Source organism: Planococcus sp. APC 3906, from assembly GCF_030407685.1.
Lineage (GTDB): Bacteria > Bacillota > Bacilli > Bacillales_A > Planococcaceae > Planococcus > Planococcus koreensis.
On sequence record NZ_JASDCW010000003.1, the window covers coordinates 57,672 to 173,014 of the forward strand.

The following is a 115,343-nucleotide window of genomic DNA, read 5'->3' on the forward strand; positions in this document are numbered from 1 at the left end:
GTGGAGCATGTGACGCGGACTACGTAGATTACTCATTGCAAATCGGCCAAACAGGTAAAGTCGTTACACCGGACCTTTACATCGCAGCCGGAATCTCAGGCGCAATCCAGCATTTGGCGGGTATGTCCAACTCGAAAGTCATCGTTGCCATCAACAAAGATCCGGAAGCGAACATCTTCAAAGTAGCGGATTACGGCATCGTCGGCGATTTGTTCGAAGTCATCCCGATGTTGACTGAAGAATTCAAGAAAGTAATGTAATAAAATAAGACACGCAGAAATGTGGGTCTTGAATAATAGGGAGGGCTGTCGAGAAATTCTCGACAGCCTTTTTCTTTCGATGCTGTCGGAAGAGTTTTGTTTCATTTAAAGGTGAATCTAAATACTGAATCATTCTTTAGTCGAAAACCTAATAGATTACTGTCTGTATTTCAATGATATCTCCAGATATGTAGCAAAACTGCCGAGACGCCTGCGGGAAAGCGAGACAGCTGAGACCCTGCAGGAGCGCAGCGACGAAGCGGCTCAGCGCTCGCCCGCGGCAAGCGAGGCAGTTTTGCGGAATATCGGTATTAAAAAACTCTCGTTTATTCGAACAAAATTGGGGTAAATAAACAATAGGCATATAAATAGCTAGACCATTTAGCGCATGATATAATCGTTTTAGATTTTGTTTATAACCCAAGGAGGAATTATTAATGGCTATCGTTAAAGGAACAGACCAAAACTTTTCACAAGAAATTTCTGAAGGCCTAGTACTAGTAGACTTTTGGGCTGCATGGTGCGGACCTTGTAAAATGATCGCTCCAGTACTTGAAGAATTGGATGCAGATATGAACGGCAAAGTGAAAATCGTGAAAGTGGACGTGGATGAAAACCAAGGCACTGCCAGCGAATACGGCATCATGTCAATTCCAACACTTCTTTTGATGAAAGACGGACAGCCTGTAGATAAAGTTGTCGGCTTCCGCCCTAAAGAAGCATTGGCTGAATTGGTTAACCAACACGCATAATTCTTAACCGGGTCCAGAAATGGCACCCGGTTTTTTAATAGGGTGAGAATATGGCAAACACATTGATCCAGCATAAATTAGCAATTCTGCCTGACCAGCCAGGCTGTTATTTGATGAAAGACCGGCAAAATACGGTCATTTACGTCGGCAAGGCAAAAGTGCTGAAAAACCGGGTGCGTTCGTATTTCACGGGCAGCCACGATGCGAAAACACAGCGGCTCGTCGGTGAAATCGAGGATTTTGAATACATTGTCACGTCCTCGGACATCGAAGCGTTGATCCTGGAATTGAATTTGATCAAAAAACACGATCCCAAATACAACATCATGCTGAAAGACGATAAGTCTTATCCGTACTTGAAAATAACTGGCGAACGCCATCCGAAGCTGATCACGACGCGGCAAGTGAAAAAGGACAAAGGCAAGTATTTCGGCCCTTATCCGAATGCCTATGCGGCGAGTGAGACGAAAAAGCTGCTGGACCGGCTTTATCCATTGCGGAAATGCCATACGATGCCGGACCGGGCTTGCCTTTATTACCATATGGGCCAATGCTTGGCGCCGTGCATCAAACCGGTTGAAAAAGAAACTTATCAGGAAATGATCGACAGCATTACGAAATTCTTGAACGGCGGCTTCCGCGACGTCAAACAGGACCTCATTGAAAAGATGTCCGAAGCGGCTGAAAATCTGGAATTCGAACGGGCAAAAGAATACCGCGACCAGATTGCGCATATCGAAACCGTCATGGAAAAACAAAAAATGGCAATGAATGATTTCACTGACCGCGATATTTTCGGCTATGCCGTTGATAAAGGCTGGATGTGCGTCCAAGTCTTTTTTGTGCGCCAAGGCAAATTGATCGAGCGGGACGTGTCGCTGTTTCCATTGTATCGGGACCCGCAGGAAGAGTTTTTGACGTTCATCGGTCAGTTTTATGAACAGCCGCATCACGTCAAACCGAATGAAGTCTTGCTGCCGGAAGGCGTCGACGCGGAATTGATCCGTGAATGGCTGGATATCCGTGTGCTCGTTCCGCAGCGCGGCAAGAAAAAGGATTTATTGCAGCTTGCGAAAACGAACGCGGAAATCGCAATCAAAGAGAAATTCGGTCTGCTTGAACGCCAGGAAGAGCGGACGATCGGGGCTTGCGAAGAATTGGGCACGGCGCTGAACATTGCCACGCCGCTGCGCATCGAAGCTTTTGATAACTCGCATATCCAAGGCGCGGACGCTGTGTCGGCGATGATTACGTTCATCGACGGCAAACCTTCGAAGAAAGATTACCGGAAATACAAAACGCGCAATGCCTCGAAGCCGGATGATTACGCAGCGATGCGCGAAGTTATCCGCCGGCGCTATACACGGGTCCTGAAAGATGGGCTTCCTCTGCCTGACCTGATCGTCATCGATGGCGGCAAGGGGCAGATCGAATCCGCCCGTGAAATTGTGGAAGACGAACTCGGCTTGTCGATACCGATTGCTGGCCTCGCCAAAGACGCGAAACACCAAACTTCGCATCTGCTGTACGGCGATCCAGTGGAGGCGGTGCCGCTGAAACGCACAAGCGAAGCGTTTTACTTGCTGCAGCGCATCCAGGACGAAGTCCATCGATTCGTCATTACGTTCCACCGCCAGTTGCGCGGCAAAAACTCGATCCAGTCCGCATTGGACGATTTGGAGGGAGTCGGGCCGAAGCGCAAACAGCAGCTATTGAAGCATTTCGGTTCTGTAAAACGCATCAAAGAAGCAAGCAAGGAAGATTTGAAAGAAGCGGGCATGCCAGACAAGCTGGCGGACCAGATCCAACAGCATTTTTCACAGCAATCATTGCCAGCTGAACAATAACGTGATATCGTAAAGACATATTTAGATCACTTGGAAAAGTGATGATAGAGGCGCGGACGCCAAAAGTAGCCATTCGGAGATTTGCAGAATCTGTGAAGAATGGGGAAAGGGGCAGCCGCCGAAGTGTACGGATTCTTGCAAATCCGTGTGCTGGTTCTGCATTTAAGAAATGCAGGGCTGTCAGAGTCAATCTCTGGAGGGCTATCTCACATGGACGTTTTTTATTCGTGCATGATGAAAGAGGTAGTTTGCCGGCAATCCGGCGAGCTGCCTTTTTTTATTGTCTAGCCGCGCTGGCGTATCGGCCAGTCCGGCATTCATGTTGAGGGCCACTTACAATATGGGAGTGGAGAGAATGAAAACTGTTGTCATGAAGTTTGGCGGAACATCCGTTGCAACACCAGAAAAAATCATCGGGGTCGCAAAACGCGCGATCCGTGAAAAGGAAAAAGGCGTGCGTGTCGTCATCGTCGTGTCGGCGATGGGCAAAACCACTGATACGCTGCTCGAATTGGCAGGGGACATCTCGTCAGAGCCGCCAAAGCGGGAAATGGACATGCTGCTGGCAACCGGCGAACAGGTGACGATTGCGCTGCTCGCGATGGCCTTTAAAATGCTTGGCCACGAAGCGCTGTCATTCACCGGCTGGCAGGCGGGGATTGAAACCGAATCCGTGCCGCGCAATGCCCGCATTGAACAGATTCACACCGAGCGCATCGAACAGGCGCTGAGCGACGGGTATTTTTGTGTGGTCGCCGGATTCCAGGGCGTCGACAAAATCGGCAATATCACGACGCTTGGCCGTGGCGGTTCTGATACAACGGCAGTCGCGCTTGCCGCTGCCTTGCATGCGGATAAATGTGAAATCTATACCGATGTCGACGGCGTCTATACATCCGACCCGCGCTTCGTAACCGGTGCGCGCAAGCTGGAACAGATTTCCTACGATGAAATGCTGGAGCTGGCGAATCTAGGGGCTGGCGTATTGCATCCGCGCGCGGTTGAATTTGCGAAAAACAATCATGTCCCTTTATCGGTCCGCGCAAGTTATTCGGATGAACCGGGAACAATCATACAAGAGGTGATCACTGTGGAAAAAAATCTGATTGTCAGAGGCGTGGCGTTCGAATCCGGAATCGCCCGTGTGACGGTTACTTATAAAAAAGCGTTCAATGGTTCACTGGCGAACATCTTCACGACATTGGCGAAGCATCATATCGATGTTGATATCATTGTCCAGAGCATTACAGATGATGCCCCGCCTTCGGTTTCGTTTTCAATCAAAGAAGACAGCCTGGAGGAAACGCGCCGGGTGCTCGCTGAGCGGCAAGAAGAAATCGGATTCCTGGCAGCAACGTATGAAGTCGGCTTATCGAAAGTTTCCATCGTCGGCTCCGGCATGGTATCCAATCCCGGTGTCGCTGCCCAAATGTTTGATATCCTTCGGTTAGAAGGCATCCCTGTGAAAATGGTCTCCACTTCGGAAATCAAGATCTCCGTTGTTGTGCCCGAATCGGACATGAATCAATCCGCGAACGCGCTCCACAGCGCCTTCGGTTTAACGATATAAAAAAAGGCGAGTTCACATTGGTGAACTTGCCTTTTTCTATATCGGGATGATTAAACTTTATCGCGCGTATCCGTTTTCAACGTGATGCGAACGCCCTTTTTCTTGCCGAGTGGCTCTTCATAAGCTTCTGTCATAAAACCGTCAATATTCTGTTTTTGCTGTGCCAAAAATCCGGCTTCGAGCTTGAAGCAACGATGCTCCAGCCCAGGCGCAGCAAGGTGCAGCACGGTTTCGCCTTTAGCCGAACGCTCAAGTGTCAGCTCGCCGAAGCCGGCTTGCCTGAAAAAGTCCGATGCCTCGTCCAGCGATGCCAGTGGGAATTTGCGGGCAAGCGATTTGCCGGCCCAGTATAGGATATCCGGTTGGTGGCGCCCGAGAATATCAGGGATTACGTGTTCCCGTAGAACTTCCAAGCCGAATTTTCCGTTAAAATCTGTGTCTGTGACAGTCATGTTGAACCCACTTTCAATATAATAAATTAAAGGATGAAACTGTTAGTAATGAGGCAAGTTGCCTTGACGCTCCTATTGGTGCGGAGTACAATAAATATGTCATATTATTGTATCATGATGATAATAGCAGTCAATGGATGCTTTCGTAACATATCGATTGCTCTTTTTGCTGCCCATTAACGCCTAAGGGAGGTAAAATTTTGGATAATCGAGAATTTTTAATGCGCAGGCTGCACTCACTATTGGGGATCATTCCAATCGGATTGTTCTTGACGCAGCACTTAATCGTCAACCATTTTGCGACACAAGGCGTGGAAGCGTTTAACACAGCTTCCCATTTCATGGCGAGCTTGCCGTTCGTAATCTTCTTGGAGATCTTCGTTATTTATTTACCGTTGATGTACCATGCGTTCTACGGTCTATACATAGCGTTCACTTCGAAAAATAATGTGGGGCATTACAGCTACATGCGCAACACATTGTTCGTGGCACAGCGCTATACAGGAATTTTCCTGGTAATCTTCATCGCATGGCACGTGTTTGAAACGCGTTTCCAAGTCGCTATCGGCAATGCTGCTGAAGCAGACTTCAACATGATGGCCAACATCCTCGACAACCCGGCTATGCTGGTATTCTACATCTTGGGTGTATTGGCAGCGACGTTCCACTTGGCGAACGGCTTATGGTCATTCTTGGTTACTTGGGGAATCACGCAGTCTGAAAAGGCACAGAAATACTCAACGTACTTCACGTTGCTCGTATTTGTCGTCTTGTCTATTATCGGCATCAGAGCGCTATTCGCATTCGTTTAATAAAATTTCGATATTTGGTGAACTAAAAGAGGAGTGAATACCATAATGGCGAAAGGCAAACTTACTATCGTAGGAGGCGGCCTTGCCGGCTTGATGGCTGCTATTAAAGCGGCAGAAGCAGGCTCTCCCGTCGACCTATTCTCAATCGTTCCTGTAAAAAGATCTCACTCGGTTTGTGCGCAGGGCGGGATCAACGGAGCGGTAAATACAAAAGGTGAAGGGGATTCCCCGGATATTCACTTTGATGACACCGTTTACGGCGGCGATTTCCTGGCTAACCAAAAACCGGTTAAAGCGATGACAGATGCTGCACCCGAAATCATCCGTTTGCTTGACCGCATGGGCGTCATGTTCAACCGCACACCTGAAGGCCTTTTGGACTTCCGCCGTTTCGGCGGCACGATGTACCACAGAACAGCTTTCGCAGGCGCAACAACTGGCCAGCAATTGCTTTACGCTTTGGACGAGCAGGTTCGCCGCTATGAAGTGAGCGGGCTTGTCACAAAATACGAAGGTTGGGAATTCCTCGGACTGGTTCTTGATGATGCAGGCGTCAGCAAAGGGATTACAGCCCAAAACATGTCGACGATGGAAATTCGTGCTTTCCGTGCAGATGCTGTTATCATGGCAACTGGCGGACCTGGGATCATCTTCGGCAAATCGACGAACTCTGTTATCAACACGGGATCTGCTGCTTCAATCGTTTATCAGCAGGGAGCGTATTACGCGAACGGCGAATTTATCCAAATTCACCCGACAGCAATCCCAGGCGATGATAAACTGCGCTTGATGTCAGAATCAGCGCGCGGAGAAGGCGGCCGTATCTGGACTTATAAAGACGGCAAGCCTTGGTACTTCCTTGAAGAAAAATACCCGGCATACGGGAACCTTGTGCCGCGTGATATCGCGACACGGGAAATCTTCGATGTCTGCGTTAACCAAAAGCTTGGCATCAATGGCGAAAACATGGTCTACTTGGATCTTTCCCATAAAGACCCGCATGAATTGGACGTTAAGCTTGGCGGAATCATTGAAATTTACGAGAAATTCACTGGTGACGACCCACGCAAAGTGCCGATGAAAATCTTCCCGGCAGTCCATTATTCAATGGGCGGCCTATGGGTTGACGATCATCAGATGACAAGCATCCCTGGCGTTCTTGCGGCAGGCGAATGCGATTATTCCCAGCACGGTGCAAATCGTTTGGGCGCAAACTCCCTATTATCCGCTATTTATGGCGGAATGGTCGCAGGGCCATATGCAATCGAGTACATGAAAGGCTTGGACGTTTTGGCAGAAGACCTTCCTTCGGATATCTATGACAGAGCCCAAGCTGAAGAACAGCGCAAATGGGAAGAGATTCTCGCGTTGAACGGTACGGAGAATGCATATGTCCTGCATAAAGAGCTTGGCGAATGGATGACGGACAACGTAACAGTTGTGCGCTACAACGATCGCCTGCAAAAAACGGATGAAAAAATCCAGGAATTGCTGGAGCGTTTCAACCACATCAACATCACAGATACTCAGCTTTGGAGCAACCAGGGCGCAATGTTCACGCGCCAGTTGAAAAATATGCTGCATTTAGCACGGGCTATCACGATCGGAGCGCTTCTGCGCAACGAAAGCCGCGGCGCCCATTACAAACCGGAATTCCCGGAGCGTAATGATGAAGAATTCTTGAAAACGACAATGGCGAAGTTCAATGGCTACGATGCACCGATCTTCCATTACGAAGAAGTCGATTTTTCATTGATTCCACCGCGTAAACGTGACTATTCGGCGAAAGCATAGCACTTAGAAAGGAGCTAATTTTACCATGGGTGAAGCAGCAAAAACGGTTATATTTGAAATCGAACGCAGAAACTCTACGGATGAAAATTCGTATTGGGAAAAGTTCGAATTAGCATATCGTCCAAACATGAATGTCATCTCGGCATTGATGGAAATCCGACGCAACCCTGTCAACATCGAAGGGAAAACGACAACCCCGGTAACATGGGACATGAACTGTCTTGAGGAAGTTTGTGGCGCTTGTTCTATGGTCATCAATGGCAAAGCCCGCCAATCTTGTACGGCGCTTGTCGACCAATTGGAACAGCCGATCCGCCTTCAGCCGATGAAAACATTCCCTGTAGTCCGCGACTTGATCGTTGACCGCAGCCGCATGTTCGACTCACTGAAAAAAGTCAAAGCATGGGTGCCAATCGATGGCACGCACGATTTGGGCGAAGGCCCGCGTATGCCAGAGCGTAAACGCCAATGGGCATACGAATTATCAAAATGCATGACTTGCGGCGTATGCTTGGAAGCATGCCCGAACGTCAACGATAAATCCGATTTCATCGGACCGGCGCCACTTTCACAAGTGCGCTTGATGAATGCCCACCCGACAGGTGCCATGAACCGTGATGAGCGTTTAAACGCAATCATGGGTGAAGGCGGACTAGGCGGATGCGGTAACTCTCAGAACTGTGTTGAATCTTGCCCTAAAGGAATTCCTTTGACAGCTTCAATCGCAGCTTTGAACCGCGACACAACCGTTCAAATGTTCCGCAACTTCTTCGGAAGCGACCATAATGTCTAACTAGTTTTAAAACCCCGCTTATGCGGGGTTTTTTTCTATCTATTTTTAGCTGTATGTCCCCAATGGACTATTATTTGCTATACTAAGAAAATAAAGCGCAATGGGGGACTCTAGATGAAAGCGAATTACATAGAAAATAGGGAAAAATGGCAGAACGGATTCGAATTTTCAGTGCCGGTGCAAGTCCGGTTTTCGGAAACCGATATGTTCGGGCACGTCAATAATACAGTGCCCATCACGTATTTTGAATTCGCCCGCATCGAATATATGAAAAGCCTCGGCCTTATGCAAAACTGGCTGGCTGACGGCTATGGGTTGATCCCGGTAGTGGCAGATATGCAAGTGGATTACGTACAGCAGGTCTTTTTTGATGAAATACTGTCGGTCTATGTGAAAGCTGCAAAAGTGGGCAATTCATCGGTAGACATCCATTATTGGGTGACGAATGAAGCCGGAGAAACTTGTTTTACGGGACGGGGCATCATGGTCCAGATCTCGAAAGACACGGGCAAAGGCCATCCGTGGACAGAAGAGCAAAAGCAATTATTTACAGCAAAGCAGTTAATTTCAACAAAAAAATAAGCGGATTCTTGCCATATCCATAAAAAACCTTCACTATAGAGAGAAGGATACTTAGCCAAGGAGTGTTGAATTCAATGAATGAAAATGCCAAACAGAATCTCCATGACCCGGAACGGGTAGCGTTTATGGAAAAAGAACTTCGTTACATTTCCGGCATCATCAAGCAAAAAGGCCGCGAAATCCTGAATTCCTATACCATTACACCGCCTCAGTTTATTGCTTTGCAATGGCTTTTCGAACACGGGGACATGACAATCGGAGATCTTTCCAACAAGATGTACCTGGCGTTCAGCACAACGACTGACTTAGTGGACCGCATGGAAAAAAATGAACTTGTGGTGCGCATCCGTGAAGAGCAGGACCGCCGTGTTGTCCGCATCAAACTCCTAAAAGAGGGCGAACGGATTATTGAAGAAGTGATTAAAAAGCGCCAGGATTACTTGGAAAATGTGCTGGCGAATTTCAGCGAAGAAGAAGCTGGACAATTTTCCATGCTTCTTGAGAAGCTCCACACAAACATGAAATAGGATAGTGGTGATTTGAACATGAATGCGCCCATAGGTGTTATCGATTCAGGGGTAGGCGGACTGACCGTTGCCAAGGAAATCATGAAATTATTGCCGAATGAACAGATCTTTTATATTGGCGACAATGCGCGCTGCCCATACGGACCCCGTTCACTGCAAGAAGTGAAGAAGTTTACGTGGCAGATGGCGCAGGCGCTGATGAAAAAGAAAATCAAGATGCTGGTGATTGCGTGCAATACCGCAACAGCTGCAGCGTTGGACTCGCTTCAGAAAAAATTGCCGATTCCCGTAATCGGCGTCATTTTTCCAGGGGCCCGCGCAGCAATCAAATCTTCTCCTGGGAAGAATATTGCGGTTCTCGGCACGCTGGGGACCGTCCAGAGCGGCGCTTACGAAAAAGCTGTGAAGTCGCTCGTGTCTTCATCGAATGTTGTTCAATTGGCGTGCCCGAGATTTGTTCCGCTCGTGGAAAGTGATGAGTACGAAGGGGAATTTGCCCGCAAAATGGTGGAGGAAACATTGTCCCAGCTCGAAGGGGAAGTTTTTGACACAGCTATTTTGGGTTGCACCCATTACCCCTTGCTGCAAGACTTTATCGAGGGCGTGTTCGGCAGCGGTGTCAAAGTGTTGTCATCAGCTGAAGAGACAGCCAAAGACGTCGAGCGCCACTTGCGCTTCAAAGGCCAGCTTTCTGATCGCACCAAGCCGCCAGTCCACCATTTCTATACGTCCGGCTCGATTCCCATCTTCCGGTCGATCATCCAGAAATGGCTGGGCATTGAAGAACCGTTCGTCCATTCCATACGTTTTCCCAAAACCTGACGGCTCACGCCGCCAGGTTTTTTTGGTCGAGCTTCCGCAAATATGGTAATCTAATGATGAAGAGTTGAGGAGGAAATATACATGACTAGAATTGATGGAAGACAAGCGAGCGAATTGCGCCCGGTGCAAATGGATACAGAGTATTTGATACACCCCGAAGGATCGGTCCTGATTACAGTGGGGCAGACGAAAGTGATTTGTACAGCAACTATCGAAGAAAAAGTACCACCGTTTTTAAGAGGGCAAGGCAAAGGCTGGGTCACGGCCGAATATTCGATGCTGCCGCGGGCAACCAATTCACGCAATCGCCGTGAATCATCGCAAGGCAAAGTGGGCGGGCGCACGATGGAGATTCAGCGCTTGATCGGCCGCGCACTCCGTGCTGTCGTCGATTTGGAAAAATTGGGCGAACGCACGCTATGGATTGACTGTGACGTGATCCAGGCGGACGGCGGAACGCGTACAGCTTCCATTACCGGCGCATTCGTCGCTATGACGATGGCGATCGGCGAACTGGACTTGCCGGCTTTTCCGGTAACAGACTTCCTGGCAGCAACCAGCGTCGGCATCGATGAAGAAACCGGTGCGATTCTGGACTTGAACTATGTCGAGGATTCGACAGCAGAAGTGGATATGAACCTTGTGATGACCGGAGCTGGACATTTCGTCGAGCTGCAGGGCACTGGAGAAGAGGCGACATTCTCACGGGCACAGCTCAACGAATTGTTGGACCTTGGCGAAGCTGGCATCAGCCAATTGATTGAAATGCAAAAACAAGTACTCGGAAAGATTGCTCTCCGGGTCGGGGAAGAGGTGAATTCCAACCTATGAAACAAGTGATCATTGCAACACAAAACTTGGGCAAGGCAAAGGATTTCGAAGCGCTGTTCCGTCCGTTCGGCTATGAAGTTTTGACATTGCGCGATATCGCAGAAGAAATCGACGTTGAAGAAACAGGCTCCACTTTTGAAGAAAATGCGATACTGAAAGCGGAAACTGTTGCCAAACTCCTTAACACCGCCGTTATCGCGGATGACAGCGGGCTGGAAATTGATGCACTCGGCGGCGAACCTGGCGTTTACTCGGCGCGCTATGCCGGCGGCGAGAAAAGCGACAGCGCGAACATCGACAAAGTTTTGGAGAAAATGAAAGGCATTCCGGAAGAAAAACGCCATGCGCGTTTCCGTTGTGTGCTGGCAATCGCTGTTCCTGGAAAAGAAACAAAAGTTTTCTCGGGGGCTTGCGAAGGTTATATCATTGAAGAGCGCATCGGCGAAAACGGCTTCGGTTATGACCCGATTTTCTGGGTGCCATCCGAGGGGCGGACATTGGCAGAGATGCAGCCACAGGAAAAAGCGGCCATTTCCCATCGCGGCAATGCTATGAGAGAAATGCAGCAATCGTTATCAAAACTGCTCAACGGCTTTGAAGAATAACAAAAAATCAATTTAATGTTTTTGCAAAATAGCATTGACTTTTAATGAAATCATTTCTATAATTAAAATTGTCTTTCGTTGGAGAATCGATTCCAAAAGAAAGCCATGTCCCAGTAGCTCAGCTGGATAGAGCAACGCCCTTCTAAGGCGTCGGTCGGGAGTTCGAATCTCTCCTGGGACGTTATAGAAATGATTACATACGAACACGGCAGACCCCTTTGATCCCATTTGGATCAGAGGGGTTTTCCTATAGCTGAAAAAATAATTTTAAGAACGCGGAATATTCAGAATAATAATGTTAGAATAAAAGTAAATTTATTGCCGGAAGGTGGAGAAGAAATGGTTGGACCTACTTTGAAAGTATCGACAACATGGCAAAAAGATTTTCTGTTCACGATGACGACTCCCGGAGGCCATGAACTCGCAATGGATGCCCATCAGGCGACAGGCGGGGAAGGAAATGGCGTCCTGCCGATGCAGGCGCTTCTAGGTGCGCTCGCCGGCTGCGTTGGAATGGATGTGGTGGCGATCCTGAGAAGCCGCATGAATAAGATCGAACGCATTGAAATTGTCACTGAAGGTGAGAAAAATGACAAGCCCCCAAAAGAATTTACGGCGATTGCCGTAACTTTCCTGGTAGATGGCGAAGTGGAGCCAGAGCGGGTGTGGCACGCAATACGGACGAGTGCTGACAAATATTGCCCCGTTGCCCATTCAATCATGCCGGCTTTGGCCTATAAGCTGATTTTAAATGGTGAAGATGTGGAGGAGCTTTAACATTAAATGGCGAAAATGTGAAGCAGCATGAAAATAAACGCTTTTAAAACATGAACCAGAGTTCATGTTTTTCGTGTAAGCGTGTTATTCTATGTACTAGAGGTGACGAAATGCCGAACGAAAATTTGGTCGGAGATTTTCCGACTTTTCCGAAACAACAACGATCAAAGTTAAAAAGAGAGGCATTGATTGAAAGTGCCAAATCCCTCTTTATCGAAAAGGGCTACGAACACACGACGGCAAAAGAGATTGCCGCACGGGCCCATGTTGCTACCGGCACATTTTACCGGTATTTCTCAGACAAGCGGCAATTATTGATGTCGCTCATCGAAAATCAGCTCGAAGACATCATGCCGCTTGATCTCGAGTGGAAAAGCGGCGATCCCGAAAAGCTGTTAGCTGGGCGCCTTGAAATGCATTACCATAAAATGAATGAATCGAATTTAAGGAAATTGATGCCCGAGCTGCTGATCCGCGATGCCGAATTGGCCGCAGTGGTCAAAGATGCAAAAGTGCATATGCAGAAAAAAGTGCTGCAGCATCTTGAAAAGCTTCAGCGAAAAGGGCTCATGTGGCCGGATATTGATATTGGAACGTTGACATGGTGCCTGCAGTCGCTGCTCGAAAAATTACAAGTCCGCAATAGCGAGGGCTTGGATGTGGATTATCAGCAGTTTGCAAAAGTGTTTTGCCGCACGCTGTTCCCCCCTGAGATCATCAAACAGATGAAGGAAGGTACATTGAATGAAAGGAATGTGACACGATGAAAGCGAAATTATTTACTGCGACGAGCAATACCTCCTGCCGGAAAGCGATTGCATGGCTCAATGAATACAATATCCCTTACACTGAAAAAAACATCTCGGTTACGCCGATCACAGTCGAAGAGATCCAGGAGATCTTATCGCTGACGGATGAAGGCACGGAAGAGATCATCTCCAAAAAAGCCTACGCCATCAAAAAACTGAAAGTCGACCTCGATACTTTGTCTATGCCGGAACTGTATGAAGTCATTCAAGGAAACCCGGGCATTTTGCGGCTGCCAATCCTGCATGACGGCAAAAAACTGCAGGTCGGTTATAACGACGACGAAATCCGGCAATTCCTGCCGCGCTGGTTCCGCATCAGCCAATTCCAAAAGCTGAAAGCGATTCCCCATTGAGGCGAAGCGGTGCTCCTGGAAGGCAGAGGTTTTATTTTCTAGCAAAAACCCGTTATGGTATTATAAATAGTACAAATGGGGTGTTATAATGCGGAAAAAGTACAGGGAGCTGAAACGGAAAGGCAATGTCATTGTTTTTCCGAACACGGTGCAAGTGCTGCTGACAGAGGGCATGAACCTTTTGAAAGACGAGAAATATGTCAGTGCACGCGATAAGTTGTACCAAGTGCTTTCCTATGAGCCGGAACATCCGGGAGCGCTCGGTGCATATGCTTATTGCTTATTTGAGCTCGGCGAATACGAGGAAGCGCTTGAAGTATGCAAGGAACTTTTAAAAGTAGGGCCAGTGCATTATCTGGAAACGATGGAATTGTACATAAGCATTTTAATGCAAGTCCGGGAGTTTGCCGAAGCGGAACGAATGATTAAGGCGCTGATTGAAGAAAAGGTATTGCCTGAAGAACGACTGGAGCAATTCCAGCAATTGCGCGAGCTGAATGAACGAATAGCAACGAACTCGGCGCCGGTTAAAATCGACCCGATACTTTATGCAACAGCGGCTTTTGTGGCGCTGCCGCCTGCAGAACAGGAGCGGCGCGTACTCGAACTGCCCACCGGCTCATTGGAAGTGATGAAAGGAAGCATTGTTGAACTTGTTCAGCATCCGGAAACGGACTTGCTGGCGAAAACATACATATTATTCAAACTGCATCAGGAAAAAATAGATGCTGAGGTAAGACTAAGTAAATTCGGTTTTGAAGGAACATATTCAATCCGGCAATTGCCTAATCCCGCAAATGACCGCAAGCTTGTTGCGGTCAAAGAGATTCTGCGAGACGTCATGCAGAAAGATCCGACACGGCTTGACATGGCGCTCGAGCTGTTTGACCGACATGTGTTTTTGCTGTATCCGTTCATGTGGGAGGCTTTCAGCGCTGAACAAGTGGCGTTCACCTACAAAGGATATTTGGACAGGCTGTTTTCGGAAGAAGCCGAGGAATCCGTGGATTCTGAGCTCTTGACGCTCATTTTTCACGCCGAACAATGGTTTGAGCTGCGCAACGGGTAGAAATAGTTGAACATGGCGCTAGGTGTGATATAATATGGAAGTTGTCAAAAATCGTATAAAACGTAATATGACTTTGTAGAAAATGTTTGGAGGGCTTATAAAATGTCAGCAAAATGGGAAAAACACGAAGGTAACACAGGAACTCTTACAATCGAAGTGCCTGCGGAGCAAGTAAACGCAGGATTGGACAAAGCGTTCAAGAAAGTCGTTAAAGAAATCAACGTACCAGGTTTCCGTAAAGGGAAAATGCCGCGCCAAATGTTCGAACAGCGTTTTGGTACAGAATCACTTTATCAGGATGCTTTGGATTTCATTTTGCCGGACGCTTACGCTAACGCAGTGGAAGAAGCAGGCATCAACCCTGTAGACCGTCCTGAAATCGACATCGAAACAATGGAGAAAAACAAACCGCTAGTATTCACAGCTAAAGTGACGGTTAAACCGGAAGTTCAGCTTGGCGAATACAAAGGCCTTGAAGTTTCCCAACAGGATGCTGAAGTGACTGACGAAGAAATCGAAAACCAATTGAAAGAAAACCAAGAGCGTTTCGCTGAACTTGCTGTCAAAGAAGATGAAGCAATCGTTGAAGGCGATACTGCTGTTATCAACTTTGAAGGATTTGTTGATGGAGAAGCATTCGAAGGCGGCCAAGGAGAAGATTATTCTCTTGAAATCGGTTCGAACTCATTCATCCCAGGTTTTGAATCACAGTTGATCGGTGCTAAAACAGGCGAAGAAAAAGACGTTGAAGTCACTTTCCCTGAAGAATACCACGCTGCTGAACTTGCAGGAAAAGCTGCAACGTTCAAAGTGAAGATCAACGAAGTGAAATCGAAAGAACTTCCAGAACTTAACGACGAGTTCGCAAAAGAAATCGATCCTGAAGTAGAAGGATTGGATGCATTGCGCGCGAAAATGAAAGAAACTTTAGCGGCTGAGAAAAAAGCCAATGCTGATGCACAGCTGCGCGATGAGTTAGTGCAAAAAGCTGCTGAAAACGCGACAATCGACATCCCTGAAGCAATGGTCGTTTCTGAAACTGATCGCATGATGAGCGATTTCGAACAGCGCTTGACACAGCAAGGCATGAACCTTGAACTTTACTTCCAGTTCTCTGGACAGGACGAGGCTGCACTTCGCGAACAAATGAAAACCGACGCAGAAACACGCGTACGCGTATCATTGGTTCTAGAAGCGATTGCTGCTGCAGAAAACATGGAAGTGTCTTCTGACGACATCAATGCTGAACTTGAGAAGATGTCTTCCCAGTTCAACATGGATACTGAACAAATCAAAACTGCACTTGGCGGCACTGAGATGCTTGAAAACGACATCCGCATGCAGAACACTGTTGAATTCCTAGTGGAAAACGCTAAAATTACAACTGATGTTGCAGACGCTCCAAGCGCTGAATAATTATCACATAAGCAAGGCTTAAAACAAGGCGCGGCAATCGCGCCTTGTTTTACTCTACATAGAACAACGCAAGTAAGCACCGCGTTACATAAGAGCGTACTTTTTGTAGTAATTTTAATTAGTTGCTACAATGAGCATAATCTTGTAAGATAATGGCTTGAATAGGGGTGGATACATTGTTCAAATTCAATGACGAAAAAGATCATTTAAAATGTTCTTTCTGCGGAAAACCGCAAGAACAGGTCCGTAAACTGGTCGCAGGACCAGGTGTATATATTTGCGACGAATGTATCGAGCTTTGTACGGAAATCGTAGAAGAAGAGCTAGGTACGGAAGAAGCAGTCGAGTTCAAAGAAGTCCCGAAACCAAGAGAGATCATGGACATTCTCGGCGGCTATGTAATTGGCCAGGACAAAGCGAAAAAATCGCTTGCTGTTGCTGTTTACAACCATTATAAACGCGTCAATTCGCAAAGCAAAATCGATGATGTGGAATTGTCTAAATCGAATATCGTTTTGATCGGACCAACAGGCAGCGGGAAAACCTTGCTGGCACAAACTTTGGCCCGCATCTTGAACGTTCCTTTCGCTATTGCAGATGCGACTTCATTGACTGAAGCCGGTTATGTAGGCGAAGACGTTGAAAATATTTTGCTGAAATTGATCCAAGCAGCGGACTACGATGTAGAACGCGCTGAAAAAGGCATCATCTACATCGATGAAATCGATAAAGTTGCCCGCAAATCCGAGAACCCATCGATTACACGCGATGTTTCAGGTGAAGGCGTTCAGCAAGCTTTGCTGAAAATTCTAGAAGGAACTACTGCAAGCGTGCCGCCGCAGGGAGGCCGCAAGCATCCTCATCAGGAATTCATCCAGATCGATACGACGAACGTATTGTTCATCGTTGGTGGAGCATTCGACGGCGTCGAACAAATCATCAAACGCCGCCTTGGCAGCAAAGTCATCGGTTTCGGTGCAGATCCGAACAAAGAAGAATTGGATGACAAATCATTGCTTAGCCAATTGATTCCGGAAGATTTGCTGAAATTCGGCCTTATCCCTGAGTTCATCGGGCGTTTGCCGGTATTGGCGAGCCTTGAGCAATTGGATGAAGGCGCATTGGTTCAGATTTTGACTGAACCGAAAAATGCATTGATCAAGCAATATCAGAAAATGATGGAACTGGATGGCGTTGAATTGACGTTCGAACCGGACGCTTTGGTGGAAATTGCGAAATTGGCAATTGAACGCAAAACCGGTGCACGCGGACTCCGCTCAATCATCGAAAATACAATGCTTGATGTAATGTTCGACTTGCCTTCACGCGAAGACATCGTTGAATGTGTCATTACAAAAGAAACGATCACTGAAAAAGCACAGCCAAAACTCATTTTAGAAGATGGCTCTGAATTTAAAGAAGGCAATAACGAAAAAACATCCGCATAATCCGGCATGACAGCTGGATATAAGTGAAACTTCAATCAGTGGGGAGTTTAACCCCCTGTTAGTTGGTGGACCAATCGGACTTTAGCGGCCAATTGATCTTCCGCGCAAGCTGGATCACTTGCCCGTAAAAGTTGGGTGGCAAAGGATGATACGGGCTGACTCTGATCGTGCGTTTTCGCGCGTTCGGAGGAAGGCCCGTTTTTTAATGGCCGGTTTGCAATGGAGGAAACGTTCCTCACTTTTTTAATTTGAAATACACGTTAAATCAAGCTAGCAGTGTCAACCAGTTTTAAAATTCAACCCGGAGGTGGGTATTCCAATGGCTAAGAGAAAAACAAGCAAGAGCGTGCCTTTATTGCCGCTGCGGGGACTATTGGTCTTTCCGACAATGGTGCTGCATATTGATGTCGGCCGTGAACGGTCAGTGGCGGCGCTCGAACAGGCAATGCTGGAAGACAGCATCGTTTTCCTTGTGACGCAGACAGAAGTGGGCAACGAACAGCCCGGAAAAGATGATTTGTATAAGGTAGGAACCTTGGCGAAAGTCAAGCAGATGCTGAAACTGCCGAACGGCACAATCCGTGTGCTGGTCGAAGGGCTCGAGCGCGGAAAGTGGAAAAATTACAATGAAGGCGATGCGTATACAGCTGTGGATGTGTCTTCTTATCCGGATGAAGAAGAAAAAACAGCGGAACAAGACGCATTGATGCGTTTATTGCTCGAGCATTTCGAGAAATACGTCAAAGCTTCGAAAAAAGTGACAACAGAAACGTATAATACTGTTGCCGATATCGAAGAACCAGGGCGTTTGGCAGATATGGTCGCTTCCCATTTGCCGTTCAAGCTGTCCGAAAAGCAGGAAGTGCTGGAGCTGTTCGATGTGGAAAAACGCCTCGAAACGCTGATTCGCCGCCTCCACAATGAACAAGAAGTCATTGATTTGGAAAAACGCATCAGCCAGCGCGTCAAAAAATCGATGGAGCAGACGCAGAAAGAATTCTATTTGCGCGAGCAGATGAAAGCGATCCAGTCCGAGCTTGGCGACAAAGACGGCAAGTCGGGCGAAATCGTCGACTTGAAAAAGCGCATCGAAGAAGCCGGCATGCCGGAAGGAACATTGAAAGCTGCCCTTAAAGAGCTGGACCGCTACGAAAAACTGCCTTCCGCTGCAGCCGAAAGCGGCATTATCCGCAATTACATCGAATGGCTTGTGACGATTCCATGGTCGGAATCTACGGAAGACCGCCTCGACATCAAACACGCGGAAGACGTTCTCGACCGCGACCATGATGGTTTGGAGACGGTAAAAGAACGCGTCCTTGAATATTTGGCTGTGCGCCAGATGACGCATTCGCTTCGTGGACCGATTCTTTGCCTCGTCGGGCCTCCCGGCGTCGGGAAAACCTCGCTCGCCAAATCGATTGCAGAATCGCTGGACCGCAAATTCGTCCGCATCTCGCTTGGCGGCGTGCGCGACGAATCGGAAATCCGCGGCCATCGCCGTACGTACGTGGGAGCGATGCCAGGACGCATCATCCAAGGGATGAAAAAGGCAGGGACCGTCAATCCGGTATTCCTGTTGGATGAAATCGATAAGATGTCATCCGATTTCCGTGGCGATCCGTCTTCGGCGATGCTTGAAGTATTGGACCCGGAACAGAACAATTCGTTCAGCGACCATTATATAGAAGAAACCTACGATTTATCGAATGTCCTTTTCATTGCGACTGCAAATGACCTGAGCTCGATCCCAGGCCCTTTGCGCGACCGGATGGAAGTCATTTCAATCGCAGGCTATACGGAAGCTGAAAAAGGGATGATCGCTAAAAACCACTTGGCTCCGAAGCAATTGAAAGAGCATGGGCTGACAGATGAGCAGCTGCATTTTACAGACGAAGGACTCCTGAACATCGTGCGCTATTACACGCGTGAAGCGGGTGTCCGCGGCTTGGAACGCCAAATTGCCTCCATCTGCCGCAAAGTGACGAAAGAAATCGTTTCAGGCGAGAAAGCGAAAGTTGAAGTGGATTCAGCGAAAGTCGAGAAATACCTCGGCAAGCGCAAATTCCGCTACGGCATGGCTGAAACGGAAAACCAGGTCGGCGTCGCTACCGGACTTGCTTACACAGCAGTCGGCGGTGATACGCTGCAGATCGAGGTTTCATTGTCACCCGGCAAAGGAAAGCTTCAGCTGACCGGTAAACTGGGCGACGTGATGAAGGAATCCGCTCAGACAGCCTTGTCGTTTGTGCGCTCGAAAGCGGAAGAGCTCGGCATCGATCCGATGTTTTATGAAACGCAGGATATCCACATCCACGTTCCAGAAGGCGCCGTGCCAAAAGACGGCCCATCCGCAGGCATCACCATTGCAACCGCGCTGGTGTCCGCTTTGACCAAACGGCCGATCCGCCGTGAAGTTGGCATGACGGGCGAAATCACGCTGCGCGGACGGGTTCTGCCGATTGGCGGAGTGAAAGAGAAAACATTGAGTGCGCACCGCGCCGGATTGAAAACGATCATCTTGCCGTTGGACAACGAGCGGGACATCGAGGACATTCCGGAAAGCGTCCGCCAGGAATTGACGTTCAAACTCGTTTCCCAGGCTGACGAAGCACTTGAAATCGCATTAGAAGGAGTAAGTGAATGATTGTCCATAACGTAGAACTTGTAATCAGCGCCGTCCGCCCGGATCAGTATCCGGAAGACGGCTTGCCGGAATTCGCCTTAGCCGGCCGCTCGAATGTCGGCAAATCGTCTTTCATCAATAAAATGATCGGGCGCAAAAGCATGGCCCGCATTTCTTCAAAACCCGGAAAAACGCAGACGCTGAATTTTTATAAAATAGAAGAACAGCTTTTCTATGTCGACGTACCGGGCTATGGCTACGCAAAAGTGTCGAAGACGGAACGCGAAGCATGGGGCAAGATGATTGAGCGCTATATCACAGACCGTGAACAGCTGAAAGCGGTCATCCAGATTGTCGACTTGCGCCACGCGCCGAGCCGCGACGATGTTGCCATGTATGACTTCATGAAGCATTACGGCATTCCGTGCATCATCATTGCCACCAAAGCCGATAAGATTCCGAAAGGCAAATGGGACAAGCACAAGAAAATCGTCCGCGAAACACTCGATATGGACAAGCGCGATCCATTGATCGTCTTCTCCTCTGAAACCGGGCTTGGCAAAGACGCCGCTTGGCAAGAAATCGAAAAAAGAATGTAAGAAATGGAAAAGCGCAGCTGAGGCTGCGCTTTTTTTGATATAATGGAAAGAAAATCCAAGGAGTTTGATTATGGCTGAGATGAAGCATTGCCCATTCTGCAACCCGCATGAAGATGAACACCAGAAAATCGTTTTGGAAAACGCCAGCTGTTATTTTCTGCAGCATAACTTCGAGCAAGATGTCCTCGAAGGCAGCGGCGTCATCGTACCGAAAGCCCATCGCGTCGATACGTTCGAGCTGACGCCGGAAGAATGGCGGGATACCTATGACTTGCTGCACGAAGCGAAAACATTCCTTGACGCCAAATACGCACCGGATGGCTATACGCTCGGCTGGAACGTTGGCGCGGCTTCCAACCAGTCGATCCTGCACAGCCATTTCCACATTTTGCCCCGCTATAACGACGAGCCGCACGCCGGCAAAGGCTTGCGCCACTGGCTCAAGCAGCCGGACAATAAACGACCTAAAACGCGCAGCTGAGCTGGCGCGTTTTTTGTGTGGGGAAGTGAGGTTTCTGCAAGTAAACTGGGCGATGGCGCAAGTAAAACTAGAATGCTGCAAGTAAATCAAGATTCTGCAAACTAACCGGCGGAATCTGCAAACAAATTGCGGATTCTTCAAACAAATCATTTATTCTGCAAACAAAATCATTTATTCTACAAACAAATCGCATAATCTGCAAACAAATTCCACACCGCTCATGATTTAGCGCACGGCACACCCGAAGTTCTCGCACTATTTCGACTAAGAGCGTTATGCTTGTTGAGGCACCGGGGCTTTGCTAAACTTACTATATAATGAATATAAATAAACCTGAGTTTTCATGTCTTGTTCACATTTGTGAAAGATTATAAAACTTTAGTAGTGGTATACTTAATTTATATGAAATATTGAACGTGAAAGGTGTTTTGAACCCATGCATACTTTAGTGGTCGGGGTGAACTATCGTACTGCACCTTTGGAAATCCGTGAAAAGCTCTCGTTTATCGAGGGGGATCTTCCACAAGCGATGCAGGCGTTAAAAAACCAGAAAAGCATATTGGAAAACGTCATCGTTTCTACGTGCAACCGGACGGAGATTTACGCGGTGGTGGACCAGCTTCACACAGGGCGCTATTATGTGAAGCAATTTCTTGCGGACTATTTCGGATTGTCGCAAGAAGAGTTCTCGCAGTATTTATTCGTCCATGAAAAAGACGAAGCGGTAGACCATTTGTTCCGCGTAACAGCCGGCATCGATTCGATGGTCCTTGGGGAGACGCAGATTCTCGGACAAGTGAGATCAAGTTTCCTTGCAGGACAGGAATTCGGCACGACCGGAACGGTTTTCAATCAATTATTCAAACAAGCGGTGACGCTAGCGAAACGAGCGCATTCGGAAACAGCGATCGGCGAGAATGCCGTATCGGTTTCTTATGCGGCTGTTGAACTTGGCAAAAAGATTTTCGGCACGCTTAAAAACAAGCATGTCGTCATCTTGGGTGCGGGTAAAATGGGCGAGCTGGCGATCAAGAATCTGCAAGGCAGCGGCGCTGATAAAGTGACGGTCATCAACCGCACACTTGAAAAAGCGGAAACACTTGCGGAAAAATTCAACGGCAACGCGAAGCCGATGACACAATTGCAATGCGCATTGCTTGAAGCGGACATCTTGATTTCATCAACGGGTGCGACTGATTACGTCATCGATTTCCAATTGATGGAGTTCGTCGATAAATTGCGCAAAGGCAAACCATTGTTTATGGTGGACATTGCGGTTCCGCGCGATATCGATCCACGGATTGCCGATTTACCGAATGTGTTCTTATACGATATCGATGATATGCAAGGCATCGTGGAAGCGAATCTGGCAGAACGGGAACGCGCAGCACGCCAAATCGTCACGATGGTTGAAGCGGAAACGTCCCAGTTCAACGATTGGCTGACGACGCTCGGTGTGGTTCCAGTCATTTCGGCTTTGCGCCAAAAAGCGTTGACCATTCAAGCGGAGACAATGTCCAGCATTGAAAACAAGATGCCGGATCTGACTGACCGTGAAAAGAAAATATTGAACAAACACACGAAATCGATCATCAATCAATTGCTGAAAGAGCCGATCCTTCAAGCGAAGGAAATGGCCGGTGCGCCTAAATCGCGTGAGCAGCTGGAATTGTTCCAGCAGATTTTCGGCATTGAAGATGAAGTGGAGATAGAAATAGAGAAACAGACAAACGCTGCAAGAACGAAAGCTGATAAAGCGCAGGAACAGCAGAAACAAGAAACTCCCGGATATTCATTTTAAGCTTTCTTAAAGAGGCGTTCACGGATCTATATGTTAAAATGTAGATGCGGAACGCCTTTAATTATGGAAACGAAGGGGAATAGGATGGCTGATATAACAATGGCAAGGCTGCACGAAGCTATGGTTATTCTATATGCTGTCAGCCTTGTCTTTTATTTTTTCGATTATTTATATAAGGAAAAGCGGGCGAGCCGCATTGCGATGACGCTGCTTGGCGTCGTTTGGCTGCTGCAGACCGTCTTTTTAACGTTGTACATTATAGAGACGCAGCGATTTCCGATATTAACATTGTTTGAAGGCATTTATTTCTATGCGTGGCTCTTGGTGACACTGTCGCTCGTCTTGCGGATATTCTACCGCTTCGACTTTGCGGTATTTTTCATCAATATCATCGGATTCATCTTCATGACGATCCATACATTCGCCCCGGTGCAGATTGAACGTTCGCCGGTAGGGGAAGCCTTGGTGTCGGAGTTATTATTGATCCATATCACGTTTGCGATTTTATCGTATGTCGCGTTTTCGTTGTCATTCGTTTTCTCAGCGTTGCACATGGTGTTGTACCGCTTGCTGAAAAAGAAGAAATGGACGAAGCAATGGAGCAATTTACCGTCGCTCGGCCAAACCGAAAAAGGCATGACGATTTCAATCCTGACGGGCATCTCGCTATTATTCGTGTCGCTTGTGCTCGGGCTGCAATGGGCGTATATCTCGCTTGAGCAGTTTTCGCTATTGGACGTGAAAATCATCGGCTCGTTCATCCTGCTGATCGTCTACAGCATCTTGCTGTACCGCCACCGCAAAGGGTCGCTCAACGGCAGCTCGTATGCGATGGCCCATATCTACGCATTCTTATTGCTGCTGGTGAATTTCTTCCTCGGCAGCCGTTTATCTGAATTTCATTTTTGGTACTAGAAAGGTAGGATTTATTTGAGAAAAATTATTGTAGGTTCAAGAAGAAGCAAGCTGGCGTTGACACAAACGAATCAGTTTATCGATAAAATGAAAGCGGCCGGCGCGCCGTTCGAATTCGAAGTCAAAGAAATCGTCACAAAAGGCGACCGGATCGTCGACGTCATGCTGTCAAAAGTCGGCGGCAAAGGCTTATTCGTCAAAGAAATCGAACAAGCACTTTTCGATAAAGAAATCGATTTTGCGGTACACAGCATGAAAGATATGCCATCCGTGCTGCCGGAAGGGCTTGCGATCGGCTGCATCCCTGAACGCGAAGACCCGCGCGATGCGTTTATCGCCAATGGCCACGTGAAATTCATGGACTTGCCAGTCGGAGCGGTTGTTGGCACAAGCAGCTTGCGCCGCAGTTCGCAATTATTATTGCTGCGCCCGGACATCGATATTCAGTGGATTCGCGGAAACATCGACACACGTTTAGAAAAACTGAAGTCGGGTGATTTCGATGCCATCATTCTTGCAGCTGCAGGATTGAAGCGCATGGGCTGGAAAGATGAAATCGTGACGGAATTCCTTGAAATCGACCAATGCCTGCCAGCCATTGGCCAAGGCGCGCTTGCGATCGAATGCCGCGAAGAAGACACTGAATTGCTTGCGGAATTGGCGAAAGTCAACGACGAAGAGACAGCATTGGCGGTCAATGCGGAGCGCCAATTCCTAAGAGATATGGACGGCAGCTGCCAAGTGCCGATTGCCGGCTACGCAACAGTCCAAAACGGCGAAGTGTCGTTCACAGGCTTGATTTCTTCTCCGGATGCCGAGCAGGTATTCAAAGAATCGGCTGTCCACAGCGATCCGATCGAAGCGGGCAAAGATGTTGCTGCGCGCATCAGTGCACAAGGCGGCTATGACTTGATCCAAAAAGTAAAAGCTGAGAGCAATGTCTGAGAAACTGCCGCTGACAGGCGAAACCATCATTTTCACCGGGTCAAAAGAGCCGGAACGGGCTATGGCCCTGACAGCGTCTTTGGGCGGTGAGGCAATTTATTTGCCGCTCATAGAAACATCCGTCCGGCAGTCACAACTGCCGGATTTCGACTGTTACGGCTGGTTGATCTTCACGAGCGCTAATAGCGCGGATGCGTTCGGCCAGCTGCACATCCGGACAAACGCGAAAATCGCCGCTGTCGGCGAAAAGACAGCTGACAAACTGGCGCAATATGGCTACGAAACCCATTTCATGCCGAGCGTCTACAGTGCGGACGTTTTCGTGCAGGAATTCCCGGCAGTGGCAGGCGACGCGAAATGCCTGTTTATCAAAGGATCGCTTGCGAAAAACACCATTGCATCGATGCCGCTGCAGGTGGATGAATGGATTATTTACGAAACGGCGCTTAAAATAGAGAATGCACGGGAATTATGCCGCATGCGCGGAGTCATCGTCGTATTTGCGAGTCCGTCCGCTGTCAGAGCCTACGCGGAAGCGGGGGGCGATTTTACCGCCATCCGCACCGCCGCAATCGGCCATGTCACAAAAGAGGCCATTAGCACGCATGGCGGCCGCGCCGACTTTATTCCTGAAAAATATACTTACACCGATCTTGTCAATGAAATCGCGAAAGGAAGTTGTACACATGACTGAATTGAAATTCAACCGCCACCGCCGTTTGCGCGGATCCGCAAATTTGCGCTCGATGGTGCGTGAAACAAGCGTCAAAAAAGAGGACTTTATCTACCCGATCTTCGTCGTAGAAGGCGAAAACGTCAAATCGGAGATTTCATCGATGCCAGGCGTCTACCATTTCTCATTGGACACGCTAGGAGCAGAGCTTGATGAAGTGGTTTCACTCGGCATCCCGTCGGTCATCTTGTTCGGCGTGCCGAACGAAAAAGATGCTGTCGGTTCACAGGCGTACCATGACCACGCCATCACACAGGAAGCGATCCGTTTTGCGAAACAACGCCATCCTGAATTGGTGGTCATTGCGGATACATGCTTATGCCAGTATACGGACCACGGACATTGCGGCGTCATCGAAGACGGCGTTATCCTGAACGACGAAACATTGGATTTACTGGCGCGCACAGCGGTGTCGCAGGCGAAAGCCGGAGCGGACATTATTGCACCATCGAATATGATGGATGGTTTTGTCGCAGCGATCCGCTACGGTCTCGACGAAGCCGGATTTGAAAACACTCCGATCATGTCTTACGGGGTGAAATATTCTTCCGCTTATTACGGGCCGTTCCGTGAAGCTGCACACTCAACACCGCAATTCGGCGACCGCAAAACCTATCAGATGGACCCGGCGAACCGTTTGGAAGCATTGCGCGAAGCCGCATCCGATGTTGAAGAAGGTGCGGATTTCATGATCGTCAAACCGGCATTGTCGTATTTGGACATCATCCGTGAAGTACGCGACAATTTCGATTTGCCGATCGTCGCTTATAACGTCAGCGGCGAATACGCCATGGTCAAAGCAGCTGCATTGAACGGCTGGGTCGACGAAGAGAAAATCGTTTTGGAAACTTTATTGAGCATGAAACGCGCGGGGGCGGACATCATCATGACCTACCACGCAAAAGACGCAGCACGCTGGCTGGAGGGAAAATAAATGACATACGAAAAATCGATTGCAGCATTCACTGAAGCGAAAAAAGTTATGCCGGGCGGCGTCAACAGCCCGGTGCGCGCATTCAAATCGGTCAACATGGATCCGATTTTCATGGCATCCGGCAAAGGCGCAACGATCACGGACATCGACGGCAACACGTATATCGACTATGTGCTGTCATGGGGGCCTCTGATTTTAGGGCATGCCCATCCGGAAGTTGTCGCAGCAATCCAGAAAACGGCGGAGTCCGGCACAAGCTTCGGCGCGCCGACTTTGCTCGAAACTGAATTGGCGGAACTTGTCATCAAGCGCGTGCCATCAATCGAAATGGTGCGCATGGTATCATCCGGTACGGAAGCGACAATGAGTGCATTGCGCGTTGCCCGCGGCTATACCGGCCGCAGCAAAATCTTGAAATTCGAAGGCTGCTACCACGGCCACGCCGACAGCTTGCTTATCAAAGCGGGTTCAGGCGTCGCGACGCTGGGCTTGCCTGATTCACCGGGTGTTCCCGACTCTGTAGCGAAAAACACCATCACGGTGCCTTATAACGACTTGGAAAGCATCCGTTTGGCGTTCCAGGAATTCGGCGACGACATCGCAGCGGTCATCGTTGAACCGGTTGCCGGCAATATGGGCGTCGTGCCGCCGAACCCTGGCTTCCTGCAGGAACTCCGCAATTTGACGACGGAAAACGGCACTGTGCTCATCTTTGATGAAGTCATGACCGGTTTCCGCGTCGGCTATCATTGCGCGCAAGGCTATTACGGCGTCACGCCGGACATGACATGCCTCGGCAAAGTCATCGGCGGCGGCTTGCCAGTCGGCGCATTCGGCGGCAAGCGTGAAATCATGCAGCAAGTTGCACCGAGCGGTTCGATTTACCAGGCGGGCACCTTGTCCGGCAATCCGCTTGCGATGACGGCTGGCTTGGAGACTTTATCGCGCCTGGATGAAAGCTCGTACGACACGTTCATCGAACGCGGCGACCAGCTTGAAGCCGGCTTCCGTGCTGCAGCTGAGAAATACAACATCCCGCACACAGTCAACCGTGCCGGCTCGATGATCGGTTTCTTCTTCACCAACGAACCCGTCGTCGACTTCGCAACAGCGAAAACTTCCGACACCGATTTGTTCGCCGATTATTACCGCTTGATGGCGGAAGAAGGCATTTATTTGCCGCCTTCCCAATTCGAGGGCATGTTCTTGTCGACTGCTCACACCGAAGAACAGATCGCTAAAACCGTCGAAGCATTCCACACGGTCTTCGCAAAACTGGCACGCTAAATAAAATCTTCAGCTCGGCCGCAGAATTTGCGGCCGGGCTTTTTTCATGCGGATGAGGCCACAAATAAATCCTTCAACGAAGATTTTCCGCCATTCGCGAGATTTCCCACTCTTTTTCCTGTACGATAGAACAAAGAACTCCTTCGGGAAACGAAAGGTGGTGGGGACATGGCGATTTTCTTAAGGACAGCGTTCATCGCTGTCGCAGCAGGCTTTTTATTCGAAACGATCGGCATGTTCCTGCCGTGGCTGCTCGGGCCGATGATTGCGCTGCTGCTCGTCAGCCAATTCACAAAAATGGAGCTGTATTGGCCGAAAGGGCTGCGGACGGCGGGGCTTGTCATGCTCGGCGTCCAGATCGGCGCATCATTCACGCGCGATGCGGTATTCCTGATGTGGCTCGACCTGCCCTATATGGCATTCATGACGGTATCGGTCGTCGGCTTATCGATCCTTCTTGGGCTCCTGTTCAAGAAGATGGTGGATGAATCATTAGCGACAAGCCTCCTCGGGTCGATTCCAGGTGGGCTCGCGCAGATGGTCGTTATCGCGGAGGAAGTGAAATCCGCAAACATTGCGGTCGTGACGATGATGCAGACAATCCGCATCTTCATGGTCGTAACGATCGTCCCATTCCTTACTGTCTTCCTGACCGGCAGGGAAGAAGGGGAGATAGGCGAGCGTGTTTTCACATTCGCGCCGCTCGCATTCCTCGCCGCGCTCGCTGTCGGAGGAACCCTTTATCTCGGCATGAAGCGTATTGGCTTCCCGGCAGCGGAACTGCTTGCACCGATTCTCACGATGGCGATTGTCCAGACGGTGACAGGCGAGCTGCTTGTCGACTTGCCGTACTGGCTGATTGCGCTTGCGCAGGTATGCATCGGCGCCGGGCTCGGCTTGCAGATGGAGCGCATTGGCGACAAACTGACCTTCCGCTTAGGGGCAGCCATCGTTTTGAACAATGTACTCCTCATCAGTTTCACTGCATTTATTGCGTACATACTCGCGAAACTCTTGCCGGATTATATCTTCCTGGATTTCTTTCTGAGTGCGGCTCCGGGCGGCATCGCGGAAATGGCGATCACGGCGCTCGCGACCGGCGGCGATGTAGCGCTGATCACGAGCTTCCAATTGTTCCGCCTGTTTTTTATTCTGCTGATTGCGTCGCCGATTGTGACGATCATCGTAAAAAAACTTGACGCTAAAAGCGGAAATTGAGTACAATAGAATCAATTAGATAGTCAATGCGTTGATGAGGATAGTAGAATGTGCGTGCATGTCAGAGAGGAAGCCGTTTGGTGCGAGGCTTCCATGGACCAGCATTCGAATGTCGCCTCGGAGCAGTTCCCGTGAAATTCGAGTAGCGGAAACCGGATGTGAAATCCGTTATCAGGCTTGAGCGCCAAGGCTTTTTCAGCTTGGTATAAAGGTGGTACCGCGAACAACTCCTTCGTCCTTTTCAGACGAAGGGGTTTTTTTGTTTTCCGGCAGCACCGCTCAGGCGAATAAAACAAGAGGAGGAATACCAATGACTGAAATGCCAACCAAGTACGATCCGCAAGCCATTGAAAAAGGCCGCTACGAATGGTGGATCAACCAAAAATTCTTCGAAGCGAAACCCGAAAGCGGCAAAACGCCGTATACCATTGTGATTCCGCCGCCGAACGTTACCGGCAAATTGCACTTGGGCCATGCCTGGGACACGACATTGCAGGACATCCTAACACGCATGAAGCGCATGCAGGGCTTTGACGCCTTGTGGCTGCCGGGCATGGACCACGCCGGCATCGCAACGCAGGCGAAAGTGGAAGGCAAGCTGCGCGAAGAAGGCAAGTCGCGCTACGATCTTGGGCGTGAGAAATTCCTTGAGGAATCATGGAAATGGAAAGAAGAATACGCATCGCATATCCGCGAGCAATGGTCGAAGCTTGGATTAGGCCTCGATTATTCCCGCGAACGTTTTACATTGGATGCCGGCTTGTCGAAAGCGGTTCAGGAAGTTTTCGTTAAATTATACGAGAAAAAACTGATCTACCGCGGCAAATACATCATCAACTGGGATCCGGCAACGAAAACAGCGATTTCCGATATCGAAGTTATCTACAAAGATGTGCAGGGCGGATTCTACCATATGCGTTACCCGCTGGCAGACGGTTCAGGTTCGATTGAAGTGGCGACGACGCGTCCGGAAACGATGCTCGGCGATACAGCTGTAGCCGTTCACCCGAAAGACGAGCGCTATCAGCACTTGATCGGCAAGAAAGTCATCCTGCCGATTGTCGGCCGTGAAATCGACATCGTTGCAGACGATTATGTCGACATGGAATTCGGCAGCGGCGCCGTGAAAATCACGCCGGCGCATGACCCGAACGATTTCGAGATCGGCAACCGCCACAACCTCGAGCGCGTGCTAGTTATGCACGAAGACGGCTCGATGAACGAAAATGCCGGCAAATACGAAGGCATGGACCGCTTCGAATGCCGCAAAGCGATCGTCAAAGATTTGCAGGATTTGGGTGTTTTATTCAAAATTGAAGAGCATATGCATTCAGTTGGCCATTCGGAACGCAGCGGCGCGGTAGTCGAGCCGTATCTGTCGACGCAATGGTTCGTTGATATGAAGCCATTGGCGCAGAAATCCGTTGACCTGCAAAAAGGCGAAGACGGCGTCAATTTCGTACCGGAACGTTTTGAGAAAACGTATTTGCACTGGATGGAAAACATCCGCGATTGGTGCATCTCGCGCCAGCTTTGGTGGGGACATCAGATTCCGGCTTGGTACCATAACGAAACCGGCGAAATTTACGTTGGCAGTGAAGCGCCGGCCGATGCTGAAAACTGGACGCAGGACGAAGACGTGCTCGATACGTGGTTCTCGTCTGCGCTATGGCCGTTCTCTACGCTCGGCTGGCCGGAAGACAGCGACGAATTGAAACGCTATTACCCGACCGATGTGCTCGTAACCGGCTATGACATCATCAACTTCTGGGTATCACGCATGATTTTCCAAGCGCTTGAATTCACGGAAGAAAAGCCGTTCGACGACGTATTGATCCACGGCCTCGTGCGCGACGCGGAAGGCCGCAAGATGTCGAAATCGCTCGGCAACGGCGTTGACCCGATGGACGTCATCGCGGAATACGGCGCGGATTCGCTGCGCTACTTCCTCGCGACGGCATCCAGCCCGGGGCAGGATCTGCGCTTCTCAATGGAAAAAGTCGAAAGCATCTGGAACTTTGCCAATAAAATCTGGAACGCTTCCCGCTTTGCCTTGATGAATATGGAAGGCATGACCTACGATCAAATCGATCTTACAGGAAAACGTTCGGTCGCTGATTCATGGATTCTGACGCGTTTGAATGAAACCATCGAACAAGTGACGAACTTAGCGGAACGCTACGAGTTCGGCGAAGTGGGCCGTGCGCTCTATAACTTCATCTGGGATGATTTCTGCGACTGGTACATCGAGATGGCTAAGTTGCCATTATACGGCGCAGACGAAGACGCTAAGAAAATGACGCGTTCGGTTCTCGCTTACGTACTCGACAACACAATGCGCCTCTTGCATCCGTTCATGCCGTTCATCACGGAAGAAATCTGGCAGAACCTGCCGCATCAGGGAGAGTCGATCACAATCGCCGCTTGGCCGACTGTCGATGATTCATTGACCAACCAAAGCGAGTCCGCCAACATGAAATTATTGATGGACATCATCACAGCTGTGCGCACGATCCGTGCAGAAGTGCAGTCGCCGATGAGCAAGAAAGTCGCATTGACGATTTCTGCAAAAGACGCGAACACGCATGCCGTGCTTGAAGCGAACGCTGCCTACATCGAACGTTTCTGCAACCCGGAAACCTTGACGATCGGCGAAAACATCCATGCACCAGAAAAATCGATGTCCGCTGTCGTATCCGGCGCCGAATTGTTCATGCCGCTGGAAGGCCTCATCGACATCGATGCAGAACTCGCGCGCCTGAACAAAGAACTCGAGAAATGGGCAAAAGAAGTTAAGCTAGTCCAAGGCAAACTATCAAACGAGCGCTTTGTATCGAAAGCGCCTGAAGCTGTAGTAGCCGAAGAACGCGCAAAACAAGCCGATTACCTCGACAAACACGCAACTGTTGAAAAACGCATTGAAGAATTGAAGAACCTATAAAAGAGCAGCCGCTTTCCTTCGGGAGAGCGGTTTTTTTGTATAAGGGAATTGTTTGAGTGCCTGGCACATGCCCAACAGAACCCTCTCGGATTGACAACAATAAGGAGCCGTGTTACATTTGCCTTACGAACGGTCGGAAGGGTGAAAGTATGACTCAGCAACAATTAAAAGAAGCTGCATTAAACCGCTTTGCGGAACATGGCTATGATGGAACTTCGATGGCGCATATTGCCGATGACGTGGGAATTAAAAAACAGTCCATCTATACCTATTTTAAAGGGAAAGATGAGCTTTTTCTTCAAGTGTGCAACGAGGTAATGGAAAATGAAGTAAAAACAGTCGTCAATTTTATTGAACAAAACAAAGCGCGTCCAATCGAAGACTTTTTATATGATTTCCTGGTGCACCATAAAGAGCGCTACGAACAGAACGCCGACACCAAGTTTTGGCTGCGTATTTCGTTTTTCCCGCCAGCGCATCTTTACGATGACGTGATGAAAAACGTATATTCCTATCTGGACAAGATGGAAGAGCTGCTGGAACCGATTTTGGACAAGGCGGCAACTGAAAAACAGCTTAGCGGAACAATTGATGTTCAACGGGCAACCGCTGCTTTTTTGGGTATATTGGATGGGATATTCGTGGAAATGCTTTACGGAGGCCCGGAGCGTTTGAATAAAAGACTGGATGCTTCCTGGCATTACTATTGGCGCGGAGTTTCAAAAGATTGATGAAAGTTGTGGAGGAAAAGATATGAATAAGCATTGGATGCTCGTCATAATGGCAGGAGTTATTGAAATATTATGGGCAGTCGGATTGAAGTATGCCTCCAGCTGGATGGCATGGATGGCCGTCGCCGCCTTGATTTATATTTCATTCGTCGTGCTGTTGAAAGCGTTGGAAAAAGTGCCGGTTGCTACAGCGTACGCGGTGTTTACAGGCATTGGGACAGCAGGGACGGTCATCGTGGAAATGCTTGTTTTCGGAGAACCGTTCAGTTGGACGAAAGTATTCTTTATTAGCATGCTGCTGGCAGGGGTGATCGGCTTGAAGCTGGTGACCGCAGACCCAGATAAGAAAGAAAGGGTAGTGTAACATGGCTTGGGTATACTTGATATTAGCTGGCTGTTTTGAAGTGTTGGGCGTAATAGGCATGAACCGGGTTGTCAAATACAAGTCGCTCTCGTCCTATATCGTTTTGGTCGGAGGATTCGCGGTCAGTTTCAGCTTGCTGGGCTTAGCGATGAGAACTTTGCCGATGGGCTTATCCTATGCCGTCTGGACCGGCATCGGCACCGTCGGGGGAACGCTTGTCGGCATGCTGATTTACGGCGAATCAAAAGACTGGAAGCGGATCGTCTTTATCGCAATGATTGTGGCCGCCGTCGTCGGGTTGAAATTGACAGCGTGATGGCTTTGAATAAATAAAACCGCTCTCCATTGGGAGAGCGGTTTTAGGTAGTAGACAAATAAATAATAATGTTATTTAAAGAATAAAAAGTCATTGCATCTTAGGTATACCGGATTCTGCGCTCCATGCGGACGCTTTCCGCGGACGAAGCGCTGAGCCTCCTCGTCGCAAGCTCCTGCGGGGTCTCATCACTCCGTTCTTCCGCAGGAGTCGCCGCATTGCGCTCCGAATCCTTGAGAGATTGCTACGGAAAAGTGTAGTAGTTTGTGACACTCCTTGATTTTAGCCACCTGCTGACAACCGGTCTGGCCAGGAAGACTCCTGTGGGACAGCGAAGGCTGAAGCTGAGCCCACGGAAAGCGAAGTGGCCAGAACGGTTGGGGTATACACAGTTATTCATTTTGATTAGATTTTGTCTACAGTCTAAAACCGCTCTCCTTTGGAAGAGCGGTTTTTGTATGGAAAAGGTTTATAAAAAAACGGAAGATGAAATTCACTTCCTTTTCACGCGAAAGGGCCGTTCCTTCTCCAGCTCTTTCAAATACATCACCAATAGCTCAGCGATGTTTTCATCGTGTGTTGCATAAAAAGAACGTGCACCAACAGGATCTTCAATCTCATTGAATACATGGCGTCCATCCGGCAGCAACAGAAAATCGATGCCGACGTAATCACTGTTCAACGCACGCGCGATCCGCAATACATCTTGCTCCTGCGCAGTGGACAATTCATATTTCGCCGCATCGCCGCCGAGTGTGTAATTGGCTTTAAACGATTCGGCAGAACTGCGTTTCACCGCACCGACGATTTGGTTCCCGATGATATAAGCACGCACGTCAGCAGTGTGCTCGACAACTGGCTGGAAGACGAGAGGAGGCGCGATTGCCGGTATCTCCGCGGGTGAGTGGATCATATCAACGCCATGCCCGCCATGTCCACCAGCAGGCTTCATCACGCAGGGAAACGACTGCGGCTCGCGGTATGTCGGAATAACCGGTACGCCGAGCAGCGTCATCAGTCCAAAACTTTGCCATTTGTCATTGGCGATGCGGTTCACTTCTGCACGGTTCACCAAGCGGACGCCGTGATCCTCGAGGAAGCGCATCGCACCGGGCTGCCGTGTCCGGTTCAACACCATCAAGCCAGACAGTTTAGCGGCAAGTGCGGACAAACCGCCGATCGACCAGTCTTCCCAAAGCATCAATTCGAAATCGCCGAAGCCCTCCAATTCTCGAATAAACCCTGCATTGCGTTCGGCATCAGCCGGTTCATACAGCAAAATCATTTCAAGTCCTCCAGTATGTATGCAATCATGGCGTCTGCGACATTGATTCCGGTGACTTCCAAAATGTTGCGGATGTGCGCCGCTGCATTGACTTCGCAGACAAGCGGCTGGCCGTTCTCGCCGAATAATAAATCCACGCCCGCAAATTCCGCACCGACCGCTTCTGCGGCCTGCAACGCGACGGTCTCTTGACCCTCACTCAAATCGATCAGAGAAGCCTGTCCGCCGTTCGTGATGTTCGCGCGGAAATCCGTTTCGGAATGGCGCTGCATTGCGGCGACAATCTTGCCGCCGACGATATTGACGCGGATGTCGCGTCCGCGGCTCGATGCGATAAATTCCTGGAACACAAAATCGACGCCTCGCAGCGATTCGACTTTCTCATAGAACTCGGTTTCTTTTTCGATCAAATACACTTTCATGCCGAATGAGCCATGGCCTTCTTTAATGACCATCGGCAAGCCGAGCTCGGCGATGACACGTTCGAAATAACCGGACTCCAGGATGGAGAAGTTCGGATAAACTTTCGGGGCGACAATCGTTTTCGGCATCGGCAAGCCAACTTCGGCCAAGCGGATATATTGCGTCGCTTTATTGTCGCACAAGCCGATGACTGCTGGATCGTTATAGACCGGCACGCCGCGGCTCTGCAGAAAATGGCCGAGCAGAATGTCCTTATCGAGCAGCACAGCGAAATCGGGCAGCACGGCCTTAGCCGATAAATCCATCAGCACTTCGTAATTTTTCTTAGGGCTAGCCTCAACGCCGGCGCGCTGTGCCGCGTCCGCGACGAGCCGTGCCTGGTCCGCGAATTTATCCGAAACCAAACTGCCATTATAAATAACCCAACAAGTAGTCATTTCCACTCCACCTTCGTGATATAATAAGTCTCAAAAAAGTGTATCATGTTTCACGCAGAAAGAAGGCTAAAAATGATAAATGGACTCGATAGCTATAAAAAGAAATGGGTGCTCCCATCCGACCCGGCAATCAAACCGGGCTTGGAGGCAATCACTGCGGCACTTACCGAACTGGGCGATCCGCATAAAACGGGGAAGTTCGTCCACATCGCCGGCACGAACGGCAAAGGGTCCACCGCTGTCTTTTTAACTTTTATTCTGCGTGAGCACGGCCATTCGGTCGGCAATTTTTTCTCGCCGGCGATTGAAGACTTGCACGATCAGATCCAGATTGATGGAGTCCCGGTGTCGCCGGAAGATCTGGATCGAGTGATGGAGCGGCTTGCCGGCATCAAAACGCCGTTGACGGATTTTGAATTGCTGACGGCTGCGGCTTTTCTGGTGTTCCAAGACAAAGCGCCCGATTACACCATTATCGAAGCCGGCATGGGGGGGCGCTTTGACAGCACGAACGTCATCGATCCTGAAATTGCCATCATTCCGTCCATCGCGTTGGAACACGTAAATTTCTTGGGCGATTCCTTGGAAAAAATTGCTTTACATAAATCTGGTATTATAAAAAAATGGAAGCCTGTCGTTGTCGGACCCCTGCCAACAGAAGCTAATCAAGTCGTTGAAGAAACCGCTAAAGCTCTGCATGCAGAAGTGATCCGACCTACGGGACCGATAGAAGAAGAGCTTAAGCTGAAAGGCAGCCATCAAAAATGGAACGCTGCGCTCGCCGACGAAGCAGCGAAAGAATTGCTGGGCTTGGCATATGATGCGGCGAAAGCCCGCAAAGCGCTGGCAGGGGCCAGCATCCCGTTCCGGTTTGAAGAAATTTTTTCAGACGTCATCCTGGACGGCGCCCATAACGAAGCCAGCATCCAAGCGCTCGCTGACACGGTGAAGACCTGTTATCCCGACCGGCCGATCCATATCGTGATGGGGCTTTTGAAAGACAAGGATTACATCGCTATTCTGCGCCAACTCGAAACTTTTGGGACCCGCTTCACGTTTGTGGACTTTGAAAATGATCGTGCTCTGCCTGCTGAAATTTTATTTTCAGAAAATAGGTGTAAAATAAAGACAATTGTGAAAAGTTGTGATATATTACCTGTACATAAACATAAAGAGGTGACAATAGTCACTGGTTCTCTCTATTTATTGTCAAAACTAAAACGAGATGATTATCGGATTTTCCAGAATTTACGCAGGTAAACGTTGAGGAGATTTGTAAATCGTTTCCAATAGTTTTTCATTAACCCTGTTTGCCCGGCGGCGAAAAAACCGTCCTGCCCAGGGGGAAGAAGACTTCTGTATCTGCAGCCAACATGAACTTCAGCAGGAAAGGTACCTGATCGCATTGGGCAACGATAAGTCCAAGCGAAATCATAAGCCGCATAACAATTGAATAAAGAGGGAGAAGATGGCATGGCTGTAACGAAAAAGCGAAGCATAATACTTTGGCTGCTTTGGATTGCAATTGTTCCACTGGGATTGTATCTAGTTTACCAACATTATCCGCCGCCGGAAATTGACTTGTGGAATATCACCGCTTTTACAGTATTGGCTATTTTGACTGCATTGATGCCGCTCAACATCAACGGTACACCGATGTATTTGGTTCAATGTGTGACCATAGCCGTATTTTTGAAATATGGTTTATTTGCAGAAATCATCCTGTCTCAGCTGACTGTATTGATTTTATTGTTCCGAAGCAGAAGCGATGAGCCGCGCCATATCCGGCTGCCGTTCAATTCGCTGATGTTTTTCGTCGTATCGGCGATTGCCGGCATTGCCTATATGGAATTTGGCGGTGAAATCGGTTCGACGGTTATCACCCATATTTTGATTTTCGGCTTGATCTACGAAATAATTTCCATCCTGTCCAATCATTTATTCCTCTATATGGATGATATGTTCATGGGAGTCAATAAATCATTCTTTTCTCTGGATACCGTTTGGGACTTTGCAATTACGTTGTTGGTGTTTCCATATGCTATCACGCTGTATATTACAGAAGCCTATATCGGAGCGACAGCGTTGTTCTTGCTTGGCATCCCGTTTCTCATGATTGCGGGTCTGCTGCGCATGTACAGCAGTTCGGAAAAAGTTAACATCGACTTGAAAAAAGCCGGCGAGATCGGCCATCAGCTCGCGGCCCGGCTGTCGACCGATGAAGTGCTCGACCAATTTGTCATCCAAGTGACGAAGATGTTCCGCCTCGATTACACATACGTCATCGATTACCGGGACGGCGAATTGCAGATGCTGCGGATGTTCGAAAATGATGAATTCATCAAGAACCAAGTGCCTCCGGTCCGCTACAATAAAGGGATAGCCGGCAACGTCATTGTCTCCGGCACGCCTGTCATCTACGACAAGAAAAGCGAATGGGACGACATCGTTACAGGCTATGTTCCAGTCGATGCAGAAAGCATCATGTGTACGCCCATCGCACGGAATAATAAAATAGAAGGAGTGCTGCTCGTCGCTAGCCGTAAAAAGTTCGCATTTGCAGCGCACCAATTGAAAATCCTGGACATTCTCAGTACCTATTTCGCCGTTTCTTTGGAAAAGGCAGGATATGTCCAGCGTGCGATTGCCACAAGTGAGCGCTGTGGATTGACGCAGCTTTATAATTATCGTTATTTGGATGAAAAGCTCGAAAAAAGCATGCAGAAAGTCAAGTCGGGTGAAATTGCCAGCTTGTCTCTGATCATGATGGACATTGACCATTTCAAATCAATCAACGATACTTACGGCCATCAAAGTGGAAACGATATCCTTGTCGAACTGGCGAACATGATCCGGGAAGAAGTCGGATCGGAAGGGACCGTGGCGCGTTACGGGGGAGAAGAATTCGTCGTCATGTTCGAAAACTATGGCAAAGAGTTCAGCATGCTGTTTGCTGAGAACTTGCGCAAGCGGATCGAGCAGCATGAATTTCTGATCCAAAGCGACCTGGATTCTGAACGTTCAGTGGAAAAAGTGCACATCACATTAAGCATCGGCGTATCAACGGCGCCGGATGACAGCGACGAACCGAATGCATTGATCCGCAATGCTGACCGGGCATTGTATATCGGAGCGAAACAAGCCGGCCGAAATAAAGTCGCGGCGTATGCAAAATAAAAGACTGTAAAATGAGGAATCACTCATTTTACAGTCTTTTTTCCTATTTTAATGGGTATAGACCTGAAAAATAATAGTAAATAACGTAGATTATACTGTAAAAACATAGTGCAGAAGCTTGAATTAAATGTAATAATAAGCATATGAATATTTGGAGAAATTACATTATTTTATAGAAAAAAATGGAAACAAGTCATTACTTAGTGAGCTGGGGGTTATGATATGAAGGCTTTTAAGGACGAAAATGGTTTGACACTAGTAGAAGTTCTTGCCGCGCTTGTCATTTTAAGCGTCGTTTTCATTGGTATCATGACTATTTTCCCGCAAATGACTCTTTTTAATGAAAAAACCGAAACCAAATTGGATACGATGAATCTGGCGAGGCAGGAAATGGCAGATCTTGTTGCTGCTGATAAATGGAAGAAGGTATTGGTATCCAGTGCCGTGACGCCCGATACAGGAATGCCGGGTTACTTGTCTGAAGCAAAAATGGCTGCTGAAATGGCAGCGGAAGGCTACACCTTAAGCTCACATGAATCTGGTTTCGACCGGTATCAAAAAAAATCCGATTATTTATATGAAGCTGACGTTTACTTGAATTGCGAAACCTATTTAAACCCGGCGGTTATCGGAGAAGCACCGGCTGCAGGGACTTGTGCAAAGCTGGAACCGACTAAATTGCACAAAGTCCATTTGAAAATTTACGATATTAATGCCACAAGCCCGGAAACATATCGATTGAGCAGTGAGACGTTTTCTTTTATTTCCTATAAAGCTACAGAAGGAACGCCTTAAGAAAGTGTGGGTGGTTAATATGAAGCTCAACCAGAAAGGGATGTCTCTTGTGGAGTTGCTGGCGGCTCTAGCGCTTGTTTCCCTCATTGCCGGCATTGCCTGGACCGCCTTGTCGATAGGATTTAAACATACGGCAGTAGAAACTGGAAAGACGCTTATGCAGCAAGACGCCAATATCATTATTGCCACTTTGACGAATGAACACCGGAGAAACAGCAATTATTCATTGGTCTTTGAAGGAAATAAGCTGAAGATTGAAACTTGCTCTGCCTCTGGCAGCTGCTCAAGCCAAGTGCTGGACCAGAAATATGATTTTAGCGGCACCGTGATCAATGGCATCGTGATCGACTCCCATGATTCTACGCCGGTTGATCAAGTGTTAGGCATTGAACCGAAGAAAAAGAATACCGATGTCATCTTGAAACTCACAGATCTGAACAATTCTAACAATTCGGTAACGATAAAAACAGCGTTGACTAGGATTCTTACAAATTAGAATTGAAGGGAGCAAAACAATGAAGCATTTAAAAAGCCAGCAAGGCTACGCGTTATTGATTGTTTTGTTAATCATTGTGCTTTTCCTCAGCATCTCTGCGACTTTCATGGCCGGTTCATTGAATAATGCCAAGCAGGAACAGACGGTTGATATCACGAACCAATCTGTTGCTTCAGCTGAGATGGGTGTTAATTATTTCACATCGGATTTCCAAAGAGAGCTGGAACTTATAAAAATGCAGATCTCCCAAGAAACACAAATAGCTGTCAATGACTTGATTGCCTGCATCCAACCGCCGAGAGGTGCGCTATGTTCGGATGATGCGGAAATTGCAGCCACAGAAGCCCAAATCGACTCGGATATGAGAAGCATGTATATCGATAAAGTCTTCGCAAAAATTGCAGCATTAAACGATTTGACAGGAGATGAAATTGTTCCCTTTTCTTCCGGACAGATAAATTACACCATCTTATCCGCTTCAGGCAACAAACTGAATGACGCTGGAGGCGCTGCAAACGATAACGATGATGTGAAAAGCATCACAGTCAATTTGGGGATGTCGGGCACTTCCAAAAACGTCACGAAAGAATTGAAAGCTTTCTTTACAATTGAAGTTCCTGAAACGTTTTTGGATGAAAACGAATCGTTAACCGTCCATACGAAAGTACCAGTGACAAAAGATGATATCACGTACACAGACATTTTTGATGCTGTTAAACCAACCATCTCGTGTGAAGCAATGCTTGACCAAGTTGAAAGCGGGACAACCGTGCTTTATCCGCTGTACGAATGCAAATTTGCTGCTGGGCAAACGCTGGCGGAATTTCTGGCAGATATCAAGGAAGCAGGCTTGAACCCTGAAGATTTTAAAGTCTATATCAGCGATTTTTTAACGGAAGTGTGTTCGGCCAACTGCAACTCCCTCGATATGGAAGGAATCAGCATCGTGGTTGAAGAGGATGATATAGATGCATTCAACAATATGAATAATATGATCAACGCCAATTTGCTGGTCAACGGCGAACTGGCAACCGGCAATAACTTAACGAACTTAGGGAAAAACGGCAGCAAACAGACCGTCATTGTGAAAGAGCTCGACGTAGACAGCAATATCCAGAATATGTATTATACCAATTTTCTTGTCCTTGGAAGAGATGTCACGGCTGATCAAATAGACAAAGCCGTATCGAAATTGCAATGGGGCCAGAATTTTGAAATCGATAATCATTCGCGGCTGTGCATAGATTTAGACCGTATACTTCCTGCGGACCTCACCAGGCTGAAAGAAGAAGTGGGATTCACGAATAGCGGTTCGCTCATCTATTACACCCGAAGCGCCAGCAATAAATTCATCTTGAAAAAGAAAAGCGGAAATTCTTATGTCGATGATCCTGAGAGAACAGCGCTCTACGTTCGCCAAATGGCCGAGCCTACCGCGTCCTATACCACTTTCCTTGCGGCATGCGGCGTGACGATTAGTGAAACGATTGATGAAGAAACAGAAGTTTCCGTGCCAAGTGTCCTCGAACCAGGATTCGAGTTCGACGTGGAATATTAATGAAACGGCAAGCCAATAAGCACGTTATTTTACAGGGGGTTACATTTTGGTTCAATTTTTGTTTTTTATTATCTTTGCAGCGATTGCAGCAGCGGTCCTCATCTTAAAGTTCAAATCAGTGCCGGCAGTTAAGAAAGGAGCGATTGGCGGCGGCGGTCTCGCTGCTGCCGCAATTGCCTTAATCGTCCAATCGGTTCTTTCATGGTATATGGCATTATTGGTTTTGGTTGCGGTGTCTCTTGGAGCAGCCATGCTCTACATGAAAATGCTTGAAAAGGAAAAACTTGAAAATCAGCGCCTTGCCGAAGAGCGCAAAGAGCGCAGGCAGTCACTTATCTCACCAGATGCAACAACTCAGCCGGTGTTAAATAAGCTTCAAAGCACACCGAAAGCTGAAAAAATCAGTGTGCAGCAAGAACCCGCAGCAGAAAAAGTGAAAGAAACAATAGAAGAAACCCAGCCGGAAAGAGAAACCGTGCCGCCGAGTTTTGGCATGCAGTCGATCCAGCCGATGGGAAAGGAGCATTCACGTGAACAATAAAGTATTCGGATTAACGTTTGCCGCAGTTCTGTCATCAGGCCTATTGGTTTTCGGTGCATCAAATGCGGGAGCATATGCGGTAGACACGTGGCTGTTTCCAGCAGAAGAGTTCGGCGACAACACCTATATCGGCACGACCGATGTTTCCAATATGGAAGTCGAACAGGCGAAGGGGTTGTTTGCGGGCCAATCAGACATTTGGCGTGCGGCGTCCAGCCTGCAAGTTTCCTACCAGGATGCTGTGGCGGACTACCCGATTGAGACCATTGAAATTTTAGTTGATGAAACATTGATGAATGCGGAGAACGGCGTGCAAAATGGCTTCCGTTTCCAGCTTTCTCCTGATACGACCGCAGCGTTCTTGGTGGAGCACTTCCCGGTAGCGTCATTTTCAGAGGCGGATGTCAACACGGTCAACGCAAAATTGGCTGCTGCGCTTTCAGCAGGACAATCACAGACGCTCGTAACAATCAGTGATGAAACCTTGGCGGTCGAACGTGAAGTGATTGCATCCGCTTCATTTACACATACTATCAAAAGCGCTGAAGGATCAGCTGTAGCATTAGCGTTGGACGGCTTTGTAATCGAGCCAGGTATGAAGTTTTCATTCCTTGATTTCATCACGGCATTGCCGCTTGTGGAAATAACAGATGGTGAACTTTCGCAAATTGCGTCTGCTATCTATTCAGCTGTGCTGCAAAGCAACCTCACAGTTGATGAGCGCAGCATCGGATCGGCTGCCCCGGTTTCCGTACCACTCGGGAAAGAGGCGGCGATCAACCGCCAATTGGGCATCGATTTGGTGTTCACCAATCCGAATGAAAGCTCCGTAACACTGAATGTGTCACTCGACAGTTCAGCCGTCAAAGCGGAGTTAAGCGGATTGCCGCTTGTCTATGATTACGAAATCCAGACTGGCGCAGAAGAAAAAGTAGAGCCGCGCTTGATCAAACAATACAGTTCGTTCGTTGCTTCCGGCAGTGTGGTGAAAGAAGAAGGGCGCAACGGCATGCGCGTCAATGTGCTGCGCACCATCTTAATGGACGGCAAAGAGCTTGAAGTCGAACCGGTATCGACCGACTTTTACCCGCCGGTCCATAAAATCGAAGTTTTTGCGCTGAAGGCAGCGGAAGTTCCTGTTGCAGCAGTGCCGAAACCTGGAGAACCCGGCTTTGTTGACGCAAACGGCGACGGTGTGCATGATGCACCGGCCACAGCTGTTGTACCGCAGCCAGGAGGGCCCGGCTTTGTTGACGCCAATGGAGACGGCGTACACGATGTACCGGCAGCCGTTATTACACCGCAGCCAGGCGCCTCCGATTTCGTTGATACCAATGGTGATGGCATTCATGACGCACCCGTTGTCGTAACGCCAGCGCCGATTGCCGGCGATCCGGGCTTCGTGGATGAGGACAGCGACGGGCTGCACGATTGGCAGCCGCCGGTAGCTCCGACGCCATCAACCGAAGAAGAACGCGACAAAGGCGGAAATTTAGTACAGCCGTAATGTGGGGTTGAGGAGGAAATAGTTTGGCTAGAACTCGTAAACGATTAGGAGATATATTGATCGAATTGGGTCTGCTGACAGAAGCGGACCTGCAAGGCGCCTTAGAAGGCAAGCAAAACGACCAGAAATTGGGCGATGCGCTCGTGCAGCGCGGCCATATCACCGAACAGCAATTGATCGAAACGCTGGAAGTGCAGCTGGGCATCCCGCATGTGTCGCTGTTCCGGTATCCATTCGAGCCGAAATTATTCAATGTCGTGCCGAAAGATTTCGCGAAGCGCAAAATGCTCGTGCCCCTGAAAACCGAAGGCGATAAATTATATGTGGCCATGACCGATCCGACGGACTTTTTCGCTATCGACGATCTGCGCCTGACGACCGGCTTCCAAATCGAGCCGGCGATTGCATCGAAAGATGACGTCATGCGCACGATTGCCAAATACTACGAAGAAGAGTCGTACGACGATATCCTCGAGGACATGCCGCAGTCTGCGGAACAGCAGGAAGACTTGAACGATATCGACGCGCCGATTGTGCGGCTCGTCAACCAGATCTTGTCGAATGCCGTTTCGATGAAAGCGAGCGATGTCCATTTGGATCCGCAAGAAAGCAAGATCCTTGTGCGCTATCGCATCGATGGCACGCTGCGCACCGAGCGCATCTTGCCGAAGACGATGCAGCAGATGGTCACCGCCCGCTTGAAAATCCTTGCAAACCTCGACATCACCGAAAACCGCGTGCCGCAGGATGGGCGCATCAAAACCCATGTCGACTTCCGTGCCATCGATTTGCGTGTGTCATCGCTGCCGACCGTGTTCGGGGAAAAAATCGTAATGCGGATCCTGGATTTGAGCAATAACTTGACCGACATCTCGAAGCTCGGCTTCACCGACTTGAACATGAAGCGTTTTATGGCAGAAATCGACAAGCCGAACGGCATCGTGCTGATATCCGGCCCGACCGGCTCCGGCAAATCGTCTACGCTTTACGCAGCGCTCAATAAACTCAATAGCGAAGAAGTCAACATCATTACTGTAGAAGATCCCGTCGAGTATCAGCTCGAAGGCATCAACCAGATCCAGGTAAATGCAAATGTCGGTTTGACATTCGCGGCCGGTTTGCGGTCGATTCTGCGGCAGGATCCCGATATCGTCATGGTAGGGGAGATCCGCGACAAAGAAACCGCAGAAATCTCCATCCGGGCATCGCTCACCGGACATTTGGTGCTCAGCACCATCCATACGAATGACTCGATTGCATCGATTACACGTCTCATGGACATGGGCGTCGAGCCGTTCCTTGTGACGGCATCGCTTAACGGCGTCGTTGCCCAGCGGCTTGTCCGCAAAGTATGCCGCGACTGCCGCGAAATCCAGCCTGCGACTCCGCGGGAGCAGGACATCGCCGCAAAACGCGGCATCACGTTAGATGTCGTTTCGCGCGGCAAAGGCTGTTCGCAATGCAATATGACCGGTTACCGCGGGCGTATGGCCATCCACGAAGTGCTCATCGTCGATGAACCGATGAAAATGGTCATCAACCGCGGAGGAACAGCTGCGGAAATCCGTGAAATCGCTGTCCGCAACAACACCATTTTTCTCATTGACGACGGCCTATTAAAAGTGAAGGAGGGCATGACGACGACCGAGGAAGTATTACGCGTCGCCATGATAGATTAACGCCATGAATACAACTCTAAACTATATAGATACCGTTTTAACAGCAGCCATCGATATGAAAGTTTCCGATGTCCATATGACGGCCGGCATCCCGCCGGTATTCCGCATGCACGGTACTTTGAAGCAATACGGCGATGAAAAAATGATGCCGGAAATAACGAAAGAAATCGCCAAAGTGCTGATGCCGGAAGCGCTCTGGGACACATTTTTGGAAAAAGGGGAGATGGATTATTCATACTCCATTCCAGGTGTCGCCCGTTTCCGTGTGAACTCATTCCGCCAGCGCGGTTCCGTGTCGCACGCGTTCCGCTCCATCCCGACCGTAATTCCGAGCATCGACGATTTGAACATGCCGGACACATTGAAGAAATTGGCTGACACGCACCAAGGATTGATCTTGGTTACAGGGCCTACGGGTTCCGGGAAATCCACGACGCTTGCAGCAATCATCCGCCACATGAACGAAACGATGACAAAGCACATCATCACGCTTGAAGATCCGATCGAGTATATGCACCGCCATGGCACTTCGGTCATCGACCAGCGCGAAGTCGGCTTTGATACGAAATCGTTCGCTAACGGCTTGCGGGCTGCATTGCGCCAAGATCCGGACGTCATCCTGGTCGGAGAGATGCGGGATCTGGAAACGATCACTACCGCCATCACCGCAGCGGAAACAGGCCATTTGGTCATGGGCACGCTCCATACTTCAAGTGCCGCTTCCACTGTAGAACGGATCATCGACGTTTTCCCGCCCGAACAGCACGCACAAATCCGCACGCAGCTCGGCGGCATCCTGAAAGCGGTTATTTCACAGCGCTTGCTGCCGACTGTGGACGGCAAAGGGCGTGTTGCGGCGACAGAGATTTTGATCAACAACACCGCCGTGGCCAACTTGATCCGCACGGAAAAAGTGCACCAGATCCCGAACGTTATCTTGACGAACCGCGCCGCCGGCATGCACATGATGTCTACCTCGGTGCAGGAATTGCTGAAACGGGGCAAGATTTCGCGGCAAGTGGCGCAGCCTTACCTGGAAGGGGAGGAATAGCATGGCGCGTTTTAAATACGAAGGGCGCGATAAGAAAAAAATCCGGTCCGGCATCATCACCGCCGAAAACCGCAAAGCTGCCGTCCAAAAGCTGCGTGATGATGGCGTCCGCGTCATCGATATCCGCGAAATGCCGACCACAGCACTGCAAAAAGACATCTCATTCGGCGCACCTGTCAAAAAAGACCAGTTCATCATGTTCCTGCGCCAGTTCTCGACGCTAATGCGCTCCGGCGTGACAATCGTTGATTCCGTGAAAATCCTGTCGCAGCAAGTGGAATCGAAGGCGCTGCAGAAAACCTTAGGAGAAATCGACGAAGATTTGCGCAAAGGCAATTCGCTTTCCAATTCGTTCGCGAAATTCCCTAAAATCTTCGAACCGCTGACGGTCAACTTGATTCGCGCAGGCGAACTGTCTGGGAACATCGATGAATCGCTCGATAGGCTGGCCACACATTACGACAAAGCCTATCAGACAAAACAGAAAGTGAAATCGGCGATGTCTTATCCGGTTGTTGTCGGTGTCATCGCAATGGGCGTCGTCATTTTCCTGTTGTCGTCGATCGTGCCGATGTTCGCGGAAATGTTCGCAGGCTTTGGCGGTGAATTGCCGATCGTCACGCAGTTTGTGCTAGGGGCAAGTGAATTTGTCAAAGTGTATTGGTATATCGTACTCGGAGCGATTCTGCTTTTCGTTGCGACGATTTGGGGCATGAAACGGACTGAAAAGGGCAAATTGATGCTCGATACATTCTTGCTGCGCATGCCGATATTCGGCAATATCTTCAAGAAATCCGCATTGGCGCGCCTGACAAGAACTTTGAGTTCCTTGTTTTCGAGTTCCGTGCCGATCTTGCAGGCCATGACGATGACTGAAAAAGTCGTCGGCAACGCTGTGATGTCGAAAGTCATCATCGCGTCGCGCGACTCTCTCGAACGCGGCGGTTCGCTGACCGAACCGATGCGCAACCACTGGGCGTTTCCGCCGCTAATCCCGCACATGATTTCAATCGGCGAACAAACCGGCTCACTCGACCACATGCTTGCAAAAGTAGCGGAATTCTATGAACAGGAAGTCGATGCCGAGACCGATAAATTGAAAGCATTGATTGAACCGTTAATGATTGTTGTGCTTGCTACAATAGTCGGGACTATAATACTAGCGATTATGATGCCGATGTTCGAGATGTTCCAAAATGTAGATAAATTGTAGGTATAATTAACATTAATTATGAAAAAATTTCTAAATAATTGCTATAATTGCTATTGTTTAATTTGGTACTATTGATATAATAAACATGTACTCATCATAGTACGATTAAGACAAAATAAGAGGGGGAAATGAAATGAAGAAATTTATCCAACAGAAATTGAAAGACCAGAAAGGTATGACGTTGATCGAGCTTTTAGCCGTAATCGTCATCATCGCGATCATCGCGGCAATCGCTATTCCAGCGATTGGGAATATTATTGAGAACAGCCGAGTTGGAGCAGCGAAGTCGGATGCTTTAAGTGCTTTTGCGGCAGCTGAATTATACTTAGCAGAAAATGCTGCTGATACTGCAATTACAACTGCTGAATTAACTGGAGGCGGATATTTGGATGATCTTGGATCGTTCCCAACTGCTACTGGTCCTGCATTCGCTGTGAATACTGCAGGTGATTTATTATTAACTGGAACTGCAGTTAATGGAGGAGTTACTGTTGCATTTTCAAGTGCTACAAAAGGAAATGTACAGGATTTAAACAATAGTGCTGATAGTGCTGCTGGTGCGAGTGTTGCACCAAGCGCTAATATTACAGTTACTAGATAATAAGAATAATTATTAGGAGCTGAGAAAATGGCCTTATCGTTTTTATCGAGAAAAGCGCGAGTCGCGACAATAACTATAGAAGAAGACGCGATCCGCCATGTTGACCTGAAATCGATTGCCCCCCTTCAATTGAGCTGTGCGGAAGAGATGGCTCTGCCGCCGGGGATCATTGAAGACGGCAAAGTGGCTGACATGGAAGCGCTGGAATCGGTGCTCGATAAGGCTGTCAATCAGTGGGGTCTCTCTAAGAAGTCAGTCCGCTTCCTCGCCCCTGACGAATTCGTTACAATCCGCAAAGTGCCTTATCCCGAAGGCGTCGAAGCCGATGAGCTGAAAGGTCATTTCTTCATCGAAATCGGTTCTACTCTTTACTTGCCATTCGAAGATCCCGTCTTCGATGTGGTGCCGTACCATTCTGACAGCGACAATCCCGAAGTAATCATTATCGCCTCGAAAGAATCAGTCATCGACGATTATGAGTCGGCGCTCGATTCTGCGAAAATGAAGGCGGTTGTGGCTGATATCACACCGCTCGCTCTCTACCGGCTCGCGTACCTGCAGCATGACTTCACAGCAGATGAGCACATCATGCTCATCGATCTGCAATCGAAAAAAATGACAGTCTCGATTTTCCACGAGCATTTCCCGCTTTTCATGCGGCCAGTGGAATTCGACGTATCCGGTACAATCATGGAAGACCCGGCGTCAGTAATGGAAATTGTCGAAGAAGAGGCAGAAAAACTTGCCAACTTCTACCGCTATAATATGAATGAAGGCGAATATGGCATCACGAAAGTGGTATGCAACGGCGAATTCGATAATTGGCCGGCATTTAAAGCGCGCCTGGAAGAACGGTTCTTGCTGCCGGTTGCCCCGGTTGTATTGGATGACATTCCTTCCGATAGCGCGAAAGATGTACCGAGCCGTTTCAACCGCGCCATTGGCCTTGCGCTGAAAGAGGTGTGACGATGTTAGTAGATATTAATTTATTGCCGCAGAAAGAACGGGACCGTCCCGCTTCGATTGTTGCGGCGATTGCCATTTTATTGGTGGCAGTGATCATTTGGGCTGTTTTTGCTTTTCTCTCGGGCGGCCATAAAGAACAACAGGCAATAGCTGCGGCGCAAACCGTGCAAGTGCAAGCAGAACAAGCGATGCTTCGTGAACAACTGGAAGCGGTGCAAGGCATGAACGAAGAACAGCAATTGAAAGCGACTGTCGATTGGGCGGAAAGCTATCAATTCGATACATTGCCGCTACTAGCGGAATTGGTGTCGAAATTGCCGGCACGCGGATTTTTCGACAGCTTTTCTTATACAGGTATGGACGTCGCGACATTGGGCGTTCAATTTGATACAGCCCGTGAAGCTGCATACTACTTGGCGCAGTTGAAAACGTCGAGCCTGCTTGAATCGGCAACATTGGATTCTGTGGTGCAAGAAGAGCTTGAAGAAGAAACGGCGGAAGACGGCACGGTTATCATCGATGAAGATGCACCGATTATCAACCCGCGTTACCTCGCGACTTATACCGTGATCTTCGTCGATGGCCGCGTCCCTGCGTTGACGCCTGAAGGCGAAATCATTGTAGAAGAACCAGTTGCGGAAGAGGTTCCGGCCGAAACGCCACCGGTGGAAGAGGCACCGGCAGCTGAAGTTGACGTTAATGTGGACGTTGATCAACCTGCGCCAGCGCCGACAACAGAATCAGAAACACCTGTGGCGCCTGCAACTGAAGCGCCAGTGCCAACAGATGGAACGGCAGGTGAAGGCCAATGAGCAGCATGACGAAACGTCAAAAAGAAACAGCGTTGATCGTCCTTGCAGCAGTATTCTTAATGGCGCTTGCCGCGTATTCCTATTTCATGGTGTACGCACCAGCGCGCGATGGAGCGTTGCAAGCCGAGCAATCGTTGAGCTCTGAACGCGACGTCTTAATGGCGCTTCAGACGCAGATCAAAGAATTGCCGGAAGGTGAAAAAATCAGCACGAGTGAATTGCAGCAAAAAGTTTCGATTGAACCGTTATCGGAATTGATTGTCCTGCAAATTGAACAAGCAGAATTGCTGTCGAAATCGCTTGTGACGAATATTGCGATTACAGAAGAGCCGGTCGTTTTGCCGGTACCGGTCGAAGGCTTGGAGAATTTGCAGGAAGTGCAAACGACCGTGTCGATTGAAGTTGCAGATTATAAGAACATCACTTCGTTTATCAAGGAAATCGAAGCGATGGATCGCATCTTGATTGTCGATTCGATTGATTTCGGCGCATTGGAAGAAGTCACGACGGCAGACCAGGAGCGCGAGCTGATTGAAGTCACTTTAGGATTTTCCGCGTATTTCCGCCCGGATTTGATTGCATTGCTTGATACATTGCCGAAAGTCGATGCGCCGCCGCCGGCAGGAAAAGTTAACCCGCTCGCTCAAAATGACGGCACAGACCTTTCTGCTCCAGACGAGGCAGTTCCGGCAGAAGAAGCTGCGGTGGATGTCGATGTTGACGTTGATGTCGACATCGAAGAAGATTCTGCTGCAGTACCAGCCGAACCAAACCCGAACGTTGCCGGCGCGCAGACAGCCGGCTATCATAAAGTGCAAAAAGGCGATACCTTGTTCTCGATCGCTGTTCAATATTTCAACAGCCGCGATGGCGAAGCGCTGATTCAGCAAGCGAACGGCAAGACTGATAAAACGGTCATGGTTGGTGAGACGCTGATCATTCCGGAACGCCGTTAAAGGGAAATCACATTGATTTCCCTTTTTCTTTTAAAAAATATCCGTAAAAGAGGTCTATTATGGCAATTACATACACTGTGTTCTTTACGATCTTCGGGCTCATCTTTGGCTCATTCTACAATGTCGTCGGCTTGCGCGTACCCAAAAAAGAATCGATTGCGTTTCCCCCCTCGCATTGCACGAAATGCGACCGGCAATTAACGGCGCTTGATTTGGTGCCCGTCTTTTCTTATTTATTCCTGCGCGGCCGCTGCCGTTCATGCGGCGAGAAGATCCATTGGGTCTATCCGCTGATGGAGTTCATCACAGGCGCACTATTCGCCGTGTCGTTTTGGAAGATCGGCTTCGAACCGGAATTGATCATCGCGATTTTGTTCATGTCGCTGCTTGTCATCATCACGGTGTCGGACATCGCTTATATGCTCATTCCGGATAAAGTATTGTTGCCGATTGGCGCGTTGCTGCTTGTCTTAAGATTGTTCATCCCGCTCGATCCGTGGTGGGATTCACTGCTCGGCGCGGCACTGGGATTCGGCATTCTTCTATTGATTGCCATGGCGTCGAAAGGCGGAATGGGCGGCGGCGACATCAAGCTGTTCTTCGTCATCGGGCTCGTCCTAGGCGTGTCCGGCACGCTGATGACCTTGTTCTTCTCATCGCTGATCGGCTCGATTGCCGGCATCATCATGCTGCGCATCAAGAACCAAGGCCGCAAGACGCCGGTTCCATTCGGCCCGTCAATTGCGCTCGGCGCCGTCATCGTCTATTTCTGGGGCGACGCGTTATTGAATTGGTATATGAATTTCTGGGGATGAAGCCTTGTGCTTCATCTTTTTTTATTGCCATAAATTCATTCGTAAAATAATTATTCGGTCAGCGCCGGACGTCGCTTTGGGGCAGATGAGCCTATCAAATTTCATTTTTCAACCCGGTAATTCGCAGCAAAAATCATTTTTCCTTTTTAGCAACAATTTTCAACGGCGCCGAAATTCGGTATGATGCTAAAAAAGGGAGGAATCCATCCATGAAATTTAAAGCCAAACAACCGATCATCCTGGCGTCTGCGTCACCGCGCCGCCGTGAACTATTAGAAGGTCTGGGCATCGACTTTACCGTAGAACCGAGTTTGAAAGACGAGCCGACGCCTGAAGGTTTCCATACCGCGATGGGCTATGTAATTGAGTGTGCGTTATTTAAAGCAAAAGATGTCGCGAAAGGCCATCCGGAAGCAGTCGTCATCGGCTCGGACACGGTCGTCGTGCTGGACGGCGACATTTTATTGAAGCCTGAAAATGAAGCGCAGGCGAAAGATTTTCTGGGCCGCCTGTCCGGCCAAACGCATGACGTCATTACTGCTGTGTCAATCATCAAAGGTGGCAGTGTGCAATCGTTCCACGAAATCGTACGTGTGACGTTCCACGAATTGCCGCAGGACTGGATTGAAGCGTACACTGCGACACCGGACCCGTATGACAAAGCAGGTGCTTATGGCATCCAGACGGCATCGGGCTTGTTCGTCAAAGCGATCGAAGGTGATTACAACGCGGTCGTCGGCTTGCCGATTGCTTCGCTTGCACAGAAGCTCGTGTTGTCAGGTTACATCGAATTGCAGGGGAGCCGCGTCGAATGCTGACGGAACAGGCGCTGATGATGCGCGAAGTCCATTCAGCCGACCGTCCGCGCGAGCGGCTCATCTCCCAAGGGGCGACGAGCTTATCGAATCAGGAATTGATTGCGATTTTGCTGCGCACCGGCACGAAGCAGGAATCCGTTTTGCATCTTGCAAATCGGGTTTTGCTTTCCTTTGAACAAATCCATCATTTAAAAGACGCAACGATTGAAGAAATCACAGCCATCAAGGGCATCGGCCAAGCGAAAGCGGTGCAAATCCTGGCATCGGTCGAGCTGGGCCGGCGCCTTTCCTCAAAGCAGACAGACACGAAATACACCATCCGTTCCCCCAAAGATGCCGCCAATTACTTGATGGCGGACATGACTTCGCTTAAACAGGAGCATTTTGTGGTCCTGTTCCTCAACATCAAAAATCAGGTTATGCACAAACAGACGATCTTCGTCGGCAGCCTCAATGCCAGCATCGTCCATCCGCGGGAAATTTTCCGCGAAGCGGTGCGGCGTTCTTCGGCGTCGATCGTCTGCGCCCACAATCACCCGTCCGGCAACCCGGCTCCGTCACCGGAAGATATTGCGGTCACTAAACGGCTTTTGGAAGCAGGGAGCATCATCGGAATAGAACTTTTAGACCATATCATAATAGGGGACCATCAATTCATTTCTTTAAACGAAAAGGGGTTCATGTAGGACTGTTACTTTCTTTCTTAATCGTCTATAATGAGTAGTATTGTGTTTACTCTATGGCAAATGTGCATATAAAGAAGGGAAGATTTGACTTGTTTGGAATTGGAACGAAAGACGTGGGAATTGATTTAGGGACTGCGAATACCCTGGTATTCATTAAAAATAAAGGGATTGTACTGCGGGAACCGTCCGTAGTGGCAAAAAATACCAGCACAGATGAAATAGTAGCTGTTGGGAATGATGCACGTAATATGATAGGGCGCACTCCTGGGTCTATCGTCGCAATTCGTCCGATGAAAGACGGAGTAATTGCGGATTTCGATACGACGACAGCAATGATACAGTATTACCTGAAGGGTGCGATGAAAGCGTCCGGCACTTCGTGGTCGAAGCCGAACGTCATGATTTGTGTGCCTTCTGGCATTACATCGGTTGAAAAGCGCGCCATCATTGACGCTGCCCGCCAAGCAGGCGCTCGTGAAGCGTTCACGATCGAAGAACCATTCGCGGCTGCCATCGGCGCAAACTTGCCAGTATGGGAACCTACGGGAAGCCTGGTCGTCGATATTGGTGGCGGGACGACTGAAGTGGCTGTCATTTCGCTTGGCGGCATCGTCACAAGCGAATCGGTCCGCGTCGCGGGCGATGCGATGGACATTGCGATCACGCAATTCATCCGCAAGACCTATAACCTGACAATCGGGGAACGGACAGCTGAAGCGATTAAAATTGAAATCGGTTCTGCGCGCACAGTAACAGAAGCGGAGAAAAATGCTAAAATGGATATTCGTGGACGCGACCTTTTAACTGGCTTGCCGAAAACGATTGAAATTTCCGCGGAAGAAATTGCTGAAGCGTTGAAAGAATCGGTTGCATCGATTATCGAAGGCGTACGCCGCACACTCGAAAAAACACCGCCTGAATTATCAGCGGATGTGATGGAGCGCGGAATCGTCTTAACAGGCGGCGGAGCTTTGTTGAAAAACCTCGACAAAGTGATCGCTGACCAGACCGATATGCCTGTCTTCATCGCAGACAACCCGCTTGACTGTGTCGCGATCGGCACCGGCAAAGCACTGGACAACATCAGCCAGATTCGACGCCAGCAATCGCATAAATAAGGAGGATTGCCCCAAATGTTCCACTTTTTTTCAAACAAGCGGCTGATTTTGCTGCTGCTCGGCGTTATCCTGCTTGTTGCACTGATTTCATTTTCCCTGCGCGACCGTGACAACGTGTCGCTGCCGGAACAGCTCATCAAGGACGGCGTCGGGGCCGGGCAAATGGTCTTTTCCGGACCTGCCCATTTTGTCACAGGAATTTTTGATAATGTCGATTCTCTTTTGAATACATACCAGGAAAATAAGTATTTGAAATCACGTCTCGAAGAATTCGCCGGAGTGCAAGCGGAAGTGACGGACCTGCGCTCGGAAAATAGCGAACTGAAAGCGTTGGTCGGCAAAGAAGCGGATATGCGGGATTACAACCCGATCCAAGCGACTGTCATCGCGCGGAACCCAGACCAATGGGAAGAAAAAGTCATCATCAATAAAGGCTCATCAAGCGGTGTGCTCGAAAACATGGCGGTCATGACGGCCCAGGGGCTAATCGGCAAAGTGACGCTGACGACGCCGTTCACGTCGACAGTTGAATTGATTTCGACGCAAGACCCGAATTACCGGGTCTCGGCGATGGTCATCGGCGGCAAGAAAGATGTCTTCGGCTTGATTGAAGGCTATGACAGCGAACGCCGCGAACTTCTATTGAAGCGCATTGATGCGGACATCGATATCAAAGAAGGCCAGCAAGTCGTTTCAAGCGGCCTCGGCGGCATTTTCCCGAAAGGCATCATCATCGGCGAAATCACCGAAGTGGCGATTGACGAGTTCGGCTTGACGAAATTGGCTTACATCAAACCGGCGGCCGAATTTTCACTGCTCAATCACGTCGTCATCGCGGACCGGGTAATGCCGGAAGTCGACGGCGAGGATAACGGCGAAACAGCGGAGGAAGAGGCCCCATGATGAGATACCTGATTCTGGGGATCGGCTTGGTGCTGTTTTTCATGGAACCGGTCTTCGGCCTGTTTTCGCCGCTCAAGCTGGGCGGCGAATATTATTATATTGTTCCGCGTTTTTTGATCATGTTCCTGATCTTCGTATCGGTTTATTTTGATACAAAACATGCGATGTATTATGGATTATTTTTCGGCCTCTTGTACGATGTCTTTTTCATTGATATTATTGGATTATATTCTTTTTTGTATCCGGCCATTTGTGTGGTTGCCGGATACACGGTAAAGACGGTGCAGCGGAATTTATTCGTAGCGACGCTGTTGACGTTGGTGCTCACAGCTCTTTTCGAGTTCGTGCTGTACCAGTTTTTCACGTTGATTTCGTTGACCGACGTTCCAGCCGGCACATTTTTGGCGACCCGCCTATGGCCGACAATGATAGCGAATTCGCTGTTCTTGTTCGTTCTTGGCTGGGCGTTCAAGTCGGTCATCGTCGGCCGCCTCATCGAACGGGAAAAGAACCCGAGTGTATACTAAAGGAAGCGCAGGTGACACATTTTTGAAGAATCTTGTCAATATTAAGGGGACGAAACAAGGGCTCGTGCTGCAGCTCGATGACCAGTGTTCATACGCCGATCTGCTGGCGGAACTGCAGGCGAAGGTGTCGGATCCTGCGCTTGACGGCAGTGCTGAAGTTCAACTCCAGCTGGGCAACCGTTATTGCACGGAAGCTCAGATTAAGGAAATCATTGCGCTTATCCAAAAGAACGAGCATTTGCGCGTTTCGCGGGTAAGAAGCGACGTCATTACAGTAGAAGAAAGCAATCGCCGCATCCAAGAACGCCAATCCGAGACATATGTCGGCATTGTGCGTTCGGGGCAAGTGGTGAAAGCTGAAGGGGACTTAGTGGTTGTCGGCGATGTCAATCCGAACGGCCGCGTAGCCGCTGGAGGCAATATATATGTACTAGGGCGCCTGAAAGGGATTGCCCATGCCGGAACGAACGGCAACCGGGAAGCGGTAATCGCAGCCTCATGGCTTGAAGCGACGCATCTGCAGATTGATGATGAGCTGGAAATCATGACGGACGAGTTGACGGTCTTATCGGAACAGCCGGAAATGGAATGCGCTTATTTGCATAAAAACGGCAGCATCATCATCGACCGTTTGCAGGAACTCAGATTCTTACGGCCGGAAATTTCAACGTTTAAAGGAGGAAGCTAGTGTGGGAGAAGCTATAGTCATTACATCAGGTAAGGGAGGCGTCGGTAAAACGACGACAACCGCCAATCTCGGCACTGCATTGGCCCTTCAGGGTAAGAAAGTATGCTTGATCGATACGGATATCGGCCTTCGCAATCTCGACGTCATCCTGGGCCTTGAAAATCGCATCATTTACGATTTGATCGATGTTTTGGAAGGACGCTGCAAAGTGCACCAGGCGCTCGTCAAAGACAAGCGTTTTGACGACATGCTGTATTTATTGCCGGCTGCCCAAACAGCTGACAAGAACGACGTCAACCCGGAACAAATGCGCGAATTGGTGACGGAACTCAAGAAAGATTATGATTTTGTCATCATCGACTGCCCGGCAGGCATCGAGCAAGGCTATAAAAACGCCGTTGCTGGTGCGGACAAGGCGATTGTCGTGACGACCCCTGAAATTTCAGCGGTGCGCGACGCCGACCGCATCATCGGTTTGCTTGAAATGGAAGAAAACATCGAACCGCCGAAATTGATCATCAACCGCATCCGCCAGCATTTGATGAATGCCGGTGAAGCGCTTGATGTCAATGAAATCACGACGCATTTGTCGATTGACCTTTTAGGCATCGTTGCAGACGACGAGAGCGTCATCACGAGTTCGAACCGCGGAGAGCCTGTAGTCATGAACCCGGACAACCCGGCCGCGCTCGGCTACCGCAACATTGCCCGCCGCATCCTCGGTGAATCAGTGCCGTTGATGACGATGGACAAGAAGAGCCAAGGCGTCTTCTCGAAAATCAAAGCGATCTTCGCAAAATAACAATGTACCAACGACCTCCGCAGCGATGCGGAGGTTTTTTAGAATCCAAGGAGGTGCTGATTGGACGATCGATTGCTGGCCCAACTGATTTTGGCTGAAAGGCTGCCGAAAAACCATGCCGCGTGGCAGCCGCTCGCTGCTGACTTGAAGAATTTGCTCGCAGGTGCAGGAGGCGAGTCGCGCACCGTAGAACTTTTGAAAAGGGAATTGGAGTTGGACGAAGCGCCGGTTTTATTGGTGGACGTTCACGTTACTTATCAAGGAGGATTTGCGCAAATTGACGTGCTGGTGGTCCATGCAGCTTTTGTCTGCGTGCTGGAAGTGAAGAATATGCGGGGCGAATTTTTCTTTGACGCGGAAAATTTTCAATTCCACCGGATGGTCGACGGCCGCCTGGAGGGCATGCGCAATCCTGAATCGCAGCTGCACCGCGCAGTCAAAGCGATCAGGAAGTTTCTCGAGGTTCCGGTGGAAGGCGTGATCGTTCTCGCTAGCCGGTCCGCGCGCGTCGTCGAGAAGCCGGCGGCGTATCCGGTCGTCGCGCTCCATTACTTGCCGTTCTACCTAGAAGGTCTGGATAAGGGTGGCAAGCTCTTCGACGTAGAAGAGCTGTCACGGAAACTAGGGGCGCTGCCGAAAAGGGTCTTCCGCGGAAATGTGATGGCGCAATACGGGCTCACGGCCGAATCGCTGCGCCTCGGGGTTACGTGCCCGGACTGCCGGAGCCGTTCGCTGGGAAGGAAAAACCGGAAATGGCATTGCGCAGGCTGCGATGGGGTGTTTATAGATGCGCATGAAGTGGCGCTGCAGGAATATGCGGTATTGTTCGGCGAAGAATTGGCGACGCAATTCGCTTATCGGCTGCTCGGCGTGGAAGACAAGTATTTATTGTACAGATTGCTGGAAAAATCGGCGCTGCAAGGAGATAAGCGCGGAAAGCGCTGGATTGTGCCGCGCCGGGAGCTATTAATGGAGTATTTCGGTGCGATTTATAAGTGAACGCACCTCGGCGGCCGGTGAACGCACCTCAAATGGGAAGTTTCGCACCTCCAGACGAAAAAGAAAAGCTTTTGAATTTAAGTTGACTCGAGTTGTCTGCCGTGGTATTATTTTAATGTTATGTTTGTAGCGCACCTGTGCTACAACCGCTCGAATCAGGTATTGAAGAATCGGCTGCAATGCGGATCACCTGAATAGGCGAGTCTTAGTCTAAGAGGAGGTGCAAGGATATGTACGCAATTATTGAAACTGGTGGAAAACAAATCAAAGTTGAAGCGGGCCAAGAAATCTACGTTGAGAAATTAACTGGAGAAGCTGGTGACGTGATCACATTTGACAAAGTTCTATTTGTAGGTGGAGATGAATCTAAGTTCGGTGTTCCTTTTGTTGAAGGAGCTACTGTTACTGCTAAAGTCGTGAAAAGCGGAAAAGGCAAAAAGATCACAGTCTTCAAATACAAAGCTAAAAAGAACTACCGTAAAAAACAAGGTCACCGTCAGCCATACACGAAATTGACTGTCGACGCGATCAACCTGTAAGACATGATACGAGTAAACGTAACTGAAACATCAAACCGGATTTCATCATTTGAAATGTCCGGGCATGCCGACTTTGCCGAACACGGGCAAGACCTCGTCTGCGCTGGCGCATCTGCTGTCTCTTTTGGAGCGGTGAATGCCATAATGGAGCTGACGGGAATCGAACCTGACATCAAGCAAAGCAGCAGCGGCTTCTTGAAAGTCGTTTTTCCGGCAGGACTGGATGAAAAAACGGACGAGCAGGTACAATTGCTGGTGCGTGGAATGATTGTTTCTTTAAAAACGATTGAACACGATTATGGGCAATATATTAAAATAACCTTCACAGCTTAGGAGGTGGGACAGAATGTTAAGATTAGATCTTCAGTTTTTCGCATCCAAAAAAGGTGTAGGTTCAACGAGAAACGGACGTGACTCAGAATCAAAACGCCTTGGCGCTAAACGTGCAGACGGACAACTAGTTACTGGTGGTTCAATTTTATACCGTCAACGCGGTACAAAAATTTATCCAGGTGAGAACGTTGGACGCGGCGGAGACGACACACTATTTTCAAAAATCGACGGAATCGTACGTTTCGAACGTTACGGACGCGACAAGAAAAAAGTGAGCGTATACCCAGTTGCACAAGAAGCTTAATAAAAACGAAAAGGGCTGCTTTGGCAGTCCTTTTTATTTTGAATAGAGGCAGAAGCCAGCTAAAATCCGGGAAATTGCGCTGCAAAATTGGTATACTGATAAAAGAAGCTGAAATAGGAAGTGACTTATGGACGTGACAAAATCAGTGGTACAATCGCTTCGGCATGCGCGGCATGATTTTCTGAATGAGTTGCAATTGATTGGCATGTACCTGGACCTCGGGCAACCGGAAAAGGCCAAAGCGATGATTCGCTCTCATGCCGAAGCGGCTGTGCACATGAGCCGGCTCGCGGGATTGGGTATGCCGATAACGGAAGAATGGCTGCTCTTGTCAAAATGGCGCTATCCGGAATTGGCGATCCACACCGAATGCACGGCTGAGGCCGGCATTGCGAGCTTGGACGGGGCATTTGCCGGAATGCTGGAAAAATTCGCTGAAACGGTCCGGCCTCAAATGGATCCGTTCATCGAATATGTTTGTACAATAAATATTTGGAATGAAAACGATTCGCTTGCGATGAAGATTTCATTGAACGGTGACTGGCAGGGTCTGCAGTTGCCGGAAAGTTCACTAGACACAGCAGTAATAAAGTGTGGCAGCGACGGCATGGAAGTGGCCGTCCGCCCACAGATGGAGGGATAATATGTTTGTCGATCACGTAAAAGTTTATGTTAGAGGTGGCGACGGCGGGGACGGTATGGTAGCGTTCCGCCGCGAAAAATATGTACCAAATGGCGGTCCTGCGGGCGGCGATGGCGGTAAAGGCGGAAACATCGTCTTCATGGTCGATGAAGGCTTGCGCACGCTTATGGATTTCCGCTACAAACGGATTTTCAAAGCGGACCGCGGTACGCACGGAATGAGCAAAAACCAGCACGGCGCGAAAGCACAGGATACGATTATCCAAGTTCCGCCGGGCACAGTTGTTAAAGACGCCGATACGGGTGAAACGATCGCCGATTTGGTTGAACAAGGCCAAACAGCCATCATCACGCGCGGTGGGCGCGGCGGACGTGGAAATTCGCGTTTTGCGACACCGCAGAATCCGGCTCCGGAACTATCGGAAAAAGGCGAACCGGGCTTTGAGCGCAACGTCATCCTGGAATTGAAAGTGTTGGCGGATGCCGGACTTGTCGGATTCCCGAGTGTCGGGAAATCGACGTTATTGTCTGTCGTTTCTGCAGCGAAGCCAAAAATCGCTGAATATCATTTCACAACAATCGTGCCGAACCTCGGAATGGTCGAAACAGAAGACCAACGCAGTTTCGTTATGGCCGATTTGCCAGGATTGATTGAAGGCGCGCACCAAGGAGTCGGCCTCGGCCATCAATTCCTGCGCCACATCGAGCGCACGCGCGTCATCATCCACGTCATCGATATGTCCGCCCTAGAAGGCCGCGACCCGTATGATGATTACATGACGATCACAGAAGAACTGAAACAATACAATATGCGTTTGACTGAACGCCCTGAATTGATCGTGGCGAACAAAATGGATATGCCGGATGCTGAAGAAAACTTGAAGAAATTCCGCGAAAAAATGCCGGAAGATGCACAAATTTTCCCGGTTTCCGCGTTGAGCCGCCAAGGCTTGTCGAATCTTCTGTTCGCGATTGCGGACCTGATCGAAGTGACGCCTGAATTCCCGTTGATCGACGAAGAAGTCGACGAATCGGAAAGCACGGTTCTTTACAAGCATGAGAAAGAATCCGATGGCTTTACGATCACTCGTGAATCCGACGGAGCATTCGTCTTGTCAGGCTACGCCATCGAGCGTATGTTCAAGATGACCGATTTCTCGCGCGAAGATTCAATTCGCCGCTTCTCCCGCCAAATGCGCGGAATGGGCATTGATGATGCGTTGCGTGAACGCGGCGCTGAAAATGGCGACACGGTCCGCCTGCTTGAATTCGAATTTGAATTCATGGACTGATTGAGAGATTTTTGGGAGGTTTATTGAATGAAGGATGTATCCGAACAACGGTATTATTTGGTGCGTGAAGACGTGTTGACCGAAGCGATGCAAAAGACGCTTGAAGTAAAGCGCCTGCTGCAGCGCGACCGCATGTCGATTTTGGACGCAGTCAATCACGCCGGGCTTTCACGCAGTGCATTTTATAAATATCGGGATGCGGTATTTCCATTCCATTCGATAGTGAAAGAGCGGATCCTGACGGTGTTTTTGCAGCTGGAAGACCGCTCCGGAACGCTTGCCACTTTGCTGCAGTCGGTTGCTGAAGCCGGCTGCAATATTTTGACCATCCACCAGACCATTCCGATCCAAGGGCGCGCGAACGTTACGCTGTCGCTCGATGTGACGGCGATGGAACTGGAATTGGATGCGTTTTTGCAGCAGCTGAAAAAACTCGATTTTGTCGAGTCGGCTGATGTCGTATCAAGCGGATCATCTTAACTTAGGAGTGGTTGAATGGCTGGAGAAAACTTGAAGGACCGCATTTCGTATTTGGGGCCAGAAGCCTCATTCACCCATCTGGCGGCTGTCCGGGTGTTCCCGGAAAGCACGCTAGTGCCGTTTGCCACGATTCCTGAATGCATCGAAGCAGTGGCGGAAGGCCGCGTCGATTACGCGGTCGTGCCGCTTGAAAATGCACTTGAAGGATCTGTATCGTTGACGGTCGATTATTTATTCCATGAAGCGCAATTGTATGTGGCAGCGGAAGTCCTTTCGCCGATCGGCCAGCATTTTCTGGTGCATCCGGAAAATGCGGAAGCCGAATCGTTCGAAGCGATCTACTCTCACCCGCAAGCGCTCGCCCAAAGCCATAAATTCCTGTTCTATACGTACCGGAACACGCCGCTCGAGCAATACAGCTCGACATCAGCGGCGGCCAAAATGGTGTCGGAGCTTCCAGAGCGCCCGATTGCAGCAATTGGCAATGAATTCGCGGCCCATAAATACGGCTTGAAGATTCTGCACCGCGATATCCATGATTTCCATTTCAACCACACGCGCTTTTTCGTGTTGTCGAAAACGAATCACAAATTGGAAATCGCGGGGCATGAAAACGAGATCAAAACGACCTTGATGATCTCGCCGCCGACAGACGACCGTTCCGGCGTGCTCCATCAAATCTTGTCCGTCTTCGCGTGGCGCCAGCTCAATTTAAGCAAAATTGAGTCGCGCCCGCTGAAAACCGGCCTCGGCAATTATTTCTTCATCGTCGACGTGCTGGCAGAAGAAGGCTCGACCATGATGCGCGGCGCGCTCGAAGAACTTTCGGCAATCGGCTGCGAAGTCAAAACGCTCGGCTCGTATTATATGTATAAGAATTCCTGAACAAGACCCCGCAGCCGTGTTGGCTGTGGGTTTTTTTATGTTTGCTGCAAGGGGATTCGATATTTTGCAAAGAAAGTGCGGTATTCTGCAAACAAACTAGTTATTCTGCAAACAAATCCGATATTCTGCAAATAAAACCAGTATTCTGCAAGTAAACTCGATTTGCTGCAAGTAACATAACACTGCCCAATAAAAAACGCGGAACCCTAAGAGGATTCCGCGTTTCATCTATTCAGTGTCTTCGAGCAGGTAGCCGTGCTCGCGCATGGCGGCAACTGCTGCGTCCAATATGCTTTCATTTGCTGCGGTGATGGTGTGGAGGTGAGTGCCGTCGGTCAACTCGAGCAAGTAGCTCGCGCCGGTGTCGCGCACGCGCTTCATGAACGCTTCAACGCTGGCTTCGTCGGAGACGTGGATGCCGGCTGTCAATTCGCCGTAGACGGGGTGCTCGACCGACACGTCTTTCACGGTGGCGCCGGCGCGCACAAGAATTTTCAGTTCATCTTCCGTGTCGCTCGGCAGGTGGCGGCACGCAATTTGCCGGCTCACGGACTGAGAGCCGCTGCCAGCGAGGAAGAGATAGCCGGAACTCGTCGCGATGATCGGCTCGCTGCGTGCTTTCAAAAGCGTCATATCGCTGACGATGACTTGCCGCGAGACGTTGGCGAAAGCGGCAAGTTCGCCGCCGGTCAAAGGCGCATCGGCGGTTTTCAGTTTTTCCAATAAAATCTGGCGGCGCTGTTCTCCGTAAAGTTTTTTCATGATACAACCTCAGCTTTCCGGATAGGATAAATCCATTTTACCACGGACAATTTCCTAACGGGTTTATTTCGTAAAAGGCGAACAAATATGCTATAATCAATAGGTTAAAATAGGGGAGAGAACGTCTATGTACGATTACATAAAAGGGATAGTCACACGCGTGACTCCCGAATATCTGGTAGTTGAACAACAGGGCATCGGCTGGCAGATATTTGCACCGAACCCTTATTCATTTGGCACAGAAGAGCTGCAGGTTTTCCTGTACCATCACGTGCGGGAAGATGCGCATCTGCTATTCGGCTTTACGACGCTGGAGCAGCGTGAATTGTTCCGGAAACTCATTTCGGTGTCTGGCATCGGGCCGAAGGGAGCGCTTGCGATATTGGCAAGCGGTGAACCGCAGCACGTCATCGAAGCGATCGAAAGGGAAGATGAGTCGTATTTGGTGAAATTCCCGGGCGTCGGCAAAAAAACGGCACGCCAAATGATCCTCGATTTGAAAGGCAAGCTGGCGGAGTTTTTCGATGCGCCGTTCTTGACGAACGAATCGCCCGGCTTGTTGGCGGAAGGCGATATCGAACTGGAAGAAGCGATGCTGGCACTTGGTGCACTCGGCTATTCAGAGCGTGAAATCACGAAAGTGAAGCCGCAGCTGAAAGATCTGGGCTTAAACACCGAAGGCTATATGAAGAAAGCTCTTCAATTATTATTGAAACAATCTTGATGAAAAGGAGGCGAACGGCATGGAAGAACGTGTAATCGGCAGCGAAATATCGGAATTTGACGAACGCTTTGAACAGTCGCTGCGCCCGAAATTTCTGTCGCAGTATATCGGCCAGCATAAAGTGAAGCACAACCTCGAGATTTTCATCGAAGCGGCAAAAATGCGCCAGGAAAGCCTGGACCACGTCTTGTTGTACGGGCCTCCTGGACTCGGGAAGACGACGCTCGCTGCGGTCATCGCCAATGAAATGGAAGTCGGCGTGAAAATGACCAGCGGACCGGCAATCGAACGCCCGGGCGATTTGGCGGCCATCGTGTCGTCATTGGAACCGGGTGACGTGCTGTTCATCGATGAAATCCATCGTTTGAACCGCTCAATCGAAGAAGTGCTGTATCCGGCGATGGAAGATTTCTGCCTCGATATCGTGGTCGGCAAAGGGCCGACCGCGCGTTCAGTGCGGCTCGACTTGCCGCCGTTCACGCTGATCGGTGCGACGACGCGCGCAGGCGCCTTGTCTGCGCCGTTGCGAGACCGTTTCGGCGTGCATGCACGCTTGGATTATTACGACACGGAATCGCTGACAGATATCGTCGAGCGCAGCTCAAAGCTCTTTGAAGCGGACATTGCGCCGAACGCCGCGGTGGAAATCGCAAGGCGCTCCCGGGGGACGCCGCGTATCGCCAACCGGCTGCTGAAGCGCGTGCGTGATTTTGCGCAAGTTCGCGGCAACGGCACGATCACGGAAGACATCGCGAGCCAGGCGCTCGAAATGCTGCAAGTCGATCCGCTCGGCCTCGACCACATCGACCATAAATTGCTGGTCGGCATGATCACCCGTTTCCGCGGCGGTCCGGTCGGCCTTGATACGATTGCGGCAAGCATCGGGGAAGAGTCGACGACGATTGAAGATGTCTACGAACCGTATCTGCTGCAAATCGGCTTTATCCAGCGCACGCCAAGAGGGCGCGTTGTCACTGCAATGGCTTATGAGCATTTTCAGATGGAAATGCCTGAATCTAAATAAAGGAAGTTTTAAAAAATGAACGTAAATGATTTTGATTTTGAACTGCCAGAAGAATTGATTGCCCAGACGCCGTTGCTTGACCGTACGTCGAGCCGGCTTTTGGTCATGGATAAAAAAACAGGCGATGTCACGCACCGCCATTTCCGCGACATCGTTGAGCATCTCCATGCCGGCGATACGCTTGTGCTGAACGATACCCGCGTGCTGCCGGCGCGCATGATGGGCGTCAAAGAAGACACAGGTGCGAACATCGAATTGCTGCTGCTGAAAGAAATCGGCGAAGACGTTTGGGAAACACTCGTCAAGCCGGCTAAAAAAGTGAAAATCGGGACCGTAATATCCTTTGGCGAAGGTCTTCTGAAAGCGGAATGCGTCGGGCTTTTGGACCACGGCGGCCGCCATTTCAAAATGGTCTACGACGGCATTTTCTACGAGATTTTGGAGCAATTGGGCGAAATGCCATTGCCGCCGTATATCCGTGAAAAGCTGGAAGACCAGGGCCGCTACCAAACCGTCTTTGCGAAAGAGCGGGGAAGTGCCGCGGCACCGACTGCCGGCCTTCATTTCACCGATGCGCTATTGGACGAGATCCGTGCGAAAGGCGTCAACATCGCCTTCATCACGCTGCATGTCGGGCTCGGCACATTTCGTCCCGTGTCGGTCGATTCGATCGAAGACCACGAAATGCACGCGGAATTCTACCGCATCACCCAAGAAACTGCGGACCTGATCAACAACACGAAAAAAAGCGGTGGACGCGTCATTTCAGTCGGCACAACATCGACGCGCACGCTTGAGTCCGTGGCCAATAAATTCGGCGGCGAATTGCAGGAAGACAGCGGCTGGACGGATATATTCATTTTCCCGGGCTATGAATTTAAAGCGATTGACGGCTTGATCACCAATTTCCATTTGCCGAAATCGACTTTGGTCATGCTCGTCAGCGCATTGTCGAACCGTGACGCCATTTTGAACGCCTATCAAGAAGCAGTCCAAGAACGCTACCGTTTCTTCAGTTTCGGAGACGCAATGTTCATTGAACCAGCGAAAAAGGAGACACAACAATGACACAAGCAGTATGGTACGAACACATAAAAACATGCAAACAGACAGGTGCGCGCCTTGGAATCGTACACACGCCGCACGGTTCGTTCGAAACACCGGCTTTCATGCCGGTCGGCACGCAGGCAACGGTCAAGACGATGTCGCCGGAAGAATTGAAAGCGATGAATGCGGGCATCATCCTCAGCAACACGTATCACCTATGGCTGCGCCCGGGCAATGACGTTATCAAAGAAGCAGGCGGCCTGCACAAATTCATGAACTGGGACCGTCCGATTCTAACGGATTCCGGCGGGTTCCAAGTGTTTTCATTGAGCGAATTCCGAAACATCAAAGAAGAAGGCGTCCATTTCCGCAACCACATGAACGGCGACAAATTATTCCTGAGCCCGGAAAAGGCGATGGAAATCCAGAACGATTTGGGCTCTGACATCATGATGGCGTTTGACGAATGCCCGCCATATCCGGCGACGCATGAATACATGAAATCAAGCGTCGACCGCACATCCCGCTGGGCAGAACGATGCATCGCGGCGCATGCCCGCAAAGAAGATCAAGGTTTGTTCGGCATCATCCAAGGCGGCGAATTCGAAGACTTGCGCCGCCAAAGTGCGCAAGACCTTGTATCGCTTGATTTCCCAGGCTACGCAATCGGCGGCTTGTCTGTCGGTGAACCGAAAGATGTCATGAACCGCGTATTGGAATTCACAACGCCGTTCATGCCAGCTGACAAACCCCGCTATTTGATGGGCGTCGGCTCACCAGATTCGTTGATTGACGGTTCGATTCGCGGCGTCGACATGTTCGACTGCGTCTTGCCAACTCGCATCGCGCGCAACGGCACCTTGATGACAAGCACAGGGCGCTTGAACATCAAGAACGCGAAATTCAAACACGATTTCGGTCCGCTTGACGACAAATGCAGCTGCTACACGTGCACGAATTACTCACGCGCTTACGTTCATCACTTGCTGCGCGCAGATGAAACCTTCGGACTTCGACTTACTAGTTATCATAATCTTCATTTTCTGTTAAACTTAATGGAACAGGTGCGACAAGCGATACGCGAAGACCGCCTGGGAGATTTCCGCGAAGAATTTTTTGAAGCCTATGGTTTCAATAAGCCAAACGCTAAGAATTTCTAATAAGAATAAGAGACAGCGAAGGGGGGAAATTGAAAAAATGGATACAATTATTGCGTTATCACCTTTACTATTAATGTTCTTGTTAATGTGGTTTTTCATCATCCGTCCGGCACAAAAGCGCCAGAAAGCGACAGCTAATATGCAGTCGGAACTACGCCGCGGAGACCGGATCGTAACAATCGGCGGCCTCCACGGAACAGTTGACGCAGTCGACGATGCAACAATTTACATAACTGTTGCAGACGGCACGCGCATGCAATTCGAACGCCAGGCAATCGCCCGCGTTGTGGATGCAGCGAAAACGACGGTCTAATGAAACGATCGCCTTCGATACCGAAGGCGATTTTTTTTAATCGAAAATAATTTAGGTTCACAAATGATTCATCATATTGATACTCCGCAAAACTGCCTCGCTTGCCGCGGGCAAGACATGGGCTGGAGCTAGCGTAGCGATGCAACGCACTTTCATGTCTCGAAGCTAGCATAGCGATTCAGGGACAGGGGGCAGAGTCTTACAGGCTTCTCGTCAGTTTTGCTACTTATCTACAAATTAACAGGACCAAAAAAATTTTTCTTTTCTAATAGAGCGTATCTAGCGAAGGCGCTGCAAAGGGCTAGGCGAAGCAATGAGACGAGTGTTCTTCTCGACTCTTTGCGAGAGCCATGCCCAAAGCGTCCGCAGCGGTGTTCAAGAGCTTGCTTCTTGTGTTTAAGAATTAACCACAACCAAACTTGAAATAAAAGCCATAAAAAATAAAGCCATTGTTCTCAATCTTCCCGCAATCGGCTACAATGGAAAAGAACGGATGGAAGGAGCAAGAAAATGTTAAAATTTACCGATCAATATGATGTCGTTCTGCCTGCGCTTGAAAGCAAGATTGCTGAATTCCGTTATTTTCAATACGATACGTTCTCTGCTGAAGATTTATGGGATTATTGCATTAAGAAAAAATGGCGCAAAAAAGATATCGGGGATATGAGGCTGCATGAAATGGTCAACGGCATTATGGACATCCGTGCATCTGATTTCGTCGCCTACCATCAAGTAGAAGGGCTAAAAGGCGGCAATTGGTTTTCAGAAGGCAATTTAGCGAATCTTGAAGAGCTGCTGCGCCCGACGAAAAAGCCGGATTCCGTTTGACACCTTTCCAGACCTGTTTCATAATGATAGTGCTGTGTTTTCACATCGAGGAGGAATAATTACATATGAAGTCAAGAGGTCGCATTATCGCCTTTTTCTTATTGGTCATTGTACTGTTAGGAACCGTCGGCGCCACGAGTTTACCTATTGCTAAAGACATCAAGCTTGGACTGGATCTGCAGGGCGGATTCGAAGTTCTCTACCAAGTTGAAGCGCTTGAGGAAGGGCAGGAAATTACGGACGCTGTGCTGTCTGACACGGTCAACGCTTTGCGCAGCCGGATCGATGTACTCGGCGTCAGTGAACCGGTCATCCAGATCGAAAGCGGCAACCGCATCCGTGTGCAATTGGCTGGCGTCGAAGACCAGGCCACTGCCCGTGAGCTGTTGTCGACTGAAGCCAATCTGACGTTCCGCAACGCCAACGATGAAGTGATGCTTGCGGGGAACGATCTGAAGCAAGGCGGCGCATCTGCGACATTCGACCAGAATGGCGCACCGATTGTTACGCTTGAGCTGAACGATCCAGGCAAATTTGCTGAAGTCACAAATACGATTTCGCAATTGCCGCCACCGGAAAACGTCCTCGTTATCTGGCTTGATTTTGAAGAAGGCGTTGATTCCTACGTCGAGGAACTTGGCAAGCCGGATCCGAAGTTCGTATCGGATCCACGGGTTTCTCAGCGCATCAATTCGCCATCCGTTGAGATTTCCGGTTCATTTACTGTAGAAGAAACGCAGAATTTGGCCGGCATCTTGAACGCCGGAGCTCTTCCGGTAAGCTTAGAAGAAGTATACTCGACTTCTGTCGGCGCGCAATTTGGCGCACAGGCGCTTGAACAGACCGTATTCGCCGCAGCAATCGGTGTTGCGCTCGTCTTGCTGTTCATGATCGTCCATTACCGGGTTCCAGGGCTGATCGCAGTGGTAACGCTGTCGGTTTACATTTACCTGATCCTCTTAGTGTTCGAATTGATCGGCGGGGTGCTGACACTTCCAGGTATCGCAGCGATCGTGCTGGGTGTCGGGATGGCTGTTGACGCCAATATCATTACTTACGAGCGTATCCGCGAGGAAATGCGTGCTGGGCGTTCGGTGCGTGAATCGTTCAAAGCGGGAGCGGCTTCGTCGTTCTCAGCTATCTTGGACGCTAACGTCACTACGATGATCGCTGCTATCGTATTGTTCATTTTCGGTACCAGCTCTGTCAAAGGTTTTGCGACATTGCTGATCATCTCGATTCTGGTCAGCTTCCTGACCGCTGTCTGGGGTTCACGCGTACTGCTTGGCTTATTGGTTGGCAGCGGTGTAATGGACAATAAATTCAGCTGGTTCGGATTGAATAAATCAAAAGTCCATGATCCGTCAGAGAACAAAGAAATCTATGATTTGACGACGCCATTTGACCGGTTTGATTTCGCCGGCAGCCGCAATAAATTCTTCGCGGCGTCGATCATCACCATCGTGATCGGTATGATCGTCATCGGCGTTTTCCGCTTGAACTTGGGAATCGACTTTACGCAAGGTACGCGAGTTGAAATTACGTCTGATGCGGCTCTTTCCAAAGAGCAGGTTGAAAGCTTCTTGTCGGAAAGCGGCTTTGAGACAGAAGATGTCGTCATTTCCGGCGACGATTCCAATTTGGCTGTAACCCGGTATACGGAAGAATTCAGCCAAGAAGAAATCAATGACTTGAAGTCGGCAGCAGTGGAAGAATACGGCGTCGAGCCGAACGTTTCTACCGTTTCGCCGACGGTCGGCCAGGAATTGGCCAAAAATGCGCTTTACGCACTTCTTATTGCGGCTATCGGCATCGTCATTTACGCGACGTTGCGCTTCGAGTGGCGCATGGGTGTTGCGTCGATCGTGGCGTTGATCCATGATGCATTCTTCATCGTCGCCGTGTTCAGCTTGCTAAGGCTGGAAGTTGATATCACGTTTATCGCAGCTGTGCTGACGATTGTCGGGTATTCGATCAACGATACAATCGTGACGTTTGACCGCATCCGTGAGAACATGAAGCGCGTGAAGAAAATCGAAACGGAAGATCAACTGGCTGATATAGTCAATAGATCATTGCGCCAGACGCTCGTCCGTTCGGTTAATACCGTGCTGACAGTGGTGCTGGTCGTCGTTGCGCTATTGATCTTCGGTGCTCCTTCGATCACCAACTTCTCGATTGCTTTATTGATCGGCTTGATCGCTGGAACGTATTCTTCGATTTTCATCGCAGCCCAGTTATGGCTCGTGCTTAAAAAGCGCGAACTTAACAAAAAAGGCCCGATCGACATCGAGAAACTTGAAGAGAAAAACAAATGGGGTTCTGATGAGCCTGTGGTATAAAGGAAAACTCACTCCGTAAGAGGCATAATGCCCCTTACAGTGGGATAAGTTTATAAAGGAAAAGGAACAGGGTATGGATTTAATGACCCTGTTCTTTTTTTATACTTACGGAAGGAGATGAATTTATTATGAAATTTCAATGGTTGATTTTGCTTGGCCTTATTTTTGCAGTCATCATCGCTTTATTCGCAGTTGTCAATGTCGATTCGGTACCGGTCAACTATGTATTCGGCGAAGCGCAATGGCCGCTAATTCTCGTTATTCTGGTATCGGCGCTGCTCGGCGTACTGCTCAGTTCGACGATTGCCATCATCCGTAATTTTTCGCTGAAGCGCAAAAACAATGCCCTTCAAAAAGAAATCGCTGTCAAAGAATCGCTGATTGCAACGCAGCAGAATGAAATCGCGGAATACCAGAAACTGGATGTCCAGCCGGAAGCAATGGTTGTGACAGACGGCAAAACGGTGGAAGACAAGGAAAGATTTTAAGCTAAAGGAGCGGCCTTCGATGTTAAATGGAGGCAACTCCTTTTTGTCTGGATTTTTTTCCTGTATAATGGACCGGTGAGGAAGTGAATGACGATGATCGAATCCAAAAAAAGATGGCGTTTGACCACTCCCGATGAAGGGCTGGTACAAGCCATACAACAAGAATTATCCATTTCATCGGTATTGGCGAAAATTTTAGTGACGCGCGGTATTTCGAGCGCTGAAAAAGCGAAGAACTTCATGGCTGTCGGGATGGAAAACATACATAATCCCTATCTGATGAAAGACATGGACATTGCGGTTGAACGCATTCGCCGCGCTATTGAAAACCAGGAAAAAATTGTCGTCTACGGCGATTATGATGCCGATGGCGTAACAAGTACAACGGTCATGATGACGGTATTGGAAGACTTGGGGGCAGAAGCCTCATTTAAAATCCCGAACCGTTTCAAACACGGCTACGGACCTAATAAAGAATTATTCCAGCTAGCGGCAGACGAAGGCGCAACGCTCATCGTCACTGTCGACAACGGAATTTCGGGCATTGATGAAGTCGCTTTCGCCAACAGCTTAGGTCTTGATGTCATCATCAGTGACCACCATGATATCGGTGACGTGATGCCGGACGCATTAGCGGTCATCCATCCGCGCCATCCGGAAGGCTCATACCCGTTCGGCGAGCTTGCCGGCGTTGGCGTGGCGTTCAAGATGGCGCAAGCGCTGTACGAAGACGTGCCAGAGCATTTATTTGAATTAGTGGCCATCGGCACGATTGCCGACTTGGTGCCTTTGCACGGTGAAAACCGCATCCTAGTAAAAGCGGGGCTTGAGGCGCTGAGAGATTCACCGCGCCCGGCAATCGAGGCGTTGGCAGAAGTATCCGGCGTTAAGCAGCGCGACATTACGGAAGAAACGATCGGCTTTATGTTCGGTCCGCGCGTCAACGCGATCGGCCGGCTGCAGGACGCAGATCCGGCTGTGCGTTTATTCATGACTGAAGATATAGGAGAAGCGAGAAGTTTGGCAGGCGGTTTGGACGTTTTGAACAAAGAGCGCCAGGCAATCGTCAAGCAAATTGCTGAAGAAGCGACTGCGCAAGTGGAACAGCGCTATCCGGACGGCCCGCCGCACGTCATCATTGTCGCGCAGGAAGGCTGGAATCCCGGCGTCGTCGGCATCGTGGCATCGAAATTGGTCGAGCAATATTACCGCCCGGCGATCGTGCTGTCGCTCAACCCGGAAACCGGCAAAGCGAAAGGCTCTGCCCGCAGCATTGAAGGCTTCCACCTATACAACGAGCTGGCGGAAAACCGCGACATCCTGCCGCATTTTGGCGGCCATCCGATGGCAGCTGGCATGACGCTCGACATCGAGCATGTCGATGAATTGCGCAGCCGCTTGAACAAGCAGGCGGAAGCGGGATTGTCGGAGGAAGATTTGGTGCCGGTCGTGGAAATCGATATTCCCGTGCGTTTGGATGAGATTGACACGGAAACAATTGAATCGATGCGTATGCTGGCGCCTTTCGGCATGGGCTTTGCAAAACCGAAGTTTTTCCTCGGTGATGTGACAGTGTCATCCATCCGTAAAATCGGCGCTTCGCAGAACCATTTGAAAGTGGAACTTGCACAAGATGCGGCCACGATAGATGCGGTAGGCTTCGGCTTAGGCCCCGTCGGCGATGAACTGACGCCTGATGTGAAAATCGACGTTATCGGCGACTTGCAGGTGAATGAATGGAACGGCCGTAAAAAGCCGCAGCTGATGATCGAAGATGTCCGCACCGATGAATGGCAATTGTATGACATCCGCGGCATCCGCCAAGTGGCACGCTGGTCGAAATTGATTCCCGACAAGAACCAAGTGTTCCTGGCGTTCCGTCCGGATACCGCGGCAGTCTTTGAAAGTTTGCTCGGCCAGACGATTCTGGGGACGGAGGACTTGAAAGGGCTCGAAGCGCATAAATACCATCTCGTGCTGCTCGATTTGCCGGATGCCGAAGATGAGCTCGCAGCAGTTCTTGCGGAACTCAAGCCGAAGCGGATCTACGCACATTTCTATGCCAAAGAATCGCAGTATTTCGAGCAGATTCCGACGCGCGAACAATTCGCATGGCTGTTCTCGTTCATCAAGAAACGGGGCACATTCGACTTCAAAAAGCATTGCGACGAGTTGGCGAAGCACAAAGGCTGGAGCCGTGAAACATTATTTTTCATGCTGCAGGTGTTTTTTGAACTTGATTTTGTTACACTTAACAATGGACTTACAGAGATTGCTAAAGCTCCAAGCAAACGTGACTTGACTGAAGCGCCCATCTACAAAAAACGCGAACAGCAAATCGCTTTGGAACAGAAGCTGCTGTATGCATCTTATAAAGACTTAAAACAGTGGTTTGACGCGAAAGTGGCAGCCAAGGAGGAAGAAATATGGATTTAAAGCAGTTTGTAACAATTGTAGAAGATTGGCCGCAGCCCGGCATTCGCTTCAAAGATATCACAACAATCATGGACAACGGCGAAGCGTATAAATACGCGACAGACCAGATTGTGGAATATGCGAAACAAGTCAACGCTGAAATCATCGTGGGCCCTGAAGCACGCGGTTTCATCATTGGCTGCCCCGTTGCGTATGCACTCGGCATAGGTTTTGCACCTGTCCGCAAAGAAGGCAAATTGCCGCGCGAAGTCATCCGCGCTGAATACGGCCTGGAATACGGCAAAGACGTCCTGACGATGCATAAAGATGCCATCAAACCAGGCCAACGCGTATTGATCACTGACGATTTGCTGGCTACTGGCGGCACGATCGAAGCAACGATCAACCTTGTTGAACAATTAGGCGGCGTAGTCGTCGGTTGTGCATTCCTCATTGAATTGACTTATCTTGATGGCCGCGATAAATTGGTCGGCTATGATGTCATGACTTTGATGCAATATTAATCTCTTTCCTCCGCCTTTTGGGCGGAGGTTTTTTTAGTTTGAATACATAGCATTGTTGAAAAAGGGTATGGTCAATGGAGGTGATGATTCATGCATTTAAGCAAATACCACGATCCAGCAACAAATAACGCGATTTTAACAGGGATTCTGGAGGATTCCGGGTCACTTGGCAGCATCACGGACGAAACACGGGAGTTATTCCGCAGTATCCAAGGTGAAGGGCCGAAGCCGGGCGGAACATACCGGAAGGATTGGCGCGACCGCTTATGGGTAGTGCTGGCACAGGACAATTCCATTGAAGATCCGAATGGCTATGCTGAACTCGTCGAAGGCGATGAAGCTATGCCGGAATGGAAACAGGAACTCGATGAGGAATACAAAAGCTTGCAAGAGGCGTTGACGCGAGTCGTCAATGTCGAGGATTTCGGCGCTCTCGGAGACGGTGTGACCGATTGCACAGCTGCTTTCAAAAAAGCTTTTGGCAGTGGACGCACCGACGTCTATGTACCGAAAGGCATCTACGTTGTGCGCAAAATCGAGATGCCATCCTTTTCACGGCTTCGGGGAGAAGGCAAAGGGGCTAGCATAGTGAAGCTCCACGACAAGGCACCCAAGCGGCAGCGGCTTGTCATGAACGCCAATCCGTTCCGCGGCAACCACCACATCTCGGTCGAGAACATCGGGCTGGACTGGAACGTCGAACGGCTGGGCGATGTTGAAAACACAAGTGCCGGCAATAACTTCTCGAGCTGCCTGACTTTTGCCAAAGTTACGTATGGCTGGGCGAAGGGAGTAGCAGCGGCTAATCCCGGGCTGCATTGTTTTGACGTGTCATCGACATTCTATAATTACGGCGGCGACGGCAAGCGTGCAAGAGGGGGCAGCCAATTTATCTGGATTGACCGCTGCACAGGCTATGGCTTCGGTGATGACGGCGTCACGACCCATCACAGCGATTACATCTTCATTTCCAATTCGCATTTTTGCGACCCAAGCGGACGTTCACATAAGAAAGGGTTCTCCAACTCGAACGGCATTGAAATTGATGACGGCTCGCGTTTCGTGTGGCTCTTGAACAATTCGACTTCAAATTGTTTCGGCGGCGTGGAAGTAAAAGCCCACGCCACGTCATCAGCGGCAACTGGGGTCTTTATTTCGGGCCATTTGTCGGTCCGCGACAACCGTTCGTTCAATTTCCGCCATATCGGCCACCATACAGCGGACGACCCTGATTCCATGACTGCGTATAACATCCTCGCGCAGCGCCTTGTATCGGTGGCTCCTGTCTTCACTGAGATGTACGTAGGGTCAGCACCGCGCGCGCTGGTGGTGTCGGGCTACCGCAATGTCGCCATCAACCATTTCCTGTTCATCGGCGATCCCGATACCGATTACAGCAATAATCCAGCAGCCGCAATCCAGTACAAGGCCGGGCATGTCGCATTATCAAACGGTACGATCACAGGCTTCCGAAAAGCGAAAGCCGATGTCTTCGTCGCGGGCGGCAGCCAATGCGCCACGGATGTCAGCGTCCGCAAACTCCGCTGCCTGCATTCTTCAGAGCGGGCCGTGCAGATCGGCAAAGGCAGTAAAAATGTCGTCGAAGAAGAAATCTATCGGGAATAGCTGCTGGTCCATTTTTATTATTAACTATATAAGTTGAACTAAAGAAATAGCATAGTGAAAGTCGCTTCGAATCATGAAGGTGCGTTGCTCCTTGACGCACCTCTGCTAAGATATTTCTCGATATGGAGCAAAACAGCGGAGAGGCCTGCGGGAAAGCGAGACAGCCGAGACCCCGCAGGAAGCGAAGCGACCGAGGAGACTTGGCGCTCGCCCGCGGCAAGCGCAGCTGATTTGCGGAATATCGATTATAAGTAATGATAAGTTCAAATTATATAGACTCAAGGAGGAAGAACTAATGAAATTAACCGGAAAGAAAATATTGAGTTTCGTCCATCATGACTTTGAAGACCTGGAATTATGGTACCCGATCCTGAGGCTGCGTGAAGAAGGGGCAGAAGTGCATCTTGCAGGCGAGGAGGCAGGCAATGCCTATATCGGGAAATACGGCGTTCCGGCAACATCGGATTTTGCGTGGGGGGACATCACACCTAGCGACTACGACGCGCTGCTGGTTCCAGGCGGCTGGGCGCCGGACAAAATCCGCCGTTTCCCGGAAGTGCTGAACATCGTACGCTATATGGACAAGAACAATAAGCCGATTGGCCAGATTTGCCACGCCGGCTGGGTCTTGATCTCTGCAGACATTCTGAAAGGCAGAAAAGTCACGAGCACCCCGGGCATTAAAGACGATATGGCCAACGCCGGAGCGGAATGGATCGATGAAGCGGTTGTCGTTGACGGCAACTTAATTTCGAGCCGCCGTCCGCCGGATTTGCCGGATTATCTCCGAGAGTTCATTAAAGTCATGGAGAAGCTGTGACAAAGCTTTACTTTTGTCCCAATTGTTTTTTATAATGTATAGATATACTTACGTTAAAACTAAAAGCAAGGTGGGCAATTATGGCGAAAGATCAAGTTAGGACTCCCGAAGACGTATTTGACATGTGTGCGTCTTATATGAATGCCGATCATGTGAATACGATTAATAAAGCTTACGAAGTGGCCTTGAAGGCGCATGAGGGGCAGTTCCGTAAATCCGGCGAACCCTATATTGTCCACCCTGTCCAAGTCGCCGGAATTCTGGCAGAATTGCAGATGGACCCTTCCACAGTGGCAGCGGGCTTTTTGCATGATGTAGTGGAAGACACCGAAGTGAGCCGCGAAGACATCGTGCGCGATTTTGACGAAGAAGTGGCGATGCTTGTTGATGGCGTGACTAAGCTCAGCAAAATCAAATATATGTCCAAAGAAGAGCAGCAAGCGGAAAACCACCGTAAAATGTTTGTGGCGATGGCGCAGGATATCCGCGTCATCCTCATTAAATTGGCGGATCGGCTGCATAATTTGCGTACGCTCAAATACCAGTCGGTCGAAAAGCAGCGCATCAAAGCGAACGAAACGCTGGAGATTTTTGCGCCTATTGCTCACCGCCTTGGGATCAATACGATCAAATGGGAGCTTGAAGATACAGCTCTGCGTTATTTGAATCCTCAGCAATATTACCGCATCGTCAACTTGATGAAAAAGAAGCGGACCGAGCGGGAAGATTACTTGAATAAGGTCATGGATGAAATCCGCATCCAATTGGACGAAGTCCAAATCGAAGCGGATCTTTTCGGGCGCCCAAAACACATTTACAGCATTTATAAGAAAATGGCGCTGCAAAACAAGCAGTTCAATGAAATCTATGATTTATTGGCCGTGCGCATCACGGTCGACAGCATCAAGGATTGCTACGCCGTGCTCGGCATCATCCATTCGACGTGGAAGCCGATGCCTGGCCGTTTCAAGGATTACATCGCCATGCCGAAACAGAACCTCTACCAATCGCTGCATACGACGGTCATCGGGCCGCAGGGCGATCCTTTGGAAGTGCAGATCCGCACGGAAGAAATGCACCGCATCGCGGAATACGGGGTAGCAGCGCATTGGGCGTATAAAGAAGGCCGGAAAGTTGATATGCCGAAAAACACGGTCGATTCCCGCTTGACGTGGTTCCGCGAAATCCTGGATTTCCAGAACGAAGCGGATAACGCGGAAGAGTTCATGGAATCGCTGAAATACGATCTGTTTTCCGACATGGTCTATGTCTTTTCGCCAAAAGGCGACGTCATCGAAATGCCGGCTGGTTCCGTGCCAATCGATTTCGCATACCGGGTCCATTCGGAAATTGGCAATAAAACCATCGGCGCCAAAGTCAATGGCAAGATGGTGCCGCTCGATACGGAATTGAAGACAGGCGACATCGTCGAAATCCTGACATCGAAGCAATCGTTCGGCCCAAGCCGCGACTGGCTGAAAATCGCCAAATCGACGCAGACGAAAAACAAGATCAAGCAATTTTTCAAAAAGCAATTGCGCGTCGACAATGTCCAAAAGGGCAAAGAACTGATCGAGAAGGAAATCCGTGCGCAGGAATTCAACGTCAAAGACATTCTGACGAACGACAACATCAAACGCGTCTGCGAAAAATTCAATTTTGCGGGCGAAGACGATATGTATGCAGCGGTCGGCTTCAGCGGCATCACTGCCCAGCAAGTCGTCAACCGCTTGGCGGAAAAGCAGCGCAAGCGCCGCGAGCAGGAAGAAGCCCTCGAGAAAATTACGGTGGAGATGAAATCGCCCGCACCGCGCAAACAAACCGATTCTGGCGTCATCGTCCGCGGCATCGACAATATGATGATCCGTTTGTCGCGCTGCTGCAACCCAGTGCCTGGCGACAGCATCATCGGGTTTATTACGAAAGGCCGGGGTGTTTCTGTCCACCGCGCCGATTGCCCGAATGTCCACGCTGACCAGACCGACCGGTTGATCCCGGTCGAATGGGAAAACGCGGAATCGCCAGAGAAAAAAGATTACGCGATCGATATCGAAGTCCAGGCGTATGACCGGACGGGGTTGATCAACGAAGTGATGCATATGGTCAGCGAAGCGAAGACGACAATCACGGCGGTCAGCGGCAAAGCAGACTCCGATAAAATCGCGACGATTAACATGACCATCATGATTCCTCATATTTCGCACCTGAACCGGGTAGTGGAAAAGATCAAGCAGATTCCCGATGTCTATTCGGTTATACGCGTCACGAATTAAGGAGGCATTATGCGGGTCATATTACAGCGTTCAAAACAAGCGTCAGTGACTGTAGGCGGCGAAAGGGTCGGAGCGATCGATTCCGGCTTTGTGCTGCTCGTCGGCATCACCCATGGCGATACCGAGCAAGACGCGGCTTATGTCGCAAACAAGATTGCCGGGCTGCGGCTTTTTGAAGACGGCGAGGGCAAAATGAATTTGTCGATCCAGGAAGCCGGCGGCAGCATCTTGTCGATTTCCCAGTTCACGCTTTACGGCGACGTCCGAAAAGGGCGCCGGCCAAGCTTCACCGCAGCGGCGCGCCCGGAAGTGGCAGAGCCGCTTTGGCTGAAGTTCAACGACGAATTGCGCGTGTGCGGACTGTCCGTCGAAACCGGCGTGTTCGGGGCGATGATGGACGTTGAACTCGTCAACGATGGCCCGGTCACAATGATCATTGAATCGAAAGAATGAAATAAGGGGCTGCCCAATAAGTCGAATAACAGACTTATTGGACAGCCCTTTTTCTAACGGAGCGCAGGGGAATACTATTGCTCCTGTCTCTGCATCGCTACGCTAGCTTCGAGACATGAAAGTGCGCTGCATCGCTGCGCTAGCTTCGTCGCAAAGGAAGTGCCCCAAATTACTTTTGGGGCACTTCCTTTTTTATGGCATAAAAAAGCGGCATGGAGGAAAGCCCCATGCCGCTGGATCGTTATTGGCTTAATTTTGCATCGAAATAATTGACGAGGCCATCGTACAAGCCGAGTGCGGCCTGTTCCTGGAATTTGCTTGACGTGACAATGCGTTCGTCGTTGTAATTGCTCAAATAACCCAGTTCAACGAGTACCGCCGCTTGCTTGTTTTCCCTCAAGACGAGGTAGTTGCCGTGGCGTGCGCCGCGGTTACGCAAATCGATTTTGCCGCTCAGGCCTTCGTTGATCGATTCGGCAAGCGCCTGCTGGTAATCGAGCATGTAATACGACGTGAAGCCGGACACGCTATTGTCGTCGGTTGCATCATAATGGAGGCTGATAAAAGCATCTGCCGCCACTTGGTGGCCCGTGGAGACCCGCGTACGCAAGTCGACGTAGACATCCGATTGCCGCGTCAACAGCACTTCAGCACCTGCTGAACGCAAGTGGTGAGACAGGATTTCCGACGTTTTCAGCGTCAAGTCCTTCTCTTTTGTCTCGCGGACGCCGACTGTTCCGCCGTCATTGCCGCCATGCCCGGGATCGAGCACGATCGTCAACCCGTTGAGTGTGCCTTTTTTGCGGGTCTGTGGTTCAGGCGCTTCCGCTGTCTGGACTTTCGTTTCGCCGTTCGTCACGACCCAGTCCGCGACAAAGGCATTTTGGCCATCCGGCAATAAAACCTGGTACCAATCGCCTTGCTTATCGACAGCCGCGAATTCTTGGCCGGCATTAGCGCGGCTTGCGACGGCTGAAGCAGTGGATGGGCTGGTGCGCAAATTCGTCCCATCGGTCAAGATGGTGATATTTTCGGCTTTCGGGCTTGCCGCTTTTTGTACCGGCTTGTCAGACAAGTGGCCATGGAAGGCGTAGACCCAGCCGCTTTCTTTTTCAGAAATTTGGATCTCGACCCAATTCCCTTGGATCGAACGGACCGGAAAGACTTCGCCTTTTTTCACAGTCTTCTGGATAGAAGAACTTAAATCCGGCTGATTCCTTACATTCAAGGCATCCACTGCGATTTCGAATGAAGAGACATCGCTTTTAGCAGGGGCGGGTTTTTCCTGGTTTTGGCCCGCAGTGCTTATGTATTGTTTGGAAACGAATCCATTGACGCCGCGAAAATCGATTTCGAGCCAATTTCCTGCATCGTTGACGATGAGGGCTTGGTCGCCGGCGCTCATCTGTGTCAGCACGGATGATGAAATGTCCGCTTGAGCACGAATGTTCAAGTGGTCAACAGCAGCGACGGCTGTTTGTCCGGAAGCTTTGTTTGTTTCAGCGCTGCTGGTTTTTCGGGCCAGCCAAGAAGCGATCCACCCAGAACCGCTGCCGGTACTGATTTCCAGCCAATCGCCGCTTTCTGAAACAATTGAGACTTTTTCCCCTTTTTCAAGCGCTCCGGAAACGCTGTAGGAAAGGCCGGGACCGCTGCGGATGTTGACCGTCGATCCGGTGATTTCCACTTCGCCGCCTACCGCCAATGCGGGGTTTGCTGATAGCGGAGTAATTGTGCCGGCAATCATTAAAAAAAGTAGAATAAGACCAATGAACCATTTGCCTTTCATTTTGCACCACCTTTATAATCGTTCTCTCTGTATTATGAAAAAAAAACGGCCGTTTGTCAAAAAAGGTTGACAAGGTTTGTGGGAGTCCTTAAGATTAACTTTATTATCCTTATATATTAGCTGTTGACGAAGAAAGTAATTGCATGATTGGCTGAAAAGAGAGGGGAAGTCCTGGGCTGTAAACTTTCCTGCAGGGATCTGCGACGAATAACACTTACGAGGCTTTTTCCTGAACGGCGCAACCTGCGTTTATTAGGGAAAGACGGAACCGGCCGTTACCCGGAATGAGAGGATGCCGGCATTATTTTCATGGCATCAACTAGGGTGGAACCGCGGAAGCTTATCAAAAGCTCTCGTCCCTTGCGAAAGCAAGGGGCGGGGGCTTTTTTGCATGGAAAAACAAAGGAGTGGAAAAAAATGGGCAAGAATATTCAAGCGCCGCGCGGCACATACGACGTGCTGCCGGACCAATCCGCCAAATGGCAGGAAGTTGAACAGAAAATCATTGAGCTATGCCGCCTATACCAATACAAGGAGATCCGGACGCCGATATTTGAGCACACGGAATTATTCCAGCGCGGCGTCGGCGATACGACCGACATCGTCACCAAGGAAATGTATACATTCAAGGACCGCGGCGACCGCAGTTTGACGCTGCGCCCGGAAGGCACGGCTTCAGTGGTGCGGTCATTCGTGGAAAATAAATTATTCGGCTTGCCGGACCAGCCGGTGAAATTATTCTATACAGGCCCGATGTTCCGCTATGAACGTCCGCAAGCTGGCCGCATGCGCCAGTTCGTGCAATTCGGCGTGGAAGCGATCGGTTCGAAAGACCCGGCAATCGACGCAGAAGTGATTTCGCTGGCGATGGAAACCTACCGTTCCGTCGGCTTGAAAAGCCTGCGCCTCGTCATCAATTCATTGGGCGATACGGAAAGCCGTTTGGCGCATAAAGAAGCGCTGGTGGCGCATTTCGCACCGCACATTTCCGAGTTCTGCCCGGACTGCCAAGCGCGTTTGGACAAAAATCCATTGCGCATCCTGGACTGCAAAGTCGACCGCAATAATCCATTGATGGCGACTGCGCCTTCATTGGCGGATTATTTGAATGAAGAATCGCGCCAGTATTTCAATGAAGTGAAAGGCTATCTGGATGAGCTCGACATTGCATATGTCATCGATCCGAATCTGGTGCGCGGCCTGGATTATTACAACCACACTGCGTTTGAAATCATGAGCGACGCAGAAGGCTTCGGCGCCATCACGACGCTTGCAGGCGGCGGACGCTATAACGGACTGGTCGAAGACCTCGGCGGGCCGGATGCTCCGGGAATCGGTTTTGCGATGAGCATCGAGCGGCTGTTATTGGCGCTTGAAATGGAAAAAGTGGAAATCGGATTGAGCGATACATTGGACGTCTACGTCATTGCGATGGACGAATCAGCGAAGAAAAAAGCGTTCAGCGTCGTGAAAGATTTGCGCGTCAATAAATTATCGGCAGATATGGATTACACAGCGCGCAAACTGAAAGCACAGATGAAATCGGCTGACCGCAAAAAAGCGGGCTTTGTTGTCGTCATCGGTGAAACGGAACTGGCAAGCGGCAAAGCGAACGTCAAAGAAATGGCAACCGGCGAACAGCACGAGGTTTTATTCGCTGACATTGCCAGCACGATATTGAAAAAGAAATCATTGGGGGAATAGATATGTCGAGAACACATTATTGCGGAGAAGTCAGTGAAGCCGCTATCGGACAGCGTGTATCATTAAAAGGATGGGTGCAGAAGCGCCGTGATTTGGGCGGCTTGATCTTTGTCGACATGCGCGACCGCAGCGGCATCGTGCAAGCGGTATTCAATCCGGAAATTTCAGCGCCGGCCACAGCAATCGGCGAAACGCTGCGCAACGAATTCGTCATCCACATTGAAGGGCTTGTCGTGGCGCGTTCAGAAGGCCAAGTCAATGCAGCGATGAAGACCGGCAAAATCGAAGTGCAGGTGGACCACGCGACAATCATCAACGCGGCGAAAAACCCGCCGTTCGCAATCGACGACCAGACGGAAGTCAGCGAAGACCTGCGTTTGAAATACCGTTATTTGGACTTGCGCCGGCCGTCGATGTACGAAACGTTCAAAATGCGTTCGGACATCACGAAATCGATCCGCCGTTTCCTGGACAATGAAGGATTCTTGGAAGTGGAAACACCGATTTTGACGAAATCGACTCCGGAAGGCGCACGCGATTATTTGGTGCCGAGCCGCGTGCACGAAGGCGAATTCTATGCACTTCCGCAATCGCCGCAATTGTTCAAGCAAATGCTGATGGTTTCTGGATTTGACAAGTATTACCAAATCGCACGCTGTTTCCGCGATGAAGATCTGCGCGCTGACCGCCAGCCGGAATTCACGCAAATCGACATGGAAATGAGTTTCAAGACGATGGAAGAAATCATCGAAATGAACGAGCGTTTGATGGGCATCATGATGAAAGACGTCAAAGGCGTCGACATCGACGCACAATTCCAGCGCATGAGCTATACCGAAGCGATGGACCGCTTCGGATCGGATAAGCCGGACGTACGCTTCGGCCTGGAACTGGTGAATGTTTCGGATCTGGTGAAAGATTCTTCATTCAAAGTATTCTCCGGCGCCATCGAAAACGGCGGCCAGGTGAAATTGATCAACGTCAAAGGCAGCGCGGCAAACTACTCGCGCAAAGACATCGACGCACTTGGCGAATTCGCGGCACGCTACGGCGCGAAAGGCCTTGCGTGGCTGAAAGTGGAAGCAGACGGCGTCAAAGGGCCAATTGCGAAATTCTTCGAAGGCGAAGCAGCAACAGCATTGACGGAACGCGCTGAGGCTGAAGCAGGCGATCTTTTATTATTCGTTGCGGATTCCGCTTCGGTTGTGGCAGACGCATTGGGCGCTTTGCGCATGAAGTTCGGCAAAGAATTGAACTTGATCGACAACTCGGTTTATAAATTCCTATGGATCACGGACTGGCCATTATTCGAATACGATGAAAAAGACGGCCGCTACTACGCAGCCCACCATCCGTTCACAATGCCGTTTGAAGAAGACATCGACAAATTGGACACAGAGCCGCAGAACGTCCGCGCGCAGGCCTATGACCTCGTGTTGAACGGCTATGAATTGGGCGGAGGCTCGCTGCGCATTTACCGCCGCGACATCCAGGAAAAAATGTTCAAGACGCTCGGCTTTTCCGACGAAGAAGCGCGCGAGCAATTCGGCTTCCTGATGGATGCATTCGAATACGGCACGCCGCCGCACGGAGGCATCGCGTTCGGCTTGGACCGCCTGGTCATGCTGCTTGCAGGACGCACGAATTTGCGCGACACGATCGCGTTTCCGAAAACGGCGAGCGCCAGCGATTTGCTGACGAGCGCGCCAAGCCCGGTTTCAAATGCACAACTTGATGAATTAAGCCTATCTCTGAATGTTCAGAATACTGAAAAATAACCAGAGTTTATTAGTTGTCGTTTCTAAAAAGGTGTGCTAACATACAAGTAGTAGAGAATCCTGATGTGTTCGTTACGAGCTATTCAGTTTTGACCCAACATTTTGTCGTCGGGAGACCAGATTTCATCATGGCTAACATGCCCTAACCGGAAGTTATAAGTGATGACGAGGTCACCCACCTGCTTGAAGCGGGTTCAAAAACGATGCGCACCAAAACGGACGGCACGATTGGGATTCTCCGTTATTTCAACTTTTCGCCTCCCGGCAATTTGTCGGGGGGTTTTTATTTGTGTATAATCCCTAGTAGGTTAATCTACTTTAAGAATTCAATTTGAAGGGCAGGCAAATCATGTTACATCAATTTTCCAGAAACGAATTAGCAGTAGGCAAAGAAGGCATGGAGCTATTGAAAAACTCCACCGTCGCAATTCTTGGTGTCGGGGGCGTGGGTTCATTTGCAGCAGAGGCTTGCGCACGCAGCGGCGTCGGACGGATCATCTTGGTCGATAAAGACAATGTCGACATCACGAACATCAACCGCCAATTGGTCGCGAATCTGTCGACGGTCGGCCAGTCGAAAGCGGGCGTCATGCAAAAGCGCATCGCCGACATCAATACGGAATGCGAAGTTATTTCACTGCATATGTTTTATACAGAAGAAACATTCGAGGAGTTTTTCAGCTACCAGCCGGATTACGTCATCGATGCATCCGATACAATGATTTACAAAGTCCATTTGATCCAGGAATGCGTCAAGCGAGGCATCCGCATCATTTCGAGCATGGGTGCGGCGAATAAAACCGACCCGACGCGCTTCCGCATCGCGGACATCTCGAAGACCCATACCGATCCGTTGGCGAAAATCATCCGCAAGAAATTGCGCGCATCGGGCATCCACAAAGGTGTACCGGTCGTCTTCTCGGACGAAAGCCCGATCATCGTCCGCGAAGACATTGTTGAAACAGTAGGCAAGCCAGACGCGGAAATCCGCAAAGCCCAGATGCCGCCAAGTTCAAACGCCTTCACGCCTTCAGCGGTCGGCTTGATCTGCGCGAGCTGGGTCGTCAACGACATCACCAAATCGATTCCGATCAACCGCGTACGCAATAATTAATAGGGAAGCCGGCTCGTACGATGAGCCGGTTTTTATTATGTGAAAATGGCTGAACGCGCGTAAATTGTGCTGAACGCACGTAAAACTTTCTGAACGCACGTAAATTCCGCTGAACGCACGTAAAACTTTCTGAGCGCGCATAAATCTCCCTGAACGCGCATAAACCCACAAATCACCAAAACAAAAGCCATTTCCGCGTGCGGAAATGGCTTGACCAATCTATTTTTTGCGGAATGACTTCAATTTATCGTAGATGCCGGCGAATTTCTTCTCGGAACCGGCGATGATCGGCTTGTAGAACTCCGCTTTTTTGACTTCTTTCGGCAAGTAATCCTGGTCGACCCAGCCGCCGAAGGTACCGAGCGGCGTGTCATGCGGATATTTATAGCCGCCGTGGCCGAGTTCGGCGCTGCCGGCGTAATGCGTGTCGCGCAGATGCATCGGGATGTCGCCGACTTCGCCTTTATTGATCGACGCGATAGCGGCATCGATCGCTTTGTAAGCGGAATTCGATTTCTCGGACAAGCACATTTCAGCGACTGCCTGAGCGAGCGGGATGCGGGCTTCCGGCAAGCCGAGGCGGTCCGCGGCCTGGCAAGCGGCGAGGACATGCGCGCCGACTTCCGGGCTCGCGAGGCCGATGTCTTCATAGGCCATGACGAGCAAACGGCGGGTGACCGCGGTCAAGTCGCCGTTTTCCAGCAGATGCGCCAAATAATACATCGCAGCGTTGATATCGCTGCCGCGCACGGATTTCTGCAGCGCGGACAATAAATTAAAATAATGCGAACCTTTTTTATCGCCGAAGACGCCGACGCGTTTGATCATTTGTTCCACCATCTGGTCTTCGACAATAAATTTGCCGTCGCGTTCATCGGAGGCGACGACAATCGATTCGAGCATCGTCAGCGCTTTTCGTGCGTCGCCGTTCGTGCCGTCAGCGATGCGGTTGACTTGCGCCTCGGAAATTTCGATTTCGGAATTGCCAAGGCCGCGCTTCGGCTCAGTTAACGCCGAATTCAGCAGCTGGACGATGTCATCGTGCGTCAGCCGTTTGAGCTGCTTGATTTCGCCGCAGCGGGAGCGGATTGCCGGATTGACGTCGTGGAACGGGTTTTCCGTCGTCGCGCCGATCAAGACGATGGCGCCGCTTTCGACGTGCGGCAGCAACGCATCCTGCTGGAGTTTATTGAAGCGATGGATTTCGTCCAAAAACAGCAGCACTTTGCCGGTGATGCGCGCTTCAGCGACAACTTCCTCGACATCTTTTTTGCCGGACGTCGTCGCGTTCAATGCGATGAAAGGCAGTTTCGACGTGCCGGCGATGGCGTGGGCGATCGACGTCTTGCCGATTCCCGGTTCGCCGTATAGGAGCATTGATGGCACGTGGCCATTGTGGATCATTTTATATAAAGCCGTATGCTTTCCGATGACGTCTTTCTGGCCGATGACTTCGTCAATCGTGCGCGGGCGCATGCGGAATGCCAATGGTTCATTTTGCAAAAGTAAAACCCCTTCCGTCCAATCGTTCGCTTTTCAGTATATCGCGGAGCGAAATAAATGTCATTGCAAGTCCATTGCGCAGAGATATGCTATACTTTTAGGAAGAATAATTGGAAACTGACTTAGAGGTGTAACGATGAGAATATCGACAAAAGGCCGCTACGGCTTGACTATTATGATCGCATTGGGAAAAAATTACGGCGAAGGGCCGATGCCGCTGCGGAAAATCGCGGCGGATTATGATTTGTCCGAAGCTTATTTGGAGCAGCTGGTAGGCCCGCTCCGCAATTCCGGACTTGTAAAAAGCGTCAGGGGCGCTTACGGCGGCTATATGCTGACGCGCAGCCCGAAAGACATTTCAGCGGGGGACGTCATCCGCGTACTCGAAGGGCCGATCCAGCCCGTCGAAGGCATCGAGGACGAAGACCAGCCACAGCGCGAGTTGTGGGTGCGTATCCGCGACGCCGTGAAAAACGTCCTGGATACGACATCGATCGACGATTTGGCGAACCAGCAAGAAACCGACAACGACAATTATATGTTCTATATATAAGGAGTTAATCAATCATGAATCGAATTTATTTAGACCATGCGGCCACTTCTCCGATGCATCCGGAAGTGGCTGAAACATTTTCACAGGCACTCAGCACCGTCTACGGCAATCCTTCGAGCATGCACGGCACGGGGCGCATCGCGCGCAAAGCGCTGGATGATGCACGCCGTGTTTTTGCACGCAGCATCCATGCAAACGATCCGGAAATCATTTTCACGAGCGGCGGAACGGAAGCCGATAATTTGGCGATCTTCGGCACGGCTGCGAAAAAACCGGGCGGCCATATCATCACATCGGCCATCGAACACCACGCCGTACTGCACGCTTGCGAGAAACTCGAGCGCGACGGCTATAGCGTGACCTATTTGCCGGTTGATGAAAACGGCCTAGTGCGAGCAGAAGACGTGAAAAATGCGCTGCGCAGCGATACAATTCTAGTGACCATCATGCTTGGCAATAATGAAGTCGGCACGGTCCAGCCGATTGAAGAAATCGGTGAGCTGCTGCAAGGCACGGATGTGGTGTTCCATACGGATGCTGTCCAGGCTTATGGCGTCTTGCCGATTGATGTGGAGAAACTCCACGTTGACTTTTTATCGGTATCGGCGCATAAACTGAACGGCCCGAAAGGCATCGGCTTCCTGTACCAGCGCAAAGGCGTCGCTTTGTCTCCGCTTTTTTACGGCGGCGAACAGGAACGCAAGCGCCGCGCGGGAACCGAAAACGTTCCGGCGATCACCGCATTCGCAAAAGCGGTGGAAATCGCGCTAGCCACGATGGATGAAAAAACGGCACTTTATTTAACGTTTAAAGAGGCATTTAAAAATGTCTTGACGGAACAAGGCATCGACTTCAAAGAAAACGGCACCAACTCTCTGCCGCATATCCTGAACCTCAGCATCCCGGGAGTCGACATCGAATCGTTCCTGGTCAACCTCGACATCGCCGGCATTTCGGCATCGAGCGGTTCAGCATGCACAGCGGGTTCAATGGATCCGTCCCATGTCCTGGTCGCGATGTACGGCGGCGAGGCGGACGAGCTCCGCAATTCCATCCGCTTCAGCTTCGGGCTGGGCTTGGACGTCGCACAAGTGCAGGAAGCTGCACTGAAAACAGCACAAATCTGCAAGCGTTTAGCGCTTAAATGAAAAGGTGAGATATTATGACTGCAAAAGCACCACAAGATACACGCGTTGTCGTCGGCATGTCCGGAGGGGTCGACTCTTCGGTTGCCGCTTATTTATTGAAAGAACAGGGCTATGACGTCATCGGCATCTTCATGAAAAACTGGGACGACACCGATGAAAACGGCGTCTGCACCGCGACGGAAGATTACGAAGACGTTATCCGCGTCTGCAACCAGATTGGCATTCCGTATTATGCCGTCAATTTTGAAAAGCAGTATTGGGACAAAGTGTTCACGTACTTTTTGGAAGAATACAAAGCAGGGCGCACGCCGAACCCGGACGTCATGTGCAATAAAGAAATCAAATTCAAGGCGTTTTTGGAGCATGCATTGAGCCTCGGCGCTGATTATTTGGCGACCGGCCATTACGCGCAAGTCGAACACGCAGAAAACGGCGAAACGAAAATGTTGCGCGGCCAGGACAATAACAAAGACCAAACCTACTTCCTCAATCAGCTGAACCAGGAGCAATTGTCGAAAGTCATGTTCCCGATCGGCCACATGGAGAAAAAGAAAGTGCGTGAAATCGCGCTTGAAGCGGGACTTGCAACGGCAACGAAAAAAGATTCGACCGGCATCTGCTTTATCGGCGAACGCAATTTCAAGGAATTCCTCGGCCAATACCTGCCGGCTCAGCCTGGCGATATGGTAACGATGGACGGTAAGAAAATGGGCTCGCACGACGGCTTGATGTATTACACAATCGGGCAGCGCCAAGGCCTTGGCATTGGCGGAGCAGGCGATCCGTGGTTCGTTATCGGCAAAGACCTTGAGAAAAACGTCTTATTCGTCGGACAAAACATCCACCACGAAGCTTTATTTTCTGATAGCTTGAGCGCAGTGAACTTAAGTTTTACATCGGATACAGCACCGCAAGGCACATTCACGTGCACAGCGAAATTCCGCTACCGTCAAGCCGATGTCGGCGTTACCGTTGAAATGAATGACGGCGAAGCGCTTGTGACATTCGACGAGCCGGTACGGGCAATCACGCCTGGACAAGCAGTCGTTTTCTATGACGGAGACGAATGCCTGGGCGGCGGAACGATCGACCGCGTGTTCAAAAACGGTGCACGATTGGAGTATGTAGGCTAATGGGCGAAACTGCGAAGAATTACAATGAAATCGGCATCCAGGCGCTGCAAGAAGGAGATACGGAAGCCGCAATCCAAGCATTTACGCAAGCGATTGAAGAACAGCCGGACAATCCGCTGGGCTATATCAATTTCGGCCATGTGCTGACATCGATGGACGATATCGAGCGGGCCGAACGCTTTTTCCAAAAAGCGTTGACGCTTGATGAAACCTCGGCAACGGCTTATTACGGCCTTGCGAATTTGTATTTCAACTCAGAGCGTTTTGACGAAGCGTTGAAACTTTATGAAAAAGCGCTGCATTATGGGCTGGAAGGTTCGGATGCGCATTTCATGATGGGCAAATGCTTCGAAAAGATGGATCAGCCGAAATTGGCGCTGCCTTATCTTCAACGGGCAGTCGAACTGGATCCTGCCGACGTGCAAGCGCGCCTCAGCTACGGCATCGCGCTGGCATCGATGGAATTATTCACATTGGCCGAACCGCAATTTTTGGAAGTGCTCGGGCTCGACGCCAACCACGCTGATGCGCATTACAATTTAGGTGTGCTGTACGCCGTGTCGACAGACCGCGTCGAGGACGCCATGCATCATTTGAAGCAGGCATATACGCTTGACGATCGCAACGAAATGGCACGTTATGCGTATGATATGATTGCTTCACAGCGGCAATAAAACATAAAGATAATATTAACCATTGTGAAAGGAGACGGCGACGATGACTGGACAAATTGATTTATTCCAAGAAGAAACGCATTTTGTACTGGGCAGGCCAGTCGTCTCGATTTTTCACAATCCCCAAAATTTATTCTCCATCGCGAAAGTGAAAATCCAGGAAACCAATACCTCGTACCAGGAAAAAGAGATCATCGTCTCGGGCTATTTTCCGAAATTGTCGCTTGAAGAATCCTACCGCTTTACGGGTGCGGTGAAAAACCATCCGCGCTACGGCGTCCAGTTCCAGGTGGAAACATTCACGAAAGAAGTGCCGGAAACAGAGCAGGGGATTGTGCATTATTTATCGAGCGATATGTTCAATGGCATCGGCCGCAAGACGGCGGAGACGATCGTCAAGAAACTAGGCAAAGACGCCATCAAGAAAATTCTGGAGGACCCGGAAGCGCTCGATGCGGTGCCGCGTCTTTCCGATGAAAAAAAAGACACGATCCGTTCGACGCTGCAGCTGAATCTGGGCTTGGAGCGCGTGATGATCCAGCTCAACGACTGGGGCTTCGGCCCGCAGATCGGCATGCGCGTCTACCAGACCTACCGCGAAGACACGATCGACATCCTGACGAAAAATCCATTCATTTTGATTGAGGAAATCGAAGGGATCGGTTTTCACCGCGCGGATGAACTCGGCGCGAAGCTCGGCATCACCGGCAGCCATCCGGACCGCATCAAGGCGTCGATTCTGCACCTGCTGAACCAGGCGTCGCTGTCGGAAGGCCATGTCTATGTCGATGCGAAAACGCTCATTCCGCAAGTCAAAGAAATGCTGGAAGCGAGCCAGCGTGAAGACATTCCGATCGAAGCCATTTCCAAAGCGATGATCGAGATGAATGAAGAAGGCAAAGTGTCGGGGGAAGAAACCCGGCTTTATTTGCCGTCGCTGTATTACTCGGAAGTCGGCATTGCGACAAAGCTTGAAACGATGCTGGCATCGCAGGCGAACCGCGACCGTTTCCCGGCGTCGGAAGTCCGGAAAGCGCTCGGCGAAGCGGAAGAGCGGCTTGGCGTCAATTACGCAGAAACCCAAGTGGAAGCGATTGACGCGAGCATTAATTCCTCTGTCATGATTTTGACCGGCGGACCCGGCACCGGCAAGACGACCGTTGTTCGCGGGCTTGTCGAAGTGTATGCAGAGCTTCACGGCTTGTCGCTCGACCCGAAAGAATACACAAAGAAAAAAGAGCCGTTCCCGATCATCCTTGCAGCACCGACGGGACGCGCTGCGAAGCGCCTGAGCGAGTCGACCGGGCTGCCAGCGATGACGATCCATCGCTTACTCGGCTTTAACGGGCAGGAAAAAGACGAAGAAACCGAAAAAGAGATTGAAGGCCGCCTGATCATCATTGACGAAATGTCGATGGTCGATACGTGGCTTGCGCATCAATTGCTGAAGGCGGTGCCGGAAGATGCCCAGCTCATTTTCGTCGGCGACCAGGACCAGCTGCCGCCAGTCGGCCCCGGCCAAGTGCTTCGTGACGTGCTGGAGTCAAAGCGCATTCCGACAGTGGAACTGACTGATATTTACCGGCAGTCTTCCGGTTCGTCGATCATCGAGCTCGCCCACCAAATGAAAAATGGGCAGCTGCCCGCTGACATCACCGCAAAAACATCGGACCGCTCGTTCATCAAAGCGGGCCCGGACCAGATCGCGTCGGTTGTCGAGAAAGTCGTCAAAAGCGCATTGGCGAAAGGGCATTCGATCAAAGATGTCCAAGTGCTTGCCCCGATGTATAAAGGGCCTGCCGGCATCGATGCGCTGAACCGCATGATCCAGGAAATGGTCAACCCGAACGCCGATGGCAAACGCAAAGAGCTGGTGTTCGGCGACATCACGTACCGCATCGGCGACAAGATCCTGCAGCTCGTCAACCAGCCGGAAAGCAATGTTTTCAACGGCGATATGGGCGAAGTCGTCGCCATCATGAAAGCGAAAGAGACGGTCGAGAAACAGGACATGCTCGTCGCTTCATTCGATGGCATCGAAGTAGAGTACCAGCGCAGCGACCTCAATCAGCTGACACTTGCGTATTGCGTCTCGATCCATAAATCGCAAGGCTCGGAGTTTCCGACGGTCATCATGCCGATCGTCCGCGGCTATATGAAAATGCTGCGCCGGAATTTATTGTATACGGGCATCACCCGCAGCAAGGATTTCCTGATCTTGTGCGGCGATCCGCAGGTGTTCCGCTACGGTGTCGAGCGCACAGACGATACACAGCGCATGACGACGCTGAAAAGCCGTCTGCAGCTGTCCGACGCACCGCCTGCACCGGTGACGGTTGAAGGGGCGCCAGAAGAGGCTGCAGCGGAGAAATCGGCTGTGCCAGCAAGTGACGCACCAACTCAATCCGGCCCGGCGAGCTTGACGGCGGAAAACGCCCACGCCATCCATCCGCTCATCGGCATGGAAGGCATCAAGCCGACGGATTTTATCGAAGCGTAAAAGCATCCCATTGCGGATGCTTTTTTTCGGAGATTTTATTGGTGGAAGCGTATTTATTCCATAACGGAGCGTATTTCGGTTCTTATCGAGCGTATTTCCACAGCAATGGGGCGTATTCGAGCCGCAACCGGGCGTATTTCAAAAATTGACGCAATAAACGCACCCGCCGCACGCAAAAAAGCGCGGCTATTGACATAGCGGAATCTTTTTCTATATAATTCAGGATATACATTCATACACCAACACCCAGATGGAGAAAGTACAAGATCGCGCGCGTCTAGAAAGAGGTTCCCTCGGCTGCAAGGACCTTCGCCCCGCTGTTTTGGAAAGCTACTCCGGAGTGCAGCTAATCCCTGCCGTCACAGCCGCGTTAAGGCATAATGAGAGACACGGAGCAGTTTGTCCGTGTAATTAGGGTGGTACCGCGAACTAAAGCCTTCGTCCCTTGCGCCAGCGCAAGGGATGGGGGCTTTTTATTATGGCTAGGAGGAGAAAAGATGAAAAACATGAAAGCTGCAGACATCAGAAGATTGTATATTGAATTCTTTAAAGAAAAAGGCCACGACCAGGAGCCGAGCGCACCGCTTGTGCCGTTCGAAGATCCTTCATTGTTATGGATCAACAGCGGTGTAGCGACGCTGAAGAAATATTTTGACGGACGGGTGATTCCAACAAATCCGCGCATCGTCAACGCGCAGAAATCGATCCGTACGAACGATATTGAAAACGTCGGCAAAACGGCGCGCCACCATACGTTTTTCGAAATGCTCGGTAACTTCTCGATCGGCGAGTATTTCAAAACGGAAGCGATCCACTGGGCATGGGAATTCCTGACCGACCCGAAATGGATGGGCTTCGACCCGGAATTGCTGTCGGTGACGATCCATCCGGAAGACGAAGAAGCTTACAGCATCTGGCTCAATGAAGTCGGCGTGCCGGCTGAGCGCATCATCCGCCTTGAAGGCAATTTCTGGGACATCGGCGAAGGCCCGAGCGGACCGAACTCGGAAATTTTCTATGACCGCGGCGAATCCTACGGCAATGATCCGAGTGATCCGGAAATGTTCCCAGGCGGCGAAAACGACCGCTATTTGGAAATCTGGAACTTGGTGTTCTCACAGTTCAACCACAACCCGGACAATACGTACACGCCATTGCCGAAGCAGAACATCGATACAGGCATGGGCTTGGAGCGTATGGCTTCGGTCGTGCAAAACGTGCCGACGAACTACGACACGGATCTGTTCGTGCCGATCATCGAGAAAACCGAAGAGATTTCCGGTGTGCGCTACGGCACAGACGTGGATACCGATATGGCGTTCAAAGTCATCGCTGACCATGTCCGCACAGTCGCGTTTGCAATCGGCGACGGAGCTTTGCCGTCGAATGAAGGCCGCGGATACGTTTTGCGCCGCCTATTGCGCCGTGCTGTCCGCTATGCGAAAAAGCTGGGCATCGAAAAACCGTTCATGTATGAATTGGTTCCTGTTGTCGGCGCAATCATGAAGGATTTTTATCCGGAAGTGAGCGACAAACAGGATTTCATTATCCGCGTGATGAAACTGGAAGAAGAACGTTTCCATGAGACATTGCACGACGGTTTGGCGATCTTATCGGAAGTGGCAGGCCGCCAAAAAGCTGCCGGCCGCAATGAAATCCCGGGTGAAGATGCGTTCCGTCTTTATGATACGTACGGCTTCCCGGTTGAATTGACCGAGGAATATGCGGAAGAAGAAGGCATGGTCATTGACCACGCTGGATTTGAAGCAGCGATGAATGCTCAGCGCGACCGCGCACGGAAAGCCCGCCAAAATGTCAATTCAATGCAGACGCAATCGGAAGTTCTGGGCAACATCAAAGTTGACAGCGAGTTTATCGGCTACGACCGCACATTGGCACAAGTATCTGTCCTCGTCATCATCAAAGACGGCGACGTGGTTGAAAGCGCGCAAGAAGGCGACGAAGTGCAAGTCATTCTCGACAAGACGCCATTCTACGCAGAAAGCGGCGGGCAGATTGCTGACCGCGGAACGCTCAGCAACGATTTGGTGCAGGCAACTGTGCTGGACGTCAAAAAAGCGCCGAACGGCCAGAATCTCCACTCTGTCCGGGTCGACTCAGGCGAACTGACAGCTGGTTCAGTTACAGCGGAAGTGGAATCTTCCCAGCGCCGCGACACGGTGAAAAACCACACGGCGACGCATTTATTGCACCAAGCGCTGAAAGATGTTTTGGGTACGCACGTCAATCAGGCAGGATCCTACGTAGGACCGGACCGCCTGCGTTTCGACTTCTCGCATTTCGGCGGCGTGACGAAAGAAGAAATTACGCAAATCGAACAAATCGTCAACGAAAAAATCTGGAGCGGCATCGCAGTCGATACCGGCTTCCATGATTTGCAGGAAGCGAAAAAAATGGGCGCAATGGCTTTATTTGGCGAGAAATACGGCGATATCGTCCGTGTCGTGGAAATCGGCAATTTCTCGAAAGAGCTTTGCGGCGGCGTCCATGTCATGAATACAGCGGAAATCGGCTTGTTCAAAATCGTTTCGGAAAGCGGCATCGGAGCTGGCGTGCGCCGGATCGAAGCGGTTACCGGAAAAGGCGCATACGAAAACTTGCGGGAAACGGAACAGATTTTGGAAGAAGCGGCTTCGCTATTGAAGTCTTCGCCGAAAGACATGGTCCAAAAAGTCCAGTCGTTCCAGCAAGAAATGAAATCACTGCAGCGCGAAAACGAATCGCTGATGGCGAAAATTTCCAACGCACAGTCGTCAGAAATTTTATCTGCTGCACGCCAAATCAATGACATCACGGTGTTGTCAGCGAAAGTCGAAGCGAAAGACAATAACCAGCTGCGCCAGATGATGGACGATTTGAAACAGAAATTCGACAAAGCGGTCATCGTATTAGGAGCTGCTGATGGTGATAAAGTCATGCTGATCGCAGGCGTTACAAAAGATTTGGCAGGCGGGAACTATCATGCCGGCCAAATCGTCAAACATGTAGCTGAGCAATGCGGAGGCAAAGGCGGCGGCCGCCCTGATATGGCAATGGCAGGCGCTAAAAATCCTGAAAAATTGGAAGCTGCCCTGGAATCTGTCTACGAACAGCTCAAATAGGTTTTATAAATGCCGGTTATCGTTTATACTATAAGTCAGGCAGCGAGAGTCAAATTCTCCTATCTAAATCCGAAACGAGGTGCTTGTCGTGAGTTCATTTGATCAAACAATGAAATTCAATCCGTCTGATGAGTCGATGGAGCAGGAAGTGAAGCAAGTGATGCTTCAAGTCCATACGGCACTTGAAGAAAAAGGCTATAACCCGATCAATCAGATTGTCGGATATTTACTGTCAGGTGATCCGGCTTATATTCCTCGCCATCAGGATGCACGCAATATGATTCGCAAACTTGAACGGGATGAAATTCTGGAAGAGCTTGTGAAATTCTATATTAAAAAGAATAACGGGGAACAAGAATGAGAATAATGGGACTGGATGTCGGTTCGAAAACGATCGGCGTCGCCATCAGTGATGCGCTGGGCTGGACTGCCCAAGGCATTGAGACCGTCAAGATTAATGAGGCGGCTGGGGAGTTCGGCATGGCGCGCCTGGGCGAATTGATCAAACAATTCGAAGTGACCCAAGTCGTCGTCGGATTTCCGAAAAACATGAACAATACGATCGGTCCGCGCGCGGAAGCATCGCAAAAATTTGCAGCTTTGCTCGAAGAAGTATATGCTATACCGGTGGTACTATGGGATGAGCGGCTCACGACAATGGCTGCAGAGAAGATGTTGATCTCTGCGGATGTCAGCCGCAAAAACCGCAAGAAAGTAATCGACAAGATGGCCGCAGTGATGATACTGCAAGGCTACCTTGACTTTAAAAAATTATGAGGTGACGCAAATGGAACACGGACAAGAGCACATTACAGTCGTTGATGAAAACGGCAACGAACAATTATTTGAGGTTTTATTCACATTTGAAAGTGAAGAATTCGGAAAATCATACGTATTGTATTTCCCGGTTGGCGCTGAGGAAGATGATGAAGGCGAAATTGAAATCCAAGCATCTTCTTTCACAGAAAACGCTGATGTAGACGGCAAAATCGCAGGCGGAGAACTTCGCCCGGTTGAGACGGATGAAGAATGGGATATGATCGAAGAAATGCTTAACGCGTTCCTTGACGACGAAGAAGAGAACGAAGAACAGTAATCTCAAAAGGAGAGGGACGGAATTGCTTGTTGATTCCGTCTTTTTCTTTTGTCAGGAATTAGGTATACTGATAAAGGAAAAAGCTAAGGGGGGGAACCCGTGGACAAGCAATCAAAAAAAGAGATTATGTTTGAACGGATGAAAGAAAAAAAGAAAGAAGGAAAAACCGTGAGGCGCATCGTAGCAATCATCGCGCTTGTTGTGCTCTTGATCGTCGGCATCGCCGGCTTCCAGGTATACAATTTCGTGAGCGGAGCATTAAAGCCGGTTGATCCGGATTCTGAAAAAGTGGTGGAAGTAGAAGTGCCGATCGGTTCGAACCTCGACAGCATCGCGGAACTTCTTGAGAAAAACGGCATCGTGAAAGATGCGCGCGTCTATAAATATTACGTCAAATTCAATAACGAATCGGAATTCCAGGCAGGCACTTACGGCTTGCTGCCGTCGATGACGCTCGATGAAATCACGCAAAGCTTGAAGACCGGCAAAGTCTACCGCGAGCCGCTATTCACGATTACGGTTCCAGAAGGGCTGACGCTTGAGCAGATTGCCGAGAATGTCATCGCCAAGAAAACCGATTTCACGGCAGAGCAATTCATGGAAAAAATCAATGACGAAGCTTATATCGACGAGCTGATGGTAAAATACCCAACTTTATTGACGGACGAAATCAAAAATGAAAATGTCCGCTACGATTTGGAAGGCTATCTGTACCCTGCCACTTACCCGTTTTACGAAGAAGATCCGTCGCTGACGCTGATCATCGAACAAATGCTCAATGCGACGCAAGCGAACGTGGTGCAATTCGAAGCTTTGATGCAGGAGAAGAAAATGACGCCGCATACGCTGTTGACATTCGCTTCGCTGCTTGAAGAAGAAGCGACGTCTCAAAGCGACCGCCAAGCGATTGCCAGCGTGTTCTTTAACCGCATCAACGAAGACATGCCGCTGCAAACGGATCCGACGGTCATTTATGCAATGGGCGAGCACAAAGAGCGTCTATTCAACAAAGACTACGAATTCGAGCATCCGTACAGCACATACACCAATAAAGGGCTGCCGCCGGGGCCAATCGCTTCAGCGGGGATCGAATCGATCCAAGCCGTATTGGATCCAGCAGATACGAAGTATTTCTATTTCCTGGCGGATTCGACAGGCAAAAACCATTTTGCGGAGACCTATGACCAACATTTGGCAAACCGCGATAAATTCATCGGCCAATAAAACACAATAACCCGACAAGAAGGAAGCGACCTCGCATTCCTTCTTGTTTTATGTTAGTATAAGTAGTAATTTTTGCTAGCGCGAGAAGGGGCTTGAATAATGGGACAACAACAATTGGCGGAGACGCTGGAGTCGATCAAAAGCTACGCTGTTCAGCATCATGTGCCGATCATGGAAGAGCAAGGCATTGATGAACTGACCCAGCTGCTGGACCAGCAGAAGCCGGCCTCCATTTTGGAAATCGGTGCGGCCATCGGCTTTTCAGCGATAAAAATGGCGCAGGCTTTGCCGGTTTGCAAAATCGACACAATTGAACGGGATGACAGCAGATTCGGGCAGGCTGAGAAGTTCATCTTGGAATCGGGCTATGGAGAACGCATCCGTATTTTCCATGCCGATGCACTGGAAATGGACTTTTCCGTATTGCAGCCTTCTTATGACGCTATCTTCATTGATGCTGCCAAAGGGCAATACGAGCGCTTTTTCGAGAAATACGAAACGCTGCTGCCGGAAGGCGGAATCATTTATTGCGATAATATGCTGATGCACGGGATGGCTGACCAGCCGCTCGCCGATATACCGCGAAGAAAGCGGACGATGATCCGCAACATCAAGAAATTCAGGGAACACATGATGGCCAACCCGCTGTACGACGTGCAATTGCTGCCAGTAGGCGACGGCATCATGGTCTGTAAAAAGAAAAGCCAGTAAAAAAGTCGATTTGCAAGGAGCTTGGAATAATGTCGAAAAACCGTCCGGTGGTAATCGGGATAGCAGGAGGTTCGGGCTCGGGTAAAACCAGCGTCACGAATTCCATTTATGAAGTGTTTAAAGAACATTCGGTCGTTGTGATCGAACAAGATTATTATTATAAAGACCAAAGCCATTTGGCTTTTGAAGAGCGTCTCGAAACGAATTATGACCATCCATTGGCGTTCGATACGGATTTGCTTATCGGCCATGTCAACAAGCTATTAGGCCGTGAAGCGATCGAAAAGCCGATTTACAACTACGCAATCCATACCCGCGCTGATGAAACGGTACATATTGAGCCGAAAGACGTCATCATCCTGGAAGGCATTTTGGTCCTCGAAGACCAGCGTCTGCGGGAATTGATGGACATCAAATTATTCGTTGATACCGATGCGGATCTGCGCATCATCCGCCGGCTGCTGCGGGACATCAACGAACGGGGACGGACAATCGATTCAGTGATTGAACAATACCTGACTGTCGTGCGGCCGATGCACAATCAATTTATCGAACCAACCAAGCGCTACGCGGACGTTATCATCCCTGAAGGCGGGCAGAATGAAGTAGCAATCGACTTGATGGTTACAAAAATTAAAACAATTCTTGAATAGATTGCCAGATTATAATATGATGATACGAGACTGACGGATGCACCGCATCTAGGGTCAGCAGTTGAAGGAGTGGGGAAAAATGGCTACCGAAAAACAATTTCCGATGACAGCTGCAGGAAAGCAGAAGTTGGAGGATGAACTAGACTTTCTGAAAACGATCAAACGCAAAGAAGTGGTTGAACGGATTAAAATCGCCCGTGATTTCGGTGATTTATCTGAGAACGCAGAGTACGACTCCGCAAAAGAAGATCAGGCATTCGTCGAAGGACGCATTTCGACATTGGAATCGATGATCCGCAACGCAGTAATCATAAATGAAAACGAATCGAATAAAGATATGGTCCGCTTGGGCACAACGGTGACTTTCGTCGAAGTTCCGGACGGCGACGAAGAGTCTTACACAATTGTTGGATCGGCAGAAGCGGATCCGCTTGAAGGCCGCATTTCCAATGATTCGCCAATCGCGAAAAGCATGATCGGCCGCACTGTCGGCGAGATCGTCAAAGTGTTGACGCCAGGCGGCGAAATGGAAATCAAAATCGTATCGATCACTTGATTTAGAAAAACGGCCATTCCAACAAAGAATGGCCGTTTTTGGTAAAAATCGCTCTCCCTTGGAACATTACGTGCGTCTATACGTTCTATTCGTTATGTGGCAGCACGCAAAAAACATTTAAAGAGGAGGCATTTAAATGGCCAATGAAGAAAAACGATATCCTTCTCGTTTGAATAAGAAGAATCGGTCCAACCCTGTCATGGATAAAAACCGGTCGAACTCGGTCTTGAACATGATGATCGGGCTGGTCTTCACTTTGATCCTCATTACAGGAGCATTTATCTTTCTTGATAAGGAAGAAGGAAGCATTGAGCAGCCTGAATCCGTAAAAATCGCTTCTGAAGCGGAGCTGGAAGAAGGCAGCACGGCAGATGAGCCGGAAGGCGAACCTGCTGGCAGCGGCACTGAAGCTGATTCTGAAGAAGAAGTTGAAAAAGAAACCGAAGAAACTCCTGCTGATAAGGAAGCGGAGCCTGAAGAAACAAAAGAAGGCAAAGTAACTGGCGGGACCATCACGAAGGAAGATTCAAACGATCCGGTCGTTGAAGAAACAATCATCAACACAAGCTGGGAGCCTGTCGGCACAAAGCAAAAAGGCGAGCACGTTTCTGTTTATGAAAAAGGCTCAGCAGACTGGAATGAAAAAATCAAAGCGATTTCTTACGCCACGGGATTGGCTGCGGACGATATGTACATCATGATGATTAAAAACGGCGGAGGCCCGCAGAAGTCAATCGGAGTGGTGCAGTCCAAAGACCAATCGAAGAAATACCGCGTCCATATGGAATGGGTTGATGGCAAAGGCTGGAGCCCAGTCAAGTTGGATGTCCTAAAAACACTGAAGGGCGCCTATTAAAAAGGCGTCTTTTTTTATGGCAAGTTTTTGAAAAGAATTTATAGAATCATAGAAGGGATGTAGAATAGATGAAAATCGGAGTAATCGGTGCAATGGAAGAAGAGGTTCATTTGCTGCGTGCAAGCCTCGACAATGTGAAGACGGAGGAAATCGCGAATTGCGAATTCACTTCAGGTACGTATAAAGGGCAAGAAGTTGTCTTATTGAAAAGCGGCATCGGCAAAGTGAATGCAGCGATGTCCACAACGCTGCTGCTTCAGCAATTCAAACCGGATGTTGTCATCAATACCGGTTCTGCAGGAGGATTTGATGCGGATCTTGAAGTTGGAGCCATCGTCATTTCCGACGAAGTCCGCCATCACGATGTTGACGTCACTGCTTTCGGCTATGAAATGGGCCAAGTGCCGCAATTGCCGGCAGCATTCCTGTCGAGCGCGGATTTGATGGATCACGCGATTGCCGCGGTTGAAGAGCTCGGGGAGCACGCTTATGCAGTGGGCCTTATCGCTACCGGCGATTCGTTCATGGACGACGCAGAGCGCGTCGAAAAAGTGCGCGGACATTTCCCGTCGATGAAAGCGGCTGAAATGGAAGCTGCGGCAGTCGCCCAGGTGTGCCACCAATTCGATAAGCCGTTTGTCGTCATCCGTGCATTGTCGGATATCGCAGGCAAACAATCCAATATTTCGTTTGAAGAATTTCTGCCAGTGGCGGCGAAACATTCTACCCAGATCGTCTTGAACGTTGTAGACCGCTTAGCGGCGCAATAAAAACAAAAAAAGCTGGAAGCGGCAAAGGAGCCGCTTCCAGCTTTTATACTTTTCTAAGAGTGAATGTGCTGACCATCAACAACGAGCACAGCAAGAACAAGAACATATAAGCGACAGGCGGAATGACCGCTAAGCCGAAATAGGATAATGTGACAACGGTGCCTGCAGCTGTAATCGGCAAGCCGGTGAAATAGCCGGTAGACTCTGAAATGTTGAAGCGTGCCAAGCGGAACGCGCCGCTTGCGATATAAATGACTGTGAATGCCATGCCCGCAATGCCGAAATCTGCAAGCACAAGCTCGTACATCAAGATTGCCGGGGCTACTCCGAACGAGATGATGTCGCTCATGGAATCCAACTGTTTTCCGAGTTCGGACTCCTGATTGAACTTCCGGGCGACCATGCCGTCGAAACGATCTAAAAATGCGGCTATGAAAATAAATAAAACACTAAAGCTATAATAGCCGTTAAGCGCTGCCATTAAAGACGCGCCGCCAAAAGCCATATTGCCAATCGTGATCATGTTTGCGGCTTGGGATCTCAATTTTTTAATTGTGTGATCCATCCGTTCTATGAGTAGCATTGGAAAACACTCCTTTGTCATAAACTTCTTTAGTTCATTATACTGCCTAAGGCCAAAAAATGGTAGACTATTTTAAGCAACGGAGGTGTCTGTGTGAAGAAGAAGCTTTACCAGCGTTCAATTGAATTGACAAATGGGCCGGTAACTTCCGGCCTGATTAAACATTTCGCCCAGTCGCGGCTGAGCCGCAAGGCGATTCCAGGGTATATTAAGACCTATAAAATAGATATGGCGGATGTTGACGGAAATGTGAATTCGTTTCCGACATTGCACGACTTTTTTATTCGCCAGCTGAAAAAAGACCGGCGTCCGATGTCAGAGCAAGCCGTGGTGTCCCCTGTCGATGCAAAAGTGGAAATTGCCGGCGATCTCGATGACAACATCCATTTCTTAGTGAAAGGCCAGCAATATTCGTTGGAAGATCTGCTGGGCAGCGCGGAACTGGCTGATTTCTACCGCGGCGGAAAATACATTGTGCTGTACTTGTCGCCAGCCGATTACCACCGCATCCATAGCCCAGTCGATGGAACTGTGCTCAAGCAATATGTTTTGGGGAAAAAATCGTATCCGGTGAACCAGGCGGGGCTGCAATACGGCAAGGCCCCGATCAGCGGCAATTACCGGATGATCACCGAACTCGACAGCGAATGCGGTCGGCTCCTGATGGTGAAAGTGGGCGCCATGTTCGTTAACTCGATTGAGCTGACGAACTTCGGCACGAGCTGGAAAAAGGGTGAAGAAGCCGCTTATTTCAGTTTCGGTTCAACCGTCGTGCTGTTTTTTGAACGCGGAAAAGTCGAGTTCAGCAGCAATGTGCAGAATGGAAATTCGGTCAGGGTGGGAGAAGCCCTCGCGCATATGTTATAATCAGTTGAATTAAGTCGCTAGAAACAGGAGTTGTCAATTATGTACCATAAATTCGTACCAAGCCAATATGTAAAAAAAGTGTTTGATATCACACCGCAAATGCTATTGGACAAAGGGATCCGCGGAATCATCACCGACCTCGATAACACGCTGGTGGAATGGGACCGCCCGGAAGCTACACCGATGCTGATCGATTGGCTGCGCTCGATGAAAGAGGCAGGGATCCAAGTGGTCATCGTTTCGAACAACAACGAGCTGCGCGTGAAATCCTTTGCTGATCCGCTCGGCATCCCGTTCATCTACCAGGCTCGCAAGCCGATGGGCCGGGCATTCAGAAAAGCGCTCAAGCTGATGAATGTCAGCCGTGAACACGTTGTGGTCATTGGAGACCAGATGCTGACCGATATTTTCGGCGGCAACCTCAACAAGCTCCATACGATTCTTGTGTTGCCAGTGGCCCAGTCCGATGGCTTTTTTACCCGTTTCAACCGATTGGTAGAACGCAGAATCATGAAGAAACTGAAAGATAAAGGCCAGATCATGTGGGAGGAAGAAAATTGAACGAAATGCCAAATTGCATCGGATGCGGTGCATTAATCCAGACAGAACGCCCGGGAGAATTGGGCTACGCACCGCCATCTTCCTTAGATAAAGAAGAAATCATCTGCCAGCGCTGCTTCAGATTGAAAAATTACAACGAACTTCAGCCTGTCTCGTTGACGGATGATGATTTCTTGAAAATTTTAAACGGCCTTGGCGAAAGAAAAGGCCTGATCGTTAAAATCGTCGACATTTTCGACTTTAACGGCAGCTGGCTCCCAGGGCTCCATCGATTTGTCGGCAGCAATGACATTTTGCTGATTGCCAATAAATCGGATTTATTGCCAAAATCGGTCAAGCAGCATAAATTGATCAATTGGATGAAACAGGAAGCAAAAAAACTTGGCTTGAAACCGATTGATGTGCTGACAGTCAGCGCCCATAAAGGCACTGGCATCGTTGAAGCGATGGAAGCGATCGAACATTACCGAAAAGGCAAAGACGTCTATGTTGTCGGCAGCACGAATGTCGGGAAATCGACATTCATCAACCGCATCATCAAACAGTCGACTGGGCATTCCGATATCATTACGACTTCCCATTTTCCGGGAACAACGCTTGATATGATTGAAATCCCGTTGGATGACGAAAACTCGCTTTTCGACACGCCAGGAATCATCAACCATCATCAATTGGCACATTTTCTGCATACAGAAGATTTGAAAATGATCATGCCGAAAAAAGAAATCAAACCGCGCGTTTTCCAGCTTAATCCGGAACAAACGCTTTATATTGGCGGCTTGGCCCGTTTTGATTTCATCAAAGGCGACCGTTCTTCCTTCACGGTCCATGTTGCCAACGATTTGACCATACACCGCACGAAATTGGAAAATGCAGATGCTTTGTATGAACAGCATCTAGGCGGAATGCTGGCGCCGCCATCCGCGGAATTCAAAGACGATTTCCCGGAATTGGTGCGCCATGAATTCCGTGTGAAAGACAGCAAGACCGACATTGTATTTTCAGGGCTTGGCTGGATTACGGTCCAGCATCCAAATGTAGTCATTGCCGCATACGCTCCGAAAGGCGTGGAAGTTATTTTGCGGCCATCCTTAATCTAGGGGGATTTTGATGAAAAAATGGTATGCGGTCATCGGAGATCCGATCGGACATTCGCTGTCTCCGTTCATGCACGAACAATGGTTTGAAGAGCACAACATCGATGCGGCTTATATTCCGGTCCATACGGAACCATTCGAACTTGAAAAAGTGTTCCATGCTATGAGAACATTGGGCATCAGCGGCTTTAATGTGACGCTGCCCCATAAACAGGCCATTATCCCGCTGCTCGATAATCTCGACGAAACGGCCATTTCCATGAGCGCAGTCAATACGGTCACGTTCAATGGCAAACGGACAACGGGCTGGAATACGGACGGCGACGGCTTTGTGCGTTCGCTGATGGCGAAGCAGCCGGACCTTGAAGGAAAAGTGCTCGTCATTGGTGCGGGAGGGGCGGCTAGAGGAATCGCTTTCGCTTTGAAAAAAGCAGGCTTCGACTCGGTCACCATCACCAACCGCACGTTCCGGCGCGCCGAGGAATTGGCGGAAGCCATGAACGGAAACGCGGTGACGCTGAGGGATGCTGAACTTTCGCTTGCGGAATTCAGCACTATTATCCAGACCACTTCTGTCGGCCTTGCTGAAGATGAAGGGCTGCCTTTGTCGCTTGACCATGCAGCAGCCGGAACCCTTGCTGCAGACATTATTTACAACCCGCTTGAGACGCCGTTTTTGAAAGCGGCTGAAGCAAAAGGATGCCGGACATTGAACGGCATCGGCATGTTCGTCTACCAAGGCGCTATCGCGTTCGAGAAATGGACGGGAGTAAGCCCTGATACAGAAAAAATGATTAGAATTCTTACGGAAAAATTAGGAGGCACTTATGTTAACAGGTAAACAAAAAAGATTTTTGCGCAGTGAAGCGCATCATTTAGACCCGATTTTCCAAGTCGGAAAAGGCGGCGTCAACGGAGCGATGCTGCGCCAGATTGAAGAAGCATTGGAAGCCCGTGAATTGGTGAAAATCAGCATTCTTCAAAACAACGAAGATGGCAAACATGACGTTGCTAAGCAATTGTCTGAAGGAACGGCGGCAGAATTGGTGCAATTGATCGGCCATACAGTTGTCCTTTACAAGCCATCGGTCAATAATAGACGCATCGAGCTGCCTAGAAAAGGATGAAAAAAGTCGGGATATTGGGCGGAACATTCAATCCTCCTCATCTCGGCCACCTGATTATGGCCAATGAAGCTTTTCACTCCATTGGGCTTGATGAAGTTCGCTTTATGCCCAATTTCATCGCACCCCATAAAGAAGTGAGCGGTGCAAACGCTGGCCAACGACTGGAAATGGCCCGTCTGGCAATTGATGGCCATGCGGGTTTCCGTGTAGAGGATTTTGAAATCCGGCAAGGCGGTGTTTCGTATACGTACGACACCATGCTGAAATTGATGGCTCTCGAACCGGACACCGAATTTTACTTTATCATCGGCGGCGACAGCATCGCCGACCTGTCTTCCTGGCACCGGATTGATGAACTCGCCAGGCTGGTCCGTTTTATCGGCATCAGCCGGCCAGGCTATGAAAACACGACCCCGTACCCAGTGCGGATGATTGATTCGCCGGAAATGCATTTGTCATCGACGATGCTCCGCGACAGAATGGCGCAAGGCAGGACAATTTCATTTCTCGTACCGGAAAAAGTGGAAGCTTTTATTCGAAAGGAGCGGTTATATGGACCAGAGTGCAATGTTGCAGAAGGTGAAGAAACGCCTTCCTGAAAACCGTTATAATCATGTTCTAGGCGTGCTCGGCACAGCAGTGGAATTGGCGAAGCGTTTCAATGTGCCGGAAGAAAAAGTGCAAGTGGCAGCCATTTTGCACGATGTCGCGAAGTTCTCGGATCGGCAATGGATGCAATCAGTGATCATTTCCCAGAAAATGGATCCGCTATTGCTCGATTACCATGCGGAATTATGGCATGCGCCTGTCGGGGCATATGTCGCGAGCTACGAATTCGGCGTGAACGATGAAGATGTCTTGAACGCCATCCGTTACCATACAACAGGGCGGGCAGGCATGTCTGACCTGGAAAAAATCATTTATGTTGCAGACATGGTCGAGCCCAACCGCAAATTCACCGGAGTCGATGAATTGCGACAATTAAAAGAACAAGGATTGGATGTTATGATGGAAGTCTGCATCAAACATTCCATCGAATTTCTTGTATCAAAAAATCAACCGGTTTTTCCGGATTCATTGAAGTGTTACGAATACTTCACGAAACAGAAAGGGAAAGTGAAAGAATGACTAAACAAACTTTACTCCAAATGGCTTATAATGCCGTAGAAGACAAAAAAGCCGAGGATATTGTAGTTTTGAATATGGAAGGCATCTCGCTATTGGCGGATTATTTCCTCATCTGTACAGGGAACTCGGATCGCCAAGTGCAAGCAATTGCGCGTGCTGTGATTGAACAATCCCACGAAGCAGGAAACGAAGTGAAAAGTGTGGAAGGATTTGACTCTGCGCGCTGGATTCTTGTTGATATCGGCGATGTAGTGGTTCACGTATTCCATAAAGACGAGCGTGATTATTACAACCTTGAGCGCCTCTGGAGAGAAGCGCCGACAATGGAAATATGAGGTATGGGAAATTTGCGTCAGTTTATGATGAACTGATGGAAGATATTCCGTACGAAAAGTATGTCGAATGGGTCGGGTCCCATGTCCAATCGGGGAAACTCCTCGATCTGGCTTGCGGGACCGGGACCCTTTCGCAGCTTTTCAGCGAAGTCGGATTCGATGTGACGGCGAGCGATTTGTCGGAAGACATGCTGGCGATTGCGAGCAATCGCTTCCAAGAAGCAAACTTGGCGATTCCGGTGCTGCAATTGTCGATGGACAATTTAGAAGGCATCGGCGGCTTTGATGCCGTGACGATCGCCATCGATTCGCTTAATTATTTGGAAACGGAAGAAGAAGTCAAGCGGACGTTCGCTGAAGTCCATGCCGCTTTAAATGAAGGTGGACATCTTTTCTTCGACATCCATTCTCTTTTTAAAATAAACGATATCTATATGGACAGCCCGTTTGTCATGGACGGCGAAAACGTCGCTTATATTTGGCATACGGAAAAGGGCGCCCATGCAAATAGCGTCATCCATGACATCACGTTTTTCATGCGCCACGGAGAAACGTTCGAACGTTTTGAAGAAACGCATGAGCAACGGACGTTTCCGATAGAAACCTATCAAGCTTGGCTGGAACAGGCTGGTTTCCAAGTGGAATCAATAACGGCCGACTTCACGGGGCAAAGCCCGGATGAAGAAAGCGAACGCATCTTTTTCCACGCAATCAAATAAGCAGAAACAGAACCCGCGGCAAGCCTGCGGGTTTTTTCATGCGCTTTTGCAGATCAGCAGCCTAAAAATCGATAGACAGCACCTGGTAATTCGTATACAATTCAGACAGCTTCATTAATTGCCTCCTTGTGAAAGGAGCGCTCACCGCTGAACCTATCCCAGCTTCGCGGAAAATTAGGCTGGCTTGCCATCCCGGCAGCTGCAGCCATGGCTTTGGCCATCTACCTTTTCATCCCCCAGAGCGAGCCGGAACTTGTGCCGGCCCAAACTCTTGAACAAATTCAAGCTGAACCGCCCCAACAGACGGAAACCCCCACCCAGCAGGATGCACTTCCAGAAACCATCATGATCGATATTAAAGGGCAAGTGGCAAGCCCAGGTGTATTTGAACTGCCAGCAGGCGCCCGAGCCCAGGATGCCATAGCGGCGGCGGGCGGCTTTTTGGAAACCGCCGATCCGACGGCCATCAATCTTGCGTTGAAAGTCCAGGATGAAATGGTGTTATATGTACCAGCTATAGGTGAAGAATTGCCCGTTTTAGCCAGTCCGGTACAGACCGGGCCAGCAGCAGGCCCTGCTAGCGGTTTGGTTGATATCAACTCGGCCACCGATGTGGAGTTAATGGAACTGCCAGGCATCGGGCCATCAAAAGCCGCAGCCATCATCACATATCGGACCGAAAACGGCAATTTTGAAAAAATCGAGGATTTGAAGGATGTTACGGGCATTGGCGATAAATCTTTTGAACAATTGAAAGACGGCATAACGGTCCGATAAGAGGATTTGAGCCGGATGGACGGTTGACGAAAATCCACCCTCTGCTAAACTTATTTTATACAGACAAGCAGGAGGCAATCAGATGAAGCGAATAACTTGGGACCAATTTTTCATGGCGCAAAGCCATTTGCTGGCACTTAGAAGCACATGTACACGCCTAGCCGTCGGAGCGACAATCGTCCGTGACCGCCGCATCATGGCGGGGGGCTATAACGGTTCCATTTCCGGCGGCGACCATTGCATCGACCAAGGCTGCTACGTTGTGGACAACCATTGCGTACGCACGATCCATGCGGAAATGAACGCCTTATTGCAATGTGCGAAATATGGCGTCAGCGTCAACGGGGCAGACATGTACGTCAGCCATTTCCCGTGCCTGCAATGCTCGAAATCAATCATCCAGGCAGGCATCGCCCGCTTGTATTATGCGGCCGATTATAAAAATCACTCTTATGCGATTGAATTATTCGAGCAGGCGGGCGTGGAAGTCATACAAGTGATGTTCGACGAACGCAAAATCGATTTCCTGAGCGTCGAAAAAAACAGGCTCTACATGGAAATGCTTGAAAAGCTGCGGGAAAAAGGCAGCACCGAAGAAGAATTGGCCCATTTTACTGAACGGGTGAATGAATTATTCGGAGAAGTGGAAGTGTAAGCGGAAATTTTCTTCTATACAATGCAGCGGCAGTCGTCATTGCCACCTATGCAGCCCATGAAACAGCGAAAGAGCTTGTCTTCATCGGGCTGCTTTTTTGTTGGATGTTCTGGAAGCATGAAGGAGCGAAACTCTTCATTCACATATTGGCAATAACGATCTGTGTCTATATGCTGCAGGAGCAGCGCGTTCCAACTGTCATCAAAGCCGCAGCATACAGTGGAGAACTGGATTTTGCGGGCAATTACACGATTGACGGCGATAGCTTGCGCGGCTTTGCGGAACTGGCAAGCGGGCAAAAAGTCTACGCCGCTTACCGGTTCAAAGATGCAGAAGAAAAAGCGGAAGCACAAGCGGCGCTGCCGGATTCAAAACTGATTGTTGCTGGTGCGTTTGAGTCAGTGGCGGAACCTTCGCACCGGTTCTCGTTCAATATGGCCCGCTACTTGGAAACGAACGGCGCTGCAGCGATGCTGACAATTGAAAAGATTGAAGCGTTTAAAGCCCAGCATACGTTTTACGCCAAGATGCTGCAGCAGCGGAAAAAGCTGGGCGCGCATATCAACGCGTCGTTTCCTGCTGAACTCGCCACTGAAGCGGAAGCGTTGCTGATCGGTGAGCAGCGGGGGATGGGCATCGAAGAAAGGCAGATTTACCAGACGCTTGGCATCACGCATCTCTTTGCGATATCCGGTCTGCATGTCGCGATTGTTGCAGGGCTAGCTTATTTTTTGCTGGTCCGGCTGCGCGTCCGCAAAGAATCCGCGCTGCTCTTGCTGTTGGCCATGCTGCCGCTTTATGCCATCATGGCGGGAGGTGCCCCTTCCGTGCTGCGTGCTGTCTGTATGGTCAGTTTAGTATTGGCGGGCAAGCTCGCTAATATCCGATTGCCAGCGTCCTGCGTGCTGCTCGGAAGCTTCCTTTTCTTTGTCATCTGGAACCCGTATGCGATCTACAATATCGGTTTTCAATTATCATACGGTGCGGCGTTCGGCATCATCTACTCGCGGCAGCTGTTGGCAAGGTGCCGATCTGCTTTTGAGCAAGGGCTGCTGATTACAGCAATTTCACAAATGACGCTTTATCCTATTTTGCTGTTCCATTTTTACGAAATTTCAATTTCGGCTTTTGCCGTCAACAGTCTTTTTGTGCCGCTTTATACCTTGGTCATTCTGCCGGTTAACTTGCTGGCACTCGGGTTGACGCTGGTGTTCCCGCCGGCTGCGGATGCATTGTTCTTCATATATGGACCTGGCAGAGAATGGATCGGGGACGGGATGGCTTGGCTTGCATCGTGGCCGCACCAGATGTGGAATCCAGGGCGTCCGGCGCCATGGCTGGCAATGGGCCTCATGGCAAGCGTTTTGCTGTTTTACGGTCTTGCCGAAAAAAGATTCCATGCGAGGCAGCTATTGATTGTGCTTGTGCCAGCCGCTTTATTTACGGCTATGCCATATCTGGATCCAGCGCTGAAAGTGACTTTCCTGGATGTCGGCCAAGGCGACAGTGCGATGATTGAGCTGCCCCATAGGCGAGCCGTCTACGTAATCGATACCGGTGGGCTTCTGCGCTTCGGCACAGAAGAATTCCGCATGAAAGAGCGTCCATTCGAAATTGGCAGGCAAGTGGTCGTGCCTTATTTAAAAGGAAAAGGCATCTCGTCGGTCGACTTGCTGGTCCTCAGCCATGCCGATGCGGACCACGCCGAAGGGGCCGACGAATTATTCAAGGCGTTGCAGATCCACAATCTCCATCTGACACCAGGCTCACAAACAACGCCGCTCATGCAGGAGCTGGCGAAGGATGCCAGTGAGGCGAAGCTGAGCTATCCCATAAGCGGCAGCGGCTGGATGGAAGGGCAAACCCGATTCCATTATTTGTCTCCAGCTGATGCCGAATACAGCGGCAATGACGATTCGTTGGTGATGCTTTTGGAAAACAACGGTTTCCGGGTGCTGTTCACCGGCGATTTGGAAATGGCGGGTGAGAAAAAAATCGTTGAAGCTTATAGCGGAGAACTGGCAGGATTGACCATCTTGAAAGTCGGCCATCACGGCAGCAAAACGTCCAGCGGCCAAGAATTTCTGGAAGCGGCAATGCCGAAGCTGTCGATTTTCTCCACCGGCAAAGACAATCGGTATGGGCATCCGAACCCTGATGTGGTGGAGCGTTTTCAAGCCTTGAACCTGCCGGTGTTGAATACAGCGGAAAGTGGCACCATTGAAGTGGAAGTCGTGGACGGTGAGTGGGAACTCCGGAAAATGCGTTAAAAATAGATAGTTGAAATACGTGAATAGCAAAGAGGCGGTGCGGCAGAAAATTTACCGGCTGTCTTTTTTTTATTAGCCTCCAAAAACGGTATTCCATATTTTGGGGATAAATGTATACTGAATGTATTGAGGTTTGATCTTGCAAAGGATGGATGCGGAAATGGCGGAATTACTTTTAGCGGTGTTGTACCAAGTAGCGGTTGCAATCGGAAGGCTTCTGGGTTTCTTCGTTTCAGAACTGGCAGCGAGTAAGATAAGCAATGCAATCGAAGACTTTTTTACAAACGACACGAAATTAGAGAAGAATGTAAAATTATTGGCTGAAGAAAAGTGGTTCATTGAATTAGCCGACGATTTCCGCTATAGCCATATTATTTGGCATAATAATCGGGTGGGACGCTATTTGAAAGAGGATTCCAATATCCCTTTGTTGAAAAAGCATGAAGAAGAACAACGGAAATTCATCGAAATGGTGAAGCAGGAGCACAAAAAGTTTGCAGGCATGCCATCCAAAGATTCAAGATAGCTGATCCGGTATAACCCAGGTTCTAAAAAAATTTATGAACGTTAATTTTAGAATGAAGCTCTGCAAAAGAACTATCTCCTACGCATAATCGGAGATAGTTCTTTTTTCTTAAAAGCCTTTTTAATAAAAAATTTCGGCTTATTTTCTGTGTCATTTGAAATGAAGGAGGATGTGCCAAATAGATTATTTTTTAAATATTTAAATAATTAGACTTTCAAAGTATTGCTATTATCGTTTTCTTCCTAATATACTATATTTGGTAAATATAAAATAATATACATTAGGAGGAAAAATATTGAGCATTAAAAAACCGTTTTTGAATGTTTCTTTAGCTGCACTTCTTGTATTGTCGGCAGCACCAGGGGTTCTTGCCCACGATGCGTTGGATGGCAGTGATTTGTCGAAGGGGGAACGCAGTGTTTTCTCCAATGAAGAATTGATTAATTTAAGCGATTCAAGCATCAATGGCTCTAAAAATCTTTCGTTCCTGAAAGAAGGAGCGGCCGCTCAACTCAAGGAACTTAACGGCGTGCAGAATAATACAGCTGATGTCTATGCCCATAAAGGCTATGCCTATCTCGGAACTCATACGGCCAATGGTGGAAACGGCGGCGTCCGGGTATTCGATTTAAAAGATCCTTCCAATCCAAAAGAAGTGGCTGTGTTCGGCCATGATGATGTGCCAGGCTCTTGGCAGGAAAAAGTCATCGTCAAGAGCATCGATACCCCACATTTCAAAGGGGATTTGGCAGTAGTCAGCGTGCAGCAGCTCAATCGGAATAATCCTGAAACGTCAGGCGGATTCTTGCTGTACGACGTAACCGATCCTGCCAACCCGGAAAAACTCGGCTATTGGGAAACGTATGCATCCACTCGCGGCACCCATGAACTTTACCTGACAATGCAAGGTGATCGTGCATTGGTATTTGCGTCGAATCCATATGCAGATTTCTATAGTGGCGGAGAACAAAAAGATTTCCAGATTGTCGACGTTTCGAATCCGGCAGAGCCGGAAACATTGTGGCAGTTTGATCCGCGTTCATTGCCGGAAGTGCCGGATTCGTTCAACGGCTATAATTGGAACGCTCCGGACGGCAAATCAAGAGCCGTCTTCAACCACAGTGTCATCACGGACCATAACGCGCAATTCGCTTATGTTTCCATGTGGGACCTGGGAACGGTCATCTTTGACATCAAAGATCCCGAAAACCCGGTATTTGTCGGACGCACGGATTTCTCTTCTGAACAGCAAGGGGCGGCACATTCTGCAGCACTGGCTAAAGGCGGCAATGTGCTGATCGAAACGCGTGAAGTGTCCAGTCCGGTACGGCCAGGATATGAAAAATCGTACGGCTATACGCGCATCTTCGATATTAAAGACAAATCGAATCCAAAGCTTTTAAGCGAGTTTAAAACGGACTTGACCGAGAAAGTCGAAGACGGGCCGACATTCGCCAATACCGTCCACGATCCGAAAGTCCATGGCAACACATTATACTTGAGCCATTATGCCGGCGGCGTCTATGCAGTCGACATTACGGACCCGAGCAAGCCTGAACAGATCGGGCAATACACGCCGGACCAAGCCGATGTATGGGGTGTATTCGTAGACCGCAATTACGTACTGGCATCGGATATGGGCCAGGGCTTGAAAGTCTTGCTGAAAAACAATGCTCCTCAAAAAGAGCAGGAAACAAAATAAGATTCCATAAAATAAAAAGGCCTCCGCAGATGCGGAGACCTTTTTTTCTATTCATCGAGCTACGAATTGTACGACAGCCGCAGTGATAAAGATAAGTGCAAAGAAACCGAATGAAACAACAAACCCCATTCCAGCGTCTATTGCGTCGTTGCGCTTCGACTGTACATTCTGTTCAAATTCATTCATTGCTACCCCTCCTAATTCCCTCTAATTATAAGTGAAGCGTGTGGAAAAATCTAGATTGAAGTTAAACTAATTAGCGTAAAAAAGGAGCCGACACAAAAATGTCAAATTACCATGCAAGCCGAAAATCCTTTATAGTAGAAGGAGGGGGTGCAATCCATGATCACTTCAGTATGGAAAGCCATCCGCAGCGGACAGATCGATCCTGTTTATGTCATTGCGGGGACAGAAAGTTATTTCATTGAAAAAACCTTGAATTTATTGAAAGAAAAATTGACCGACGGCGAACCGGAGTTCATCAATTTCGACTTGGATGAAGTGCCGGTCGACCATGTCATAGATGAAGCGGACACGATTCCGTTCTTCAGCGACCGGAAATTGATCATCGCGCG

General features: G+C 49.7%; 117 protein-coding genes, 1 tRNA gene, 1 other RNA gene, 1 riboswitch and 3 other annotated features (2 of these 123 cut by a window edge). Of the genes, 111 read left to right on the forward strand and 8 right to left on the reverse strand.

The genetic code is table 11. From position 1 onward, the window contains the following. From QMA09_RS02945 to QMA09_RS02960, 4 genes are all read left to right on the forward strand, one after another. Positions 1-260, forward strand: the final stretch of a protein-coding gene (locus QMA09_RS02945) for an electron transfer flavoprotein subunit alpha/FixB family protein (RefSeq protein ID WP_290211955.1). Its footprint begins 706 nt before the window's first position; 260 of the gene's 966 nt are visible here — the last part of the coding sequence; its start codon lies off the left edge, out of view; the stop codon is at positions 258-260. A 437-nt stretch (positions 261-697) separates the two neighbouring features. Continuing rightward, a complete protein-coding gene (gene trxA / locus QMA09_RS02950; RefSeq protein ID WP_135500553.1) occupies positions 698-1,012 on the forward strand; it encodes a thioredoxin in 315 nt (104 codons plus the stop codon). A gap of 50 nt (positions 1,013-1,062) precedes the next feature. After that, positions 1,063-2,859 carry an excinuclease ABC subunit UvrC gene (gene uvrC / locus QMA09_RS02955; protein WP_290211956.1) on the forward strand — a complete coding sequence of 599 codons (1,797 nt, stop codon included), beginning with the start codon at positions 1,063-1,065 and terminating at the stop codon, positions 2,857-2,859. Between the two features lie 37 nt (positions 2,860-2,896). Then, a riboswitch (Lysine riboswitch) is annotated at positions 2,897-3,071 on the forward strand. A gap of 143 nt (positions 3,072-3,214) precedes the next feature. Beyond that, positions 3,215-4,429 (forward strand): aspartate kinase, encoded by a 1,215-nt coding sequence (locus tag QMA09_RS02960; RefSeq protein ID WP_290211957.1) that lies wholly within the window; start codon positions 3,215-3,217, stop codon positions 4,427-4,429. Between the two features lie 50 nt (positions 4,430-4,479). Here the strand turns inward: QMA09_RS02960 and QMA09_RS02965 are convergent, their stop codons facing one another. Further along, a complete protein-coding gene (locus QMA09_RS02965; protein WP_290211958.1) occupies positions 4,480-4,881 on the reverse strand; it encodes a YslB family protein in 402 nt (133 codons plus the stop codon). Between the two features lie 197 nt (positions 4,882-5,078). Between QMA09_RS02965 and QMA09_RS02970 the strand changes: the two genes are divergently transcribed. From QMA09_RS02970 to QMA09_RS03110, 29 genes are all read left to right on the forward strand, one after another. Beyond that, the gene (locus QMA09_RS02970; RefSeq protein ID WP_135500558.1) at positions 5,079-5,693 is read left to right on the forward strand and encodes a succinate dehydrogenase cytochrome b558 subunit; all 615 of its coding nucleotides are present in this window, start codon (positions 5,079-5,081) and stop codon (positions 5,691-5,693) included. 45 nt (positions 5,694-5,738) lie between these two features. Further along, on the forward strand, positions 5,739-7,487 hold the full coding sequence (gene sdhA, locus QMA09_RS02975) for a succinate dehydrogenase flavoprotein subunit (RefSeq protein ID WP_135500559.1): 1,749 nt from the start codon (positions 5,739-5,741) through the stop codon (positions 7,485-7,487). A gap of 25 nt (positions 7,488-7,512) precedes the next feature. After that, complete coding sequence (gene sdhB / locus QMA09_RS02980) at positions 7,513-8,280, forward strand: succinate dehydrogenase iron-sulfur subunit (protein ID WP_135500560.1); 768 nt, start codon at positions 7,513-7,515, stop codon at positions 8,278-8,280. Between the two features lie 114 nt (positions 8,281-8,394). Next, the gene (locus QMA09_RS02985) at positions 8,395-8,862 is read left to right on the forward strand and encodes an acyl-CoA thioesterase (protein WP_290211959.1); all 468 of its coding nucleotides are present in this window, start codon (positions 8,395-8,397) and stop codon (positions 8,860-8,862) included. A gap of 74 nt (positions 8,863-8,936) precedes the next feature. After that, positions 8,937-9,389, forward strand: coding sequence for a MarR family winged helix-turn-helix transcriptional regulator (locus QMA09_RS02990; protein ID WP_135500562.1), 453 nt, complete (start codon positions 8,937-8,939; stop codon positions 9,387-9,389). Between the two features lie 18 nt (positions 9,390-9,407). Next, positions 9,408-10,211, forward strand: coding sequence for a glutamate racemase (racE, locus tag QMA09_RS02995; RefSeq protein WP_290211960.1), 804 nt, complete (start codon positions 9,408-9,410; stop codon positions 10,209-10,211). Positions 10,212-10,292: 81 nt separating this feature from the next. Then, positions 10,293-11,042 (forward strand): ribonuclease PH, encoded by a 750-nt coding sequence (rph, locus tag QMA09_RS03000; protein ID WP_290211961.1) that lies wholly within the window; start codon positions 10,293-10,295, stop codon positions 11,040-11,042. Continuing rightward, positions 11,039-11,647, forward strand: coding sequence for an XTP/dITP diphosphatase (locus QMA09_RS03005; RefSeq protein WP_290211962.1), 609 nt, complete (start codon positions 11,039-11,041; stop codon positions 11,645-11,647). The genes rph and QMA09_RS03005 overlap by 4 nt, the downstream gene beginning before the upstream one ends. Before the next feature lie 107 nt (positions 11,648-11,754). Then, positions 11,755-11,828, forward strand: a tRNA-Arg gene (locus QMA09_RS03010). A gap of 158 nt (positions 11,829-11,986) precedes the next feature. Next, positions 11,987-12,424, forward strand: coding sequence for an OsmC family protein (locus tag QMA09_RS03015; protein ID WP_290211963.1), 438 nt, complete (start codon positions 11,987-11,989; stop codon positions 12,422-12,424). Positions 12,425-12,534: 110 nt separating this feature from the next. Then, the gene (locus QMA09_RS03020; protein ID WP_290211965.1) at positions 12,535-13,191 is read left to right on the forward strand and encodes a TetR/AcrR family transcriptional regulator; all 657 of its coding nucleotides are present in this window, start codon (positions 12,535-12,537) and stop codon (positions 13,189-13,191) included. Beyond that, positions 13,188-13,586 (forward strand): transcriptional regulator Spx, encoded by a 399-nt coding sequence (spx, locus tag QMA09_RS03025; RefSeq protein WP_135500567.1) that lies wholly within the window; start codon positions 13,188-13,190, stop codon positions 13,584-13,586. Before QMA09_RS03020 ends, spx begins: the two co-directional genes overlap by 4 nt. Before the next feature lie 88 nt (positions 13,587-13,674). After that, positions 13,675-14,655 (forward strand): tetratricopeptide repeat protein, encoded by a 981-nt coding sequence (locus tag QMA09_RS03030; protein WP_290211966.1) that lies wholly within the window; start codon positions 13,675-13,677, stop codon positions 14,653-14,655. Positions 14,656-14,757: 102 nt separating this feature from the next. Further along, positions 14,758-16,071 (forward strand): trigger factor, encoded by a 1,314-nt coding sequence (tig, locus tag QMA09_RS03035; RefSeq protein WP_290211967.1) that lies wholly within the window; start codon positions 14,758-14,760, stop codon positions 16,069-16,071. Between the two features lie 176 nt (positions 16,072-16,247). Next, on the forward strand, positions 16,248-17,519 hold the full coding sequence (gene clpX, locus QMA09_RS03040; RefSeq protein ID WP_135500570.1) for an ATP-dependent protease ATP-binding subunit ClpX: 1,272 nt from the start codon (positions 16,248-16,250) through the stop codon (positions 17,517-17,519). Between the two features lie 319 nt (positions 17,520-17,838). Continuing rightward, positions 17,839-20,166 carry an endopeptidase La gene (gene lon, locus QMA09_RS03045; protein WP_290211968.1) on the forward strand — a complete coding sequence of 776 codons (2,328 nt, stop codon included), beginning with the start codon at positions 17,839-17,841 and terminating at the stop codon, positions 20,164-20,166. After that, the gene (yihA, locus tag QMA09_RS03050; protein WP_290211969.1) at positions 20,163-20,744 is read left to right on the forward strand and encodes a ribosome biogenesis GTP-binding protein YihA/YsxC; all 582 of its coding nucleotides are present in this window, start codon (positions 20,163-20,165) and stop codon (positions 20,742-20,744) included. Before lon ends, yihA begins: the two co-directional genes overlap by 4 nt. A 70-nt stretch (positions 20,745-20,814) precedes the next feature. Continuing rightward, positions 20,815-21,225, forward strand: coding sequence for an HIT family protein (locus tag QMA09_RS03055; RefSeq protein WP_290211970.1), 411 nt, complete (start codon positions 20,815-20,817; stop codon positions 21,223-21,225). 436 nt (positions 21,226-21,661) lie between these two features. Next, the gene (gene hemA, locus QMA09_RS03060) at positions 21,662-23,026 is read left to right on the forward strand and encodes a glutamyl-tRNA reductase (RefSeq protein WP_290211971.1); all 1,365 of its coding nucleotides are present in this window, start codon (positions 21,662-21,664) and stop codon (positions 23,024-23,026) included. Positions 23,027-23,110: 84 nt separating this feature from the next. Further along, positions 23,111-23,941 carry a cytochrome c biogenesis protein CcsA gene (ccsA, locus tag QMA09_RS03065; protein ID WP_290211972.1) on the forward strand — a complete coding sequence of 277 codons (831 nt, stop codon included), beginning with the start codon at positions 23,111-23,113 and terminating at the stop codon, positions 23,939-23,941. A gap of 15 nt (positions 23,942-23,956) precedes the next feature. Beyond that, the gene (hemC, locus tag QMA09_RS03070; RefSeq protein ID WP_290211973.1) at positions 23,957-24,886 is read left to right on the forward strand and encodes a hydroxymethylbilane synthase; all 930 of its coding nucleotides are present in this window, start codon (positions 23,957-23,959) and stop codon (positions 24,884-24,886) included. Continuing rightward, entirely contained in the window at positions 24,879-25,580 is a 702-nt protein-coding gene (locus QMA09_RS03075) for a uroporphyrinogen-III synthase (RefSeq protein ID WP_290211974.1), read from the forward strand. Before hemC ends, QMA09_RS03075 begins: the two co-directional genes overlap by 8 nt. After that, entirely contained in the window at positions 25,573-26,553 is a 981-nt protein-coding gene (hemB, locus tag QMA09_RS03080) for a porphobilinogen synthase (protein ID WP_290211975.1), read from the forward strand. The genes QMA09_RS03075 and hemB overlap by 8 nt, the downstream gene beginning before the upstream one ends. Beyond that, positions 26,554-27,840, forward strand: a complete 1,287-nt coding sequence (gene hemL, locus QMA09_RS03085) for a glutamate-1-semialdehyde 2,1-aminomutase (protein WP_135500579.1) — start codon at positions 26,554-26,556, stop codon at positions 27,838-27,840. Between the two features lie 168 nt (positions 27,841-28,008). Beyond that, on the forward strand, positions 28,009-29,058 hold the full coding sequence (locus QMA09_RS03090) for an AbrB family transcriptional regulator (RefSeq protein WP_290211976.1): 1,050 nt from the start codon (positions 28,009-28,011) through the stop codon (positions 29,056-29,058). 22 nt (positions 29,059-29,080) lie between these two features. Continuing rightward, positions 29,081-29,301, forward strand: a binding site (T-box leader). Between the two features lie 67 nt (positions 29,302-29,368). Continuing rightward, the gene (locus QMA09_RS03095) at positions 29,369-31,999 is read left to right on the forward strand and encodes a valine--tRNA ligase (protein WP_290211977.1); all 2,631 of its coding nucleotides are present in this window, start codon (positions 29,369-29,371) and stop codon (positions 31,997-31,999) included. Positions 32,000-32,148: 149 nt separating this feature from the next. Beyond that, positions 32,149-32,730: a TetR/AcrR family transcriptional regulator gene (locus QMA09_RS03100; RefSeq protein WP_290211978.1), complete on the forward strand. Its 582-nt coding sequence runs from the start codon at positions 32,149-32,151 to the stop codon at positions 32,728-32,730. Between the two features lie 22 nt (positions 32,731-32,752). Next, positions 32,753-33,094 (forward strand): DMT family transporter, encoded by a 342-nt coding sequence (locus QMA09_RS03105; RefSeq protein WP_290211979.1) that lies wholly within the window; start codon positions 32,753-32,755, stop codon positions 33,092-33,094. Position 33,095: 1 nt separating this feature from the next. Then, complete coding sequence (locus QMA09_RS03110) at positions 33,096-33,410, forward strand: DMT family transporter (RefSeq protein ID WP_290211980.1); 315 nt, start codon at positions 33,096-33,098, stop codon at positions 33,408-33,410. 493 nt (positions 33,411-33,903) lie between these two features. Here the strand turns inward: QMA09_RS03110 and QMA09_RS03115 are convergent, their stop codons facing one another. Together QMA09_RS03115 and QMA09_RS03120 are read right to left on the reverse strand one after the other, a co-directional pair. Next, complete coding sequence (locus QMA09_RS03115; RefSeq protein ID WP_290211981.1) at positions 33,904-34,695, reverse strand: ATP-grasp domain-containing protein; 792 nt, start codon at positions 34,693-34,695, stop codon at positions 33,904-33,906. After that, positions 34,692-35,555 (reverse strand): ATP-grasp domain-containing protein, encoded by an 864-nt coding sequence (locus tag QMA09_RS03120; protein ID WP_290211982.1) that lies wholly within the window; start codon positions 35,553-35,555, stop codon positions 34,692-34,694. Before QMA09_RS03120 ends, QMA09_RS03115 begins: the two co-directional genes overlap by 4 nt. A 72-nt stretch (positions 35,556-35,627) precedes the next feature. Here QMA09_RS03120 and QMA09_RS03125 point away from each other — a divergent pair, with 72 nt between their 5' ends. The 30 genes from QMA09_RS03125 to pheA all read left to right on the forward strand — a co-directional run bounded on the left by QMA09_RS03125 (position 35,628) and on the right by pheA (position 62,738). Continuing rightward, on the forward strand, positions 35,628-36,815 hold the full coding sequence (locus tag QMA09_RS03125; protein ID WP_290211983.1) for a bifunctional folylpolyglutamate synthase/dihydrofolate synthase: 1,188 nt from the start codon (positions 35,628-35,630) through the stop codon (positions 36,813-36,815). 213 nt (positions 36,816-37,028) lie between these two features. Further along, positions 37,029-38,732, forward strand: a complete 1,704-nt coding sequence (locus QMA09_RS03130) for a sensor domain-containing diguanylate cyclase (RefSeq protein ID WP_290211984.1) — start codon at positions 37,029-37,031, stop codon at positions 38,730-38,732. Between the two features lie 222 nt (positions 38,733-38,954). Beyond that, entirely contained in the window at positions 38,955-39,527 is a 573-nt protein-coding gene (locus QMA09_RS03135; RefSeq protein WP_290211985.1) for a type IV pilus modification PilV family protein, read from the forward strand. Positions 39,528-39,546: 19 nt separating this feature from the next. Further along, positions 39,547-40,023: a prepilin-type N-terminal cleavage/methylation domain-containing protein gene (locus tag QMA09_RS03140; RefSeq protein ID WP_290211986.1), complete on the forward strand. Its 477-nt coding sequence runs from the start codon at positions 39,547-39,549 to the stop codon at positions 40,021-40,023. A 19-nt stretch (positions 40,024-40,042) separates the two neighbouring features. Continuing rightward, on the forward strand, positions 40,043-41,581 hold the full coding sequence (locus QMA09_RS03145) for a hypothetical protein (RefSeq protein WP_290211987.1): 1,539 nt from the start codon (positions 40,043-40,045) through the stop codon (positions 41,579-41,581). A 46-nt stretch (positions 41,582-41,627) separates the two neighbouring features. Next, positions 41,628-42,122, forward strand: a complete 495-nt coding sequence (locus QMA09_RS03150; protein WP_290211988.1) for a hypothetical protein — start codon at positions 41,628-41,630, stop codon at positions 42,120-42,122. After that, complete coding sequence (locus tag QMA09_RS03155) at positions 42,112-43,629, forward strand: VanW family protein (RefSeq protein WP_290211989.1); 1,518 nt, start codon at positions 42,112-42,114, stop codon at positions 43,627-43,629. The genes QMA09_RS03150 and QMA09_RS03155 overlap by 11 nt, the downstream gene beginning before the upstream one ends. A gap of 23 nt (positions 43,630-43,652) precedes the next feature. Then, entirely contained in the window at positions 43,653-45,308 is a 1,656-nt protein-coding gene (locus QMA09_RS03160; protein ID WP_135500665.1) for a GspE/PulE family protein, read from the forward strand. 4 nt (positions 45,309-45,312) lie between these two features. After that, the gene (locus QMA09_RS03165; protein WP_290211990.1) at positions 45,313-46,359 is read left to right on the forward strand and encodes a type IV pilus twitching motility protein PilT; all 1,047 of its coding nucleotides are present in this window, start codon (positions 45,313-45,315) and stop codon (positions 46,357-46,359) included. A 1-nt stretch (position 46,360) separates the two neighbouring features. Next, complete coding sequence (locus QMA09_RS03170) at positions 46,361-47,572, forward strand: type II secretion system F family protein (RefSeq protein WP_135500667.1); 1,212 nt, start codon at positions 46,361-46,363, stop codon at positions 47,570-47,572. Between the two features lie 133 nt (positions 47,573-47,705). Further along, a complete protein-coding gene (locus QMA09_RS03175; RefSeq protein WP_290211991.1) occupies positions 47,706-48,173 on the forward strand; it encodes a prepilin-type N-terminal cleavage/methylation domain-containing protein in 468 nt (155 codons plus the stop codon). Positions 48,174-48,200: 27 nt separating this feature from the next. Continuing rightward, entirely contained in the window at positions 48,201-49,139 is a 939-nt protein-coding gene (pilM, locus tag QMA09_RS03180; protein ID WP_290211992.1) for a type IV pilus biogenesis protein PilM, read from the forward strand. Between the two features lie 2 nt (positions 49,140-49,141). Continuing rightward, entirely contained in the window at positions 49,142-49,951 is an 810-nt protein-coding gene (locus QMA09_RS03185) for a PilN domain-containing protein (RefSeq protein WP_290211993.1), read from the forward strand. Beyond that, complete coding sequence (locus tag QMA09_RS03190; RefSeq protein ID WP_290211995.1) at positions 49,948-50,907, forward strand: LysM peptidoglycan-binding domain-containing protein; 960 nt, start codon at positions 49,948-49,950, stop codon at positions 50,905-50,907. Before QMA09_RS03185 ends, QMA09_RS03190 begins: the two co-directional genes overlap by 4 nt. A gap of 59 nt (positions 50,908-50,966) precedes the next feature. Then, a complete protein-coding gene (locus QMA09_RS03195) occupies positions 50,967-51,722 on the forward strand; it encodes a prepilin peptidase (RefSeq protein WP_290211996.1) in 756 nt (251 codons plus the stop codon). A 209-nt stretch (positions 51,723-51,931) separates the two neighbouring features. Continuing rightward, positions 51,932-52,540 (forward strand): Maf family protein, encoded by a 609-nt coding sequence (locus tag QMA09_RS03200; protein WP_290211997.1) that lies wholly within the window; start codon positions 51,932-51,934, stop codon positions 52,538-52,540. Beyond that, entirely contained in the window at positions 52,534-53,226 is a 693-nt protein-coding gene (radC, locus tag QMA09_RS03205) for a RadC family protein (protein WP_135500673.1), read from the forward strand. Before QMA09_RS03200 ends, radC begins: the two co-directional genes overlap by 7 nt. Positions 53,227-53,315: 89 nt before the next feature. Next, a complete protein-coding gene (locus tag QMA09_RS03210; protein ID WP_290211998.1) occupies positions 53,316-54,344 on the forward strand; it encodes a rod shape-determining protein in 1,029 nt (342 codons plus the stop codon). Between the two features lie 15 nt (positions 54,345-54,359). Then, on the forward strand, positions 54,360-55,247 hold the full coding sequence (mreC, locus tag QMA09_RS03215) for a rod shape-determining protein MreC (RefSeq protein ID WP_290211999.1): 888 nt from the start codon (positions 54,360-54,362) through the stop codon (positions 55,245-55,247). Continuing rightward, positions 55,244-55,774 carry a rod shape-determining protein MreD gene (gene mreD / locus QMA09_RS03220; protein ID WP_135500676.1) on the forward strand — a complete coding sequence of 177 codons (531 nt, stop codon included), beginning with the start codon at positions 55,244-55,246 and terminating at the stop codon, positions 55,772-55,774. Before mreC ends, mreD begins: the two co-directional genes overlap by 4 nt. 22 nt (positions 55,775-55,796) lie before the next feature. Continuing rightward, a complete protein-coding gene (gene minC, locus QMA09_RS03225) occupies positions 55,797-56,462 on the forward strand; it encodes a septum site-determining protein MinC (protein WP_135500677.1) in 666 nt (221 codons plus the stop codon). A 1-nt stretch (position 56,463) separates the two neighbouring features. After that, on the forward strand, positions 56,464-57,264 hold the full coding sequence (gene minD / locus QMA09_RS03230; protein ID WP_135500678.1) for a septum site-determining protein MinD: 801 nt from the start codon (positions 56,464-56,466) through the stop codon (positions 57,262-57,264). A 60-nt stretch (positions 57,265-57,324) separates the two neighbouring features. Beyond that, positions 57,325-58,263, forward strand: coding sequence for a nuclease-related domain-containing protein (locus QMA09_RS03235; protein WP_290212000.1), 939 nt, complete (start codon positions 57,325-57,327; stop codon positions 58,261-58,263). A gap of 134 nt (positions 58,264-58,397) precedes the next feature. Beyond that, positions 58,398-58,479, forward strand: a sequence feature (ribosomal protein L21 leader region). A 14-nt stretch (positions 58,480-58,493) separates the two neighbouring features. Continuing rightward, complete coding sequence (gene rplU / locus QMA09_RS03240) at positions 58,494-58,802, forward strand: 50S ribosomal protein L21 (protein WP_135500679.1); 309 nt, start codon at positions 58,494-58,496, stop codon at positions 58,800-58,802. A gap of 3 nt (positions 58,803-58,805) precedes the next feature. Continuing rightward, the gene (locus QMA09_RS03245; protein ID WP_290212001.1) at positions 58,806-59,135 is read left to right on the forward strand and encodes a ribosomal-processing cysteine protease Prp; all 330 of its coding nucleotides are present in this window, start codon (positions 58,806-58,808) and stop codon (positions 59,133-59,135) included. Positions 59,136-59,148: 13 nt separating this feature from the next. Continuing rightward, the gene (gene rpmA, locus QMA09_RS03250) at positions 59,149-59,439 is read left to right on the forward strand and encodes a 50S ribosomal protein L27 (RefSeq protein ID WP_135500681.1); all 291 of its coding nucleotides are present in this window, start codon (positions 59,149-59,151) and stop codon (positions 59,437-59,439) included. Positions 59,440-59,566: 127 nt separating this feature from the next. Beyond that, a complete protein-coding gene (locus tag QMA09_RS03255) occupies positions 59,567-60,082 on the forward strand; it encodes a Spo0B domain-containing protein (RefSeq protein ID WP_290212002.1) in 516 nt (171 codons plus the stop codon). Between the two features lies 1 nt (position 60,083). Further along, positions 60,084-61,373 (forward strand): GTPase ObgE, encoded by a 1,290-nt coding sequence (gene obgE, locus QMA09_RS03260; RefSeq protein ID WP_290212003.1) that lies wholly within the window; start codon positions 60,084-60,086, stop codon positions 61,371-61,373. 27 nt (positions 61,374-61,400) lie between these two features. Continuing rightward, the gene (locus QMA09_RS03265) at positions 61,401-61,853 is read left to right on the forward strand and encodes an ACT domain-containing protein (RefSeq protein WP_135500684.1); all 453 of its coding nucleotides are present in this window, start codon (positions 61,401-61,403) and stop codon (positions 61,851-61,853) included. Positions 61,854-61,868: 15 nt separating this feature from the next. Beyond that, complete coding sequence (gene pheA, locus QMA09_RS03270) at positions 61,869-62,738, forward strand: prephenate dehydratase (protein WP_290212004.1); 870 nt, start codon at positions 61,869-61,871, stop codon at positions 62,736-62,738. A 228-nt stretch (positions 62,739-62,966) separates the two neighbouring features. Here pheA and QMA09_RS03275 read toward each other — a convergent pair whose 3' ends face one another. Continuing rightward, complete coding sequence (locus tag QMA09_RS03275; RefSeq protein ID WP_290212005.1) at positions 62,967-63,500, reverse strand: transcription repressor NadR; 534 nt, start codon at positions 63,498-63,500, stop codon at positions 62,967-62,969. A gap of 127 nt (positions 63,501-63,627) precedes the next feature. Between QMA09_RS03275 and ruvA the strand changes: the two genes are divergently transcribed. The 14 genes from ruvA to dtd all read left to right on the forward strand — a co-directional run bounded on the left by ruvA (position 63,628) and on the right by dtd (position 79,537). Beyond that, positions 63,628-64,224: a Holliday junction branch migration protein RuvA gene (ruvA, locus tag QMA09_RS03280; protein WP_290212006.1), complete on the forward strand. Its 597-nt coding sequence runs from the start codon at positions 63,628-63,630 to the stop codon at positions 64,222-64,224. 19 nt (positions 64,225-64,243) lie between these two features. Next, positions 64,244-65,248: a Holliday junction branch migration DNA helicase RuvB gene (gene ruvB, locus QMA09_RS03285; RefSeq protein ID WP_135500688.1), complete on the forward strand. Its 1,005-nt coding sequence runs from the start codon at positions 64,244-64,246 to the stop codon at positions 65,246-65,248. A 15-nt stretch (positions 65,249-65,263) separates the two neighbouring features. After that, positions 65,264-66,316: a tRNA preQ1(34) S-adenosylmethionine ribosyltransferase-isomerase QueA gene (gene queA / locus QMA09_RS03290; protein WP_290212007.1), complete on the forward strand. Its 1,053-nt coding sequence runs from the start codon at positions 65,264-65,266 to the stop codon at positions 66,314-66,316. Next, positions 66,313-67,455 carry a tRNA guanosine(34) transglycosylase Tgt gene (gene tgt, locus QMA09_RS03295; RefSeq protein ID WP_290212008.1) on the forward strand — a complete coding sequence of 381 codons (1,143 nt, stop codon included), beginning with the start codon at positions 66,313-66,315 and terminating at the stop codon, positions 67,453-67,455. Before queA ends, tgt begins: the two co-directional genes overlap by 4 nt. A gap of 37 nt (positions 67,456-67,492) precedes the next feature. Further along, the gene (yajC, locus tag QMA09_RS03300) at positions 67,493-67,768 is read left to right on the forward strand and encodes a preprotein translocase subunit YajC (RefSeq protein WP_135500690.1); all 276 of its coding nucleotides are present in this window, start codon (positions 67,493-67,495) and stop codon (positions 67,766-67,768) included. Positions 67,769-68,278: 510 nt separating this feature from the next. Next, a complete protein-coding gene (locus tag QMA09_RS03305; protein ID WP_135500691.1) occupies positions 68,279-68,596 on the forward strand; it encodes a post-transcriptional regulator in 318 nt (105 codons plus the stop codon). A gap of 65 nt (positions 68,597-68,661) precedes the next feature. Then, complete coding sequence (secDF, locus tag QMA09_RS03310; protein WP_290212009.1) at positions 68,662-70,938, forward strand: protein translocase subunit SecDF; 2,277 nt, start codon at positions 68,662-68,664, stop codon at positions 70,936-70,938. Positions 70,939-71,066: 128 nt separating this feature from the next. Further along, the gene (locus tag QMA09_RS03315; RefSeq protein ID WP_290212010.1) at positions 71,067-71,426 is read left to right on the forward strand and encodes a LapA family protein; all 360 of its coding nucleotides are present in this window, start codon (positions 71,067-71,069) and stop codon (positions 71,424-71,426) included. Positions 71,427-71,519: 93 nt separating this feature from the next. Further along, entirely contained in the window at positions 71,520-73,862 is a 2,343-nt protein-coding gene (gene recJ, locus QMA09_RS03320) for a single-stranded-DNA-specific exonuclease RecJ (RefSeq protein WP_290212011.1), read from the forward strand. Beyond that, the gene (locus tag QMA09_RS03325) at positions 73,853-74,365 is read left to right on the forward strand and encodes an adenine phosphoribosyltransferase (protein ID WP_135500695.1); all 513 of its coding nucleotides are present in this window, start codon (positions 73,853-73,855) and stop codon (positions 74,363-74,365) included. The genes recJ and QMA09_RS03325 overlap by 10 nt, the downstream gene beginning before the upstream one ends. A gap of 90 nt (positions 74,366-74,455) precedes the next feature. Continuing rightward, complete coding sequence (locus QMA09_RS03330) at positions 74,456-75,991, forward strand: glycosyl hydrolase family 28-related protein (protein ID WP_290212012.1); 1,536 nt, start codon at positions 74,456-74,458, stop codon at positions 75,989-75,991. A 295-nt stretch (positions 75,992-76,286) separates the two neighbouring features. Then, the gene (locus QMA09_RS03335) at positions 76,287-76,811 is read left to right on the forward strand and encodes a type 1 glutamine amidotransferase domain-containing protein (RefSeq protein WP_290212013.1); all 525 of its coding nucleotides are present in this window, start codon (positions 76,287-76,289) and stop codon (positions 76,809-76,811) included. An 80-nt stretch (positions 76,812-76,891) separates the two neighbouring features. Then, entirely contained in the window at positions 76,892-79,084 is a 2,193-nt protein-coding gene (locus QMA09_RS03340; RefSeq protein ID WP_290212014.1) for a RelA/SpoT family protein, read from the forward strand. 9 nt (positions 79,085-79,093) lie between these two features. Continuing rightward, positions 79,094-79,537: a D-aminoacyl-tRNA deacylase gene (gene dtd / locus QMA09_RS03345; protein ID WP_290212015.1), complete on the forward strand. Its 444-nt coding sequence runs from the start codon at positions 79,094-79,096 to the stop codon at positions 79,535-79,537. Positions 79,538-79,778: 241 nt separating this feature from the next. Here the strand turns inward: dtd and QMA09_RS03350 are convergent, their stop codons facing one another. Beyond that, positions 79,779-81,326, reverse strand: coding sequence for an N-acetylmuramoyl-L-alanine amidase family protein (locus tag QMA09_RS03350; RefSeq protein ID WP_290212016.1), 1,548 nt, complete (start codon positions 81,324-81,326; stop codon positions 79,779-79,781). Positions 81,327-81,440: 114 nt separating this feature from the next. Then, positions 81,441-81,690, forward strand: a binding site (T-box leader). A gap of 53 nt (positions 81,691-81,743) precedes the next feature. Between QMA09_RS03350 and hisS the strand changes: the two genes are divergently transcribed. The 4 genes from hisS (at position 81,744) to QMA09_RS03370 (ending at position 85,922) form a co-directional block, all read left to right on the forward strand. Continuing rightward, positions 81,744-83,030, forward strand: a complete 1,287-nt coding sequence (gene hisS / locus QMA09_RS03355) for a histidine--tRNA ligase (RefSeq protein ID WP_290212017.1) — start codon at positions 81,744-81,746, stop codon at positions 83,028-83,030. Between the two features lie 2 nt (positions 83,031-83,032). Next, positions 83,033-84,808 carry an aspartate--tRNA ligase gene (aspS, locus tag QMA09_RS03360; protein ID WP_135500701.1) on the forward strand — a complete coding sequence of 592 codons (1,776 nt, stop codon included), beginning with the start codon at positions 83,033-83,035 and terminating at the stop codon, positions 84,806-84,808. A 54-nt stretch (positions 84,809-84,862) separates the two neighbouring features. Then, positions 84,863-85,047: non-coding RNA, 6S RNA (ssrS, locus tag QMA09_RS03365), on the forward strand. 110 nt (positions 85,048-85,157) lie between these two features. Further along, positions 85,158-85,922 (forward strand): tRNA threonylcarbamoyladenosine dehydratase, encoded by a 765-nt coding sequence (locus QMA09_RS03370; RefSeq protein ID WP_135500702.1) that lies wholly within the window; start codon positions 85,158-85,160, stop codon positions 85,920-85,922. 219 nt (positions 85,923-86,141) lie between these two features. Here QMA09_RS03370 and QMA09_RS03375 read toward each other — a convergent pair whose 3' ends face one another. Further along, positions 86,142-87,425 carry a replication-associated recombination protein A gene (locus tag QMA09_RS03375; RefSeq protein ID WP_290212018.1) on the reverse strand — a complete coding sequence of 428 codons (1,284 nt, stop codon included), beginning with the start codon at positions 87,423-87,425 and terminating at the stop codon, positions 86,142-86,144. A gap of 136 nt (positions 87,426-87,561) precedes the next feature. Here QMA09_RS03375 and cymR point away from each other — a divergent pair, with 136 nt between their 5' ends. From cymR to mtnN, 15 genes are all read left to right on the forward strand, one after another. Continuing rightward, a complete protein-coding gene (gene cymR / locus QMA09_RS03380; RefSeq protein ID WP_135500704.1) occupies positions 87,562-87,978 on the forward strand; it encodes a cysteine metabolism transcriptional regulator CymR in 417 nt (138 codons plus the stop codon). Positions 87,979-87,992: 14 nt separating this feature from the next. After that, positions 87,993-89,126, forward strand: coding sequence for a cysteine desulfurase family protein (locus QMA09_RS03385; RefSeq protein ID WP_290212019.1), 1,134 nt, complete (start codon positions 87,993-87,995; stop codon positions 89,124-89,126). Positions 89,127-89,140: 14 nt separating this feature from the next. Then, entirely contained in the window at positions 89,141-90,259 is a 1,119-nt protein-coding gene (gene mnmA / locus QMA09_RS03390; RefSeq protein WP_290212020.1) for a tRNA 2-thiouridine(34) synthase MnmA, read from the forward strand. Beyond that, on the forward strand, positions 90,259-90,933 hold the full coding sequence (locus QMA09_RS03395) for a tetratricopeptide repeat protein (RefSeq protein WP_290212021.1): 675 nt from the start codon (positions 90,259-90,261) through the stop codon (positions 90,931-90,933). Before mnmA ends, QMA09_RS03395 begins: the two co-directional genes overlap by 1 nt. Before the next feature lie 43 nt (positions 90,934-90,976). Continuing rightward, positions 90,977-93,433, forward strand: a complete 2,457-nt coding sequence (gene recD2 / locus QMA09_RS03400; protein ID WP_290212022.1) for an SF1B family DNA helicase RecD2 — start codon at positions 90,977-90,979, stop codon at positions 93,431-93,433. A 497-nt stretch (positions 93,434-93,930) separates the two neighbouring features. Further along, on the forward strand, positions 93,931-96,555 hold the full coding sequence (gene alaS, locus QMA09_RS03405) for an alanine--tRNA ligase (protein ID WP_290212023.1): 2,625 nt from the start codon (positions 93,931-93,933) through the stop codon (positions 96,553-96,555). An 88-nt stretch (positions 96,556-96,643) separates the two neighbouring features. After that, positions 96,644-96,916 carry an IreB family regulatory phosphoprotein gene (locus QMA09_RS03410; RefSeq protein WP_135500710.1) on the forward strand — a complete coding sequence of 91 codons (273 nt, stop codon included), beginning with the start codon at positions 96,644-96,646 and terminating at the stop codon, positions 96,914-96,916. Then, positions 96,913-97,332: a Holliday junction resolvase RuvX gene (gene ruvX, locus QMA09_RS03415; RefSeq protein WP_183736493.1), complete on the forward strand. Its 420-nt coding sequence runs from the start codon at positions 96,913-96,915 to the stop codon at positions 97,330-97,332. Before QMA09_RS03410 ends, ruvX begins: the two co-directional genes overlap by 4 nt. Positions 97,333-97,342: 10 nt before the next feature. Beyond that, positions 97,343-97,651: a DUF1292 domain-containing protein gene (locus QMA09_RS03420; RefSeq protein ID WP_135500711.1), complete on the forward strand. Its 309-nt coding sequence runs from the start codon at positions 97,343-97,345 to the stop codon at positions 97,649-97,651. A gap of 99 nt (positions 97,652-97,750) precedes the next feature. Next, a complete protein-coding gene (gene mltG, locus QMA09_RS03425; protein ID WP_290212024.1) occupies positions 97,751-98,875 on the forward strand; it encodes an endolytic transglycosylase MltG in 1,125 nt (374 codons plus the stop codon). A 99-nt stretch (positions 98,876-98,974) separates the two neighbouring features. Further along, positions 98,975-99,586 (forward strand): O-methyltransferase, encoded by a 612-nt coding sequence (locus QMA09_RS03430; RefSeq protein ID WP_290212025.1) that lies wholly within the window; start codon positions 98,975-98,977, stop codon positions 99,584-99,586. Positions 99,587-99,615: 29 nt separating this feature from the next. After that, positions 99,616-100,239 (forward strand): uridine kinase, encoded by a 624-nt coding sequence (udk, locus tag QMA09_RS03435; RefSeq protein ID WP_135500714.1) that lies wholly within the window; start codon positions 99,616-99,618, stop codon positions 100,237-100,239. Positions 100,240-100,318: 79 nt separating this feature from the next. Continuing rightward, on the forward strand, positions 100,319-100,795 hold the full coding sequence (gene greA / locus QMA09_RS03440) for a transcription elongation factor GreA (protein ID WP_135500715.1): 477 nt from the start codon (positions 100,319-100,321) through the stop codon (positions 100,793-100,795). A 136-nt stretch (positions 100,796-100,931) separates the two neighbouring features. Next, a complete protein-coding gene (locus QMA09_RS03445; RefSeq protein ID WP_290212026.1) occupies positions 100,932-101,651 on the forward strand; it encodes a YrrS family protein in 720 nt (239 codons plus the stop codon). A 68-nt stretch (positions 101,652-101,719) separates the two neighbouring features. Beyond that, the gene (mtnN, locus tag QMA09_RS03450) at positions 101,720-102,421 is read left to right on the forward strand and encodes a 5'-methylthioadenosine/S-adenosylhomocysteine nucleosidase (RefSeq protein ID WP_135500717.1); all 702 of its coding nucleotides are present in this window, start codon (positions 101,720-101,722) and stop codon (positions 102,419-102,421) included. A 43-nt stretch (positions 102,422-102,464) separates the two neighbouring features. Here the strand turns inward: mtnN and pssA are convergent, their stop codons facing one another. Then, positions 102,465-103,004 carry a CDP-diacylglycerol--serine O-phosphatidyltransferase gene (pssA, locus tag QMA09_RS03455; protein ID WP_135500718.1) on the reverse strand — a complete coding sequence of 180 codons (540 nt, stop codon included), beginning with the start codon at positions 103,002-103,004 and terminating at the stop codon, positions 102,465-102,467. Between the two features lie 93 nt (positions 103,005-103,097). Here pssA and QMA09_RS03460 point away from each other — a divergent pair, with 93 nt between their 5' ends. From QMA09_RS03460 to QMA09_RS03525, 14 genes are all read left to right on the forward strand, one after another. Beyond that, the gene (locus tag QMA09_RS03460; RefSeq protein WP_135500719.1) at positions 103,098-103,871 is read left to right on the forward strand and encodes a phosphatidylserine decarboxylase; all 774 of its coding nucleotides are present in this window, start codon (positions 103,098-103,100) and stop codon (positions 103,869-103,871) included. Positions 103,872-103,907: 36 nt separating this feature from the next. After that, a complete protein-coding gene (locus QMA09_RS03465) occupies positions 103,908-104,432 on the forward strand; it encodes a YqeG family HAD IIIA-type phosphatase (protein WP_277751533.1) in 525 nt (174 codons plus the stop codon). After that, complete coding sequence (gene yqeH, locus QMA09_RS03470; RefSeq protein ID WP_290212027.1) at positions 104,429-105,532, forward strand: ribosome biogenesis GTPase YqeH; 1,104 nt, start codon at positions 104,429-104,431, stop codon at positions 105,530-105,532. The genes QMA09_RS03465 and yqeH overlap by 4 nt, the downstream gene beginning before the upstream one ends. Before the next feature lie 10 nt (positions 105,533-105,542). Further along, positions 105,543-106,370: a shikimate dehydrogenase gene (aroE, locus tag QMA09_RS03475; protein WP_290212028.1), complete on the forward strand. Its 828-nt coding sequence runs from the start codon at positions 105,543-105,545 to the stop codon at positions 106,368-106,370. Further along, on the forward strand, positions 106,357-106,656 hold the full coding sequence (yhbY, locus tag QMA09_RS03480; protein ID WP_135500723.1) for a ribosome assembly RNA-binding protein YhbY: 300 nt from the start codon (positions 106,357-106,359) through the stop codon (positions 106,654-106,656). The genes aroE and yhbY overlap by 14 nt, the downstream gene beginning before the upstream one ends. Next, on the forward strand, positions 106,653-107,255 hold the full coding sequence (locus tag QMA09_RS03485; RefSeq protein WP_135500724.1) for a nicotinate-nucleotide adenylyltransferase: 603 nt from the start codon (positions 106,653-106,655) through the stop codon (positions 107,253-107,255). Before yhbY ends, QMA09_RS03485 begins: the two co-directional genes overlap by 4 nt. Beyond that, the gene (gene yqeK, locus QMA09_RS03490; RefSeq protein WP_290212029.1) at positions 107,209-107,784 is read left to right on the forward strand and encodes a bis(5'-nucleosyl)-tetraphosphatase (symmetrical) YqeK; all 576 of its coding nucleotides are present in this window, start codon (positions 107,209-107,211) and stop codon (positions 107,782-107,784) included. Before QMA09_RS03485 ends, yqeK begins: the two co-directional genes overlap by 47 nt. After that, positions 107,781-108,119 carry a ribosome silencing factor gene (gene rsfS, locus QMA09_RS03495; protein WP_135500726.1) on the forward strand — a complete coding sequence of 113 codons (339 nt, stop codon included), beginning with the start codon at positions 107,781-107,783 and terminating at the stop codon, positions 108,117-108,119. Before yqeK ends, rsfS begins: the two co-directional genes overlap by 4 nt. Further along, entirely contained in the window at positions 108,116-108,838 is a 723-nt protein-coding gene (locus QMA09_RS03500; protein WP_290212030.1) for a class I SAM-dependent methyltransferase, read from the forward strand. The genes rsfS and QMA09_RS03500 overlap by 4 nt, the downstream gene beginning before the upstream one ends. Positions 108,839-109,045: 207 nt before the next feature. After that, the gene (locus QMA09_RS03505) at positions 109,046-109,615 is read left to right on the forward strand and encodes a helix-hairpin-helix domain-containing protein (RefSeq protein ID WP_290212031.1); all 570 of its coding nucleotides are present in this window, start codon (positions 109,046-109,048) and stop codon (positions 109,613-109,615) included. Positions 109,616-109,697: 82 nt separating this feature from the next. Continuing rightward, complete coding sequence (locus QMA09_RS03510) at positions 109,698-110,270, forward strand: ComE operon protein 2 (protein ID WP_290212032.1); 573 nt, start codon at positions 109,698-109,700, stop codon at positions 110,268-110,270. 170 nt (positions 110,271-110,440) lie between these two features. After that, positions 110,441-112,540 carry a DNA internalization-related competence protein ComEC/Rec2 gene (locus QMA09_RS03515; RefSeq protein WP_290212033.1) on the forward strand — a complete coding sequence of 700 codons (2,100 nt, stop codon included), beginning with the start codon at positions 110,441-110,443 and terminating at the stop codon, positions 112,538-112,540. A 160-nt stretch (positions 112,541-112,700) separates the two neighbouring features. Continuing rightward, positions 112,701-113,066: a hypothetical protein gene (locus tag QMA09_RS03520; RefSeq protein WP_290212034.1), complete on the forward strand. Its 366-nt coding sequence runs from the start codon at positions 112,701-112,703 to the stop codon at positions 113,064-113,066. A gap of 295 nt (positions 113,067-113,361) precedes the next feature. After that, entirely contained in the window at positions 113,362-114,768 is a 1,407-nt protein-coding gene (locus tag QMA09_RS03525) for an LVIVD repeat-containing protein (protein WP_483313539.1), read from the forward strand. Positions 114,769-114,819: 51 nt separating this feature from the next. Here the strand turns inward: QMA09_RS03525 and QMA09_RS03530 are convergent, their stop codons facing one another. After that, positions 114,820-114,954 (reverse strand): YqzM family protein, encoded by a 135-nt coding sequence (locus QMA09_RS03530; RefSeq protein WP_135500732.1) that lies wholly within the window; start codon positions 114,952-114,954, stop codon positions 114,820-114,822. 156 nt (positions 114,955-115,110) lie between these two features. Here QMA09_RS03530 and holA point away from each other — a divergent pair, with 156 nt between their 5' ends. Then, on the forward strand, positions 115,111-115,343 hold the 5' portion of the coding sequence (holA, locus tag QMA09_RS03535; protein WP_290212035.1) for a DNA polymerase III subunit delta. The gene runs 802 nt beyond the window's last position; 233 of the gene's 1,035 nt are visible here — the first part of the coding sequence; the start codon lies at positions 115,111-115,113; the stop codon falls past the right edge of the window.

Excerpts from the sequence above, each read along its gene's own strand:
- QMA09_RS03245 (WP_290212001.1), top strand. The coding sequence starts at position 58,806 with ATGATACGAGTAAACGTAACTGAAACATCAAACCGGATTTCATCATTT.
- tgt (WP_290212008.1), top strand. The coding sequence starts at position 66,313 with ATGACACAAGCAGTATGGTACGAACACATAAAAACATGCAAACAGACA.
- QMA09_RS02965 (WP_290211958.1), bottom strand. The coding sequence starts at position 4,881 with ATGACTGTCACAGACACAGATTTTAACGGAAAATTCGGCTTGGAAGTT.
- ccsA (WP_290211972.1), top strand. The coding sequence starts at position 23,111 with ATGGCTGATATAACAATGGCAAGGCTGCACGAAGCTATGGTTATTCTA.
- QMA09_RS03505 (WP_290212031.1), top strand. The coding sequence starts at position 109,046 with ATGGCTTTGGCCATCTACCTTTTCATCCCCCAGAGCGAGCCGGAACTT.
- rsfS (WP_135500726.1), top strand. The coding sequence starts at position 107,781 with ATGACTAAACAAACTTTACTCCAAATGGCTTATAATGCCGTAGAAGAC.
- obgE (WP_290212003.1), top strand. The coding sequence starts at position 60,084 with ATGTTTGTCGATCACGTAAAAGTTTATGTTAGAGGTGGCGACGGCGGG.
- trxA (WP_135500553.1), top strand. The coding sequence starts at position 698 with ATGGCTATCGTTAAAGGAACAGACCAAAACTTTTCACAAGAAATTTCT.
- lon (WP_290211968.1), top strand. The coding sequence starts at position 17,839 with ATGGCTAAGAGAAAAACAAGCAAGAGCGTGCCTTTATTGCCGCTGCGG.
- QMA09_RS03520 (WP_290212034.1), top strand. The coding sequence starts at position 112,701 with ATGGCGGAATTACTTTTAGCGGTGTTGTACCAAGTAGCGGTTGCAATC.
- QMA09_RS03020 (WP_290211965.1), top strand. The coding sequence starts at position 12,535 with ATGCCGAACGAAAATTTGGTCGGAGATTTTCCGACTTTTCCGAAACAA.
- QMA09_RS03145 (WP_290211987.1), top strand. The coding sequence starts at position 40,043 with ATGAAGCATTTAAAAAGCCAGCAAGGCTACGCGTTATTGATTGTTTTG.
- QMA09_RS03340 (WP_290212014.1), top strand. The coding sequence starts at position 76,892 with ATGGCGAAAGATCAAGTTAGGACTCCCGAAGACGTATTTGACATGTGT.
- tig (WP_290211967.1), top strand. The coding sequence starts at position 14,758 with ATGTCAGCAAAATGGGAAAAACACGAAGGTAACACAGGAACTCTTACA.
- QMA09_RS03370 (WP_135500702.1), top strand. The coding sequence starts at position 85,158 with ATGTTACATCAATTTTCCAGAAACGAATTAGCAGTAGGCAAAGAAGGC.
- QMA09_RS03385 (WP_290212019.1), top strand. The coding sequence starts at position 87,993 with ATGAATCGAATTTATTTAGACCATGCGGCCACTTCTCCGATGCATCCG.
- ruvX (WP_183736493.1), top strand. The coding sequence starts at position 96,913 with ATGAGAATAATGGGACTGGATGTCGGTTCGAAAACGATCGGCGTCGCC.
- QMA09_RS03350 (WP_290212016.1), bottom strand. The coding sequence starts at position 81,326 with ATGAAAGGCAAATGGTTCATTGGTCTTATTCTACTTTTTTTAATGATT.
- spx (WP_135500567.1), top strand. The coding sequence starts at position 13,188 with ATGAAAGCGAAATTATTTACTGCGACGAGCAATACCTCCTGCCGGAAA.
- mnmA (WP_290212020.1), top strand. The coding sequence starts at position 89,141 with ATGACTGCAAAAGCACCACAAGATACACGCGTTGTCGTCGGCATGTCC.
- QMA09_RS02985 (WP_290211959.1), top strand. The coding sequence starts at position 8,395 with ATGAAAGCGAATTACATAGAAAATAGGGAAAAATGGCAGAACGGATTC.
- QMA09_RS03135 (WP_290211985.1), top strand. The coding sequence starts at position 38,955 with ATGAAGGCTTTTAAGGACGAAAATGGTTTGACACTAGTAGAAGTTCTT.
- QMA09_RS03075 (WP_290211974.1), top strand. The coding sequence starts at position 24,879 with ATGTCTGAGAAACTGCCGCTGACAGGCGAAACCATCATTTTCACCGGG.
- QMA09_RS03530 (WP_135500732.1), bottom strand. The coding sequence starts at position 114,954 with ATGAATGAATTTGAACAGAATGTACAGTCGAAGCGCAACGACGCAATA.
- ruvB (WP_135500688.1), top strand. The coding sequence starts at position 64,244 with ATGGAAGAACGTGTAATCGGCAGCGAAATATCGGAATTTGACGAACGC.
- hemA (WP_290211971.1), top strand. The coding sequence starts at position 21,662 with ATGCATACTTTAGTGGTCGGGGTGAACTATCGTACTGCACCTTTGGAA.
- QMA09_RS03055 (WP_290211970.1), top strand. The coding sequence starts at position 20,815 with ATGGCTGAGATGAAGCATTGCCCATTCTGCAACCCGCATGAAGATGAA.
- yhbY (WP_135500723.1), top strand. The coding sequence starts at position 106,357 with ATGTTAACAGGTAAACAAAAAAGATTTTTGCGCAGTGAAGCGCATCAT.
- pssA (WP_135500718.1), bottom strand. The coding sequence starts at position 103,004 with ATGCTACTCATAGAACGGATGGATCACACAATTAAAAAATTGAGATCC.
- QMA09_RS03005 (WP_290211962.1), top strand. The coding sequence starts at position 11,039 with ATGAAACAAGTGATCATTGCAACACAAAACTTGGGCAAGGCAAAGGAT.
- mreC (WP_290211999.1), top strand. The coding sequence starts at position 54,360 with ATGTTCCACTTTTTTTCAAACAAGCGGCTGATTTTGCTGCTGCTCGGC.
- hemB (WP_290211975.1), top strand. The coding sequence starts at position 25,573 with ATGACTGAATTGAAATTCAACCGCCACCGCCGTTTGCGCGGATCCGCA.
- mtnN (WP_135500717.1), top strand. The coding sequence starts at position 101,720 with ATGAAAATCGGAGTAATCGGTGCAATGGAAGAAGAGGTTCATTTGCTG.
- QMA09_RS03485 (WP_135500724.1), top strand. The coding sequence starts at position 106,653 with ATGAAAAAAGTCGGGATATTGGGCGGAACATTCAATCCTCCTCATCTC.
- rph (WP_290211961.1), top strand. The coding sequence starts at position 10,293 with ATGACTAGAATTGATGGAAGACAAGCGAGCGAATTGCGCCCGGTGCAA.
- QMA09_RS03030 (WP_290211966.1), top strand. The coding sequence starts at position 13,675 with ATGCGGAAAAAGTACAGGGAGCTGAAACGGAAAGGCAATGTCATTGTT.
- dtd (WP_290212015.1), top strand. The coding sequence starts at position 79,094 with ATGCGGGTCATATTACAGCGTTCAAAACAAGCGTCAGTGACTGTAGGC.
- racE (WP_290211960.1), top strand. The coding sequence starts at position 9,408 with ATGAATGCGCCCATAGGTGTTATCGATTCAGGGGTAGGCGGACTGACC.
- QMA09_RS03115 (WP_290211981.1), bottom strand. The coding sequence starts at position 34,695 with ATGATTTTGCTGTATGAACCGGCTGATGCCGAACGCAATGCAGGGTTT.
- QMA09_RS03510 (WP_290212032.1), top strand. The coding sequence starts at position 109,698 with ATGAAGCGAATAACTTGGGACCAATTTTTCATGGCGCAAAGCCATTTG.
- QMA09_RS03165 (WP_290211990.1), top strand. The coding sequence starts at position 45,313 with ATGAATACAACTCTAAACTATATAGATACCGTTTTAACAGCAGCCATC.
- QMA09_RS03170 (WP_135500667.1), top strand. The coding sequence starts at position 46,361 with ATGGCGCGTTTTAAATACGAAGGGCGCGATAAGAAAAAAATCCGGTCC.
- secDF (WP_290212009.1), top strand. The coding sequence starts at position 68,662 with ATGAAGTCAAGAGGTCGCATTATCGCCTTTTTCTTATTGGTCATTGTA.
- aroE (WP_290212028.1), top strand. The coding sequence starts at position 105,543 with ATGAAAAAATGGTATGCGGTCATCGGAGATCCGATCGGACATTCGCTG.
- QMA09_RS03125 (WP_290211983.1), top strand. The coding sequence starts at position 35,628 with ATGATAAATGGACTCGATAGCTATAAAAAGAAATGGGTGCTCCCATCC.
- QMA09_RS03200 (WP_290211997.1), top strand. The coding sequence starts at position 51,932 with ATGAAATTTAAAGCCAAACAACCGATCATCCTGGCGTCTGCGTCACCG.
- QMA09_RS03100 (WP_290211978.1), top strand. The coding sequence starts at position 32,149 with ATGACTCAGCAACAATTAAAAGAAGCTGCATTAAACCGCTTTGCGGAA.
- hisS (WP_290212017.1), top strand. The coding sequence starts at position 81,744 with ATGGGCAAGAATATTCAAGCGCCGCGCGGCACATACGACGTGCTGCCG.
- radC (WP_135500673.1), top strand. The coding sequence starts at position 52,534 with ATGCTGACGGAACAGGCGCTGATGATGCGCGAAGTCCATTCAGCCGAC.
- QMA09_RS03120 (WP_290211982.1), bottom strand. The coding sequence starts at position 35,555 with ATGACTACTTGTTGGGTTATTTATAATGGCAGTTTGGTTTCGGATAAA.
- QMA09_RS03315 (WP_290212010.1), top strand. The coding sequence starts at position 71,067 with ATGAAATTTCAATGGTTGATTTTGCTTGGCCTTATTTTTGCAGTCATC.
- QMA09_RS03430 (WP_290212025.1), top strand. The coding sequence starts at position 98,975 with ATGGGACAACAACAATTGGCGGAGACGCTGGAGTCGATCAAAAGCTAC.
- aspS (WP_135500701.1), top strand. The coding sequence starts at position 83,033 with ATGTCGAGAACACATTATTGCGGAGAAGTCAGTGAAGCCGCTATCGGA.
- QMA09_RS03140 (WP_290211986.1), top strand. The coding sequence starts at position 39,547 with ATGAAGCTCAACCAGAAAGGGATGTCTCTTGTGGAGTTGCTGGCGGCT.
- uvrC (WP_290211956.1), top strand. The coding sequence starts at position 1,063 with ATGGCAAACACATTGATCCAGCATAAATTAGCAATTCTGCCTGACCAG.
- mreD (WP_135500676.1), top strand. The coding sequence starts at position 55,244 with ATGATGAGATACCTGATTCTGGGGATCGGCTTGGTGCTGTTTTTCATG.
- QMA09_RS02990 (WP_135500562.1), top strand. The coding sequence starts at position 8,937 with ATGAATGAAAATGCCAAACAGAATCTCCATGACCCGGAACGGGTAGCG.
- QMA09_RS03105 (WP_290211979.1), top strand. The coding sequence starts at position 32,753 with ATGAATAAGCATTGGATGCTCGTCATAATGGCAGGAGTTATTGAAATA.
- hemL (WP_135500579.1), top strand. The coding sequence starts at position 26,554 with ATGACATACGAAAAATCGATTGCAGCATTCACTGAAGCGAAAAAAGTT.
- QMA09_RS03015 (WP_290211963.1), top strand. The coding sequence starts at position 11,987 with ATGGTTGGACCTACTTTGAAAGTATCGACAACATGGCAAAAAGATTTT.
- QMA09_RS03330 (WP_290212012.1), top strand. The coding sequence starts at position 74,456 with ATGCATTTAAGCAAATACCACGATCCAGCAACAAATAACGCGATTTTA.
- sdhA (WP_135500559.1), top strand. The coding sequence starts at position 5,739 with ATGGCGAAAGGCAAACTTACTATCGTAGGAGGCGGCCTTGCCGGCTTG.
- QMA09_RS03420 (WP_135500711.1), top strand. The coding sequence starts at position 97,343 with ATGGAACACGGACAAGAGCACATTACAGTCGTTGATGAAAACGGCAAC.
- QMA09_RS02960 (WP_290211957.1), top strand. The coding sequence starts at position 3,215 with ATGAAAACTGTTGTCATGAAGTTTGGCGGAACATCCGTTGCAACACCA.
- yihA (WP_290211969.1), top strand. The coding sequence starts at position 20,163 with ATGATTGTCCATAACGTAGAACTTGTAATCAGCGCCGTCCGCCCGGAT.
- rplU (WP_135500679.1), top strand. The coding sequence starts at position 58,494 with ATGTACGCAATTATTGAAACTGGTGGAAAACAAATCAAAGTTGAAGCG.
- QMA09_RS03275 (WP_290212005.1), bottom strand. The coding sequence starts at position 63,500 with ATGAAAAAACTTTACGGAGAACAGCGCCGCCAGATTTTATTGGAAAAA.
- QMA09_RS03335 (WP_290212013.1), top strand. The coding sequence starts at position 76,287 with ATGAAATTAACCGGAAAGAAAATATTGAGTTTCGTCCATCATGACTTT.
- pheA (WP_290212004.1), top strand. The coding sequence starts at position 61,869 with ATGGCTGGAGAAAACTTGAAGGACCGCATTTCGTATTTGGGGCCAGAA.
- QMA09_RS03500 (WP_290212030.1), top strand. The coding sequence starts at position 108,116 with ATGAGGTATGGGAAATTTGCGTCAGTTTATGATGAACTGATGGAAGAT.
- QMA09_RS03185 (WP_290211993.1), top strand. The coding sequence starts at position 49,142 with ATGTTAGTAGATATTAATTTATTGCCGCAGAAAGAACGGGACCGTCCC.
- QMA09_RS03095 (WP_290211977.1), top strand. The coding sequence starts at position 29,369 with ATGACTGAAATGCCAACCAAGTACGATCCGCAAGCCATTGAAAAAGGC.
- QMA09_RS03515 (WP_290212033.1), top strand. The coding sequence starts at position 110,441 with ATGCTGCAGGAGCAGCGCGTTCCAACTGTCATCAAAGCCGCAGCATAC.
- recD2 (WP_290212022.1), top strand. The coding sequence starts at position 90,977 with ATGACTGGACAAATTGATTTATTCCAAGAAGAAACGCATTTTGTACTG.
- QMA09_RS03325 (WP_135500695.1), top strand. The coding sequence starts at position 73,853 with ATGGATTTAAAGCAGTTTGTAACAATTGTAGAAGATTGGCCGCAGCCC.
- sdhB (WP_135500560.1), top strand. The coding sequence starts at position 7,513 with ATGGGTGAAGCAGCAAAAACGGTTATATTTGAAATCGAACGCAGAAAC.
- yqeK (WP_290212029.1), top strand. The coding sequence starts at position 107,209 with ATGGACCAGAGTGCAATGTTGCAGAAGGTGAAGAAACGCCTTCCTGAA.
- ruvA (WP_290212006.1), top strand. The coding sequence starts at position 63,628 with ATGTACGATTACATAAAAGGGATAGTCACACGCGTGACTCCCGAATAT.
- QMA09_RS03090 (WP_290211976.1), top strand. The coding sequence starts at position 28,009 with ATGGCGATTTTCTTAAGGACAGCGTTCATCGCTGTCGCAGCAGGCTTT.
- QMA09_RS03175 (WP_290211991.1), top strand. The coding sequence starts at position 47,706 with ATGAAGAAATTTATCCAACAGAAATTGAAAGACCAGAAAGGTATGACG.
- QMA09_RS03130 (WP_290211984.1), top strand. The coding sequence starts at position 37,029 with ATGGCTGTAACGAAAAAGCGAAGCATAATACTTTGGCTGCTTTGGATT.
- QMA09_RS03395 (WP_290212021.1), top strand. The coding sequence starts at position 90,259 with ATGGGCGAAACTGCGAAGAATTACAATGAAATCGGCATCCAGGCGCTG.
- queA (WP_290212007.1), top strand. The coding sequence starts at position 65,264 with ATGAACGTAAATGATTTTGATTTTGAACTGCCAGAAGAATTGATTGCC.
- QMA09_RS03255 (WP_290212002.1), top strand. The coding sequence starts at position 59,567 with ATGGACGTGACAAAATCAGTGGTACAATCGCTTCGGCATGCGCGGCAT.
- cymR (WP_135500704.1), top strand. The coding sequence starts at position 87,562 with ATGAGAATATCGACAAAAGGCCGCTACGGCTTGACTATTATGATCGCA.
- QMA09_RS03190 (WP_290211995.1), top strand. The coding sequence starts at position 49,948 with ATGAGCAGCATGACGAAACGTCAAAAAGAAACAGCGTTGATCGTCCTT.
- QMA09_RS03445 (WP_290212026.1), top strand. The coding sequence starts at position 100,932 with ATGGCCAATGAAGAAAAACGATATCCTTCTCGTTTGAATAAGAAGAAT.
- QMA09_RS03110 (WP_290211980.1), top strand. The coding sequence starts at position 33,096 with ATGGCTTGGGTATACTTGATATTAGCTGGCTGTTTTGAAGTGTTGGGC.
- recJ (WP_290212011.1), top strand. The coding sequence starts at position 71,520 with ATGATCGAATCCAAAAAAAGATGGCGTTTGACCACTCCCGATGAAGGG.
- QMA09_RS03305 (WP_135500691.1), top strand. The coding sequence starts at position 68,279 with ATGTTAAAATTTACCGATCAATATGATGTCGTTCTGCCTGCGCTTGAA.
- QMA09_RS03265 (WP_135500684.1), top strand. The coding sequence starts at position 61,401 with ATGAAGGATGTATCCGAACAACGGTATTATTTGGTGCGTGAAGACGTG.
- rpmA (WP_135500681.1), top strand. The coding sequence starts at position 59,149 with ATGTTAAGATTAGATCTTCAGTTTTTCGCATCCAAAAAAGGTGTAGGT.
- pilM (WP_290211992.1), top strand. The coding sequence starts at position 48,201 with ATGGCCTTATCGTTTTTATCGAGAAAAGCGCGAGTCGCGACAATAACT.
- yajC (WP_135500690.1), top strand. The coding sequence starts at position 67,493 with ATGGATACAATTATTGCGTTATCACCTTTACTATTAATGTTCTTGTTA.
- alaS (WP_290212023.1), top strand. The coding sequence starts at position 93,931 with ATGAAAAACATGAAAGCTGCAGACATCAGAAGATTGTATATTGAATTC.
- greA (WP_135500715.1), top strand. The coding sequence starts at position 100,319 with ATGGCTACCGAAAAACAATTTCCGATGACAGCTGCAGGAAAGCAGAAG.
- udk (WP_135500714.1), top strand. The coding sequence starts at position 99,616 with ATGTCGAAAAACCGTCCGGTGGTAATCGGGATAGCAGGAGGTTCGGGC.
- QMA09_RS03195 (WP_290211996.1), top strand. The coding sequence starts at position 50,967 with ATGGCAATTACATACACTGTGTTCTTTACGATCTTCGGGCTCATCTTT.